Here is a 112,954-nt window from a genome sequence, read left to right on the forward strand (position 1 = left end):
CCCGGGGGGGGGGCAACCCGTCCGGCGTGCCTGGGGGGGGGGGGGGGGGGGGGGCGGGGGGGGGGGGGGGGGGGGTGGTTTTCCCCCCACCCCCCCCACCGCGCTCGCACCGCCGCTCTGCTGGAAGGCATGGAGGTGATCCCGCGCAAGACCATGACGCACAGGGGCGCGACGTTCACCGAGCTGGATACCGAGGCGGTGATCGCCCGCGCGCCCACAGTGGCGTTGATCGACGAGCTGGCGCACACCAACGTGCCCGGCTCCCTCAACGTCAAGCGCTGGCAGGACATCGACGACATCCTGGACGCCGGGATCGATGTGATCTCCACGGTGAACATCCAGCACCTGGAGTCGGTCAACGACGTGGTCCAGGAGATCACCGGCGTGCCGCAGCGCGAGACCGTACCCGACGAGGTCGTACGGCGGGCCGATCAGATCGAGCTGGTCGACATGTCGCCCGAGGCGCTGCGCCGCAGGATGGCGCACGGCAACGTCTACGCGCCGGAGAAGGTCGACGCGGCACTGTCGAACTACTTCCGCGTCGGCAACCTCACCGCCCTACGCGAGCTGGCCCTGCTGTGGGTCGCGGGAAAAGTCGATGACCAGCTCGATCGCTACCGCGCCGAACATGGCATCGCCAGCACCTGGGAGGCGCGCGAGCGCGTCGTGGTCGCCCTGACCGGCGGCCCCGAAGGCGACACGCTGGTACGGCGTGCTGCCCGCATCGCCGCCCGCACCAAGGGCGCCGACCTGCTGGCCGTGCACGTGACCAGCGCCGACGGGCTGGCCGGAGCCGATCCGGCCAGCCTGGCCCGCCAACGGTCGCTGGTCGAGGACATGGGCGGCACCTATCACCAGGTCGTCGGTGACGACATCCCGCGCGCCCTGCTGGACTTCGCCCGCGGTGTCAACGCCACCCAACTCGTGCTTGGCGCCTCCCGAAGGGGCCGGTTCGCCCAGCTCTTCTCCCGAGGCGTCGGGGTGGAGACCACCGCACGCTCGGGCTCCATCGACGTCCATATGATCACCCATGACGAGGCCAAGAAAGGCCGGCGGCGGCCGGCCGGCTCACGCGCCGCGCTCACTCGCACGCGCCGGCTGAGCGGCTGGGTGATGGCGGTGGCCGGCATGCCCGCGCTGACCGCCGCGCTGTCGCCGTTCAGGGACATGCTGTCGCTGCCCAGCGAGATCCTCTTCTTCCTCTGCCTGACCATCGGAGTGGCGCTGGCGGGTGGAATGTGGCCGGCCATCACCGCGGCCGTAGGCGGATCGCTGCTGCTGAACTGGTTCTTCACACCCCCGGTCGGTGAGTTCACCATCAGCGACCCGGAGAACTTCTTCGCCCTGATCGTCTTCGTTCTGGTGGCGGCGGCGGTCAGCACGATTGTGGACATCGCTGCCCGCCGCACCAGGCAAGCCGCTCGCGCCGGCGCGGACGCCGAGCTGCTGTCCACGCTGGCCGGGCATGTGCTGCGCGGTCAGGCCGCCGTGCCGTCCCTGCTGGAGCGGATGCGTGAGACGTTCGGCCTGACCTCGGTCACTCTGCTGGAACGACGGCCGGAGGCCGCCCGCACGCCGGACCACCAGTCGGATCCGGACGCGTGGCGGATCGCGGCCACCTTCGGCGGCGCCCCGTCCACCTACCCTGGCCAGGCCGACACCGACGTGGTCATCGACGACGACATGGTCCTGGCCGCGCAGGGTGGGCCGCTGGACGCCGCCGACCGTACTGTGCTGGAGGCGTTCGCCGCCGAGGTCGCCGTCGCGCTACGCCAGGAACGTCTCCAGCAGGAGGCCGAACAGGCCCGCCCGCTGGCCGAGGCCGACCGGATGCGTACCGCGCTGCTCGCCGCGGTCAGCCACGACCTGCGCACGCCGCTGGCCTCGGCCAAGGCCGCGGTGGAGAGCCTGCACAACACCGACGTCGCCTGGTCGGAACAGGACCGCGCCGAGCTGTTCGCCACCGCCGAGGAGTCGCTGGACAAGCTGGACCGGTTGGTGGAGAACCTGCTGGACATGAGCCGTCTGCAGGCAGGGGTGCTCGGTGTGACCCCGCAACCGCTCGCCCTGGAGGAGATCGTTCCGCGCGCCATCGACGATCTCGGCCCGTTGCGCGACCGGGTCGAGGGCGACATCTCCATCGACCTGCCCGAGATCCTCGCCGACCCGGCCCTGCTGGAGCGGGTGCTGGTCAACCTCATGTCCAACGCGGTCCGCTACAGCCCGCCGGACCAGAGCGTACTGATCACCGCGAGCTGGTACGGCGACCACGTGGAGATCCGCGTGATGGACCGCGGCCCGGGCATCCCGCTCGAGGCGCATGACCGCGTCTTCCAGCCGTTCCAGCGGCTCGGCGACCGCGACAACCACTCCGGCGTCGGTCTCGGCCTGGCCCTCTCGCGCGGCCTGACCGAGGCGATGGGCGGCACCCTCGTACCCGAGGAGACACCAGGGGGAGGTCTCACCATGACCCTCACACTGCCCATCTCCAGCAGGGAGATGACGGCATGACCCGCATCCTCGTGGTCGATGACGAACCGCAGATCCTGCGCGCGCTGCGCATCAACCTTGCCGCCCGCCACTACGAGGTGGACGTCGCCGACGACGGCGCCTCGGCTCTGCGCGCGGCCGTCGACAGCTCGCCGGACCTGGTCATCCTCGATCTGGGGCTGCCCGACCTGGACGGGATCGACGTCATCCACGGCCTGCGCGGCTGGACCACCATCCCGATCATCGTGCTGTCCGGCAGGGCCGGCAACCAGGACAAGATCGAGGCCTTGGACGCCGGCGCCGACGACTACGTGACCAAGCCGTTCGGCATCGACGAACTGCTGGCCCGCGTGCGCGCCGTCACCCGCCGCACCTCCTTTCAGGAGGCCGAGCTGGCCCGCATCCAGGTCGGCGACCACGTGATCGACCTGACCAACAAGACGATCTCCGGCAATGTGCGCCTCACCCCGACCGAGTGGCACATCCTGGAGATGCTGCTCCGCCATCCGGGCAAGCTGATCAGCCAGCGTCACATTCTCACCGAGGTGTGGGGCGCCCGCTTCGTCAAGGAAACCCACTACCTGCGCCAGTACATGGCCCAGATCCGCCGCAAACTCGAACGCGACCCGGCCCACCCCGATCATCTGATCACTGAACCCGGCATGGGCTACCGCTTCAAACCATGACCCCGCCACCATCGCGGTCCAGGACGGTCACAACTGACGCGAATGCGCTGCCGTACTTTTCGGTAGTTGTTTGCGCTTTCGGCGTCAGGGATGCATATAGAAAGGCATGCGCGTCATCGGCCGTTTGCGCGCCGACCGCATCACCTTGGTCTACGATCGCGAGACTCGCGCCCTGAGGGCGGACACGCGAGAGGAAGTGAAGGTCATCCTGGATTCCGCCCGGTGATTTGTAGCGGACAAGACACGGTGCTCCAGTGTCTCCGGCCTGTTGGAAGGAGGAAGGTCAGCAAGCCCTGATCCCGGCGTCAGCCGAAGGCTGGGCCAGGGTGACGTACCTTCATGCCCGGAAATGCCCAGCTATGTACAACTTACGTGTCCTAGGACACCGCCGATACGTACATGCCCTTCAGCGCCTCCACCACACTCGCTCTCCCAAGTCGGGAGGGTTGAGCAGCTATGGAGACGAACATGCGAGCCGTGCGCCGCGTCGCCAGCCTCGGAGCCAACATCGCCGTCGCTGAGCCGAGCCTAAGCGAGTAGGTCTCGAAGGGAAGCTCGTGGAGCATGATCACTCCACCGCCGCATGACGCAGTGAGCTACTGGGATGCGGTTGAGCCACTGAGGGAAATCCTCGGGCTGTTCCCGCAGAACGCCCCCGCATGCGCGGGGCCGACGTGGCGACGCCGTTTCGGCAGCAGGAATAAGGCGGAACACCCCCCGCCGACGTTGTTCCGGCCATCTGGTCTGTGGATGTTGGTACCAGGGTTGTTGTCAGCCTCGTTGGCCGGAACGCGCAGCGCGGTCGGCAGCCCAACGGCGGCATCGGCTCGACTCCGCGCCGAGGAGCCCGCTCGGGCCATGGACTGCTGGTCGATCTCGGCGCCGACGTCGATGTTGGTGGCTGCGCCGCCTGGATAGTAGCGGCATAGAACCTGGGACGCTTCAGATGCCACCCATCGTGTGGTGCCTGCTCAGATCTGGTTCGTGCCTCCGTCAACGTAGAAGTTCGCGCCGACGACGTAGCTGCTCTGTTCCGAGGCCAGGAAGGCCACGACTGCGGCGGCCTCCTCAGGCTGGCCCATACGGCCCTTGGCCACGGTCGCGGCGACATTCTCCTTGACGGCCCGGGCGGTCTCCTCGTCGCCGAAAGCGGCGGTGCCCCCGGGAGTCTCGATCCATGCCGGTGAGACCACGTTGACCCGGATGCCGCGGCCCTTGAGCTCGTTGGACCACGTCCGCGCGAAGGACCGGACGGCCGCCTTCGACGCCGCGTACGCGCCGAACGCCTCTACTCCACGGTCGCCGGCGGTCGAACCGACCAGGACGATCGAGGCTCCGTCGTTGAGCAGCGGCAACGCCTTCTGCACGGTGAACAGCGTGCCTCGGACGTTGACCGCGAAGGTCTGGTCGAAGTGCTCCTCGGTGGTCTGCTCCAGCGTCACGAACGCACCGACCGCCGCGTTCGCCACAAGCACGTCCAAACCCTCGCCTCGCGCCCGGACCGCCTCGTAGAGCCGGTCCAGGTCCTTCGGCTTCGAGATGTCGCCGACGACCGCGGTGGCCCGGTCTGCTCCGATGGTCTTGACGGCGGCCTCCAGTTCGGACTCGCGCCGGCCGGTGACGAACACGTACGCGCCCTCGTCCGCCAGCCGTACGGCGGTGGCCAGACCGATACCGGTGCTGCCCCCGGTGACTACCGACGTCTTGCCTTCCAGCTGTCCCATGTGGGTGTCTCCATCACTCTCTCGATGTCGATCCGTTCGATATCGATACTGCGGGAGATCGGGGATACTATCCATGATGCGAAGTCCGGCGTTCTTTACGTATCGTCCAGGAGGAGTGCTCGGTGCTCGGATTTCGGGATCCAGTGGCTGACGCGATCGGCCTGCTCAGGCCCCGCACGGTGATCGGACCCAGCCTCCGGGCCGCGGGAGAGTGGGCGTTGCGCTTCGACACGTTCCTGCACGTACGGATCGGGGGCCTCGTGCGCGGCACGTGCTGGTTGGTCCTCGAAGGGCACGAGCCGGTGCTCCTGCAGGAGGGTGACACCTTCATGCTGGGCAACCCGCCGCCTTACGTCCTGGCCAGCACGCTCGACGCACGCCCGCGCCCTGCGGAGCAGGTGTGGGCGGGTGCCGAAGACGGGTTCGTGCGGATCGGCCCGGAGTCCGAGGAGGACCTCTACCTCTGCGTCGGGCACATCGCGTTCGACGACAGGAACGCGGCCCTCCTGACCGATCTTCTGCCGCCGCTCGTGATCGTCCGCGTGGCCGATCCTCATGGCAGGCGGCTCGCGCAGCTGATCGATCTCCTGGCCACCGAGGTCGGGGTCGCCGCCGCCGGCGGCCCGCTGGTGCAGAACCACCTCGCACAGATCCTGCTCGTGCACATGCTGCGTGCTCACGCCGGCCAGACAGACCGGCCCACCGGCTGGCTGGGCGCCCTGAATGAGGACGGCATCGGTGCCGCCCTGCGTGCCGTGCACGCGGACGTGGCCCACTCCTGGAGCCTCAAGGAGCTCGCCGAGATCAGCCACATGTCGCGTTCCGCGTTCGCCCAGGCCTTCAAGAGCCACGTCGGGGTCCCGCCGTTGGAGTACCTGATCCAATGGCGCATGAGCCTCGCGCGCGACGCCCTCACCCGCGACACTCTGTCGATCTCCGAGCTCGCACGGGCCACGGGCTACCTGTCCGAGAGCGCGTTCAGCACCGCGTTCCGCCGCGTGGTCGGCTCATCGCCCGCACAGTTCCGGAACCAGGCACGGCAGCCACCGCGCTCGGCCGCGAACGGAAGCTGAAGGAGGCGTCCTGTGCTCAGCTGCGCCGCTCACGCTGGCGACGAAGACACCAGTACACCGCCCGCCGACACCACTACCAGCGACGCGGACACGCGTCATAAGCGCGACTGCAGTACTGGTGCGATCGCGTTGGCGTGGATGCCTGGCCCCGGTCGTGGCCATGCCGTCCCCGACCCCGGCGTCGTCGCCGACGCTGTCGCCGGGGTCAACGCCACCACCACGGTGGCGACGAGAACAGCCACGTCCGTCCGGTCAACGCGGATCGCTGGTGTCATATTCTCAACCTCAGCGACCTGAGTGGACGATCGCCAGCGCGACCACGTCATCAGTTCGCATGACATTGTTCGGGGGAAGATGTGACGCGGTGTCACTAGGCCCACCGCCGGAGCTGAACGATGCTGAGGAGCAGACCCCTGCCGTTCGATCCTGACCGCATGGTCGGGAGTCATCGGCCTGATCGGCTTCACCGTCGCCGCACTGGTCCGGATCCGATTCTCTGGGCGAGCCAAAGAACGTACAGTCCCACAGCCCGCGCCACTCGATCATCACCCTCGCCCTGGAAGTCGGCGTCCCCGAGCGCGACGTCGGCGTCGGCCTACCGGGCACCTCGCAAATGACCGTCGCGCCGGTGGCGAAGACCACCGAGACGTAGCCTTCGATACCGGCCGTTCGCGGCGATGGCGTCGCCGGGCGCACGCTGGGCGAGCTTGAGCATGCGGCGAGCTCTGCGTGGCTGAGCCCCGACTGGGTCGGCCCGCGAGCTGCTTCTTCAGGGCCTCGGCGTCGTGAACGGCCGACATCTGCACGAACTTCCCGTCGCGGACCGGTAGATGGCGAACTTGTCGATCTCGATCGGAGCGCCCGTGGGAGCCACCCCGAGCCATTCCTTGGTGGGGGTGCCGTGGTTGACGGAGTGGCAGGCCAGAGTTTCACCATTGATCGCCACCTCCTTGATCTCCCAGTGGAAGTCGGGAACCGCGTCGGTGATGCCCTTGAGCGCCGCGACGACGTCCGCGCGAGTGGCCGGCTCCGCCATCGATACTGCGAGAGCAGCAGAGCATGATTAATGATGCAAAGTCCGTAATTCTTTACGTATCGTCCAGAAGGAGTGCTCGGTGCTCGGCTTTTCGGGATCCAGTGGCTGACGCGATCGGCTTGCTCTGCCGCTGCCGTTCGCCAATACCGACCGGGACGCCGGCTACTGGTGGGAGACCTCGATGTGGCAGGTCAAGCTCTCCCGCACGATCGTCTTCGACGCACCCCGCCACGCCCGGGGTTCTTCGAAGCGTTGATCGCCGACAAGCTTGATCTTGGCCGTCCGCACAACGTGGAGATCATCTTCAACCGTAAGATCCGGAGTGGTCCGACCACCAAGATCATCGGTGGAGGTCCTACGTGTTGAGGAATGTGTTCAGAGCGGTGTTCACCTCGTCGGCGTGGGTCCAGAGCAGACCGTGTGGGGCGCCTTCGATCTCGACATACTCGGCCTCGGGGAACGCCGCGTGGAAGCGACGCCCGGTGGCGTCGATGGGGAGGATGTTGTCCTTGGTGCCGTGCAGGATCAGCGCCGGCTTGCCACTGGCGCGCACCGCCTCGACGTCACCGCGGAAGTCCTCGATCCAGGACGGGACGACCGCGTACGCGGCGACCGGGGCGCTGCCGATCGCGACGTTCCAGCTGCCGGTGACGGCCTCCTGGCTGATCCGGGAGCCGAGGTTCTCGTCCAGGTTGTAGAAGTCCGAGTAGAACCGCGTGAACCAGGCGTACCGATCGCCCTTCGCGGCCTCGGAGATGCCGTCGAACACCTCCCGCGGGACACCCTCGGGGTTGTCGTCGCGGGCAACGAGGAACGGTTCGAGCGAGGCGAGGAACGCGAGCTTCGCTACTCGCTCATGTCCGTAGCGTGCCACATACCGGGCCAGTTCCCCGGTGCCCATCGAGAAGCCGACCAGCACCACATCGCGCAGGTCCAGGGTCTCCAGGACCGCGTTCAGGTCCGCGGCGAACGTGTCGTAGTCATAACCGGAGCCGACCTTCGACGACTGCCCGAATCCGCGACGGTCGTAAGTGATGACCCGGTACCCGGACGCGAGGAGTTCGCGCGTCTGACGCTCCCAGCTGTGCCCGTTCAGCGGGTAGCCGTGGATGAGGACGACCGGTTGACCCGACCCCTGGTCCTCGTAATACAGCTCGACCGGCGTGCTGTTCTCATTCCCAACGGTGATGTATCCCATGATCTTCCCTTTCGGTGCGGACCAGCCCAACGCTGGCGCGCGTGACCAGTGTGATGTCGGCAGGTGTCGGCTGGCGGAAGACACCGCCATTCGTGGCGAATTCATCGCCATGCATTCTCAGATGGCGAGCAAACAGCGGGCACACAGGTACGACGGTGAGGTTCTTGCGAATGCTGTCTGCGAGCGCCTCACGCACCAGCAGCCCAGCCAGACCTCGTCCACTGAACTCCTGATCTACCTCGGTGTGGAAAAATATCCGGTCATCGTCTTCCTCGGGAAAGTCGACGAAGTCGACCCTGCCGACGGGTGATTCATTGGCGAGGTTCACCGTGTAGGAGCTGATCGGGCTGGCGACCTCGAGCCTGACCGTCACGGATGCACCGCTGTTGTCAACTGATCCCTGAGTCAGCTGGCCGTCCTTTTTGTGAATAGGTCAGAGACGGTTCAGTGGCCGGAGCAGGGGTACTGGTGAGCGCGCGAAGCTGCTCGGCGTCGACATTGGCTCCGAAGGCAGGGGCGCCGGGCTCGAGCCGGGCACCCGCCGCGAGGTCACCGATGGCGAGTGGGTCGAACCCAAGTGTGTCGATCAGCTCTGACACGGCGGTGAGATCCTCGGGTGAGTCACCGGCGATCGCGATCGCCTTGCGCCCGAGGTGGCCGGATGGGCGAGCCCCGTCTTCGAGGTCGTGATAGCCCACGTGGTTGAAGGCTTTCACGACTCGCGCGCCCGTCAGGAACTGCTGCACGACTTCGCTCGAGGACGTACCGGGCGGGACGATCGTGTCGCGGGGACCATCGATTTCCCACCAGTGGTTCATCGCATCCACGACCAGCTTCCCCCGCAACGCCGGGGCCGGGAGGTTACGGAGTTTGCCGAGCGGGAGAGCGAGGATCACTACGTCCGCGGCTTGCGCGGCCTCGGCTGGCCACGCGGCGGTCGCGCCAGGGGTGAGCACCTCGGTGGTCAGCGCGATCTTCGCGGGGTCACCGGAGCCGGAGATCAGAACCCGGTAGCCGGCGGCGACCGCCAGGCGCGCCAGGACGGTGCCGACCTTCCCGGCCCCCAGGATCCCGACGGTGGCCACGGGGGTGGTCATCGTGTCGCCGCCGTGACGGCGGCCTGTTCGGCCAGCAGCTCGCGGACCCGGGGGATGACCTGGGTGCCGTACAGTTCGACCGAACGTAGCCGGGCGGTGGCTGAAACGGTGCCGGCGGCGGAGTAGATCATGTCGAACCGGCCCGCATCCAGCACCCGGATCGCGTGGGCGATCTTGTTCGCGACCGTCTCGACCGAACCGACATACAGCGACCCGCGCCCCACCTCGGCGTCGAACTCCTCCCGGCGAAGCGGTGGCCAGCCGCGCAGCGCCCCGATACGGTCGCGGATCTCCCGGTACCCGGGGTAGAACAGCTCTTTGGCTTCTTCGTCGGTGGCGGCGACGAAGCCGGGCGAGTGCATCCCGACCGGCTGTGCGGTGGTGCCGAGCTCCTGGTTCGCCCGCCGGTAAAGATCCACGTAGGGAGCGAACCGGGCGGGGGCGCCGCCGATGATGGCGAGCATGAGCCGGAACCCGTAGTGGGCGGTACGGAGCACGGACTGCGGTGACCCACCGACTCCCACCCAGGTGCTGAGCCGTCCCGAATCGGTCTTCGGGTACACGTCCGCGTCATTCAGGGCGGCCCGGGTGGTGCCCTCCCAGGTGACCGGCGTCTCGTCCAGGAGCCGGTGGAACAGGTCGATCTTCTCCTCGAACAGCACCTCGTAGTCCTTCAGGTCGTACCCGAACAGCGGGAACGACTCGGTGAACGAACCACGTCCGAGGATCACCTCCGCCCGGCCGCTGGAGAGCGCGTCCACGGTCGCGAACCGTTGGAAGACCCGCACCGGGTCGTCCGAGGACAGCACTGTGACACCTGAGGCGAGCCGAATGCGCTTCGTGGCGGTCGCTATACCGGCCAGCACCGTCTCCGGGCTGGAGATCGCGAACTCCGGCCGGTGGTGCTCCCCCAACGCGACCACGTCGATGCCGACCTGATCGGCCAGCACGGCCTCGGTCACCGCGGCGCGGATCGCCTGCGCGTGCGAGACGACCTCACCTCGATTGTCACGGGGCCGGTCCCCGAAGCTGTCGATACCGAACTCGATCTTCGAATCGTCCATCATGGCAACTTCCTCAGAGCTTTCGTTGTGACCGTGCGCGACGGTGCGAGATTCGCGAGAGGTAGGGGTAGCGGAAATCGCCTGAAATGTATTCGGCCGGGGTGACGACGACCTGCGTGTACGAGTGCTTGAATTGTTCCGGACCGGCGTCGGTGACGCTCTGGAATCGCACCTGGATGACGCGGGGAGGCTCCCACTCGCCCCCGATTCCGAATGTGACCGCACCGAAGGCGGCCTGGGGCACGCCACGTGCCCCAGGCTCGCCTGCGGCTCAGCGTCCGTCGGCGCTACACACCAGCTCCATCGGTGGTGGGTGTGGCCAGCAGTTGCAGCTCCCAGGCGAACGCGATCCCGCTGGCGCCACCGTGCTCCTGGAGAATCTGCGTGAGCTCGGGGGGCGTCGGCTCGCGCGCCCAGTCGCGCTGCCATTCCCCGGACACTGCCATCCAGGTGATGGGCACCACGCCGGCCTGCTCCATGCGGCGCACCGCCATGTCGTGCGCCTCGGCGCTGACCCCGCCGCAGGCGTCGGTGACGACGAAGACGTCGTAGCCCTCACCCAGCGCCTGGATGGCGGGCATGGCGACGCAGATCTCCGTCCACAGCCCGGCGATGATCAGCTTCTTGCGCCCCGTCTTCTCCACGACGTCGACGACACGACGGTCTTCCCAGGTGTTGATGTACGTGCGGTTGATCGGTTTCTGGTCCGGGAACACGTCCTGGAGAGCCTTGATGAGGTAACCGCCACGTTCTTCGATCACCGTGGTCAGCACAGTGGGGACGTCGAACGCCTTGGCGAGCTTGGCGAGGCCGACGACGTTGTTGACGATCATGGTTGGTTCATGGCTGTTGAGATTGGTGAACTGGTAGGGCTGGTGGTCGATGAGCACCAGGACGCTCTCCTCGGGGGTGAGCAGCGCCTCGAGTCCGGTCTTTGCGGTGCGCGTCACTGTGTTCCTTCTGCGTGATGGGTTGAACGTTCGATGGTCAGAGTCAGAGCTGTTCGGGTGATGCCAGCCGGTAGACGAACTGGCCGAGTCCGGACTGCGCGATCGCGAACATCGGGTCGGCCAGGCCTTCCTGCGTGGCGGCCATGCTCAGGTCGCCAAGACGGACCGCCTCGTATCCGACGTCGAGACTGAGCTGCCTGACAACGCCCTGGACTTCGTCGTCACCGGACCACAGGTTGCTCGGCCGTACACGGGCATCGGCGACCTGCCCGAGGAGAGAGGCGAAGTTGGTGCTGAACGCCTTCGCCGTCGGCCCGCCCGTCACCGACTGGACGTACTCGGCGTTGGAGGAGAACCCGGCCGGAGGCCGGGCACCGCCGTAGAGGTTCGTGGCGTCGAGCACTGTCTTGCCCTCGAGCCCGACGACGGATGACAGCGCCACCTCCACGGCGGTTCCCGGGACGGCGAGCAGTACCGCGTCCGCGGTGCCGACATTGCCGCCTCCACGCCCCAGCCGCGTCACCTGGTGTCCGGCACGTTCCCACAGGCCGGCCAGCCCGCCGCCGACGTTGCCTCGTCCGATCACGGTGATGTTCATGCTTCATTCCTTGCGAGGCTGAGGTGGTTTGTCGGCCGGTCACGCGAACCGAAACCGGCTCCGACCAGGCTCGACGGGGCACGTTGGAACGCCTCCCACGTCGTGAGAACGACACTACGGCGGCCATCCGGCGGGCGTCCAAGACTTGTCCGGACCTCCAGCGGTAGGATTTGTCTATCGATGTCAGCCCCCGTGTCCTCCGCTACTTCATGGCCGTAGCCGAGGAACTCCACTTCGGTCGCGCGGCCACGCGTCTCTACATCGCTCAGCCATCCCTGAGCCATCAGATCCGCAAGCTCGAGGAGACCCTCGGCACCCCGTTGTTCGTGCGTTCGAGCCGTAGCGTGCAGCTCACCGCCGCAGGCCGGACACTGGCTCGCGAGGTGCCGAAAGCGCTGGCCGCGCTGGAGCAAGCCGTGCAGCTCACCCGGCTGGCCGGGGCAGGGATCGCGACGACGATTCGGTTGGGCTACACACCGGTGACAAGCTTCGACACGCTCACGGCGCTCCTGGACACTCTCCGGGAAGACCATCCAGACGTCCTGGTCGACGCTCGAGAGTTCTTCAGCGCCGAGATTCCCGAACGTCTCCGTGCCGGCGACCTGGACGCCGGTCTCGCTCTCTCACCGCAGCCCCTCGACGGGGTAAATGGCGAGCTCCTCCGCGAAGAGCCCGTCTCCGCGGTCCTCAGCGCTCGCCACCGCCTCGCTGACGTGCCGAAGATCCCACTGGCGGAGCTGCGCGACGAGACGCTGCTGCTGTTCGCCCGCCACCACGCCCCGGCGTACTACGACGCCATCGTCGCCGCGTGCCACGAGGCGGGCTTCTCACCGGATATCTGCGCGTTCGACGAACCACCGGTGAACGCCATGCTCGCCCGGCTCTCCAGCGGACGCGAGGTCAGCTTGGCCCCGACATCGTTCGCTGAGCACGCCGCGAAGACCAGCCCCGGCATCGTTCTTCGTGGCGTCGTCGATCCGCCGATCATGGCAGAACTCTCCGTGCTGTGGCCCGCGAACGATCCGTCACCCGCCATCGCGACCGTCGTCGACACCGCCCGACGTTGCGCTGAGCGCAACAAATGGCTACGCAACCCCATGACGTGACGCGTGAAGACGCACCGTTTCGACGATTCGGAACACGAGACGTACTCCGACAGCAGCGGCAAGTCCGGCGGTCAGAAGGAGAAGCTCGCCTACACCATCCTGGCGGCCTCACTGGCCTACCAGTTCAAACTCGAATGGAGCGTCACCCGGTCCAATACCTTCCGATTCGCGGTGATCGACGAGGCGTTCGGCCGAGGCTCGGACGAGTCACGTAGCAGGCCTGCGCCCATGACCTGGACGACGCCGGACCACGTCCGGGGCTTGCTCACGAAGCGCTGGGCGTCCGGCAAGTACCTGACCTGGCTCGCCACAGGAGAACCCTGGCAGCCGATCGAGGTGCCGATCCGCGGACCCCGCCCGCGGCGGACCCGCAGCGCAATACGCATCGGAGTGCCGAGCGGTGGACACTGACCACGGTCCGCGCGATCCTGGCCAATCCCCGCTACACCGGTCATGAGGTGTGGAACCGGCAGCCGTCGGCGTACGACCTGATCGACACGTCGAATACCGGCCTGGGTCATCGTCAGGTTCAGCGGTGGAGTCTGCCTGAGGACTGGGTCATCTCTGAGCGGCCCGCGCACGAGGCCCTTGTCAGCCAGAGCGACTTCGTCGCCGTCCAGGGCATCCGGGCGCCCTCCGGCCGTTCCAATCACACGTACCGCTTGGCCGGGCTGCTGCGCTGCGGCTCCTGCCACCGGCGGCTGGAGTCCTGCTGGTCCGGCAATCGGGCCGCCTACCGCTGCCGGCACGGCCACACCAGCGCCTCCCACGCCGATCCGCAGCGGCCCAAGAACCTGTACGTGCGTGAGGACCACCTCGTGGCCCGTCTGCCGGCTCTCTATCTGCTCCTGGCCGGGGAGCCGGATGGCCGGGCCCCCGGAGCCGAAGAGATCATCGAGGTCGAATCGCGGGCCCGGACACGTTAGCGAGCGGCGTCCTCAAGCAGTTGCAGCGCGAGTTGCTGCAGCTCGGGCCCGGCCTTTTCCGGGCTGCCGGTGTCGAAGGGCGGCTGCGGGTCGTACTCCACCGCCAGTTGGAGAGCCTGTGCCGTTCTCTCGTCGGCGAGCTTCGCCGCCAGGTGCAGCGCCATGTCGATACCGGCGGACACACCCGCAGCCGTGATGATCTTCCCTGACTCGACGAAGCGTCCCGGTGTGTACACGGCGCCGAAGGTGGTCTCCATATAGGAGCGCGACGCCCAGTACGTGGTCGCCGGCACTCCGCGCAGCAAGCCGGCGGCGCCCAAGAGCAGCGCACCGGTGCACACTGAAGTCGTCCAGGTCGTGCCCTCGTGCAAGCGGCGTACCCAGTCGACGGTCTCGGTGTCCTCCATGGCCGTGGTGATGCCACGATTGCCGGCCCCTGGGACGAGCAGCACATCGGCCTGCCGTACCTGGTGCAGTGCGCGATCGGCGACCAGGCCGAGCACGCCTGTGTCGGTGCGCACCGGCCCCACCCGCTTGGCCACCGTGACCACGGACGCGTCCGGCACCCGGCACAACACCTCGTACGGGCCCACCGCGTCCAGCGCGGTGAAGCCGTCGTACAGCAAGATCGCCACCCGCAGCCCGCGCCGCGGCGGTGTTGCTGCGGCCGGCGACGCCAAACCCATGGCCCCCAAGCCCGCCCCCACCCCACCTGCGGCCACCGCTTTCAGCACCATCCGTCGGCTGCTGTTGATGTCGGTCATATGTGTACTCCTCCAAGACGGCGGCTGTCCCTCAGTGGTCGCAAGAACCTCCGCGAAAGTTCCCGGGAACCGAGGCGAGTATCGCGACGACTAGTCGGAACGAGTCGCATTGTGCCTATGACCATGGCCAGAACCTGGCGCATGTTGGCGCGCTGGCCACTTCCTCGTGCGGTGACGTGTCGTGAACATGGGGAGCCGAAAATCCGACACCAAGCATTTGGAGGCTGCATGCGAGTCGACATGGTCGTCTTCGATGGCGCGGACGACCTCGACGTGGTGGGTCCTTACGAAGTGCTGGGCCTGGCCGGCCGCGCTGGGCTGGGCGTCACGGTTCGGCTGGTGTCCCTGGACGGCCCCCACACGGTGACCACGGCGGGTGGGCTGCCCCTGCCCACCGGTGGCTGGGCGCCGCAGGAGGCCGACGTGCTCATCGTCGCCGGGGGCGGCTACGCCAAGGGCCGGACCCAGCGACTCCCTATCGCTGAGAATCAACTACGTTGCTTCTTGATGGCCCTTGCGCTGGCCAGGGCGTAGGTGGAGCAGACCAGCGCGGGTGCGCACAGCACGGGTCCTGAGATTCCTTGAGCGAAACTGAGGTTGCCCGGAATCATCATGAAAACAACGAGACCGAGGTCACCGACGATGCTGGTCCACGCGTTGATCCAGTAACCGGCATGGCTGTTTCGCCAGTTCAAGAAGATACTCACGAGGATGGCCTGGACTCCTACGAGTATCACCAGCCAGAAGTACATGACGCTGCGTCCAGCGTCCGTGCCAACGGGCAGTCCGTGGGCAAGGAGTTTGCTTAGGACCAATATCCCAACGTAGATATGGAGGATTCCCCACATGACGTAGAACGCAGCACCGATTTTGGCGACCATGCCGGCGGCGCTCTTCTTTTCGGTCACGATCTGTTGAAGCGTGGCCATAAAAACCTCCATCGTTCACTATTCCGGCTCCACGGCACCGCGGTGTCCGTGCTTCGCCGAGCCAGTCGTGCGGTGTCCATGGTGGAGACCGGTTCCCGGCGGCCGCGATGCTCGTTAAGCCCGGCGCGCCCAGTGTCATCAACGTCTGCCACGTTGCTCGAGGTGGTGGGCGGCCGCTGGATTGGGTGGTGCGGCGTCATTGGATCGTCGTGAAGTTGGCCATCATGGCCATGTCCTCGTGTTCCAGATTGTGGCAGTGGAAGACGTACTTGCCGGGATAACCGTCGAATCTGATCGCGATTGCTGCTTCTTCCGAAGCCCGTAGGTCGATGGTGTCCTTCCATCCGGCGTCGAATGCTCCGGGGCCGCCGACACCTCGGGAGAGCACCTGGAAGGGGCTGAGATGGAGGTGCACGGGGTGATGGAAGTCCGCGATGAGCCGCCAGACCTCGACGGTGCCGAGCTTCGGCGCGGCGGCGATGTCGTCGGGGCTGAACGGCTGCCCGTCGATGAGCCAGCCCTTCATATGGTTGACGTCTCCCGATTGAAAGCGGAAGGTGCGGGTCGTGACGGCCTGGGCTGCGGTGAGCGATTCGACCGTGGAGAGCTTGTCGGGAACTGTGAACGGCTCGTCGGTTTGCTCACCAACAATGAAGCGCATGATCTGGGACATGTTCCCGTCACCGAAGTCGTTGAGCAGCGTCACTGCGGTTCCGAGTTTGTAGCTGGAGAAGTCGATGATGACGTCGAGACGTTGCGCGGGGGCGAGTTCGACATGCTCATGACGAATTGGTGCGGCGAGGAGCCCGCCGTCCGTGCCGATCTGTGTCAGGAGGCCATCAGGTTGCGGGTCGAGACGCAGGTCGAGGCGTCTGGCATTGCAGGCGTTGATGATGCGCAGGCGGTATGTGGCGCCGTCGACTTTCGCAACCGGCCAGGGGGTGCCGTTGACGAGCATGACGTCTCCAAGGACGCCGGCGACGAATGAGCCGGTGACGCCGGGTGTCCTCATCAGGCTCCTGTCGATGCTCGGGTAGGACAGAGAGCCGTCAGCGGCGAAGCTGCGATCGGTGATCATGACAGGGAGCTCGCGTGGGCCGGAGGGCAGGCCGAGAGCGTCTTCTTCGTCGTCTCGCACGAAGTGGAGGCCGGCGAGTCCGCGCCAGACGCTCGGGCCGGTGAAATCCATCCGGTGGTCGTGGTACCAGAGCATCGCCGCGCGCTGGTCGAGTGGATAGGTGTAGGAGCGGTGGCCTTCGGTGGTGTCTCCGACCATCGAGCCGCCGCCCATGTTCATGTGGTCCATGTTCATGTGCTGGTTCATGTAGGACCTGTCGACGGGGTAGACGAAGTCGATCGGGTATCCGTCGCTGTCGGGCGGGGTACGGCCGGCGTGCAGGTGCACGACCGTGGGAACGGGAAGGTTGTTGGTGTGCCTTACCACGGTCGTGCGGGCGCGTCGGCTGACGATGGTGGGGCCGGGGAAGATCCCGTTGTAGCCCCAGATCGCCGTCTTCACCCCCGGCAGGATCGAGGCCGTCGCCGCGGTCTGAGTGATCTCGTAGTAGTCGGTATCGGCGTCGCTGCGCACCGGCTTCAGGACGGGCGGGGTTTGGAAGGGCATCGTGAACGGCTGCGGGAGCGGCAATCGGCTGCGGAGCAGATTGCCGGTCGAGGTGGATCCGGCCGCGCCGAGGGAGAATGGGATCCCCACTCCCAGGCCGATGCCGGCGACAAGGCCGGCGCCGATGAACGCCCGGCGGCTCAACGTGATCCGGCGGTTCTCCTCGGTCATCGGCGTCTCCAGGCCCAGACAGCGAGAGCGGTGGCGAGGAGGATGATCGCCACACCGAGCGGGATATGCAGGCTGATCGCTCGCGAGAATCCGAGAACGATCTGCAGCCCGATCAGGCCGAAGAGGCCGAGGCAGGCCAGGATGGGCCACCAGGGTCCGCGTCCGGGCCACCGCTGAAGTACGGCCGCGACGGCGGAGATGAGGACCGAGATGCCGGCGAAGGTCGCGTTCTCGCGGTGAACGTGCAGTGAGTCGTAGCTGCCGGAGAGGAATTGACCGGCGAAGACCGCCTGATCGAACAGCATGATCACCGCGACTGTGCTCGTGATGCGGAACACCCAGCACGGCCAGCGCGGCGCGTGCCTGTGTACCACGGCGGCATCCCCCGTTGATTGTGTCGTCGTCACACGCCGTCCTCGTCTCGCCCAATAGATTCATTTGAATCCGATCCATGTGAATCTAACATAGGATGGGACCATGCCGAAGCCGCGCGGAGTCGACCTCCAACTCGGCCTGTTGCTGCGCCAGTCGCACCAACGAGCCGCCGGGGCGCTGAACAACGCCCTCTCCTCACTCGGACTGACCGGCCGCCACTTCGGCGTGATGATGCTCCTGCGCCGCGACGGCGTCTCGACCCAGCGCGACCTGATCCGACAGACCGGCAGCGACAAGGCGGGCATGGTCCGTACCGTCGAAGACCTCGAAACCCTCGGCTACCTCTCCCGGGCCCGGTCCAGCACCGACAAACGGGTGGCCAATCTCAGCCTGACCGACAAGGGCATCGACGCTCTCGACACCGCCCAGCGCCTCGCGGCCGGCGCCGCGGAAGACCTGTTCGGATCATTCACCGACGCCGAGCTCGAAACCCTCCAAGCCCTCCTGGCCAGGTTCGTCGCTCCGACAGGACGCGACGCATGACTCGCCTGACACGTTGTGCCGCACCGGCAGGCCAGGTGAGTGCGTCGGTCAGAAAGTGGCAACGCTTGTTCACGAGTTGGCGACCGCAACACCGGCGATCCAACTGGGGTTGATCCACTTTGACGGTGGTCACCGCATGACGGCAGCCGATGCAGGTCGCGCAGAGTCGCGACGAGCATCGGCGCCGAGGCGAGCAGTCCGGCAGCACGTAAGCGTAATAAGAGATCCTGAAGCTACGGCGAGCCGCAGCCGGCTGACCCGCGCCCCCGCACCGTCGTGGCGGTCGACATGACCAGGCCAGATGCACAGCAACCGGACCCCGGCACGTGGCTGTTGAACAAGATCGACGCCCGCGAGCGGGCCCTGACCGGCCAGATCGAGCAGACCCAGGCGGAGATTGACGCCATGGCCGCGCACCTCGGCGAACTGCACGAAGCGATCGAGCACCTGCGGATCACCCGTAAGAGCCTGCTGACGAAGGCTTAAGTGCTGGCGGGCATGGGTGCGTAGAGAGCTGGTCCGATCTTGTTGATGTAGCCCTGGTGGGACCATTGGGACAGTTGGACGCGGAAGCTGTTGCCGTTCTCAATCCCGAGGATGGCGGCCAGTTCGCTTTCATTCCAGGCTCGCCAGGGCTGAGCGGTCAGGAGTTGCAGGACCTTGCCGCGCCGGTCGGGGCTGGACAGGTGCGGAGCGGCGGCGGATCGCCCCAGCGGCTCGGGGGCGGCCGACCTGCCAGTTCGCGGGTCAGGCGGCGGGTCATCTGGTGCACGGTGGCCCACCAGATCATGGCTTCGTGATGTTCGGGCTTGCGTTCATAGATGCGCACCAGGCGGCGGTAGCGGACCAGCCAGGCGAACGTGTTGGGTCGAGCCCGGGCGCGGTGCCTGGATTGCTCCAGGTCCGTTTCCCGGACCCGCCCGCCGAACCCGGCGTGGCGAGGTGCTGCCCACCTGGGATCAAGCTCTCGGCCAGCTCGACACCGACGAGGCGGCCGAACCCCTGCATGTGCTTCGCTTCGGCGTCCAGGTAGACGTGCAAGGCATGCTCGCCGGTACTCCGAATGCCGACCAGTGCATCCGATACCTGTCCAAGTACCTCACCAAGTCGATCAGTGACAGCCTCGACCCGGACGACCAGGCCCAGCGCGACCACGCCGCACGGATGGCTGAGGCGCTGCGCTTCGAGCCCTGCTCGCCGACCTGCCCGAACTGGCTGCGTTACGGCGTCCAGCCCAAGGGCGCCAAGCAGGGGATGGCTCCCGGCCGGTGCCGGGGCAAGGCTCACACGCCCGACCACCTCGGCTACGCCGGACGCCGCGTCCTGGTCTCCCGCAAGTGGTCCAACAAGACCCTCGCCGAACACAAGCAGGACCGCCGCACCTGGGTCCTGGAAGCCCTCGGCCAGACCGACCAGCTGACCGACCCACACCGCTACGTCTGGAAGCCCGTCCCGGCCGGAGACGCCAACCTCGCGCCACTGGCGGTACGGCTCCTGCGCTCGGTCGCCGAGCGGCAACGCTGGCGCGTCCACATGGCCCGACTCCAAGCGGAAGCCGGAGACCAAGATCTTTCGGCAACTGAAGGGAGGGCGGCATGAAGGCAGTCAACGAGCTGGTGGTCGTCCTCCCGCCTGGACTTCCCACACTGAACGCGGGCGCTGCGGCAGAGCTGCTTGCGATCCTGTTGGAGGCTCACGGGTCTCAGAGCGTCCACGCCGATGCCGCATGAGGAGCGACATGGACACCATTCGTTTCGGCTTCTACGGCCGGGTTTCCACAGAGGACAACCAAGACCCCGCGTCCTCCCGTGCCTGGCAGCTCACCCGCTCTCGTGCGCTGATCGAGTCACGCGGGGGAGCGGTCGTGGCGGAGTTCTTCGATGTGGACAAGTCACGCTCGATTCCCTGGCAGCGTCGTCCCCAAGCAGCGAGGCTGCTGGCGGAACTCCGACGTCCTGATCGCGGCTTCGAGGCGGTGGTGAAAGGGCATTGGGCCAACGAGATGCCCTACTACCGGTGCAGATTCCCGGAGGAGTACGCGCTCGCCAACCGTGTGACGCACCCTCGCAACGTCTACCTGCGCGAGGTCGACATAGCCCCCAAGCTCGACCGTTGGTTGGGGCGCCTGTTCACTCCGTCGAACATCGACCGCACCTTGGATCTCCTGGTCACAGCGCACGAGGCGCCATCCCCGGAACTGCACGAGACCGAGGCCCTCAAGCGGCAGATGGCCGAATGCGATCGGAAGCTGGCTCGCCACCGTGCGGCCCTGGAAGCCGGCGCCGACCCGGTGCTGATCGCGAGCTGGATGAGTGAGGAGCAAGGTCGAAAGACTGAGCTGCAACACAGGCTCACGCGGCTCCCCGTCGCCCGGCGCCGTCTCTTCGACCGCGACAGCCTGGCTGTGTCGCTGCGCGATCTGGGGAGTCTGGTCGAGGTGCTGGGGAGAGCCGACCCGACCCGCAAGGCCAAGATCTACGCCAGCCTCGGCCTGCAGCTGGTTTACCACCCCTCACAGCACAAAGTCCTGGTCGCTGCTTCGAGCAACCAGGACTCTATGGGGTACGGGTCTGTGTCCGAGGGGGGACTTGAACCCCCATGCCCCGCAAAGGGCACTAGCACCTCAAGCTAGCGCGTCTGCCTATTCCGCCACCCGGACTTGGTGCCTGCACGTGGGACCGTCATCCCGCGTCGGCTCCGTAAGGTTAGCAAACTCTGAGGGGTGCGTCATACCAGGATTCCGGAGGCAGGATGAGACGGCAATCCGTACCCGATTGAAGGAGCCTCCATGGCCGAGGACGAGGTCGTCGAGCTGTGCCGTGATCTGATCCGTATCGATTCGACCAACGCCGGCGACAACGCGGGGCCCGGGGAGAGGGCGGCGGCCGAGTATGTCGCGGAGAAGCTCGCCGAAGTAGGGCTCGAGGTGGCGATCCTGGAGAGCGACGATCGGCGGGCGAACGTCGTCGCGCGGATCGAGGGCACCGATCCGGGCCGTGACGCGCTGCTGTTGCACGGGCATCTCGACGTCGTGCCGTTCGACGCGAGTGACTGGCGGCATCATCCGCTCTCGGCGGAAGTGGCCGACGGGTGTGTCTGGGGGCGTGGGGCCGTGGACATGAAGGACATGGACGCGATGATCCTGGCGGTCGTGCGGCAGCGGCTCCAGGAAGGGCGCCGGCCCGGGCGTGACGTGGTGCTCATGTTCACCGCCGATGAGGAGGCGGGCGGTGAGTACGGGGCGAAGTTCCTGGTCGAGGAGCACCCGGAGCTGTTCGAGGGGGTCACGGAGGCGATCGGGGAGGTCGGCGGGTTCAGCGTGTCGATCGGGGAGGATCGGCGGCTTTACCTGATCGAGGCCGCGGAGAAGGGCATGGCGTGGATGCGGGTGACCGCGAACGGCCGGGCCGGGCACGGGTCGATGCTCAATCTGGACAACGCCGTGACCGAGCTCGCCGACGCCGTGGCGCGTGTGGGACGGCATGAGTGGCCGGTACGGCTGACGCCGACCATGAGCAGGTTCCTGGAGGAGATAGGCGGGGGCGATCCCGAGGCCGCGATCGACAAGCTGGGGCCGGTGGCCAGGATGCTGGGCGCGGGGCTCCGCAACACGGTCAATCCGACCATGCTGGAGGCCGGCTACAAGGCGAACGTGGTGCCGCAGACGGCCTCGGCGACCATCGACGGGCGGTTCCTGCCGGGCTTCGAGGAGGAGTTCTTCGCCACGATCGACGAGCTGCTCGGGCCCAACGTCACGAGGGAGTTCGTGCAGCACCAGGTGGCGCTGGAGTTCGGCTTCGAGGGGCCGCTGGTGACGGCCATGGTGGAGGCGCTGCTGGCCGAGGACCCGGCCGGGCGCGCCGTGCCGTACACGATGTCAGGAGGGACGGATCTTAAGTCCTTCAGCAGGCTCGGCATCCGGGGATACGGGTTCGCGCCGCTCAAGTTGCCTGCCGACCTGGACTTCTCTGGGATGTTCCATGGGGTCGACGAGCGGGTGCCGGTGGATTCGCTCAGGTTTGGGGTGCGGGTGCTTGACCGCTTCCTGGATCACTGCTGAAAACCCCTTGCGGCAACCTTGAGTGATGCTACGGTTACGGATCGTTGAGGGGTGAGTCCACGGACCGGCCTCACAGTGTGAGGTCGGTCCTGGTGCTTCTGAAGGAGGGTTCACGTGGCACGCATGCCGGTGCGGTGGTGGCGGGCAATGCCCGCACTCGCTGCCCGGCGCGTGCCCGTGATCATCCTCGCGGAGGATGCGATCGCCGATCGGGCCGCCCGGATGGCGCGGTTCGCGGCCGGCGCCCGCCAGGTCATCGCACGAGTAGTCGCGGCCGGCGTCCTGCTGGCCGCGGGATGGCTGCTCGCCGTTCTCTTCGGACTGCTCTTCGCCGCTCCGGCGGCCGCGGATTCCACCGCGGCGACAGGGACGGCCACAGCAGCCGACACCTCTCACACCGTCACCGGGTCCATCACGGACGGTTTCCCCACGGCTGACGGAAAGATCTCGGCGTCGGACAACGCCGAGGCGATCGGAAAGGTCTCGGCACCGGACAACGCCGAGGCGATCGGAAAGGTCTCGGCGTCGGACAACGCCGAGGCGATGGCGGGGCGGACGGTCGACGGGCTCAACAGCCAGTCCGATCCCGGCCTGCCGCCTGCTTCTCCTGCGACCGACATCCTGGACACCAATGGTCTGGTGCCCAACGGCGGTGGCAGCGGCCCGTTCGGGCCAAGCATGGGAGATATCGCGAGGTCCTTCTTCGACCCGCGTGTCGAGGCTCGGCGCGTCCCCTTGGCGTCCGTGCTTCCTCCGGTCGTCCGCACAGCGGCGGATGACCCCTCTTTCTCACCTGACTGACCCCCGCCACAGATTCCGATGAGTACGGCGGCGGAGCGCGGCTAGATCCCCTCCGCCAGCGGGTCACATGTCAGTCATCTTGGTTCGCGATTCCCCGAGGTCTCCGCTGTGCGCGGCGTACTGCGACCTCGCATGCCCTCGGCTGCCCGCGAACTGTCAGGTATCCCCCTATGAACCAAGTAGGAGCATTCATCATGCGTACGTGGGCGAAGGCTTCGGCCCCCGCGGCTCTTCTAGCTGTAGCCGTCATGTCCTTCGGCAGCGGCACCGCGCTGGCCGACACCTCCGGCGACTCTTCCGTCGGCGGTGGCAACCAGGTCAACCTGCCTGTCTCGCTGCCGATCGACATCAGCGGCAACTCCGCCGCCGTGCTGGGCAGGTCCCAGGCGCGTTCCCAGGGCGGCGCCACGGTAGTCAACAGCGGCAAGGGCGGCACCTCCGACAAGACCTCCGGCGACGGGAGCGTCCTCGGCGGCAACCAGGTCAACGCGCCGATCAGCGCGCCGATCAACGCCTGTGGCAACGCGCTGTCCGTGCTCGGCAGCTCTGACGCGGGCTGCAAGGGCGGCGCCACGGTCAAGAACACCGGCAAGGGCGGCAGCTCCAACAAGACCTCCGGCAAGGGAAGCGTCCTCGGCGGCAACCAGGTCAACGCGCCGATCAACGTCCCGATCAACGCCTGCGGTAACGCCCTGTCCCTGATCGGCAAGTCTGACGCGGGCTGCAAGGGCGGCGCCACGGTCAAGAACGCCGGCAAGGGCGGGGCCGGTGGCAACCACACCTCGGGCAAGGGTTCCGTGCTCGGTGGCAACCAGGTCATCGCGCCGATCAGCGCACCGATCAACGTCTGCGGCAACGCGGTGGCCGTGATCGGCAGGGCGTTCGCGGGCTGCAAGGGCGGCTCGTCCGTGACCAACGGCGGGCACACCCCTTACCGGAGCCCGCACGGCTCGACGGGCAACGACACCGACGGGCGCTTCGGGGTCGGCAGCGGCAACCAGGTCATCGCACCGGTCAACCTGCCCATCGTGGCCTGCGGCAACGCCGTCGGCAACGCGCACGCCGGCTGCAAGGGCGGCGCCTCGGTCAAGAACACCGGCAAGGGCGGCTCCGGTGGCAACACCACGTCCGGCAAGGGCTCCGTGCTCGGCGGCAACCAGGTGGTCGCGCCGATCACCGCGCCGATCAACGTCTGCGGCAACGCGGTGGCCGTGATCGGCAAGGCGTTCGCGGGCTGCAAGGGCGGCGCCACGGTCAAGAACGGTGGCAGGGGCGGCGCGGGTGGCAACACCACGTCTGGCAAGGGTTCCGTGCTCGGTGGCAACCAGGTGGTCGCGCCGATCACCGCGCCGATCAACGCCTGCGGCAACGCCGTGGCCGTGCTCGGGCTGTCCGGAGCTCACTGCAAGGGCGGCGCCTCGGTCAAGAACGGCGGTTCGGGCGCGGGTGGCAACACCACCTCCGGCAAGGGCTCCGTGCTCGGCGGCAACCAGGTGATCGCCCCGATCACCGCGCCGATCAACGTCTGCGGCAACGCCGTGGCCGTGCTCGGCGACGCCGCCGCCGGGTGCCTCGGTGGCTCGAGCGTCGGCAAGCCCGGCGGCGAGGGCTACCACCCCTACGGCCACTACAGCTCCCACCAGGCCGCCGACTCCAAGCCCGGCGGCGTGCTGCCCGCGCTTCCCCCGGTCCCGGTTCTGGGCGGCCTGCAGGGCGTGGGCAACATCACCCCGATGCGCGGCGGCGGCTCACCTGAGCTGCCGGTCGTCGGCGACATGCCGCTGGTCGGTGACCTGCACGAGCTGTTCGGCCTGCCCGAGCTGCCCGGTCTGCCCGGCCAGCCCGCCACCCCCGTCAGGCACGTCACCCCGGCCAAGCACGTCAAGAACGGCAAGGCTCCGGTCACCCACGCCGCCCGCGCCGAGGACACGCAGCACTCGCCTCTGGCCCCGGCCACCTCGCTGCTCGCCGGTACTCCTGTCGGTGGTGCGGTGAAGCTCGCGACCAGCGGCCTGCCCACCGGCGACCTGGGACTGATGAGCGCGGCTCAGCCCGCGGGGGTCACCGGGATGACCACCGGCTCGCTGTTCGCGCTGGTCCTGGGCGCGATGTTCGCCGCCTCGGCCACCCTGTTCGCGGCCACCCGCCGCTTCCGGCTCGGCCGGAAGTAAGGACAAGAACGTCTACCGCTCACAGCCGGTGAGCGAGTAGCGAAAGACGCTTTGCCCGTTCCGGGGGCGCGGCCCGGGGCGGGCAAAGCCATGTTCGGTCACAGGGTGCTGCGGACGCGCATGACCTTGCGGCGCAACCGTACATGACGGCTTCCGTCAGGATGCAGGCGCACGCGTGAGAGCTCCCACTGACCGTACTCCGCGTGTTCGGTGAGCAGCTGACGTGCTGCTTCGCGGGACAGATCGCGCGGAATGAAGATATCCATGTAGGAGTAGTCGAGCACAACGATTAGTCTCCAGGGTGAGTCAGGGCGCGATGCCGCTCGATGGGGCTTATTCTGCGTGCTTGTGGGTGGGTCCGGAAGCTAGTGGGTAGTCCCGGGGGAAGGAAAATTCCGCGAGTCGGGTTACCTTTCAGATCAGTGCCGGCTCCCGGCAGGGGGAATTGCAAGCGAACAGTGAGGTAGGAAGCAGCGTGCCAGCCAACAACGGCAGCACCGGTGGAACCCGCCGTCTGGTGATCGTCGAGTCGCCCGCCAAGGCGAAGACGATCAAGGACTACCTCGGTGCCGGCTACATGGTCGAGTCCAGCATTGGCCACATCCGCGATCTGCCGGAGCGGGCCGATGACATCCCCGAGAAGTACAAGGGGGAGCCATGGGCGCGCCTCGGGGTCAATGTCGAGCATGAGTTCGAGCCGCTGTACGTCGTCAACCCCGACAAGAGATCGCAGGTCAGCAAGCTGAAGCAGCTGCTGAAGGATGCCGACGAACTCTATCTGGCCACTGACGAGGACCGCGAGGGCGAAGCCATCGCATGGCACCTGCGCGAGGTGCTCAAGCCCAAGGTGCCGGTGCACCGCATGGTCTTCCATGAGATCACCCCGCAGGCCATCAGGGACGCGGTGGCCAATCCGCGCGACCTGAACCTGCGCCTCGTCGACGCCCAGGAGACCAGGCGCATCCTCGACCGGCTCTATGGCTACGAGGTCAGCCCGGTCCTGTGGAAGAAGGTCAAGCCGCGGTTGTCGGCGGGCCGGGTGCAGTCGGTGGCGACCAGGCTGGTGGTGGAGCGCGAGCGGGAGCGCATGGCGTTCACGTCCGCCCATTACTGGGACCTGCAGGCGCTGTTCGACACGGGCAAGGCAGAGGAGCGTCCGCGTGACTTCACCGCGTCGCTGACCTCGGTCGATGGCAAGCGGGTCGCCCAGGGGCGCGACTTCGCCACCACCGGCCTGCTGAAGACGAACGACGTGCTCCACCTGTCGGAGGCCGCCGCCGGTGAGCTGGCGGGCCGGCTCCAGGGTTCGTCGTTCGCCGTCAAGTCCGTCGAGCGCAAGCCGTACACCCGTAAGCCGTACGCTCCCTTCCGGACGACCACTTTGCAGCAGGAGGCGAGCCGGAAACTGGGCTTCTCCGCCAAGTACACGATGCAGGTGGCGCAGCGGCTCTACGAGAACGGCTTCATCACCTACATGCGTACCGACAGCATCACGCTGTCGGAGACGGCGGTGGCGGCCGCGCGCTCCCAGGCGATCAAGCTGTACGGCTCTGCGTACGTTCCCGACAAGCCGCGTGTTTACACCAGCAAGGTCAAGAGCGCGCAGGAGGCGCACGAGGCGATCCGGCCTTCCGGGGAGGAGTTCCGCACTCCCGGTGAGACCGGGCTGAACGGTGACCAGTTCCGCCTATACGAGCTGATCTGGCAGCGGACCGTCTCGTCCCAGATGAAGGACGCGGTCGGCGAGTCCGTCACGGTAAAGGTGCGCGGCGCGTCCGCCACCGGCGAGAACGTCGAGTTCAGCGCCTCGGGCCGGACGATCACGTTCTACGGCTTCCTCAAGGCGTACGTCGAGGGCGCCGACGATCCGTCGACCGACCGTGACGACTCCGAGAAGCGGCTGCCGAACCTGACCGAGGGCGACGCGCTGAGCGTCTCGCGGCTCGACGTGGCCGGCCACTCGACCAAGCCGCCCGCTCGCTACACCGAGGCTTCGCTGGTCAAGGAGATGGAGGATCGGGAGATCGGGCGTCCTTCGACGTACGCCTCGATCATCGGCACGATCCTCGACCGTGGCTACGTGTTCAAGAAGGGCACCGCGCTGGTGCCGTCCTTCCTGGCGTTCGCCGTGGTCAACCTGCTGGAGCAGCATTTCGGCAACCTGGTCGACTACGACTTCACCGCCGAGATGGAGAAGGTGCTCGACGACATCGCCAACGACCGGGCGGAGCGGGTGCCGGAGCTGCAGCGCTTCTACTACGGCGAGGACGGCGACGAGGGCCTGAAGGAGATGGTCACCGACCTTGGCGACATCGACGCCAAGGAGATCAGCTCCTTCCCGATCAGGGGCACCGACATCGTCATCAGGGTCGGGCGATACGGCCCATACCTTGACAGGGGCGGCGCTCGGGTGAACGTGCCCGAGGACACGACGCCCGACGAACTGACCGCCGAGAAGGCGGAGGAGCTCTTCTCGCGGCCCACCGGCGACCGTGAGATGGGGACCGACCCGGTTACCGGGCACAAGATCGTGGCCAAGGACGGGCGATTCGGGCCGTACGTCACCGAGATCCTGCCCACGCAGGAGGAGGAGACCCCGAAGCGGCGCACCAAGAAGGCCGACGCGGCCAAGCCGCGGACGAGCTCGCTGTTCAAGTCGATGTCGCTCGACACCGTGACGCTCGAGGACGCGCTCAAGCTGCTGTCGATCCCCCGGGTCGTCGGCGAGCTGGAGGGCGAGGAGGTCGTCGCGTACAACGGGAAGTTCGGTCCGTACCTGAAGAAGGCCTCCGAAACGCGGTCGCTGACCGCGGAGGAGGAGCTGTTCACGGTCACGATCGAGCAGGCCAAGGAGCTGTTCTCCCAGCCCAAGCCGCGGGGCAGGGGCCGGGCGGCGGCCGCGCCGCCGCTGCGCGAGCTGGGTGAGGACCCCAACTCCAAGAAGCCCGTCGTGGTCAAGGAGGGGCGATTCGGTCCCTACGTGACCGACGGCGAGACGAACGCGTCGCTGCGCAAGGGCGACACGGTCGAGGAGATCACGATCGAGCGGGCGGCGGAGCTGCTGGCCGAACGGCGTGAGCGGGCTCCGGCGCCGAAGAAGACGACGACCAGGAAGGCGCCGGCCAAGAAGGCACCCGCGAAGAAGCCGGCGGCCAAGTCGTAAGTAGCATTGCCGCGTGGTGGTCTTGGTCTTCGTGGGCTTGGTGTTCGCGGCGCATCTCTATCTGTGGGATCGGATGGTGCGCTCGACCACTCGGCGGGGGCAGGTGCGCACGGGCCTGACCTGGGGGTTGGTGGGGCTCCTTCTGCTGGTCGTCTTGACGTTCGCGGGGATGCGGCTGGAGATGTTCCAGTGGCTGGCGTGGCCGGGGTATCTCTGGATCGCGATCATGTTCTACCTGGTGATCGCTCTGGTTCTGCTGGAGATTCCCCGGTTGGTGGCGTGGTTAGCGCTGGTCCGGGGGCGGGCGGCCGTGTCGCCGTCGCCTGTAGCCGTGGCGCGGCCGGTTACTGTGCCCGCCTCGGATGTTTCGGATATTTCGGGTTTTGGGCAGGTTTCGGGGGTGGAGCCGTCGCCGGGCGGCGACGCGATGAGCAGGCGGCTCTTCCTCGGACGGACCACCGCCGCCGTCGCGGGCGTGGGCGCGCTCGGCACTGTCGGGTACGGCATCGGTGCCGCGCTGGGTGATCCGGTGATCGAACCGGTCAAGGTCACGCTGGCCGGGCTCGACTCCAGGCTGAGTGGGCTGCGGTTCGCCGTGGTCAGCGACATCCACCTGGGGCCGCTCACGGGCAAGGCGCACACCGAGCGCATCGTGCGCATGATCAACGGTCTGCGGGCCGACGTGGTGGCGATCGTCGGCGACCTGGTCGACGGCTCGGTCGCCGAGCTGGGCCCGCTGGCCAGGCCGCTGCAGAGCCTCGAATCCCGCTATGGCGCCTATTTCGTGACAGGTAATCACGAGTACTACACGAGAAACGGCCCCGGTGAGTGGATCGAGGAGCTGGACCGGCTCGGCGTTCGCTCGCTGCGGAACGAACGGGTGGAGATCCGGCACCAGGGCGGCGTGCTCGACCTGGCCGGGGTGAACGACCTCAACGGCGCCACCGCGAACGACGCGCCCGACTTCGACAAGGCGCTCGGCGGTCGCGATATGAGCCGCTCCACGGTCCTGCTGGCCCACCAGCCGGTTCAGGTCTCGCAGGCCGCGCGTTATGGCGTGGACCTGCAGCTGTCGGGGCACACGCATGGCGGGCAGCTGGCGCCGTTCAACCTCGTGGTGCCGCTGCAGCAGCCGGTCGTGTCGGGGCTGGCGACGGTTGATGGGGTGCAGGTGTACGTGACGCGCGGCGCCGGGTTCTGGGGGCCGCCGGTCCGGGTGGGAGCGCCGCCCGAGATCACGCTGCTTGAGCTGCGCTCCTGATCTCCGTATGCCACGTGAGCTGCTCTCCTGGCCTCCGTGCTACGTGAGCTGCGCTCCCGACCTCCGTGCGCGTGAGCTGCGCTCCCGACCTCCGTGCGCGTGAGCTGCGCTCCTGACTCCCGCGGTGCTTGACTCCCGCGGTGCTTGACTCCCGCGGTGCTTGAACGGCGCTGCTGACTTTCCGCGATCCGCTGGTCACTCAAGCCGCGAGGGGGTAGTATCCAAGCGGATACGTTGGAGGCGGGATGATCTCTTCCCCGGTGGAGGGGGCGTTCGGCGACCTGCTGCCCGAGCGGGGCGAGGCGCCTGAGGGGCCGACGCCCGACGTCACGTTCTGGGCGGAGCGCGGCGGACTGCTGCTCAAACAGGCCAGACACGCGGCCAGCATGAACCAGAAAACGCTGGCCGGCATGAGCGGCACGTCGCGGACGACGCTGTCGGCCTACGAGCACGGCCGGAAGTCGCCCACGCTCGAAACGGCCGGGCGCATCCTCGATGCCGCCGGGTTCCGGCTGGTGCTGGAGGCCAAGGTCGAGTTCACCACCTATCAGGGGGCCGACGGGCGCCCGTTCCATGTGCCCAACCGGTTGCCGCGCCTGCCCGCGTTGCGGGCCCTGGCCGCGGTCCGCCTCGGCGACAGGACCTATGACCTGGCCGATCGCGAGGATCGCCGGGACGCCTACGTCCTGTTGTTGCGGGAAGGGAGTCAGCGGGAGCTGCTCGAGCACCTCGACGGGCTGCTGCTGGTGGAGCTCTGGGATGAGCTGGTGCTGCCTGAGCCGGTGCGGGCCGGTTGGCAGCCGTTGGTGGAGCTCGCCCGGCCGTACAAAAGGGACTAGCGGGACAAGAGGGGATCTGTCTGGTGTTTTCGGGGGCCTATTCGAGCTGTGTATCATGCGCGACGGCCCGTATACGTAATACTCTCAGCGACGAGCAGCCGGGTATATCCGGCTCGTCTCCTGTCTTCCCATTTCCGGCGAGCACCTGGATACGCTGACATTATGACCGCCCGTGGCCGACGCCAACCGACACATGTGCTGGCTAACGCATCTTTCCGCCGGCTCTGGACGGCGATGTCGGTGTGCAGCCTCGGCGACTGGCTGAACATCCTGGCCCTGACCGCCCTCGCAGGAAACCTGACCCAGGGCGACTACCGCACGCAGTCGCTGGCCGTCGGCGGTGTCTTCATCGCCAAGATGCTGCCCGCCGTCCTGCTCGGACCTCTCGCGGGGGCGTTCGCCGACCGCTTCGACCGGCGGGTGACGATGTTCACCTCCGACCTGGCCCGGTTCGCCGTGGTGCTGTCGATCCCGCTGATCGGCAGCTACCAATGGATCATCGTCGCGACGATCCTGGTCGAGTGCGTCAACCTGTTCTGGGTTCCGGCCAAGGACGCGACGGTCCCTAACCTGGTGCCGAAGGATCAGCTCGAATCGGCCAACCAGCTCAACCTGCTGGTCATCTACGGCAGCGCGCCGATCGCCGCGATCCTGTTCGCGGCGCTGTCCGTGGTGGGCGACGTGCTGAAGAACGCCGTGCCGTTCCTGTCCGGCATGGACCCGACCGGGCCGGCGCTGGTCGTCAACGCGTGCGCCTACCTGGTGTCCGCCTTCCTGATCTTCACGCTGCGCGGCATCCCCACGCGGGACGGCGCCATTTCCACACCGTCGGTGCTCAAGCAGATCGTCGAAGGCTGGCGGTTCGTGGGCGGCGACCGGCTGGTGCGCGGTCTGATCATCGGCATGCTGGGAGCGTTCGCGGCCGGCGGCGCGGTCGTGGGCGTCGCGAAGATCTACGTGAGCGCGCTCGGCGGCGGCGACGCGGCCTACGGAGTGGTGTTCGCCGCGGTCTTCGTCGGCATGGCGCTGGGCATGTTCTTCGGCCTCCGGTTGCTGCGCGAGCTGTCGCGGCGCCGGTTGTTCGGTCTGGCGATCATCGTGGCGGGCGTGGTGCTGGTCGCGATCGCGATCATCCACAACCTGGTGATCGTGGTCATGCTGACCGTACTGCTCGGGGCATGCGCGGGCATCGCGTGGATCATCGGCTACACGCTCATCGGCCTCGAGGTCGAGGACTCGATGCGGGGGCGGACGTTCTCGTTCCTGCAGTCGACCGCGCGGGTCACGCTGCTGTTCGTGGTGGCGGTGGCCAACCCGCTGGCCGCGCTCGTCGGCGCGCACCCGCTGAGGGTGGGCGACGTGATCTACCAGTTCGACGGCTCCAACCTGGTGCTGGTGGTCGGTGGCGTGCTCGCGACGGTCGTCGGCCTGCTGGCGCTGCGCCACATGGACGACAGGAAGGGCGTCTCGCTCTCCGAGGACCTGATCGCGGCGGTGCGCGGCGAGCGGCCGAAGTCGGAGACGGCGGAGCAGGTGCCGGGGCTGTTCGTGGCGTTCGAGGGTGGTGAGGGCTCGGGTAAGACCACCCAGTCGCGACTGCTCGCCATCTGGCTGCGTGACCAGGGCTTCGACGTCGTACAGACCCGTGAGCCCGGCTCGACCAAGGTCGGCATGAGACTGCGCGCGATCCTGCTCGACGCGGCCGAACGTGGGCTGTCGGCGCGCGCCGAGGCGCTGCTGTACGCCGCCGACCGGGCCGAACACGTCGAGAAGGTCATCAGACCGGCGCTCTACCGCGGCTCGCTGGTGATCTCCGACCGCTACGTGGACTCGTCGCTGGCCTACCAGGGAGCGGGGCGGGCGCTCGACCCCGAGGACGTCTCCAAGGTCAACGCCTGGGCCACGGGTGGGCTGGTGCCGCACCTCACGGTGCTGATCGACACGCCGCCCCAGGTGGGGCTGACCAGGCTGGGCGGCGCGGCGGACCGGATCGAGGCGGAGCCGCTGGAGTTCCATGAGCGGGTGCGCAAGGAGTTCCGGACGCTGGCCGCCGCCGATCCCGACCGCTACCTGGTGGTCGACGGGCTGCTGCCGCCCGAGCAGATCACCCGGCTGATCCAGGACCGGGTGCACGAGATCCTGCCCGATCCGGTGCCCCAGGAGTCCGAGGACATCACGGGCACGATGCCCGCCATCCGCGACTAGCCTTGTCGGGTGAGCGTCTTCGATGACCTCGTCGGTCAGGACCAGGCGGTGGCCGTGCTGTCCCGCGCCGCCGCGGCGGCAGGCGACGCCGTACGGGGTGGCCGCGGCGCGGGCATGACGCATGCCTGGCTGTTCACCGGCCCGCCCGGGTCGGGCCGGGAGGAGACCGCGCGGGCGTTCGCGGCGGCGCTGCTCTGCCTGGACGGCGGTTGCGGTCACTGCGACCAGTGCCACCAGGTGCTGATCGGCTCACACCCCGATCTCGAGACGGTACGCCCCCAGGGCCTGTCCTACAGCGTCAAGCAGACGCGCGAGCTCATCCTGAGGGCGGCGGGCGCGCCCACGCAAGGACGCTGGCGGGTCATCCTGTTCGAGGACGCCGACCGGGCTACGGAGTCGGCGGCGAACGCCCTGCTCAAGGCCATCGAGGAGCCGCCTCCACGTACGGTCTGGCTGCTGTGCGCACCCGCCGCCGACGACATGATGATCACCATCCGGTCGCGCTGCCGGGTGATCACCCTGGCCACCCCCGCCACGGAGGCGGTCGCCCACGTGCTGGCCACCCGCGACAGCGTGCCCTGGGAGACCGCCCGCTTCGCCGCCCGCGCCTCTCAGGGGCACATCAGCCGGGCCCGGGCGCTGGCCCTGGACGAGAACGTACGTCGGCGCCGGGAGGCCGTCCTGGCCATCCCTCGCTCGCTGTCCGGGGTCGGCGAGTGCGTCTCGGCCGCCGAACGCCTGGTCAAAACGGCCGAAGAAGAGGCCGCGGCGGCGACGGCCGCGCTCAACGAGACCGAGACCACCGAGCTACGCAAGATCTACGGCGAGGGGTCCACGGGCAAAGGCCTCAACCGTGGGCTGGTGCGCGGCGGCGCCGGGGCGTTGAAGGAGTTGGAGGACCGGCAGAAGTCGCGCGCCACGCGCATCAAACGCGACTCGCTCGACGCGGCGCTGCTGGAGCTGGTGTCGTTCTATCGGGACGTCCTGGCCATGCAGTTCGCGTCCGGCGTGGAGCTGGCCAACGACGACATCCGCTTCGACCTGGACCAGCTGGCCAAGGTGTCGACGCCGGAGGAGACGTTGCGACGGATCGATGCGATCATGCGATGCCGCGAACGCCTCGACGCCAACGTCAACCCGCAGATCGCGGTCGAGGCGATGATGCTCTCCCTCCGGTCCGCCGTGTAGCGGGTTCCTTCCCGCCGGGTGGCCCTCGCGGAAGTTGGTCATGTGGCAGGAGCAGCAGATGAGGCTCTGGAGCGTCTCTGTAATGTGAAAGTCGAGCAGCTTTCCCCCCCAGAGCCCCTGATACGAGAACGCGTCGATGTCGCGGCGATCTTCGCTGAGCATCACGTGGGTCTCGTGCGGCTGGCGCTCGTCATGGTCGGTGACCAGGCGACCGCCGAAGACGTCGTCCAGGAGGCGTTCACGCGCACCCACGCCAGCCGCTGGAGGCTGCGAGATCCGGACAAGGCGCTGGCCTATGTGCGTTCCGCGGTGTTCAACGGCTGCCGGTCCGTGATGCGGAGGCGGGCGATCGCGTTCCGTCGCGCCGTGCCGTACGAACCGCCTGTCTGGTCCGCGGAGAGCGCCGTCCTGGTGAGCGAGGAGCGCCGCGAGGTGCTGCTGGCCTTGCGCGAGCTGCCGAGCAGGCAGCGCGAAGCGTTGACGTTGCGTTACTACCTCGATCTGTCCGACCAGGAGATCGCCGAGACGATGGGCATCAGCGGGGGCACCGCCAGATCCACGATCGCACGAGGGCTCGCGGCTCTCGGCCGAGCACTTGAGGAGGGTTCATGAACAGCCCTGTGGAAGAACGTCTACGTGCGGCTCTCACTGAGGCCGGTGCCACGGTCGATCCCAGCACGCTGCGGCCGCTCCAATCACTCGACCGGCGCCGTCGCGTCGATTTCCGCTTGCTTGCTGTGGCTGGGGTCACGGTGGTGCTCGCGGGGGCGGCGACCGTGGCCGCACTCACGTCTGCCGGCGACGAGCAACGCGCGGTGGCGGCCAATCCGCCGGTCAGCGAGAAGGGGCCGCGCGAGGTCCGTCTTTTCCTGTGCTCCAGCACGTCGAAGAGCCCCGATTGCGCCGGCGCCGCTACGGCCGAGCAGGTGGGGGAGCTACGGGCGACTCTGAGAGAGCAGTCGGACGTAGAGTGGGTGTCTTTCGAAGATCAGGCGACGGCCTACGAGAGTTTTCGTCAGCACTACGCCGACAACAAGGCGGTGATTGACGGGGTCGAGATGAGCGACATGTTCGCGTCGTTCCGGCTCAAGCTCAAGCCCGGAGCCGACGTGGATGCCCTGATCGGAAAGGCGAAGGCGATAGGCGGGGTGGCCGACGCCTCACGTACATCGCTGAACGCCCTGACGGGAGCCGCCGAGCCGCCGAAGATGGAGGTCACGGTCTTCCTATGCGTGGATCATTCGCCCATGCCGGCGTGCGGCGCCGGACCGTCAAAGAAAGATCGGCATAAAGGAAAAGGAATCACGCTGGCCCAGCAGCGAGCCATAGCGACGGCGATCGAGAGGATGCCAGGCGTCGCATCAGTGCACTTCGAAGATCAGCAAGAGGCGTACGAAAACTTCCGCCGTTCCTATGCTGACAACAAGGCTCTCGTACAGGCAACGAAGCCATCCGACATGCCTGTCTCGTTCCGTCTGGCGATGAAGCCGGCTTCCGGTGGGGACGCGATGATCGACAAGCTGCTCCGCATGCCCGGCGTCGCGCAAGTCGTCGATCAGAGGTGCCTGGCCGAACAGTTGAAGATCTTTACGCGCTATGGCATCTCGCGGCCTGGAGGCAGCAAGATGTGCTCTATAAAGACGCAGTAGTGCCGTGCCGGGGCGCTTGAGGGTGCCGCAGGGCTCTGGCGGTGGGGTTCTCACACCACACGGGTCGACACACGTAATGTGGCAACCGAAGGCCGTAAGAACCCCCGAGGCCGTCAGGAGGCGAGCACGAGCCCATGGGAATGATCATGGCCGTGAGCTTCACCCGCTACGGGCGGCTCTACTACCTCGATCCCGGTGGCCACACTCCCAAGGTGGGCGACAAGGTGCTGGTCCCGACCGACTCGGGTCCTGAGGTGGCGGAGTGCGTGTGGGCGCCGCAATATTCGAGTGAAGACATCGACGGAATGCCGGTGTGCGCGGGCATAGCGGGAGAGGAACACCTTTCCCGCGACGAGACCAACAAGCGCCGCAGGGCCGAGGCCCGCAGCGTGTCCAAGCGGTTGATCAAGCGGCACGAGCTGCCGATGAAGGTGGTGGGAATCGACTACCTCGACCAGGACAACGTCTACACGGTCTACTTCTCCGCCCCGCATCGGGTCGACTTCCGCGCGCTCGTCCGAGACCTGGCCCGCAACCTGCGGGCCCGGGTGGAGCTGCGGCAGATCGGCCCGCGTGACGAGGCGCGGTTGCAGGGCGGCATCGGCCCATGTGGTCGTGATCTGTGCTGCGCCACCTTCCTCAAGGACTTCGAGCCGGTCTCCGTACGCATGGCCAAGGACCAGGACCTCCCGGTCAACCCCTTGCGCATCGCCGGGGCGTGCGGGCGGCTGATGTGCTGTCTCAAGTACGAGCATCCGCTCTATGTCGAGACCCGGAACCGGATGCCGCGTACAGGCAGCCGGGTGAGCACGCCGCAGGGGGAGGGAAGCGTCCTGGGACATAACGTTCCTGCGGACACGGTGACGGTGCGTCTGGACGATGGTGGACGGCGTTGTGCGTGCCCTTCCGCCTCGGTGTGCTCGCCACGGCAGCAGCACGACAAGATGTACGGCGAGGAGGGCGGCACGGTGTCTCCTGGTGGATAGCGGCGGATGGCGGCGGTTAGTCGGCGGGCATGACGTGGGGAGGTTCACGGGCGGGTGCTCGTGAACTTCTCCGCGAGCTGAGGCCATCCGCAGGTGGGAGGGAGACGGGACACGCGTAAGATTCGGAGCGTGTGGTTCCGGGCACTGACCGTCGTCGCCGCGACTGTGTTGTTCGCCTCCGCCTGTGCTGGGACAAAGGCACCGGCGGGTGGGCTGAGCTGGTCCGACTGTGGTGACGGGTTCGACTGCGCGAAGCTGTCGGTGCCCCTCGACTACGGTCAGCCGAACGGCGAGCACATCAAGATCAGCGTCGTTCGGCTACCGGCCACCGGCGACCGAATCGGGTCCCTGGTGGTCAATCCAGGCGGTCCAGGAAGTTCCGGGGTCATGTATGCGCGAGCCGCCCGATCGATCGTGAGCGAGGAGGTGCGCGAACGGTTCGACGTCGTAGGGTTCGATCCACGCGGTGTGGGTGAGTCGGCGCCTGTCGAGTGTCTGAGTGACCCGCGGCTCGACGCGTTCATCGCCCTGGACACCACCCCCGACACGCCGCAGGAACGGGCCGCGCTCGAGCAGGGTTCGCGCGAGTTCGCGAAAGGCTGCCAGGCCGGGTCGGGCCGTCTGCTGCCACATGTGGGCACCGTTGACGCCGCGCGGGACATGGACGGGCTGCGCCAGGCACTTGGCGACCAGAAACTGACCTATCTCGGCAAGTCCTACGGCACCTTCTTGGGCGCTGTTTATGCGGATATGTTCCCCAGCAAGGTCCGAGCCCTCGTACTCGACGGCGCTCTCGACCCGGCCATCTCCCGGCTGAAGCTCAACGCCGACCAGGCCATGGGCTTCGAACGCGCCCTCCGCGCCTACCTGGAGTCCTGCCTGGCCGAGGGTGACTGCCCGTTCCGCAGCCGTACCGTCGACGGCGCCCTGGCCGAGGTGACCGAGCTGCTGCACCGTACAGACGCCCGTCCCTTGCCGGCCGACGGGCGGCAGGCCGGCGAGTCGCTCGCCACTCTCGGCGCCCTGACCCCGCTCTACGATCGCGGCTCCTGGCCCGAACTAACCGAAACGTTCCGCCAAGCCCTGGACGGCGACGGCAGATTGCTCCTCCGCAACGCCGACCAACTCATCGACAGACGCGCCAACGGCGCCTACTCCAACCAGACCGAGGCCAACATGGCCATCAACTGCGTAGACGGCTCCTATCCCAAGGACGTCTCCGCCTACGCGGCCGCGGCGACGGAGGCGGAACGCCAGGCACCCAGGTTCGGCGCCTACCTCATGTGGAGCTCGCTTCCCTGCGCCTTCTGGCCCGCCAAGCCGACACTCACAAACCGCCCACTCGCCGCCAAAGGCGCCGCCCCGATCCTGGTCATCGGCACCGAACGCGACCCGGCCACCCCGTACTCATGGGCGCAGGCATTGGCGAGCGAGCTGACCTCGGGTGTGTTCCTCGGGTATGACGGTGATGGCCACACGGCGTACTACAACGGCTCGTCATGCGTGGACGACGCGGTGAACCACTACCTGCTGACGGGCACGCCACCACAGGACGGAACAGTCTGTCCGGGCATCGGCTGATCGGGGGAGCAAGAACCCCTTGGGCTCCTGTAGACTCGTTCACGCTGTACGGCACGCCGCCTTAGCTCAGTCGGCCAGAGCACTTCACTCGTAATGAAGGGGTCTCGGGTTCGAATCCCGAAGGCGGCTCCCAGCTAGAAGGCCCCTCGCGGTGATCGCGGGGGGCCTTCTGCGTGGGCGTACAGCGGCGACACACGCTACCGGGCCCGACGATCTAGGTTGTCGTCGAGCTGCTCTCCTCGCCTTCCCGTGAGCGGACCTCCGTGATCCACTCCTGGAAGGTGCAGAGCGTTCGTGCTGGGCTGCCACCCGTCGGTTACGGAGAGTTCCAGCTACAACACGGGCGCTACCTGATGCTGAAAGTCGCCTGCCGGGACGGAGATCTTACCGCCTCTCGCATTGCCTAATCGTGATCAGATGACTACTCTCTGCGACGATGCCATGAAGGTGAGGAGGTCGGACGATGCGATGGCCGTCGGGCGTATGCGTTCTCGCCACGTTGTCGGCCGCCGCCTTAACCGCCTGCGCCGGCGAGATCGGCGGCGAGAAGGGCCGGGCATCTGATCCGCAGTGCTTTATGGAGATTCTGCACGAAGGCATGAGCATCTCGTCAGCTGGCATCGGCGCGACCCTGAAGTACTGGTGCGAAGTGCCGCCCGTTCGACACCGGATATCCGTCCGGATACAGCTGCGGGACACCAACGGACGATGGGTGACCATGGATGAGAGGGGGGACCGCGCGGTTCCGCCGACGACGCCGAAGACGCTGACCGTGACCGCGCCCTGCTTTCCAGGTCTATGGCGTGCAAGAGGTACAGCCGTCGGCGCGACAAGGGGCACCGATGGCAAAGTGAAGGAGTTCGAACCCGCGCAGAAAGACAGCCCCGAACGATTGGTGAGCGCCAATGACTGCGAACGCCACTGAACCGCGCGGATCCCGAACGGCAGCACTACGGCATGCGGTTGACGTGCTGCGACTGTGCCTGCTCCGCCGATCCCGCAAGGGCGTCCTCGGCTACGCGTCCAGCGGAACAGGGCGAGGTGGCCCGGCTCTGTACGCGTCCAGGTGGAAGTCGCTGCTGCGGGCCGTCGCCGAAATATGGCGTCCTCGTATCCACCCGGCGCCGGCGGCAGACGAATGGGTGTTGGCCAGGGAAGCCGACGGCTGGGCGCTCCGGTCGGAAGGGGACATCGGCCCTGCCGTGTACTTCACCACGGACATCCCCGCTGATGATCAGAACGCGGCATTCGACTGGGCCCGTCGAGTAACACCTGACGTCGCGCAGAAGGCGATCCACTACGTGGGGCCGCCGCCGCTTTGAAGGCCTGACTCTCGCTCGTCCCCTCCAGACGGCAGCGAGACGGCCACGCGCGTTCAGGTGAAGACCGAGGCGATCATTGCGGACGTCGCGAAGGCGTTGACGCGGCTGTTCGACGTGACGGCGACCAAGGACTGGACCAACGCCACCGCCAAGGCGGACGTCGTGGTCGACGGGGAGACTCTCATCTCCGGCGCCCCGGTCACGTACCTGCTGTTCCTGGAGAAGCAGCTCGTCGACCTGCACACGTTCGTGTCGAAGCTGCCGACGCTCGACCCGGCCGAGACGTGGTCGTTCGACGACAACGCCGAGACCTGGCGCACCGAACCGGTCAAGACCACGCGCACCAAGAAGGTTCCGCGTAACCACGTGCTCGCCGAGGCGACGGACAAGCACCCCGCCCAGGTGTAGGTGTTCACCGAGGACATCGTGGTCGGCTACTGGACGAAGACCGCCTTCTCCGGGGCCCTGCCGGCCAAGCGCGTGAACGAGCTGCTGGCCCGCGTGCAGAAGTTGCAGGACGCCGTCAAGTACGCCCGTGAAGAGGCCAACGCGACCGCCGTCGATGACCAGGAGGTCGGCGACGCCGTGTTCGGGTACCTGTTCGCCTGACCCAATGACTCCCCGTTGAGCGCGGGGTGCGCGTAAGCGCAAAGCTGAAGCTCAAGCTGAAGCTGACGAACGGTTCAAGTGGAGGTTCGAGTCCTCCCCGAGGTACGCGCCTCGGTAGCCCAACTGGTAGAGGCAGCCGATCAAACTCAGATTCTCGCTCTAGCCTCAGTATCGCCGTCGAGCGCCAGATCAATCGAGGATGGACTGTGATTGTTGAGATGCCGGTTCGAATCCGGCTCGGGGCTCTTCGTGCCCCGGTGGCTCAATGGCAGAGCGCACGTCGTCAGGACTGATCCGTTCTCTTAAACGCCGCTGGCGCCGAATATGGCGGCACACATCAGGCCCCCCGGCTTGGGTAGTCCGGGGGGCCGCTGCCGTCCCCGGGCCTGATTGACCTGTTTCAGCCGGTCGTCACGGCCCGCCTGACGCTCTCGCGGAGCAGGGTGCGGCGCTGCTCGTGCAGCTCCGACGGCTCCTCGGCCGTCGCGGCGTAGACGTTGCTGACGGGCGACCATGCCATGGACATCGCGATGACCAGGGCCATCACGTCGAACGGGTCGCCCGGTCGCACGATGCCCGCGGCCTGCGCCTCGGCGATGGCGCGCAGCTTGTGGTCGTCGAGACGGTCGGCGTCGTCGACCAGGTGGCCGGCGGGACGTCGTTCCAGACGTGCCCAGGTGGCCAGCCGGATGAGGTCGGGGCGGCGGAGGTATTCGTCGTAGAGGCGTACGGCCCAGTCCGCGAGGTCGGTGGCGTCGATCGGGACGACGTTCACGATCCGCTCCAGCGAATCGGCGAAGATGGCGTCGAACAGCCCTTCCTTACTGCCGAAGTAGGCATACAGCTGCGCCTTGTTGGTGCGGGCGGCGGCCACGATCCGCTCGATGCGCGCCCCGGCGATCCCATACTCGGCGAACTCCTGAGTCGCTACGTCGAGCATGCGACTGCGGGTCGCCGCGCCACGGGAGGTCAGGGGCTGATCGGCCATGCCGTCCACTCTATCAAACAGAACAGTCGGTTTGTTTTACGGCCGGGAGAGAGCTAGTCTGCGATAGACCGAACAGTCTGTTTAAAGGAGTGGCATACATGAGGAGCACGTTGGGATGGCAGGCGGACGGTTCCGCAACGCTGCGGCAGGTGCCACTTGAGCGGCGCGACCTGCGGCCTGACGACATCGCGGTACGTGTGGACTACTGCGGCGTCTGCCACACCGATCTGCACGCCGTTCGCGCTCATCCCGGTGACACGAGCACGCCCCTTGTGCCGGGTCACGAGTTCACCGGGGTGGTGACCGAGATCGGGCCCGAAATCACCCGATTCGCCGTCGGTGACCCGGTCGCGGTCGGAAACATCGTCGACTCGTGTGGCGGGTGCGCCATGTGCCAGGCCGGCCAGGAGAACTTCTGCCACGAGTTCCCGACCCTGACCTACGGCGGCACCGACCGCCGCGACGGGTCGACCACGTTGGGCGGCTACTCCCGCGAATACGTCGTCCGCCACCATTTCGCCTACCCCCTCCCCGCCGGCCTCGACCCCGCCGCCGCGGCCCCTCTGCTCTGCGCCGGAGTCACCGTCTGGGAGCCGCTGCACACACTCGGCGTGGGACCGGGTGCCCGCGTCGCCGTGGCGGGACTTGGCGGTCTGGGCCATCTCGCGGTCAAACTCGCCGTGGCGCTCGGTGCCGGCACCACGGTCATCAGCCGGTCGGCGGACAAGATCGACGACGCCCGTCGCCTGGGCGCCCATGACCTCATCGTCTCCACGGATCCTGGGCAGATGGCCGTGGCCCGGGACCGGTTCGACGTCGTCATCGACACCATCTCCGCCCCCCACGACCTCGGCCCGTACCTGCGGCTGGTCGCCATGGACGGGACGCTCAGCCACCTCGGGCACCTCGGACCGGTCACCGTACAGACCACCGATCTGCTCGTCGGACGTAAGAGGCTCAGTTCCGCGGGCAGCGGCGGGCGGCCCGCGACCGCCGCCATGCTGGCGTTCTGTGCCGAGCGCGGTATCACCGCCGACATCGAACTTCTCCCCTCGGCACGCGTCAACGAAGCCCTCGATCGCCTCCAGCGCAACGACGTCCGCTATCGGTTCGTACTCGACATGTCTGATCTGTCCTGAACGAGCAGGACGCGGATCTCGTGGTCTCTCACCGCAACCTCGAGACGTCAAAAGGAATCGAAGGGAAGGCGTCATCGTGATCCACCAGGCCCGGTTCCCCCGCAGGGGTACGCCAGCCGCCCTTACGAACGCCGCCACGTCGTCAGCGCTGACCGTCTGCTGAAGTCCCGCATCGAACCGGTGAACACCCTGCTCTCTGGGCCGTCCACAGCAACGAAGCTGGTCACACGGTCTGGGGGCTCATGGCGGCGCTTCGGGGGCGGTCCGTCGTTATACGACCCTTCAGGTCGGCTTAAATTCGGGCCTTCTCGTACGAACAACTCAGCGCCTCGGTATCACCAAAGTTCTCCGGAAATGGACGACGTGATCACGACTCGTCCTGCCTCTGGATGGGCGCCGGTGAACGTGATACAAGTCGAAGTGACCCCTCCTTCATCTCGCATGCTTATAGTGCCTGGCCGGAAATCGATAAGAAGGGCCATCCGGACAATGGGTGTATTGAAGGCTCCGGGTATTTCACCTCGATGGCGCGGTGGGAAGAAACCCGTCACGTTGCGAATCCTTATAAAGCTATCTGTACCCATAACATTGGGATTCTTTGCCAATTTGGTGGCGAATGCCGTCTCTGATGGGCAAAGACTAGGATCGGTGCCAAGTCGTCTCGGCTGGTGGAATCTCCTACTGCCCATAGGGGTTGCCTTGCTGATCTTTGACCTCATGAACGACATCTTGACGCAGCGCGCGGCCGCAGTTGCCGAAAGAAATGCCCACCGGCAATCCCTGGGGCGTCTCAAGGAGAACAACCGGCAGGTGATTTCTTCGCTCTTGCAGACGATGGGCAGAAGCCCGCGGCGGGGGAATGCCAATGTGCATCTTTTCTACGCGGACACGGTGGGCGACCGAACGGTACTGCGCAAAGATCGTCTGGTGCACTATGAGTGCGAAGACCTGCCGCTCAACCATTCTCTGGACGTAGCATACGTCGACACCGACGAGCTCATCATATGTGATTCCTACAAGAATGACGAAATAGTCTACGAAGAGCTTCCTGTAACGCATCCGGAGCGATACAACGCGAGAATCAAGAACAAGGTGGACCCGCAGATCTCTTGGGTTCTGGCGCTTCCAATGCACCGTGAGAATGATACGCCCGCCGGAGTTCTGTGCGCCTTCGGCAATAAAAGGGTGTTGTCGGACGACGCGATTCGCAGAAGTTTTCAGAGCTTGGCGGTGGGGGTGACGGATGTCATTGTCCGGCTGAAAGCACTGGAGTTGGAAGAAGAGAGGGCGACCGAGCGTGCGTGACCTGCACCCAAACGAGCGAGCGATGGGCGTGGCGATAGAAACCGCCGGACGGGCGGCTCCGTCGGGAAACTATCGGATCGGCGCGGTTGTCGTGGACAGCCGAATGGAGATCACCGGGTCGGCTTTCACCGAGTTGCACTCTCAGCACGACCCCACCGCACACGCGGAAATACTCGCCCTTCGGCGCGCGTGTGCCAGCGCGAACAGCAGATACTTGCCCGGCTGCTTCCTCTATACCACCTTGGAGCCGTGCCCGATGTGCACGTCCGCCGCCATATGGGCCAAGGTCGAGGGCATCGTGTACGGGGCCAGCCTGGAGGACGCCGACGACTTCGCGCGCAAGTCCGGTCCGGGCTTCTCGTGGCGGCAGATCAATATAAAAGCCGCCTATGTGGTCGCCCGCGGCACCCCCCTCCTTCGACTGCACGAAGGTTTCATGCGCGACGAATGTATTAAACTAGCCTCCCCCTAGCCTTCCATGTATGAGCCATATGACTACGTCGTGACTTCAAACGGCATCCTGGGCTCGTTCCGAGCCTATACGGAGAGCGGGAACATCGCCTTTCGGCCCGTCTACCACTGCTCCGCCGGTAAGTGGACGAAGTTGACAGCGCGCACAGCGGCGGCCCTGCCCGGGCGAAGGCATCTCCTGCTCGACCGAGACTGCGCGCTGGCCCGAGAGGAAGAGGTCACTCTTTTGACCTCATGGAGGTCACGTGCAGTCGGCTCAGCTCCGTCGTCTATGAGCGACCACCCTGCAGCCCTGCGCGGACTGCTGTCCGAATTGGGGTCCCGAGGGATTGGTGTCTATCTCTACGGATCGCGTCTGCTCGGGCGACGGTCGGGAGGCTCCGACTGGGACTTCATCGTCGACCACCGGGGCGATCTCGCCGAACTCCTGAGAAGCTGCCAAGACCGTCCGGGTGCTTTTCTCGGCATGCGGGAGTTTTCGAGCATCGCTGCCTCCTATGAAGGAAACACGATCGGCTTGGCCAGCAGAGAGGATGTTCTTCAGATACTCGGCAAGAGCTGGTGCGCGCTGAGCGTCGCGGGTTCGGTGATCGACTTCTTCCTTACCGGCAGCGGAAGCAAGAGAATTCCGGACATGCGATCAGGCCATCTCTCGATGACCGATTGTGAGGGTGTCATCGAGCCTAGTTCTGGATCGAGCTTCCGCATGCCCCGCAGGGTATGTATACGTACCTCTACGACGCAGACAGTAAATCTCCATCACCTCTCTTGGGTATTATGCGGACTTGAACAGATGGCCGGATCAAGGGTTACGCTACGCGATGTCTTCCTTCACGGTCCTTCTGACGTCTGGCTGAGCCCTTGGATCTCGAAGCTCTCCTTTGATGCGTAGGGATCATGGTACGCCACTTCAGCACTCACCGTCTGGTCTGCTGGCGTCTCTCTCGCCATTGCAACCGCGCGTGTTCATTCTGCCTGTCCACCAGTGGCCCGCGTGTCGCACATCCGGGGCATGATCCGTTCGTCATAGCGGAGCGGCTGCTTGAGCTCAAGGTGGAAAAAATCTCCTACTCCGGCGGTGAACCATTCGAGTACCCACTTTTCGCTCGTCTGGTGGACCATGTCCGTGAGCTTGGCATTCTCCAGCTCGTCACGACGAACGGAGATCGGCTGTCCATCGACATTCCTGCCTGGATCAAATCGTTCGAGTATGTGAAACTGTCGTTCTATGGGTCACGTTCGATACATGATCGCTTGATGGGGAGAGGAAACTACGATCAGCAACTGTCGCTGGCCGACCGACTGATCAGTGCCCACGACGTCACAGTGGGCGCCAACTACATGCTCTCCGCGGAGTCCGTGGACGATGTTCGGGTTTTTGTGGAGGATGTGGCCAGATGCGGCTTCAACGATGTGCTATTTCAAACTTATATTCATAACCGACGTACGCGGGTGGACCGGAGGTTTGCCCTCTCTGGCCCGCAGCAGGCCATAGCCAGACTGAGAGATTCATTGGCCGGCTACGCCGATCGCCTGCCGGGAGGAATGAAAGTCCATGACTACTCTCAGCGGGATTGGTTCGTCGTGCTCGACGAAGCGGGCCGGCTCACCCTTCCATCGAGCACGGCGGAACCGGACTTCATCATGGGTCGAGTGACCGACGACGTGCTCCAAGTCGAACCTGAGGTTCCTGTTTCGGCGCGGTCGGCGCTCGAAACGATCTGGAAACGGCGTTTTGACACCGATGCGATCATCGATCTTGCATAGTCGGTGAAACACGGCGTATCGGTGCTGCGTTCTTCCCCAGAGACGGTGCGGCGCCGTCTTCGGAGCGGCTTGCGGTGGATCGAGGCAGGATGTGCTCATGCTTGCTGCGCGGTCTCGACGGTGAGCGTGTAATCGACGCCCGTATGGAAGTCGCCGGAGGACCCGCGCATGCTCAGTAGTGGTGTGACGGCCGGGCCGCAGCGGTTGGAAGTGCGCCCAGACGCCACAAGCGTAGAACGTTGTCCTACCCCCATGCCGGTCACAGGATTGCCCGCCACGCTGGTCACATGAACGACGGCGTCTTGTCGTACGGCCCCGCGACTACCGCGTTGGTTGCTCACACTGGCTCGCACTGAAATGGGGTTTCGAATCCCCAAGGAGGTATGCGGCGGTTTCTGGCTCTGGGACGTCCGCTAAGGCCAGATGACGTCGTCGAGGAAGGCTTCGACTGCGTCGTCACCTGGCCGAGGACCTCGGCGGGCCTTCAGTGGACTTCTGGGCTGGGTTTGCAGCGCACCGCCGCGGCGTCGCCGCGCAGGGTGCACCACCCGGCCGCGTACGGGAGGAGCAGCGTGTCCCCGGACTTGACCGGGACCGGCGGGGCATGCTCGCTCGTGACGATCCCGGCGCCATCGGTGACCGCGACGATCGAGTACGCCGGCTCCAGCACGCTGACGGGGTCGGGACGCAGCCTCTCGGCGGCGAAGAACTCGTCGGCGAACTCGGCGAAGAGGCGGCGAACCCCGGGCCGGGCGTCACTCGCCGGTTGGCGGGCGCGGCGTAGCTCGTTCAGCCGTTCCGCGCCCCAGCCGCTCCTGTCGACGCAGCCGAGCGCCTGGTCGTAGCCGAGCCCCAGGTGCCCGACGGCCGGGCCGTCGACGGCGAAGCCCTCCCATTCGAGCAGCACGGAGAAGTCGGTCGGCTCCTGCACCTCCACCATGAGGATCCCGGCCCCGATGGCGTGCGGCAGACCCGCGGGGCACACGATGGCGTCGCCGGCCCGCACCGGTACGCGGTTCGTGGCGTCGAGCATCTGATCGATTCGCTGGTCAGCGACCCAGCGGGCCAATTCGTCGGGCTCGACGTCCCTGGCGAAGCCGAGATGCACCACCGCCTCCGGCTCGGCCGAGACGATCACCCATGCCTCGGTCTTCCCGTACGGCGAGGCCAGGTGGTCGGCGGCGAATCGCCGATCGGGGTGCACGTGCAGCGGTAGCCGTTCCCCGGCGTCCAGCAGCTTCACCAGGATCGCGGGGTCGGCACCGTGTTCCGCGACGTGTTGTTCGCCCAGCCACCACACCGGATCGCCGGCGATCGCCTCGGCGAGTGACCGGCCGTCGGGCAGTGTGGTCACTCCCGCGGGCGCCGCCCCGTGCCGGCTGGTGGTCGAGGCGACCCAATCCTCCGGATAGTAGGGATCATCGGCGGACGGAATCCCGCGGAAGCGGCCGATGCGCCCGGCACCCCGGTAGAACGAGCGTGGAGTGTTCGCGGGCAGAAGGTAGCTGGTCACGCAGATGCTCCCGGGTCAGGCGTTTCATGAGCGGTACCATTCGGCGGGTAGTTCCTTGACCACCACGTCGAGTGGCCAGGCCGGTGTGAAGGGGCGCCCGTACCTCCGCGTCACCGCGTTGAGCTCCTCGAGTCGCTCCCTGGCCGCCGCGATGGCCTCCTCGCGGGCGGCGGGGTCGTGGGTGGACACGGCGTCGCGCCAGATCGACCGGCCGGCGAGGTAACCGGCGGCGCCGGCCTGGCAGGCGATCTCGACCTGCGTCTTGAAGTCGGCATATCCCACCCCGGCGGACAGGATCACCCACGGTACGCTCACCACCGAGTCCAGCTCCGCGCAGGCGGCGGCCGCCTGCGCACGTCCTTCTGCCGTGTCGACGTAGCCGGGGAACTCCACTTTGAGCATGTCGACGCCGAGCTTGTTGGCGGCCGCGGCGGAGGCGATGATGCCGCGCACCCGGTCGGCCTTCCACTCGGCGGTGGTCGGGTCCTCGCCCGGCAGCGGGTACCAGATCGGCTCGACTACCAGGGGCAGGCTGAGCTGGGCGCATTCGGCGGCGAGGCCGGCCACGAGCTGCCGCTGCTCCTCGGCGACGACTCGATCGGCGTCGGGGCGGTAGAACCACAGCAACTTGCACATGTCGGCGCCGGTCAGCTTGATGCGGGTGGCGCTCCAGTTCTCGCGCAGCCGGGTATGGCGCGGACCGTCCGGGTGCCGGTAGTCCTCGTCCTCGATGCTCGACATCAGCCCGACGGTTCCGGGGACCGCGCCGGAGGCCACGAGGTGGCCGAGGGCGTACAGCGGGTCGAGCAGCACGGCCGAGATCGACGGGGCCACGGCGCGGACCACCGCGTCTTTCGCGGCGACGACATCGGCGAAGGTGACGCTCGCCGGATCGGGCGCGAGCAGTTCGGCGAAGTCGGACAGGTGGTCGAGGGCGCAGATGAGGAAGTAGCCATCGGCGCTGGTGACGCGCTGCAGACCACGGATCTTGCCAGGATCGATGATCGAGTTCACTGGGTGTCTCCAGGTGCTACTTGAACGTAGGGCTCAAGCGGTGGCCTGCTCCGGCCCGCCCCTGTTCGGGCAGTCGGAGAGCAGCACGCCGGCGACGAACGTGTCGTCGAGCCCGATCGTGGTGGGCCCGGATGGGCCAGGTACGGCGTTGGGATGCACTCGGCGCGCCGGCCGTCGCTGAGCGGACCTTCGGCAGGCCAGCAGGTCGGCAGCGGCGCTGTGGCCGCTGCGCCGCCAAGGCAGTGCGGCGCGCCGCCCGAAGGCCGCGGCCTGCCGGCTGTCATCGCTTCTCCTAAGACGCAGGAGTCTGAACACAGTGGTCCGGGGATGGCAACGTTGCGGGTTCCTGCAGTATTCGCTAGGCAGGCTTGCCTATATTCGCCACAGTATGCTTGATGTTGCGAATGGGTCAATGGTTGGGTCGCAAAGAATCGCAGTAACCTGAAACTAGCCGCAACTAGCCGCATCGCAGGAGCGAATCATGCAGGACACGGCACTGCCCGCGAAGCGTCGCGCCGAACTCGTGAGGCACGTCCGCGAACGCGGTCACGCCACGGTCGCCGAGCTGGCAGAACTCTTCGCCGTGTCCATGGACACCATCCGTCGTGACCTCGACCACCTCGCGGAGCGGCAGCTGATCGCCCGAACCCACGGTGGCGCGATGCACAAGGACGAATTGGCCACGGCCGACACCCCGTTCGACAGTCGCGCGGCCGCGCACCACCAGGCCAAGCAGGCCATCGGCATCGCCGCGGCGCGGCTCATCTCCAACGGCGAGACCCTGATCGTCAACGGCGGCACGACCACGCTCGCGGTGGTCCGGGCGCTCACCGGCAAGCGTGACCTCACGGTGGTGACGAACAATCTGCGCCTGCCCCCCGAGATCCCGCAGGAGGCCGTACGCGACCTCTATGTGATCGGTGGCAGCTGCCGCATCTCGTCGAATGTCACCATTGGGCCGGTGACCTTCGCCGACACCCAGGGCATCAGCGCCGACACCGCGGTGATCGGCGTCGGCGGCATCTCGGCCAGTGGTGGGCTGTCCACCAGCAACCTGCAAGAGGCCCAGATGATGCGCCAGATGATCGACGCGGGCACGCGGGTCGTCGTCGTGGCCGACGCGTCGAAGTTCGGCAGGAGCGCCTTCGTGCACATCTGCGGCCTTGACCGAGTATCGGTCCTGGTCACCGACGCGCCGCCGCCGGAGGACCTCGCCGTGGCATTGAAGGACGCCGAGGTGGAGCTGGTCACCGTGGGAGGCGCCCCGACGCTCTAACTCCCCACGCTCTGGTAGTGCCGGAGTTGGTGGCACCAGAAGCGGTAGGCGAGGGTGAACAGGGCGAGCCCCAGGAGCGGGCTGCCGTATGCCACGAAGGCGGGGACGTTCAGCGACGCGGCCTTGCCCAGCAGTACGCTCGCCGGTACGTAAGCCACGAACGCGACCGGCAGCACGAACGTCAGCAACCACTGCGTGACCCCGCCGAACACGCTCATCGGGTACGAGCCGAACTTGCTGAACACGTCATCCAGGAACCCGCGCAGAGCGGCGGTGTCCAGCATGCGCATCGACAGGGACGCCAGCGACAGGTGGACCGAGCTCTCCACCAGCGCGCCGCCTATGACGGCCAGCAGGCAGAGGGCGGCCATGGGCGCGCTCCAGGCGGGGGCCGCCACCAGCAGCAGGACCAGGCCGGTCAGCAGGTCGCCTACCTGGCCGACGCCCATGCGTTTGGTCATGATCTGGAGAAGTGGGTTGAGCGGGCGGAGCAGGACACGGTCCAGTTCGCCCTCCCGGACCAGCCATTCCATGAAGATGAGGCTGCTCAGCGGCAGCATGCAGAGCGCGTGGGCGGTCAGCCGCAGGCCGTACAGGAAGGCGATCTCCCGGAGGGTCCAGCCGGCCATGGAGGGGAAGGTGTGCATGACGACCCACACGAAGGCGAAGCCGCTGCCCTGGTAGACCGCTCCGGTCGCGATGCCGATCAGCGCGTTGAGCCGATACTGCAGGGCGCCACGCATGGTGGCACGCTGGAGCCGCCAGTACAGGCGCAGGGTGCGGGCGAGCTCAGCCACCGTTGATCACCACCCTGCGGTGGGCCCGCTGCCAGAGCGCCCACAGCAGGACCGTGAGCCCGGCGACCCACGCGACCTCGGCGGCCAGCGCATGCAGGACGGACGCGCCCGACAGGTGGCCGACGTAGACGGCCGCGGGCACGTAGCCCAGGTACTTGAACGGCAGCACCTCGGCCAGGGTGCCCAGCGCACCGGGGAAGAACGACAGCGGGACCAGGGTTCCGGCGAAGAACTGGCTGGTCAGCCGGTACAGCAGCGCGATCGCGCTCGTCTCCAGCGTCCAGAAGCCGATCAGGCAGATGAGCAGCGACAGCTGCACCGAGATGGCGTAGCCGAGCAGCAGTGTTCCGGCGTAGGCGAGCGGCCGGCCGGTGGGGGTGATCGAGCCGACCAGCAGGACCACCGGGATGGCGGGTGCCAGCAGGAGGAGGCCGCCGGAGGTGTGTCCGGCCTGGAAGGCGGCCAGTTGCGGCAGGTAGCCGGTCGGCCGGGACAGGTCGAAGAACACCATGCCGGTACGGATCCTGAGCAGGGCGATGTACGGAATGACCGGCGTGGTGGCGAACGCCTGGAGGTTGGCCAGGCTCAGGTAGGCCAGGAGTTGCGGGAGCGTCATGCCCTGGGCCTGCTGCTGCGCGCCGTACACCGAGGTCCAGACCATGCGCAGCAGGAAGACCTGCGCGATCAGCGTCAGCACGGTCATGATCACGTCGCTGCGGTAGGCGAGCTGGAAGCGCAGGCCGATGCGGGCCGTCCCGATCAGGGGGCGGATCATCGCGTGCTCTCGATATACAGCTGCTTGATCACGCCCTCCAGGTCGGGCTCCTGGATGGACAGGTCGCGGATGGTCTGTTCGGCGGCGACCTGGCCGATCAACTCGGGGACGGAGGCGCCGTCGGCGATGTCGAAGGTGCGGGTCTGGCCGTCGGCCAGGTGGATCGCCAGCCGCCGGGGCGGGGCGTAGGCGGTGACGAGGGCGTCGATGCCGCCGTCATAGAGCACCCGGCCCTTGTCGATCACGATGATGCGCTTGCACAGCGCCTCGACGTCGGCCAGGTCGTGGGTGGTCAGTACGACCGTGGTGCGCCCGGCTTGGTTCGTGTCGGAGATGAACTCGCGTACCGCCTGCTTGGCCAGGACGTCGAGGCCGACGGTCGGTTCGTCCAGGTACAGGATGGGCGGGTCGTACAGCATGGCGGCTGCCAGGTCGCCGCGCATCCGTTGGCCGAGGCTGAGCTGCCGGACCGGCGTGTCCAGGAAGTCGTCGAGGCCGAGCAGGTCGCGCATGCGGCGCAGCGAGGTGGTGAAACGGTCGGCGGGTACGTCGTACAGGTCGCCGACCAGGCGTAACGACTCGATCAGCGGCAGGTCCCACCAGAGCTGGCTGCGCTGGCCGAAGACCACGCCGACGGATCTGGCGTTGGCCTTCCGGTCCCGCCACGGCACCCGACCGGCCACCTCGATCAGGCCGCTGGTGGGGGTGAGGATGCCGGTCAGCATTTTCACTGTGGTGGACTTGCCGGCGCCGTTGGGGCCGAGGTAGCCGACGACCTCGCCTTCGGGGATCTCGAAGCTGACGTCGTCGACGGCGATCCGCTCGTCGTACTGGCGGGTGACGAGGGTGCGTAGGGCGCCCATGGGGCCCGAGAAGGTTCGAGGACGGCGGAAGATCTTCGTCAGGGACTCGACCTTGATCATGGCGACATCCTTCAGCGAAGGATGCGGCGCGGCAACTAGTTTCCGGCGGAGAAACAGCCGAGGCCCCGCCAATGTTCTGGCGGGGCCTCGGCCTTACGAGTGCGTACCGGTGTGCGTGTCGCCTCTCGGCGAAAGGCGCAACGCGGCTCCAGCCGAACGGTATTCCGCGAAGGCAATAGGTGAGGCCCGGGGACACTGGGCACACCGGCCACGAGTTGTGTAACCGCGGTCAGCCGCCGATTGTTCCCGGTGACAGCAATTCGAGGGAGCGCAGCCAGGCTTTCCGGTCGGGGGCCATGGAGACGACGATCAGCTCGTCGGCCTGGGCCTGCTTGGCGAAGCGATCGAGGTAGTCCCGCACCTCGGCGGCGGTTCCGACGCCGGAGTACTTGGCCATCTGCAGGAGCCGCTGCCCGGCCGGTGAGGCGAGGATGACGTCGGCCTCCTCCGGGGTGAACGTCTGGCCACGGCCGAGGAACCGGGTCACCCTGCTGCGCTTGGCGTCCAGGAACTGCGCCTCCGCCTCCTCCGTGGTGTCCGCCGCGACGACGTTGACACCGGCGATGACGTACGGCTCCGCCAGCTGCCTGGACGGCTGGAACTCGCGCCGGTAGAGCGTGACGGCGTCCTCCAGCGCGGTGGGGGCGAAGTGGGAGGCGAAGGCGTACGGGAGGCCGAGCATGGCGGCGAGCTTGGCGCCGAACAGGGACGAGCCGAGGATGTAGAGCGGCACGTCAGTGCCCTTGCCCGGGGTCGCGTCGATGCCCGGGATGCGGGATTCGCCCGTCAGGTAGCCCTGGAGTTCCAGTACGTCCTGTGGGAAGTCGTCGGCGGTGGCCGGGTTGCGGCGCAGGGCGCGCATGGTCTGCTGGTCGCTGCCCGGCGCCCGGCCGAGGCCGAGGTCGATGCGTCCGGGATGCAGGGTTTCGAGTGTGCCGAACTGTTCGGCGATGGTCAGCGGCGCGTGGTTGGGCAGCATGATGCCGCCGGCCCCGAGGCGAATCGTTTGGGTCTGTGAGGCTACGTGGGCTATGAGGACGCTGGTCGCGGAAGAGGCGATGGAGGGCATGTTGTGGTGCTCCGCGTACCAGATCCGCTGGTAGCCCCACTCCTCCGCGCGCTGGGCCATGGTCACGCTGGCGCGGAAGCTGTCACCCGCCGTCTCTCCGTCTCCGATGTGTGCGAGGTCAAGGATGGAGAGCGGGAAAGCCATGAAAGGTGCAACCGCCGACGAGCCGGAGTTATTTCGGCGACCGAACAGTTACCTCGACGGCCAGTATTCCTCCCCCCCGTAGCTAGGCGAACATGAGTCGGCACACACGGGGATCCAACAGGGGGATCGTTCCAGCGTGAGCGCATAGATCCTGTGAAGCCGCACCGGCACGTCAAGACGCCCTGAGGCCGCTGGTCGCCGCCTGCGCGAGAACCCCGCCAGGCGGCGACCTGGCCTGAGCGCTGAGGTTCTTTACTCAACGCTAATCTCCTCATAGACGGCCATGAGGAAAAGTGATTAGATGACTTGATATGTCCGAGGTAACGCGGCCCAGCCTTTCCGACGCTCTGACCGAGCGCATGCTGGAGCTCATCCGTACAGGTGGGCACCGGCCGGGCGACAGGCTGCCCTCGACGCGGGAGCTCTCCCAGCGCTTCGCCGTCACCACCCCGACGCTGCGTGAGGCGCTGCGCAGACTCGAGGCCACCGGGGCCATCGAGATGCGGCACGGATCCGGCATCTATGTCGGAGCCGACATCGAGCGGCTCGTGCTCCCCAACCCCAACATGCGCGAGATGCACGCCGCCCAGCTGCTGGAGTTGCTCGGCGCGCGCATCGTCATCGAGCCGCCGCTGGCCGCGATGGCCGCGGCACGCGCGACCGGCGAGGAACTGGTCGCGCTCCAGCGCGTGCTCGAGGCCGCCGCCAGGCACCTGCGCGGCCAGGACGCCGAGCTGCACGACACCAACATGACCTTCCACCGGGCGACCGCCCGGCTGGCGGGCAACAGCGTGCTGCACGAGGTGGTCGACTCGCTGCTGACCGTCCACGGTCCCGAGCAGCGGGAGATCCTGCAGATCTTCGACGACCGGCGCCGTGACTACGACGAGCACCTGGCGATCCTGGAGGCCATCGAGGCGCATGACGCCGCGGCGGCCGAGGAGCGGATGCGAGCTCACCTGGTGGACGTCAAGACCGTAATAGAGCAGAGGTTGCAACACCCCCCCAAATGAAACAAGGAGGCCGGGGCATGATCCGGTCACGCGTTGTCACGCTCGGCGTGGCAGCTCTCTTTCTCGCCGCTTGTGGCGGCAATACCGAGGCGCCGCAGAAGAAGTCCGAACTGTCGCTGTACAACGACAAGGGCGCCTGGAGCAAATACTTCGACGAGATGGGCGCTCTGTCGAAGCAGCAGATCGGCTTAGGCATGAAGCCGGTCGGCTACACCGATTCGGCCCAGTACCAGGCCTTCATCAAGGCGTCGTTCCGTACGAACGTCAAACCCGACCTCTTCACCTGGCAGACCGGCGGGATGCTGGAAGAGATCGTCAAGCAGAAGCAGGTGGCCGACACCTCGGCCATCTGGCAGGAGGCGATCAAGGCCGGCGACCTGTCGCCGGACCTGGCCCCCTATTACACGGTGGGCGGCAAGCAGTACTGCGTGCCGATGAACGTCGCCTACTGGGGCATGTTCTACAACAAGAAGGTCTTCGACAAGTACGGCCTGCAGCCCCCCACCACGTGGGACGAGCTGGTCAAGGTGGCCGAAACCCTGAAGAAGAACAACGTCAAGGCCTTCTACCACACCAGCGTGCTGTTCTCCTTCGTCTGGTTCGAGCAGCTGATGGCGGGCATGGACCCCGACCTGTACGACCGGCTCTCCACGGGCAAGGCCAAGTACACGGACCCGGGCGTGGTCCAGGTGATGGAGAAGTGGAAGCAGCTCATCGACGCCGGATATTTCATCAATCCAGGCGATAAAACCGACCCGGGCGACGTGCTGAAGAACGGCAAGGCGGCCATGGTCTCCTTCGGCACCTGGTTCAACACCAGCATGACCCAGCGCGACCTGAAGGCCGGCACCGACTACGGCTTCTTCGCGATCCCGAACGTGAACGCCGCGCTCCCCAAGACCTCGATGATCTTCGAGAGCGGCCCGCTCTGCTCGCTGACCAAGGCGGCCGACCCCGAGGCCGGCCAGAAGTACCTCAAGTGGTGGACCACGCAGCCCGCCCAGGACAAGTGGGCCACGACCCGCGGCGACGTCAGCGCCAACCCCAAGGTGACGATCAAGGACGAGGCGCTCGGCCAGGTCACCAAGGACGCGGGCGGCGGCAAGTACCGCCTGGTCAACCGCTACTTCGAGGCCACACCGCCGCCGATCCTGACGGCCGCGCTCGACGGCTTCAGCAAGTTCGTGACCGAGCCCGGCACGTACAAGGAAGTGCTGGAGACCATCCAGAAGGCCGCTGACGAGTACTGGAGCACGCATCAGTGATGCGCGCGCCTATGCTTGGCCGTTTCCGGTACGGCTATGTCGCTCCTGCCGCACTGCTCGTCGCTGGGCTGCTCTACGTGCCCTTCCTGTGGACGGCGTACCTGAGCTTCACCAAATACGACGGGCTCGCGCCGCCCGAGTGGGTCGGCCTGCGTAACTTCGGCAAGCTGCTCGACGACCCGGCACTGCTCACCGCCCTGGGCAACACGCTCATCTGGGTGGTCGGCACGATGGCCCTGCCGGTCGGGCTCGGCCTGCTGGTGGCGGTGCTGTCGTACGACCTCAAGGGCGGCGTCTGGTACCGGGTGCCGTTCATGCTGCCCTACGCCCTCAGCGGCGCCGGGCTGGCCATGGTCTGGAGTCCGATCCTGTCGCACGACGGCATCGCGAACATCCTGCTCGGCGTCGACACCGCCTTCCTGCAGAAGGCGCCGCACAACACGATCGCCATGCTGCTGGTCTGGACCTGGCAGCAGCTCGGCGTCAACACGCTGCTGTTCGTGGTGGGGTTGCAGTCCATCCCCAAGGCGCCGATCGAGGCCGCGCGGCTCGACGGGGCCTCCGGGTGGCAGCTGTTCCGGCATGTCATCTGGCCGCTGATGGCGCCCCTCACCGCGGTCGTGGTGGGGCTGGCGCTGGTGGCGAGCCTGAAGACGTTCGACATCGTCTGGGTGCTGACGCAGGGTGGTCCTGGGCGCAACTCCGAGACACTCGCGGTGACCATGTACAAGGACACGTTCGTGGCCAGCGACTACGGCTACGGCGCCTCGGTCGCGGTGATGCTCACCGTGGTCACGGGGCTGGCGTCCTACCTCTACCTCAGGAGGCAGGTGCGATGATCCGGCGTGCCGTACTCATCGTGCTCGGCCTGATCTGGCTGGGCCCGACCTACCTGCTGCTCGTCAACGCCGCGCGGCCGGCGGCGTCGTACGACCCGTCGAAGGCGTGGCAGCCGTCCGGCAGCTTCGCGCTGTTCGACAACATCGCCCGGGCCTTCGACAGCGCGAACCTGTCGGACAGCCTGGCCAGCACCGCGCTCTACAGCGTCGTGTCGCCCACGCTCGGCGTGCTCATCGGGGCGCTGGCCGGCTACACGATCGTGGTGCTCCGGCTGCGGCACGGCTTCTGGTGGTTCCTGCTCATCTTCGGCGGCACGATCTTCCCGTCGCAGATGCTGCTGGTGCCGCTGTTCGTGGGTTACAGCGATCTCGGCCTGTACGACACCAGGGGCGGCCTGCTCCTGGTCTACACGGCGATCAACGTGCCGTTGGCCGCTTTCGTGCTGCGTAACTTCTACAGTGGAGTGGCGTTCTCGATCTTCGAGGCGGCCCGCATGGACGGCGCCACCACCTGGCGGATCTTCTGGCGCATCTACCTGCCGCTGTCGGTCAGCGCGCTGGCGGCCGTGTTCATCCTCGAGTTCACCTTCATCTGGAACGACCTGATCTTCGGCCTGACGCTCACGCAGACCGAGGACGTACGGCCGGTGATGACCGCGCTGGCCGGGCTGATGACCGACGTCTACGCGGGCACTCCGGTGCCCGTGGGCCTCGCGGCGGGGCTCACGGTCTCGCTGCCGACGGTCCTGCTGTTCCTCGCCACCCAGCGGCTGTTCGCCCGTGGCCTGTCTCTAGGGAGTGTTTGATGACCAGCCGGTTGCTGCAGCGGAGCCTCGGCTCGCCGGACTATGACGGGATCAGGCAGGCGCTGCGCAACGACACCTCGACAGCGGTGATCGGCGTGCGCGGCGTGGAGGTGCGGGTCGCGGTGCTGCCGCTGTTCACCCACGACGGCCGGCAGGCGGTCCGGGTGACGAGCACGGTGCCGTTGACGCATGTGCTGGTGGGCGAGGACAGCGCCTCCGGCACCGACGTCACGCTGCTGGTGCCCGAGGTGAGCGCCCCGCGCGTGCTGACCCTGGAGTCGCGCGACGACGCAGGGCTCATCGGCTCCGCGGAGATCACGATCACCCCGCAGCGCAAGTGGAGCGTGTTCGTCGTCCACCACTCGCACCTCGACATCGGCTACACCGACCCGCAGGGCACGGTGCTCCGCCACCACCTCGACTACCTCGACGCGGCCCTCCGGCTGGCCGAGGAGACCGCCTCCTGGCCGGACGACGCCAGGTTCAGGTGGTCGGTCGAGTCGTCGATGCCCGCGCTGAAGTGGCTCGACGCCCGGCCCGCCGACCAGGTCGCCAAGTTCGCCGCGCTGGCCCGCGCCGGCGTCATCGAGGTGACCGCGCTGCCGTTCCAGTTGCACACCGAAGCCTGCTCGACCGAGGAGCTCTACCGGCAGCTCCGCTTCACCACGCGGCTCCAGGAGAAGTACGGCTTCGCCACCAAGTCGGCCATGCACACCGACGTGCCGGGCGCGGTCGTCGGCGTGATCGACGCGCTGAACGCCGCCGGGGTGCGCTACCTCGCCGCGGCGCACAACTGGGCCGGGCGGTCCGTGCCGTACCTGCACGGGGGCGACAAGCTGACCCGGCCGTTCCGGTGGCGGGCGCCGAGCGGCAAGGAGGTGATCGTCTGGTTCACCGACACCCCCCACGGCATGGCCTACATGGAGGGCAACACGGTCGGGCTCACCGACTCCTACGAGCTGGCCGACGACCTGCTGCCGCGTTACCTGTCGGCGCTGGCCTCGCGCGGCTACCCCTACGGGCCCGGCACGTTCGGCTGGCAGGGGCCGGACGCGCCGCGTGAGCCGTACGAGCTGGACGTCCTGCACCTGCGGGTCCAGGGCGCGCACGCCGACAACGCGGGACCCTCGATCGTGCCCGCCTCCATCGCGCGCAGGTGGAACGAGCAGTGGGCCTTCCCCCGGCTGCGGTCCGCGGTCAACAGCGACTTCTTCGAGCACGTGGAAGAGCGTTACCACGATCGCCTGGCCGTACACGAGGGCGACTGGACCGACTGGTGGGCCGACGGGCTCGGCTCCGGCGCGCGGCCCCTCGGGTACGTACGGCGGGCGCAGTCCGCGCTGCGCATCGCCGAGACGCTGCACACGATCGCCGGCGCCGACGCGACCGAGCAGATCGACGAGGCCTACGACAAGGTGGCGCTGTTCAACGAGCACACCTGGGGCGCGGCCAACCCCTGGGAGGACGCCGAGGAGGCGGGCGACTCGGGCGGCCTGCAGTGGACCCGCAAGTCCTCGGGCGCCTACGACGCCCAGGACGACGCGGCCGACCTGCTGCACGCCGCGGCCCGCCGGTTCGGCGCGGCGCTCTCCGACAGCGGTGTGGCCGATTCGTCGGCGCTCGCGTCCTTCGCCGTCTTCAACCCCGGCACGGCGAGCAGGACCGACGTCGTCCGCGCCTTCCTCCCTCGGGACGTGGTCCCGGCGGACGTGCCGATCGCCCTCGTGGACGCGCGCACCGGCGAGACGATCCCGCACCACGAGGAGTTCGTGGACCCGGCCGACTGGCCGACCCGGCCGATCGGGCGGCACCTGCATGCCGTGGTGCCGGAGGTCCCCGGCTACGGCTACGCGCGGATCGACGTCGTCAGGGGTGAGGTCCGGGCGGCCGAGCCGGTCGGGCTCGACCTGGGCGGGGTGATCGAGAACGAGTTCTATCGAGTCACCTACGACGTCCGCGAAGGCGTCATCCGCTCGATCTTCGACAAGGCGGCCGGGCGGGAGCTGGTCAACGACAGCGCCGCCGCCGGGTTCGGCCAGTACGTCTACGACCGCTACGCCACCGCCCCGCACTTCAACCACCTGTCCGGGCACGTCGGGGCGCACGACCGCACCCTGCTCGGCGACCGGGCGATCGGCAGGAACGCCACCGTCGTCAAGGCGCAGCGGACCGCCGTGGGCGAGAAGCTGGTCGTCGAGCTGCAGGGCAAGGGCGTCGACTGGCTGCGCACCACGATCGAGCTGCACAACGGCGTCGCCCGGCTCGACCTGACCTACCAGCTGGCCAAGCAGGGCACGCCCGCCAAGGAGGCGGTCTTCCTGGCCTTCCCGTTCGCCTCCGGACCCGCGACGGCCTGGGAGCTGACCGGCGGGGTCGGCGGGCCGGACGTGCCGCGGGTGCCGGGCTCCGCCGAGTACATGCTGCCGATCAGGCACTGGATCGCCTTCGAGGATCCTGAGCTGACCGTCGCCTGGGCCACGCTGGAGGCGCCGCTGGTGCAGCTGGGCACCATCCACATGCCGTACGCGCCGTTCCCGCCGACGCTGGACGAGGAGCCGGGCACGGTCTACTCCTGGGCGCTGAACAACATCTGGGACACCAACTTCCCCGCCCAGCAGCAGGGAGAGACCACGTTCCGCTACTCGATCATGTCGGCCCCGGGGATCGAGGGCAGACGGCTGGGCGCGCGGGCGGCCGCCGGGCTGACGGACCAGTTCGTCGGCGCGCTGCTCACCAGCTCGCCCGACGCCGTCAAGTCGTTCGTCTCGGTCGACCACCCCGACGTGCTGATCACCTCGCTCGGGCAGAACGGCGACAACGAGATCGTGGTCCGGCTGCAGTCGCTGGCCGCCGAGCCGGTCGAGGCGACGGTCCAGCTGCCGGGGCTGCGCCGAGCTCTGGTGAGCGCCGGGCTGGAGCGGGAGCTGCGACCCCTGGAGGTCTCGGGTGAATCGGTCAAGGTACGGCTGCCCGCTTGCGGTGTGGCCGCTATTTGGGGGACGTGCGAGTGAAGATCGTTGACATCCGGGCCACCACGGTCGCCGTTCCGCTGGAGGCGCCCCTCCGGCACAGCAACGGCGCCCACTGGGGCCGGTTCGTCCGCACGATCGTCGAGGTCGAGGCCGACAACGGACTGATCGGCCTGGGGGAGATGGGCGGCGGCGGGGAGAGCGCCGAGGCGGCGTTCCGGGCGCTCATACCGTACCTGAAGGGGCACGATCCGTTCCAGCTGGAGGCGCTGCGGTTCAAGATCGCGAACCCGACCGCGTCGCTCTACAACAACCGCACCCAGCTCCTGGCGGCCATCGAGTTCGCCTGTATCGACCTGATCGGGCAGCATCTCGGCGTGCCCGCGAGCGACCTGCTCGGCGGGCGGCTGCGCGACTCCGTACCGTTCGCCTCCTACCTGTTCTTCCGCTACGCGGCGGAAGGGTACGCCGAGGTACGCACGCCGGACCAGCTCGTCGAGCACACCAGGCAGCTCAAGGCGGCCCACGGGTTCACCGTCCACAAGCTCAAGGGCGGGGTCTTCCCGCCCGACTTCGAGCTGGAGTGCTACCAGGCGCTGGCGGCGGCCTTCCCCGGCGACCGGCTCCGTTACGACCCGAACGCGGTGCTGTCGGTGGCCGAGGGGCTGCGGTTCGGGCGGGCCATCGAGGGACTGAACAACGAATACCTGGAAGACCCGGTCTGGGGGCTCGAAGGGCTCAGGGCCATCCGCGAGCAGGTCAGGGTGCCGCTGGCGACGAACACCGTCGTCGTCAACTTCGAGCAGCTGGCCTCCAACGTGCTGCGCCGGGCCGCCGACGTGGTGCTGCTGGACACCACGTTCTGGGGCGGGATCCGGCCGTGTGTCAAGGCGGCCGGGGTGTGCGAGACCTTCCAGCTCGGGGTGGCCGTGCACTCCTCCGGCGAGCTGGGCATCCAGCTGGCGACCATGCTGCATCTCGGCGCGGTCCTGCCCAACCTCACGTACGCGGCCGACGCCCACTACCACCAGCTCCGCGACGACGTGATCGAGGGCGGCAAGCTGTCCTACGCCGACGGGGCCATAGCGGTACCGACCGGCCCGGGGCTGGGCGTCCGGCTCGACAAGGACCGGGTCGCCCGCTATGCCGAGCTCTACCAGGAGTTGGGCGGATACCCCTACGACCGGGACCCGGGACGGCCCGGCTGGTACGCCCAGGTGCCGAACGAACGCTTCGCCGACCCGACCGTATCCCTGGAAGTCAGTACATAGGAAAAGAATCGTCCTTGTTCGCGTGAGTCTGCTTCTGCTGCGCCGAGGCCCTGAACCAGGGTGGGGGTTGCCGAGGAGACTCACCGAACAGGGAGGCAACGTGCGGCTCAGCGCCTTCCAGGAGACCCGCTGACCGTCGCTAACCGAGGTCGGCGATGAGCTCGTCGAGCTGGCGCAGGGCGGCTTCCCGGCGGCCGGGGACGTCGAAGTAGGGGTCGTCGAGGGAGGGCAGCGACGACGCCAGCCCCCAGCCACGGCCCCGCGCCCAGGTGGCGTCGTCGACGTCGAGTGCCGCGCGGAACGCTCCTCGCGCCTCGGCGGACAGAAACGTCCACGCGGGCATCAGATCGCACGCCGGATCACCCACGGCCAGCGTCCCGAAGTCGATGACGGCGCTCAACCTGCCCTCGACGGCCAGCAGGTTGCCCTGCGCCAGGTCACCGTGGATCCACACCGGCGGACCGTCCCACGCGGGCGCCGCCAGCGCCGCCTCCCACACGGCCGTCACCGCGCCGACGTCGATCAGGCCGCGCAACGACGCGATCTTGGGACGTACGCGGGCCTCGACGGCTACGGAGTCCCGCTCGTCGCCCATGGGCACCCCACGGAACGCGTTGCTCCACTCGGGCCCCGGCCCGCCGGTGGCGTCGATCTTCTGCAGCGCCGCGACGAACCCGGCGAGCTCGCTCGCGGTCCGTACGGGATCGGCGAGCCGCTCGACGGCCACGGTCTCACCGGGCAGCCACCGGTAGACCGACCAGGGAAAGGGGTAGCCCTCGGCCGGAGCGCCCATGGCGAGCGGCTCGGAGATCGGCAGCGGCAGGTGCGGGGCGAGCCGGGGGAGCCACCGATGCTCGCGTTCGACCTGCCCGACCCAGCGGGGATAGCGCGGCAGCCGTACGGACATGTCCTCGCCCAGCCGGAACGTCGCGTTGTCCATCCCGGAGACCTCGACCGGCGAGACGGGCAGCTCCGCCCATTGCGGGAACTGCGCCGCGAGCAACCGGCCGACCAGAGCCGCGTCGATGGATACGCCTGTGGACACGCACTCTCCCTGCCATGGACAACGAGGCCTCATCCCACAGGCCGGGAACGCCGCCTGTCCACCGAATTTCCGGGGTCAGCTCCGCGGCCGGGCCAGCCGTTGTACCGCGCGCACCACGCTGGCGCGGCGCCGGGCGTGCTCTGTCGCATCGTCATCGTCGGCACCGGTGAGCATGCGGGCGAGCTGGGGCGCCGAGACCCACCATGCGGACAGCCCGATGACCATGAACGCCAGGTGATCGGGGTCGAGGTCGTCGTCGAGGATCCCGGCGCGCTGCGCGGCGGCGTAGGCCCGCGTCTTGTCCCGGTAGAAGGCGGCGCGCTGCGCCTCGTCGGCCACGGGACCACCGGCCAGGCCCTCCCACAGCAGCAGGCGGACGAGATGGGGATGCGCCACGTGGTAGTCGAAGTTGCGCCCGACGAACTCGCCGATGTTCTCGAAGTCACCCGGCGGTGGTCCCACCGACTCGGCGAGTTTCTTGAGCTCGTCGGTGAGCACCGTCTCGAACAGGGCCTGCTTGTCGCCGAAGTACTTGTACAGGCGTTCCTTGTTGATTCCGGCCCGCTCGGCGATGCGGGCCATGGTCGTGCCGTCCGGCCCGCGCTCGGCGAACTCGACCGTCGCCGCTTCCTTGAGCCGCCGCCGCGTCCCCTCGGTGTCCCACGCCATGGCGACATCCTAGCGCTATCCCATCTGCAACGTTGCGGTTGGAGTTTGCCGCCGCTAGCATCGAAAAGCAACCGCACCGTTGGAGATGCGTTTCAGATGAAAGGTACGGACATGGCAGGTAGCGTTCCCGGTGGGACTCTCACGCTCGCGGACGACCTCACCATCACCCGCATGGGCTACGGCGCCATGCAGCTGGCCGGGCCCGGGGTCTTCGGCCCGCCCAAGGACCGCGACGAGGCCATCGCGGTGCTGCGCGAGGCCGTCGAGCAGGGCATCACCCACATCGACACCAGCGACTTCTACGGGCCCTTCGTCGTCAACGAGATCATCAAGGAGGCCCTGCACCCCTACCCGGCGGACCTGCGCATCGTCACCAAGGTCGGCGCCCGCCGCGGCGCCGACGGCAGCTGGAATCACGCACTGGAGCCCGAGGACCTCAAGGCCGCGGTCCGCGAGAACCTCCAGCGCCTCGCTCTGGACACCCTCGACGTCGTCAACCTGCGCCTGGCCGAAGGAGGCGCCGACGACGAGTCGCTCGCGGAGCCGTTCGGCGCCCTGGCCGAGCTGCGGCAGGAGGGTCTGATCCGCCACCTCGGTCTCAGTGCCGCCTCCGCGGCCCAGCTCACCGAGGCGCAGGCCATCGCACCCATCGTCACCGTGCAGAACCTCTACAACCTCGCCAACCGGCAGGACGACGCTCTCGTCGACCGATGCGCGGCCGAGAACATCGCCTATGCCGCGTTCTTCCCTCTGGGCGGCTTCACCCCGCTCCAGTCCGAGGCGCTCACGAACGTGGCCGCCCGCCTGGAAGCCTCGCCGCAGCAGGTCGCCCTGGCCTGGCTGCTGCAGCGCTCGCCCACGACCGTCCTCATCCCCGGGACCTCATCCGTGGCCCACCTCCGCGAGAACATCGCCGCGGCCAGCCTGGTCCTCCCGGCCGACGCGATCGAGGAGCTCGACGCCATCGGAGGCTGACGCTATGGAGGGGGACGCTATTAGGGGGAGGACTTGCCAGAATTACTCGCATGAGTTAAAAATTACTCATGCAAGTAAAGAAGGCGGACTCCGTCACGACCTCCGCCCGTCGGGCGCAGATCGTGGCGGCCACGATCGAGACGATCGCCGACCTGGGCTACCACCAGGCGTCCTTCGCCCGCATCGCGGAGCGGGCCGGGCTCAGCAGCACGCGGCTGATCTCGTACCACTTCGATGGCAAGGACGACCTGATGGGCCAGGTGATCGTCACGATCTACGAGGGGATCGCCGCGTTCATGACCGAGCGGGTCAGCGCCCAGACCAGCCCCGGCGCGGCGCTCGACACCTACATCCGCTCGCTGGTCGGGTTCATCCGGGATCACCGCCGTGAGATGCGCGCGGCCACCGAGATCTTCCTGAACTTCCGGCCGGAGAAGGGGACCACCGCGCAGGAGGCGGCCACGGACCCGGCCTCGCTGGGGCACATCGAGCGGTTGCTGTTGTGGGGGCAGGAGTCGGGCGAGTTCCGCCGGTTCAACACCCGCGTGATGGCGATGGCCATCCAGCGGGCCATGGACGGCCTGCCGTTCCTGCTGGAGGGCGACCCCGGCGCGGACCTCGACGTGTACGCGGACGAGCTGGTCGAGCTCTTCCGCCTGGCGACCCGGGCCACGCCGTGAGGTCCCGCACCAAGGCGCTGTTACTCGTCCTCGTCGACATGGCCCTGCCCATCGGCCTCTATTACGTACTGCGCGCGATGGACGTGAGCTATCACTCCGCGCTGCTGATCAGCTCCCTGCTTCCCGGCCTGAGCGTGGTCACCAGCCTGGTGCGCCGCCGTCGGCCCGACGGGCTCGGCCTGTTCATGACGGCCATGATGGTCGGCAGCGCGGCCGTCTCCCTGCTCGTCCACGACCCCCGCTTCCTGCTGGCCAAGGACGGCTGGATCACCGCCATCTCGGGCCTGTGGTTCCTGGCCAGCGTCCGAGGCCGGCAGCCGCTGGCCTTCGCCTTCACCCGCTTCGTCCTGGAAGGCCGCATCGGTCCCCTCAAGAGCGGAGGCGGCTCGGGCCGCGAGTCCTGGGACGTCCTGTGGGAGCGGCTGCCCGCCTTCCGCAGGATCTGGCGGGTGGCGACGGTCATCTGGGGCCTCGGCCTGCTGGCCGACGCCGCCGTCCGCGTGACCATGGCCTACACCCTGCCGCCCGACGTCGTCCCCGGCCTGGGCGGTCTGCAGTACGGCGTCTTCATGGTGCTGATGCAGGTCGTAATGGTCGCCTACCTCGTCCCCACCGGCCTGTACAACCGCTGGTCCCCGCTCTACTCCCCGCTCAAGGAGATACCCGCGTGAACGTCCCCCGCCTCCTGACCGTGATCGGCGCGGTCGCCGCCGCCCTGGCCGTCTGGGCAGTCGTCCATCTCCTCGGCGGCGTCGCCCTCGTCTCGACCTCCGGAGAGGTGACCGCGGGCGCCGTGATCGTCGCCGCCCTGGTCGTGGGCCTGGCCGGCTGGGGCCTCCTGGCCGTGCTCGAACGCGTCACGGCGCGGTCGCGCACGGTCTGGACCTGGATCGCCGCGGTGTTCCTCGTCGTGTCCCTCGCCGGCCCGCTCACGATGGGCACGACCGGCGCCGCCAAGGCGACGCTGGCGGCGCTGCACGTGGTCACCGCGGTCGTGCTCATCGGGCTCCTGCCTCGTTGGCGTAATCTGCAATAGTCGTGTCATTGACGCCATGGACGGCCGCTGACCAGCATGGAAGGCATGGACCGTCGCGTCGTCATCGTGATCTTCGAGGGCTTCCAGCTGCTCGACATGGCAGGTCCGGCCGACGTGTTCTCGGTGGCGGACCTGCTGGTCAAGGAGGGCGGATACCGGGTCGAGGTGACCGCGGTCAGTGCCGGGCCCGTGGCGGCCGGGCACGGGATCGCCACCCTGGTGCCGACGCCGTTGCACGAGATCGAGGGGCCGATCGACACGCTGCTGGTCGCGGGCGGGTTCGGCACGATGACGTGGCTACGCGACCGCCGGATGATCGAAGGCGTCACCCGCCTGGCCGCGACCGCTCGCCGTACCACGTCGGTCTGCAGCGGAGCACTCATCCTGGCCGAGGCCGGGCTGCTCGACGGCCGGCGGGCCACCACGCACTGGCTGGTCGCCGACCAGATGCGCGAGTGGTACCCGCGCGTGGAGGTGGATCCCGACCCGATCTACATCAAGGACGGTGACGTGTGGACCTCGGCGGGGGTCAGCGCGGGCGTGGATCTCGCGCTGGCCCTGGTGGCCGCGGACCACGGGCACGAACTGGCCCGGCAGGTGGCCAGCGGGCTGGTCGTCTACCTGCACCGACCCGGCGGACAGAGCCAGTTCAGCACCCCGATGAGCGCCGTCGCGCCGCGGAGCGAGCCGCTCAGAGAGTTGCAGGCGTACATCGACGCCAACCCGGACGCCGACCTGAGCGTGCCCGCGCTCGCGCGCCGCGCCGGGATGAGCGAGCGCCACTTCTCCCGCGTCTTCACCGAGCAGGTCGGCCTGTCGCCCGGCCGGTACGTGGAGCGCAGCAGGTCCGACGCCGCCCGCCGCCTGCTGGAGATCACCGACCGGCCGCTCGACCGGGTGGCCAGGGAGTCGGGGCTGGGGCGGCCGGAGACCCTCTACCGCGTGTTCCGCCGTAACTGGCGGGTCTCGCCCGGCGACTATCGCCGCCGGTTCCAGGCAAAGGAGAGTTGATCATGCATGTCGCGATCCCCCTGTACGACGGCTTCACCGCGCTCGACGCCGTCGGACCGTACACGACCTTGGCCTACGCGCCCGGTGTCAAGGTCACGTTCGTCGCCCCGGAACGTGGGCCCGTCGACGACGACCGCGGCACCCTGACGATCACGGCCACCGCGACGTACGCGGAGCTGCCGGATCCGGATGTGGTGCTGGTCCCGGGCGGGTTCGGCACGATCGCCGCGCTGTCGGACCAGGCGCTCGTCCGCTGGATCGCCGCGGCCGGCGGGCAGGCGCGGTGGACGACCTCGGTCTGCAGCGGTTCGCTGCTGCTCGGCGCCGCGGGTCTGCTGCAGGGGCGCAAGGCGACCAGCCACTGGGCGGTGCTCGACCAGCTGGCCGAGTACGGAGCGGAGGCGGTGAGCGAGCGCGTGGTCGTCGACGGCACAGTGGTGACGGCCGCCGGGGTGTCCGCCGGGATCGACATGGGCCTGACGCTGCTCGCTCGGGCGAGCGACGTGGAGACGGCTGAGGCCGTTCAGCTGCTGATGGAGTACGACCCGGAGCCGCCGTTCAACGCCGGCTCGCTGAAGACGGCTCCCGAGGGCACCCTGGAGCGGGCGATGGCTCTATTCGGGTAGCGCGGCCGGGTTCCGGGCGAGCAGCCCGCCGTCCACCCGGTGCTCGGCCCCGGTGATGAACGACGAGCGCGGCCCGGCCAGGAACGCCACCAGCTCCGCCACCTCCTCCGGCCTGCCCACGCGGCCGAGGGGGTGCGCCCGGCCCCACTCCGCCACCTGCTCCTCCTGCGACAGTTCGCCGCGCCACAGGTCGGCGGCCCAGCGCAGCATCGGTGTGTCGACCGAGCCGGGACACACCACGTTCACCCGGATGCCGTCGGCCGCGTGGTCGAGCGCCATCGCCCTGGTCAGGCCGTTCAGCGCGGCCTTGCTGGCGGTGTAGGCGGCCACCTGCGCCTGCGAGGCGAACGCCTGCACCGACGACATCACCACGATCGAGCCGCCGCCGCGCGCCCGCATCCTGGGGATGGCGGCCTTGCACGCCAGATAGACGCCCTTGAGGTTGATGTCGAGCACCTCGTCCCAGACGTCCTCCGGCGTGTCCTCGACCGTGCCGTAACGCTGCACGCCCGCGCACGTCACCACGATGTCGAGCCCGCCGTACCTGGCCACGGCCAGGTCGACCAGGTCACGCATGTCGCCCGCCCGCCGTACGTCCGCGACCCGCCCGGTCACGTGCTCGCTGTCGAGCTCCGCCCCCTTGTCGGCCCCGCAGAACACCACGGACGCTCCGCCGTCGGCCAGCCGGTCGACCACCGCCCGCCCGATCCCCATCGAACCGCCCGTCACCAGGGCGACCTTGCCCTCGAACTCGTTCACGTCAGCACCTCCGCGCGCAACCTCAACACCTTTGTCTCGTGCGGGCCCAGGGTGAGCGCCGTGCCGTTGGCCACCGCCTCGGCCAGCCCGTTGGTGGGCATGCTGGAGAACGGTTCGAGCCCGACCGTGTAAGCCCGCCCCCACCAGGGATAGTCGGTGGTCGAACCGACCTCCTGCCACATCCACAGGTACGGCAGGAGCGTCGCATCCCACTCCACCCGCATACCTACATCCCCGGAAATTTCGTACCAGCCCTCGGTAAATCCGGTTATGTAGACGATCTCGCTCGGGGATCCGGGCTCCGGCACCACGCTCAGATCCGTCTCCCCGCCGCCGTCGGCGGGCACTACGGGCCACTTCCACGGGCCGCCCGCCTTGACCCGGCGGCCGTGGGCGTTGATGGCGCTCTCGTGCGGGATGACCGTCACGCCCGCCGGCAGCCGTACGCGGGCGCCCGGCTTGAGGAACGGCCGGCCGTACACGATGTGCTGCCCCCACATGGCGTGCAGCTCGACGCCGGACTCGTTGGTCGCGCGCCCCTCGATCTCCAGCGCGGCCGTCCCCGCCGCCAGCCGGAACGTCTTCTCGATCCGGTAGGGCAGGCGCCGGGTGCGTACGCTGAGCCGTACCGCGACCTCCTGCTCGGAGTCGGCCACGACCTCGGCCTGCCACGGGAGCCCGGCGACCTCCCCGTGCTGCGCCAGCCGGGCGCCGCGGTATTCGCTGGGCGCGCCGCCACTGGGGAAGATCTCCTGCCAGCCGCCCTCGTAGTGGTCGATGAACTGGGCGACGTCGTCGGCGGCGCCCTGGATGTGGTCGTGCGGGTCGCGCAGCCCCTGCGGTGAGAGCCAGACGAAGTCAGTGTCGGTTGGCTTGTGCAGAAATTCGATGACATCGCCGCCCTTATCGGGCACGACGGTCACGCGGAGCCGTTCGTTCTCCAGCACGACCGCCCGCAGCCCGTCGATCACGACGTGCCGCAGGCGGGCCGCCCAGTTCCGTGTGCTCACCCGAAACTCACGTCGATGAAGCGCGGCCGGTAGATCGAGGAGTCCCGGTAGTGGTCGGTGTTGACGAAGCTGTTGACGTTGTAGGAGACGACCAGTCCGTTGCCCGCCACGTCGGGGTGCGCGTGGGCGTTGTAGGTGAAGATGTTCCCGTTGGTCTCGGGGGTGGTGTACACGGCCTGCTTGCCGGTGAACGGGCCGAACGGCGAGCACGAGGTGTAGGCCACGATGTGCGAGCTCAGGACCTCGCTCGTGTCATGGGTGATCAGTACGTAGCCGTTGCCCACCTTGGTGACGCTGTACTCGTTGGCCACGTCGCTCATGATCCGGGCCGAGTCGGCCTCGTTCCCCGACCAGGTGCCGTCGGCCTTGAGGTACTGCCACTGTCCGAGCAGGCTCTGGCCGGGCACCCGGGCGATGTGCATGTACTTGGGCGAGCCGAGATCCTCCACCCCGTAAACGTAGGTGTAGCCGCCGTCCTTGAGAATCCCGGAGGCCCAGGACACGCCGGCCGACGACGGCAGGTCGGTCACGCTGATCGGCTGGTCGAGCCGGCTCTGCGCGAACCTGGCCACCACGTTCCGGTGCCAGCGCCAGTCCCACGCGCCGGTGCCGTAACGCTCGTACTCCTGGTAGGTCACCTCCACGATGCCGCCCGCCAGGGTGGCGTCGCCGGCCCAGTACCAGTGGTTCTGGTCGCGCGGCGGCATCACCGCGGTCGGCTTCTCGGTGGTGCCGGCGTGGATCGTGGAGAGCCGGCCGTCGCGCTCGACGGCGAAGGAGTTGTTCAGGAAGACGGTCGTGCCGCCCTCTTCGACCACCGGCGGGCGGCTGCCGTCAGGGTTGATCTTGCCCAGGAAGGTGTCGGAGAAGACCCATACCTCTTTCCCACTGGGCAGCTTCAGTGAGTACGTGCCGTCGGCGCCGGTCCAGTCGTCCAGGCGGCTGTTGTCGTTGCCGTACGCGGTGAACAGGCTGGTCAGCCTCGCGTCCACGGACGCGCCCCGCACCGTCGGCCCGCACGTCGCACGGGTGGTCGCGTGCTGCGTGGTGGTGGCGGAGACGGACGGCACCGGCTTGGGCGGTGCGGCCAGCGCCTGCTGGGGCACGGCCGCGAGGCTCAGCAATCCGATGGCGAGGGGGATGAGGGCGGACCGGAATCGCGTCATCACACGTCCTAAGGGAGGGGGGTTCCGCCTACAGTTCTAGTCATTTGATCACTTTATGTCCATAGCCTCACGGGGCGCTGATCCAAATGTTGCGGAAGGCCGTGATTTCCGGGGTTTCTGTGGTTTCGTAGCCTTCTTGTGGCTTTCTCATTGCATGACGCGAAGATGATCGGGTAACCCGCTCCCATGTCCTATGCACGCTACGAGGGATGGCTGCTGGCCGGGCGCTACCGGTTGCTGTCCGAGCTGGGCCGGGGCGGCATGGGCAGGGTCTGGCGGGCTCATGACGAGCTCCTGGATCGCCAGGTCGCGGTCAAAGAGGTCACCATCGTCGGCCCGCAACACGAGGAGCTGATCGGCCGGACGATGCGGGAGGCCCGCATCGCCGCCCGGCTGAGCCATCCGCACATAGCGGCCATCTACGACGTGGTGCTGGTCGACGAGCGTCCGTGGATCGTCATGCAGCTCGTCCCCGCCCGCAGCCTCGCCCAGGTGATCGCCGAGCAGGGCCCCCTGCCCGTGGCCACCGTCACTCGCATCGGCCTGGAACTCCTGGACGCCCTGCGCGCCGCGCACGCCGCCGGCGTCCTGCATCGCGACATCAAGCCCGCCAACATCCTGCTCACCGACGACGAGCACGCGGTCCTGACCGACTTCGGCCTGGCCACCACGGTGGACGATGAGTCCCAGGTCAGCCGGACGGGCATCGTCGTCGGCACCCCCGCCTACATCGCTCCCGAACGGGCCGGCGGCGACCCGTCCACACCGCAGGCCGACCTGTGGTCGCTGGGCGCCACCTTGTACACGGCCGTCGAGGGCCACTCGCCCTTCGGCCGCAGCACCGAGACGGCCACGCTGACCGCGATACTGACCACGACCGCCTATCCGTTCACCCTGGCCGGCCCGCTCGCTCCGGCCATCAGCGGCCTGCTGGACAAGGACCCCGACCAGCGCAGCGACGTGGCCCGCGCTCACGACCAACTCCGGCGAGTGGCCGCCCAGAGCGAGCAGGCATCGGCGGCACCCTCTCACCTTGCGGGCCGCGATGCGTACGCGCCAGATGAGCCTCACCACCCGCACCTGAGGTCGCACCCGCACCAGCAGCCGCACCCGCACTCGCACCTGCACTCGCACTCGCACCCGCAACCGCGCTCGTCGAAGAGGGCGCGAGGGCTGGTGCGATGGTCGGGGACGACGATGCCACGGTCAGGGACGGTGTCACTGTCAGGCTCGACGCCAGGGTGGATTGCGATGCCACAGTCGGGCGTGATGTGGCGGTCCGGCATGGTACGGCGGTCAGGCGTGGTACGACAGTCGGAAGCAGCGCGGCGGTCGGCGGCGATGCGGCGGTCAGAGGCGGTACGGCGGCTGATCACCGAGCGCCGGCGCGAGACGGCCTTGATCGCCGCCTTGATCGTCGCGGTGATCGCCACCGGCTCCTGGTGGAACGCCGCCCCCGGCAGCCCCGCTCAAAGCACTCCGGCCGACATCGCCACCGACGTCGCACCCGCCCTGGCCCTCGACCTGACCAGCATCCCGCAGGCCCACGCCGTGTCCCGCGAACGACTCACGGAGGCATCCGACGGCCGCGAACGAGCCGACACCCGCCCTCACCCGGTCCCAGCCACCTCCGCCAAGACCGCCACCGCGCTGAAGAAGGCCGAGAAAGCAGCCCAGAAAGCAGCTCAGAAGGCGGCGAAGAAGGCAGCCAAGCAGGCGGCCAAGCTCGGTAAGACCCACGGCAACAAGCATTAGCCGGCCTGACTCCCGAACCACGCCGATGTCGGCATGTCATGGGGATGGGGCGGGGGTCGTGTTCAGTATGGCCGTATCTGGTCCAGCACTTTGGTGGCAAGTGTCAGAAACTCCTCCGCCTTCGGCAAGTCTCGGATGACATCCTCGGCAGTGATTTCCGGGCTGTCGGGCAGCGGGTATTCGGCGCCGTTGCGTCGGCGGCGCATCCGGTCGAAAGGGCGTAGCGACTGCCCGAGAGGCGGGTCTAGTTGGGCTGTGACCGCATCAAGCACCGCGATGTGGCCTCCCCTGCTGGTGGCTCGCAGCCCTTGATTCTCCAAGATGGACGCGAGGGCTTTCCTGGAGGCGTCATAGAGAAGTTGGTATGCGCCCGTAGGATCTGTCCCGCAGCCGCTGCGGGCGAGTTCGACATGTCGCCTGGCTTGAGTGAGTAGGGTTTCGGCATGTTCCCGGCTCGCCGGTACGCGTTCCAGCTGCCCTGACGACAGCATCATGTCGATCTGGTCGCGGCCTTGCATCCATCTCATGAGCTGTCCTCTTTCTGGATCAGGGGATGAAGGGGCTTGCCCCGCAGGGATGCTGTGAACGGGTCGGGCGTGTCGCTGGTCCATGACGTCGATGAGATCCGGGTGATGTTCACTTCGCGGCCGAGGGTCCGCTCGGCTGTTCGCGCCGCGTCATAGAGTTCGTCCTCGTCGGCTGACCCCACGATGAGGACGTCGACGTCTTGGGGCGGTGGTCCCGGCTGGTTCGCGTGTCGAGCGGCCCAGGAGCCGTAGATGTACGCCTCGTCGATACCGGAGATGGGCCGGAGGAGAGGGGGCAGTACGGCGGCTGGACCGAAGGTCACGGTCAGCAGATCGGTGAGCGGTTTCGCGATGATCGTGTCGGTGTCGGCGCGGATCAGGCGAAGGTTGCCATGCCGCGTTTCCCGGATCAGGCCCGCCGCGGCGAACCGGTCCGCTTCTCGGCTCACCGTCGACTGCGACGTTCCGGTCCATGTGGCGAGATCGGTGGTTGAGAACTCGTTCTCCGGGTGGAGGTACAACCAGGCGAGCAGCTCACCGACAGCGTTGGAGCGAAGGAGAGGCAACAGCAACGGCGGGATCGGCCTCATAGATGCATACTACTATGCATCTATAGCAAGTCCAACACTTTATGTGATTGACAGATTTCATGCTGTCACCTTCGAAAGTTGGCGGGCCTTCCCGATGTCGCGCGTAGCGCGCCAGGCCGGGAGAGGAAAAGAAGGTGCCGTTCGGAGTTCTCGGTAGGTACCCTGCGCGGGGGAATGCGAAGGGAATTGCCGTGGCGCACGTCGAAGTAGGACATCTGACATACGTACTGCCCGACGGGCGGCCGTTGCTCAATGACGTGTCCTTCAGGATCGGCGAAGGCGTCAAGGCCGCGCTGGTCGGGCCCAACGGGGCGGGCAAGACCACGTTGATGCGGCTCGTCGCCGGGGACCTGCAGCCGGTGGCGGGGAGTGTGGCCAGCTCCGGTGGGCTCGGCGTGATGCGGCAGTTCATCGGCAGCGTGCGTGACGGGAGCACGGTGCACGACCTGCTGCTCAGCGTCGCTCCGCCGGCCGTGCGGCAGGCGGCCGAGCGGCTGGAGCGGGCCGAGCTCGTGATGATGGAGCGCGACGACGAGAAGGCGCAGATGCGCTACGCGCAGGCCATCACCGACTACACCGACGCCGGTGGCTACGACATCGAGGTGCTCTGGGACACGTGTACGGTGGCCGCGCTCGGCGTGCCGTACGACAACGTGAAATATCGGGATGTGGCCACGTTGTCCGGCGGCGAGCAGAAGCGGCTCGTGCTCGAAGCGCTGCTCCGCGGGCCGGACCAGACGCTGCTGCTCGACGAGCCCGACAACTACCTCGACGTGCCGGGCAAGGAATGGCTGGAGCAGGCGCTCAGGGAGACCCCCAAGACGGTCCTGCTGGTCAGCCACGACCGGCAGTTGCTGGCCAACGCGGCCGACCGGATCGTCACCGTCGAGTCCGGAAATATCTGGATCCATGGTGGCGGGTTCGCCACGTACGCGGAGGCCCGCAAGGCTCGCAACGAGCGTCTCGACGAGCTGCGCAGGCGCTGGGACGAGGAGCACGCCAAGCTCAAGGCCCTGGTCAACATGTTGAAGAACAAGGCCAGATACAACGATGGCATGGCCGCTCCCTACCACGCGGCTCAGACGCGGCTCCGCAGGTTCGAGGAGGCGGGGCCGCCCGAAGAGACGCCCAGCGACCAGAACATCAGCATGCGCCTCAAAGGCGGCCGCACCGGCAAGCGCGCGGTGATCTGCGAGGGGCTGGAGCTGACCGGCCTGATGCGGCCGTTCGACCTGGAGGTCTGGTACGCCGAGCGCATCGCGGTGCTCGGCTCCAACGGCTCGGGCAAGTCCCACTTCCTGCGGCTGCTCGCGGGCGAGCAGATCGGCCACTCCGGCGTCGCCAGACTCGGCGCCCGCGTCGTCCCCGGCCACTTCGCCCAGACGCACGCCCGGCCCGACCTGCTGGGCCGCTCGCCGGTGGAGATCGTCATGAACGAGCACGCCAGGCTGAAGAACGAGGCCATGAAGGCCCTGGCCCGCTACGAGCTGGCCGGGCAGATCGCGGAGCAGCGGTTCGACACGCTCTCGGGGGGTCAGCAGGCGCGGCTGCAGATCCTGCTGCTGGAGCTGTCCGGCGCGACGCTGCTGCTGCTCGACGAGCCGACCGACAACCTCGATCTGGCCAGCGCCGAAGCGCTGCAAGCGGGTCTGGACGCGTTCGCGGGCACGGTGGTGGCGGTCACGCACGATCGCTGGTTCGCGGCGGATTTCGATCGCTTCGTGGTGTTCGGCGCGGATGGGACCGTTTACGAGTCTTCCGAACCGGTCTGGGATGAGGCCAGGGTCGTCCGCCCCCGCTGAACGCGGTAAAGAGCTCCATAAAGAGTTGGTACGGCAGGCGCGTGTCCCGCCCCTACCGCGCCCATAGACCGGCTATCACGGCAAAGTGATCCCGCGTAGCCGAACCGTCAGCCTCCTCGCACTCGGGGCGATCTGCCTAGCCGGGTGCTCCAGCGAGGCACCGTCCCAACAGCAGCTCAAGCCCCTCGTCCTCAAGGAGCAGGTGTCGAACGTCGTCAAGTCGTCCGACGGCTACGCCGTGAACTGGGCAGGAATCCTCACCAACGCCAACCCGTGGCACTTCGGCGAGCACGTGGTGGCGACGGTCGTCGGGCGTGACGCCGCCGGCACCGAGGTGGTCCGGATGGACCAGTCGCTCGACGCCGTGCCGCCGGGCGGCTCGCTGGCCTTCACCGGTCAGGTCAACGCGCCCCAGAAACCGGCCAAGGTGACCATCGACTATCGCCCCGCTCAGTGGCGGCCCGCCGCCCGCATCGCGTCGGCGTTCAAGGAGTTTCCCGTTTCGCGGGTGCAGACGCTCCGACAAAAGGATCGTTCTTATCTCATCACCGGCTATGTCGATAATCCCTATCGGCTTCCCGCCAGCAGCCTGGTGGTGAACGTGTTGCTGCGCGACAAAGCGGGAAAACTGCTCGGCGGCGGCAGTACGTTCGTCGACGACGTGAAGGCGGGCAGCCCACCGCGTTTCATCCTGACCGTGAGCGGCCTGCCTGCGGGCAGCGTGGTGGCCAAGACCGATGTGACGGCTCGGACCTGGGGTTCGACCGGCCGACCCTTCGAGGACCTGGCGCTGGGCGGCGCGGTGCCGCTGCACACGATCAAGCCGACCACCGAGCCGTTCGCGGTGGACCGCGGCAGTCAGGCCATGACCGAGCACTAGCACTGAATTACTCATCAAATATCAATCAAATAAGCCGATAAATCGGGCGTAGCGGCCATTCGCTGCGAACCCGGCCAAGCGCGACAACCTTCTCCAGCGGAGTGTCGTCGGCAAGCTCTTCATTCCCACAGAAGCAGTGGAACTACTAGTTACTAATCCATTACCTTCTGTCATATGAATGACCGCGCCCTGGTCGAGTCACTCCGCGCCCGTGACCCGGGTGCCCTCGCCGCGCTCTACGACGCCTACGCCGAGGGCATCCACAGATACTGCTGGTCCCTTCTCCTCAGCTCCGACGGCGCCCAGGTGGCGCTCCGCGACACGATGATCGCGGCGGAGGCCCACGCCGGCTCCCTGGCCGATCCCGGGCGCCTGCGCCCCTGGCTGTACGCCCTGGCCCGCGCCGAATGCCTGCGGCGGCGGATGGCCGAGCCGCCGAACGCCGACGAGGCCCTGGCCCAGGCTCCGCCCCCGGACGATCCGGCCGACGCCGACCTGCGCGTCGTGGCCTGGAACGCGATCCAGAGCCTGTCCCACGACGACCGTGAGGTGCTGGAGCTGTCGGCCAGGCACGAGCTGCCCACCCCGGAGCTGGCCGCGGTGCTGGGGGTCGCGGCGCGCCATGTCGAGGCGGCCCAGGAGGAGGCGCGCGAACGACTGCGCGACGCGATCACGGCGGAGCTCCTGGCCAGGAAGAGCCCCTACGACTGCCCGGCACGGGCCGGCATCCTGACCGGCTTCTCCGGCAGGCTGACGCCCGAGACGCGCGCGCGGCTGGTCGGGCACCTTTCGGGCTGTCTGACCTGCTCCCCCCACCGCACGCGCCAGGTGTCGGCGGCCAAGGTCTTCGAGCTGCTGCCCCGGATCCCGCTGCCGGAGTCGCTCGCGGTCAGGGTGCTGAGCTGCTTCGCCGACCCCGAACTCCAGCCCTACCGCCGCTACGTGGCCCGGCGCTCGGGGGCGCTGGACGCTGCCGGGTTTCCCGTTGCCCCGCGGAAGAACACTCGAAGGTGGCCTCAGGCGCTGGCTGGCGCGCTGGCGGCGGTCGCGACCGTGGTGGCGATAGTGATGATCTTCCAGCAGTTCGGCCGGGTCGAGGGCGGAGTGCCGGGCCTCGCGTCCGCCGCCTTCCTCGCGCCGGGCGAGCCTCCCGGCATCAGGCTGCCCTGGCAGCCCGATCCCCAGGACCCGCGGATCAGCCTCGAGCCCATCCTGGACAGCACGGCCACCGTGCCGCTGGGCGCCCTGCCCCCGACGACGCCGTCAACGGCCACCGTGCTCACCGTCGGCTCCGCGACGAGCCCCGCCCCGTCCAACGCCCCCGAGACGCCCAAGCCTCAGCCCGACCAGGTCACCCCCACCCCCGACCACCAGTCCGCCGAGCCCGCGCAGGAGCCGGACGCGCACCCGGGCAGGGAGCCGGACAAGCAGCCCGGCAGGCACCCGCACAAGCACTCCGGCACACCCCACCCCACCGACATTCCGACGCCCGCCGCGACACCGACCCAGACACCGGTCCCCCCGCCGATCGTCACACCGACCCAGACACCGGCCCAGACACCGGCCCAGACACCGGCCCAGACACCCGGCCAGCCGCCGGCGCAGACGCCGACCGCGCCGCCGCCCACCACCGTCCCGGCCGGCTGAGGCCACTGCATGGAGGCGTACCAGCTGCGCGACGACCCTCAACTGGGCTGTCGGGTCTGTCCCTTGCCGGTCAGCGAGGAGCGGTCCGAGCTGATGGCCAGGAGTCATCACATCGCCTGGCCCACCTGGCTCGACCAGGGCCCCCGCATGCTCCGGGACGTCCTCGAACTCTGCCGCCTGCGCACCGCCCGCGGCCTGGCCGTCCTGTCCTGGCTCTCCGGGAGCGAGCCGCCCGGCGGCCCGGCCGCCGAGCTCGGCTGGCTCTGGTCCTCGCGCCGCCTGACCGGTCAGCGCCAGGAGCGCCTGTACGCGGCCGCCGCCGCGGTGCCGGAACCCGTGCTCGGCCTCGTGCTCGCCAACTGGACCTGGGCGCTCGGCACCTGCCACGGCGGCCGGGTCGCCGCCCCCTACCTGGCGGGCACCGCCTACCCCGGCGACGGGTCGGTGGCCGCCGCCGCCACGATGACCCTCTACCAGACCTTCGACCGCCATCCGGAGTCCCGCCCGGCCATCGCGGCGGCGTGGGCCGCGGCTCGGGCGGGCGCCGACTGGTGCCGGGCGGCCGAGCTGCACGCCGCCTACGGGACGCAGACGCCGGTCTTCACCTATCCCCGGGGCACCAGCCCGGTCCCGGTGGGCGTCCGGCCGTGGATAGAGCGCCTGTTCCGCCTGCGGTGACGATGTTACGAAAGTGGCCAGGATTACACAGAGTGATGGACGGGAACGGTGTGCACTATGCACGCCCTCAGAGCCGGACTCATGGCCGTCTGCCTGGTCGTCACCCTGTGCCCGCCGGCCGACGCGGCTCCCGGGCCGTCCCGCCGGAAGGTGATGCAGGCCCGTCACGCCGTACGGGATCGTACGCGGCAACTGGGCACCGCGAGCGCACGGCTCGCCGAGGCCCAGTCACGCCTTGACGACCTGGCGGCGGGGGCGGAGCGGCAGGTGGAGGCGTACAACGGGGAGCTCGTCCACCTCGAACGCGCCAGGCGGGCCCGCGACCAGGCGCAGGCCCGGCTGGCGCTGGCCGACGCCGAGGTGGAGAAGGCCCGCGCGCCCGTCGCGCTGCTCGCGGCGCAGGGTTACAGCGGGCTCGAGATGATCACGCCGATGCTCGGCATGATGACCGACACCGGCGACACCGACGGCTACCTGCACCGGGCGAGCGTCCTGGAGCAGCTCAGCGGCGAGCAGGGCGCGATGCTCGACCGGATGCGCGACGCCCAGGACGTCGCCGCCATCCTGCGGGGCGCGGCGGCCGACGCGTACGCCGAGCACGAAGCCGTGTCCGAGCGCGCCAGGCAGGCGAAGATCGTCGCGGAGGCGGCCGTCGCCGCGCAGAAGCGTGAGACCAGAGGGCTGGAGGCCGAACGCGTCGCGTGGCAGCGGCGGGTCGACGCCGCGCGCACCCAGGCGCACCTGCTGGCCAGGCGGCGGGAGGCGGCGCTGGCGCAGGCGCGCCTGAGCCACGGGCTGCTCGCGTCCGGGTCGCTCATGGGCGACGTCGCGGCCAACTGGGCGCTGACCCAGCTCGGCAAGCCGTACGTGTGGGCGGCCGACGGCCCGGACAGCTTCGACTGCTCGGGCCTGACCATGCGGGCCTGGGAACAGGCGGGCGTCGGCATCGACCACTGGACCGGCACGCAGTGGACCTCGGGCCCGCACGTGCCGCTCGACCAGTTGCGCCGCGGCGACCTGCTGTTCTTCGGCTACGTCACCAGCGACCCGAGCACGATCCACCACGTCGGCATGTACGTGGGCAACGGGCTCATGGTGCACGCGCCACAGACCGGCGACGTGGTGCGGGTCGCCTCCATGTGGCGAGGGGACCTCGTGGGTGCAACCCGTCCTCAGTGACCTTCGTCCTTGGCGCGCTGGAAGGAGCGCTTGATCTCGACCTCGGCCTCCATCCGGCCCACCCAGTTGGCGCCCTCGACGGACTTGCCGGGCTCCAGGTCCTTGTAGACCTCGAAGAAGTGCTGGATCTCCAGCCGGTCGAACTCCGGCACGTGATGAATGTCGCGAATGTGCTCCATCCGCGGGTCGGTGGCGGGCACGCACAGGACCTTGTCGTCGCCGCCCTTCTCGTCCGTCATCCGGAACATCCCCACCGCGCGGCAGCTGATGTAGCAGCCGGGGAAAGTGGGCTCCTGGAGCAGCACCAGCGCGTCGAGCGGGTCGCCGTCCTCACCGAGGGTGTGCTCGATGAAGCCGTAGTCGGCGGGGTACTGCGTAGAGGTGAACAGCAGCCGGTCAAGCCTGATGCGACCGGTTTCATGGTCCACTTCATACTTGTTCCGTTGTCCCTTGGGAATCTCAACGACAACGTCGAACTCCACCGCGGTTCCTCCGCTCACGCCGAGTGGGCGTTAATGTCTCGTAGGCGAACACCAGGAGAGAGGTCAGGCGACGTGGCGCGGCACGAGCGGTGGGTGATGCTGACCACTCTCGCCATGCTCCAGGTGCTGACCATCGTCATCGGCATCTATGCGATGACCAACGACTTCAGCCTGGGCGCGCTGACGAGGGGGTCGTCACCGACCGAGCCGACACCGTCTCCTCAAGGGTCTCCCCCCGTCTCCGTGGTCACCGCGGGGCCGGTGCTGGCCCAACTCCAGGTGAGGGCCGGAGACGGACCTCTCACTACCAAGGGTACTTTGACCCGGCAGCTCACCCGCGCCCTGGGTGACGAAGCGCTGGGCGATCGGGTGGGCGCGGTGGTCATCGACGCCGCCACCGGCGAGCAGGTCTTCGCCGCCAACCCCGACGTCGGCATCACTCCCGCCTCCACCACAAAGTTGGTCACCTGCACGGCCGCGCTGGCCGCGCTCGGCCCCGACACCCGCCTGTCCACCCGGGTGACGCAGGGCCAGTCGGCCAACTCGATCGTGCTGGTGGGCGGAGGGGATCCGACGCTCGCCGGGCCGTCGGCCAAATCCCTGTCCTACCCCAAGCAGGCGTCGCTCGCCACGCTCGCCTCGCGCACCGCCGCCGCGCTCAAGGCCAAGGGCATCACCAAGGTCACGCTCTCCTACGACACCTCCCTGTTCACCGGTTCCCCGCTGGCGCCCGGATGGAAGCCGGGCTACGTGCCCGACGGCGAGGTGGCGCCGGTCTACGCGCTGGCGATCGACGAGGGGCGGCGCGACCCCGCCGCGAGGCAGCCGCGCGTGTCCAACGCGCCGCAGTACGCCGCCGCCGCGTTCGCCCGCCTCCTGACCAAGTACGGCGTGGGCGTCGCCAAGTCCGTACGACCGGGCAAGGCGCCCGCGGGCGCCGCCGAGCTCGGCCGGGTCGACTCGGCGCCGCTCTATGCGCTGGTCGAGCACACGCTGACGTTCAGCGACAACGACCTGGCCGAGGCGCTGGCCAGGCACGTCGCCATCAAGGAAGGGCAGCCGGCGTCCTTCGAGGGCGCGAGCAAGGCCGTGGTCGGGGTGCTGCAGCGGATCGGCGCGGGCAAGGGCGTACAGGTCTTCGACGGCAGCGGCCTGTCCGCGCGCAACCGCATCAGCGCCGACGCGATGGCCCGGGTCATCGCGATCGCCTCCGCCGCGGCCCACCCCGACCTGCACCCGATCGCCTCCGGCATGCCGATCGCCGGGTTCTCCGGCACCCTGGGCAACGGCAGGCGCTTCACCAGCGGCGACAGCAAGGGCCAGGTCGGCCTCGTACGCGCCAAGACCGGCACCCTCAACAACGTCAACACCCTGGCCGGCATGGCCACCACCAAGGAAGGCCGCCTGGTCACCTTCGCCTTCCTGGCCGACCGCGTGCCGAGCACCGCCGAGCCTGTGCTGGACAGACTCGCCGCCATCGTCGCGCGTTCCTAATGCGATCCTGCGGATCGCGGCTCAGTCGCTGGGATCCGGTGTCTTCCGATCGTCGTTCGGTCGCTTCGCTCCCTCTCTCCTCACTCCAGACACCGGCGCTTCTTCGCGGGCCAGACAAGAACCACGTACGGTGGACGGTATGCAGGTGATCGACTGGGATCTGGCCGTCACGACCGGCACGCGCCTGGTGCGCCCCGGTCCTCAGGTGAGCCGGGAGGAGGCCAGGCAGGCCGTCACCGAGCTCCGCACGCTGTCACGTGAGGCCGAGGGGCACGTACGCGAGTTCACCAAGATTCACACTGAGACCGCGCCGCAGGCGGCGACCATCGTCGACCGTCCCGGCTGGATCAAGGCCAACGTCGAGGGCTTCCGCGTGGTGCTCGAACCGCTCACCGAGCGGGTCGCCGCCGGGGCCAACCCGCCGCCGGCGATCGTCACGGCCGTGGGCTCCCGCATCACCGGCGTCGAGGTGGGCGCGGTGCTCGCCTTCCTCGCCTCGCGGGTGCTCGGCCAATATGAGCTGTTCCTGCCGCCGGACCCGACGGGCCGCGAGCCGGCGGGGCGTCTGACACTCGTCGCGCCCAACATCGTGCACGCCGAGCGCGAGATGAACGTCGACCCGCACGACTTCCGCCTCTGGGTGTGCCTGCATGAGGAGACGCACCGCGTGCAGTTCACCGGGGTGCCGTGGCTGCGCGAATACATCCGCTCGCAGATGACCGAGTTCCTGCTGGCCTCCGACCTCGACCTGGGCACGCTGCTGGAGCGGCTGCGCACCGCCGCCGACACGGTGGCCGACGTGGTGCGCGGCGGCGAGGGCAACCTCATCGACGCCATCCAGTCGCCCGGCCAGAAGGAGATCCTCGACCGGCTCACGGCCGTGATGACGCTGGTCGAAGGGCACGGCGACTACGTCATGGACGCCGTCGGCCCCTCGGTGGTGCCGACGGTGGCCGACATCCGCGCCAAGTTCGCCCATCGCCGCGAGGGCGGCTCGCGCCTCGACCGCACGGTCCGGCGGCTGCTGGGCATCGAGGTCAAGATGAAGCAGTACGCCGAGGGCTCGGCCTTCGTCCGCGCGGTGGTGGACCAGGCCGGCATGGACGGCTTCAACCGCGTCTGGACCTCGCCCGAGACCCTGCCGACTACGCCCGAGATCACCGACCCCAGCGCCTGGGTACGCCGCGTCATCGGCAGCAACGCCCTGCCCGCCTGACTCGTCATGGGCCCGCACCCGGCCGTCGCGGACGTCCGAAGGGCCGTCCGGGAGGCGCTGGCCGACGTCGGTGACGGCGCGCTCGTGCTGGCGGCGTGCAGCGGGGGAGCCGACTCCCTCGCCCTCGCCGCCGCGCTCGGCTTCGTGGCGCCGCGCGCGGGTTTGAAGGCCGGGCTGCTGACGGTGGACCACCAGCTCCAGGAGGGCTCCGCCGCACGCGCCGAGACGGTGGCCGCGCTGGCCCCGGCCCTGGGCCTCGACCACGCCGAGATCCTCACCGTGGATGTCGGTAGGTCCGGCGGCCCGGAGGCGGCGGCCAGAGACGCCCGCTACGCCGCGCTCGCCGAGGCGGCCGACCGGCTCCAGGCCGCGACCGTGCTGCTCGGCCACACCAGGGACGACCAGGCCGAGACCGTGCTGCTCGGCCTGGCCAGGGGGAGCGGACTCAGATCGCTGTCCGGCATGGCCCCGGTGACCGGCCGCTACCGCAGGCCGCTGCTGTCCCTCTCCCGCGCCACCACCGTCGCCGCGTGCGCGGCGCTCGGCCTCAGCCCTTGGGACGATCCGCACAACGAGGATCCCCGCTACACCCGCGTCCGGGTACGGACCAGGGTGCTCCCGGTGCTGGAGTCGGAGTTGGGGCCCGGCGTGGCCGAGGCGCTCGCCAGGACCGCCGATCTCGCCCGGGACGACGCCGACGCCCTTGACGAATGGGCCGGCACGGCCTATCAGAATTGCGCTCTAAGCGATATCACCGGTTCGGTGACGCTGTCCGTACCCGAGCTGGAACGCCTCCCAGGCGCCGTCCGGCGGCGGGTCCTGCGGCGGGCGGCCATCGCGGCGGGAACGCCGTCCGGAGCCCTCTCCGCGACCCACGTGCGTGCCGTCGACCGGCTCATCACGGCGTGGCGCGGGCAGAAGGCCGTGGATCTACCCGGGGGTCTGGCCGCTGTGCGGCGGTATGACACCCTGATACTCGCCATCAGTCCCATCCCGTAAGGAACCACAGGTGGATGCTGCCGATATGGGCAAGGACCTCGAGAAAGTCCTGATTCCTCAGGACGAGCTCCAGGCCAAGGTCAAAGAGCTTGCCGGGCGGATCGACGCCGACTACGCGGGCACAGAGCTCCTGCTCGTGGGCGTGCTGAAGGGCGCGGTCATGGTGATGGCCGACCTGGCCAGGGCGTTGCACGTGCCCGTCCAGATGGACTGGATGGCCGTGTCGTCCTACGGCGCGGGCACCAAGTCGTCCGGCGTCGTGCGGGTGCTGAAGGACCTGGACACCGACATCATGGGCCGCCACGTGCTGATCGTCGAGGACATCATCGACTCGGGGCTGACCCTCCACTGGCTGCTGGAAAACCTCAAGTCGCGCAACCCGGCCTCGCTGGAGATCTGCGCCGCACTGCGCAAACCCGACGCGGTCAAGGTGCCGATCGACGTCAAATACGTCGGCTTCGACATCCCCAGCGAGTTCGTCATCGGCTACGGGCTCGACTACGCGGAGCGTTACCGCAATCTCCCCTTCATCGGCACCCTGGCTCCCCATGTTTACAAGTAGCCGCCGGGAACACCGCGCCACCTGACGTACGTTGGTAGGGCAAGACCGGTGTAGCGGGCGGTCCCTCCGCTCGCTTACCCGGTGTACCTTCTGACTCCGGGAGGGTGACCAAGCGTCCCCTTCGGGTAGTCAGAAGTCGCGGCGTCGGATGCCGCGGCCCCGGGACATCCCGGGGTTCCAGGCCATGGTCAGGAAGGGACGGGCCCGCAAGGGGTTCCGCATCGGATGGATCTCAAGCGATTTACACGTGGGCCACTGCTGTGGATCCTGGGCATCGTCGTGCTGCTCCTGCTCGTCACCCAGCTCTGGAGCGGCGGCGGCAACTTCAAGCAGGCCGACACGTCCACAGTCCTCCAGCAGATTCGCACCGGCAATGTAAGCAACGCCAAGATTGTCGACAAGGATCAGCGCATCGAGCTGACGCTGATCAAACCGATCACGGTCAAGCCGGGTGACACGGCGACCAACATGATCCAGTCTGACTGGGTCGCCGGCTACGGGCCGAAGCTGACCGAAGAGCTGCAGGCGCAGGTTCAGGCGGGCACGACCAAGAGCTTCACCACCGAGGTGCCCCAGGAGAACTTCCTGGTCAGCATCCTGGTGAGCTTCCTGCCGATCGTCTTCATCGTCCTCATCTTCCTGTTCATCATGAACCAGATGCAGGGCGGCGGCTCGCGGGTGATGAGCTTCGGCAAGTCCAAGGCGAAGCTGATCACCAAGGACACTCCCAAGACCACCTTCTCCGACGTCGCGGGCGCTGACGAGGCCATCGAGGAGCTCCAGGAGATCAAGGAGTTCCTGCAGGCCCCGGCCAAGTTCCAGGCGATCGGGGCGAAGATCCCCAAGGGCGTGCTGCTGTACGGTCCGCCCGGCACCGGCAAGACGCTGCTCGCCCGCGCGGTCGCGGGTGAGGCCGGCGTGCCGTTCTACTCGATCTCCGGCTCCGACTTCGTCGAGATGTTCGTCGGCGTCGGCGCCTCGCGAGTCCGCGACCTGTTCGAGCAGGCCAAGGCCAACGCACCGGCGATCATCTTCATCGACGAGATCGACGCCGTCGGCCGGCACCGCGGCGCGGGCCTGGGCGGCGGCCACGACGAGCGCGAGCAGACGCTCAACCAGCTGCTCGTCGAGATGGACGGCTTCGACGTCAAGGGCGGCGTGATCCTCATCGCCGCGACCAACCGGCCCGACATCCTCGACCCGGCGCTGCTGCGTCCGGGCCGATTCGACCGGCAGGTCACCGTCGACCGGCCCGACCTGGAGGGCCGTAAGGGCATCCTCAGGGTCCACGGTCGCGGCAAGCCGTTCGAGCCGGCGGTCGACCTCGACGTCATCGCCCGTCGCACACCCGGCTTCACCGGCGCCGACCTGGCCAACGTGATCAACGAGGCGGCGCTGCTCACCGCGCGCGCCGACAAGAAGCTGATCTCGATGGACATCCTCGAGGAGTCGATCGACCGTGTCATGGCAGGACCCGAGCGCAAGTCGCGGGTCATGTCCGACAAGGAAAAGAAGATGATCGCCTACCACGAGGGCGGTCACGCGCTGGTGGCGCACGCGCTGCCCAACTCCGATCCGGTCCACAAGATCACGATCCTGTCCCGAGGCCGCGCCCTGGGTTACACCATGACGCTGCCGATGGAGGACAAGTTCCTGGCCACCAGGTCCGAGATGATGGACCAGCTCGCGATGCTGATCGGCGGTCGCGCGGCGGAGGAGCTCGTCTTCCACGAGCCCACCACCGGCGCCTCCAACGACATCGAGAAGGCCACGGCGGTCGCCCGCCGGATGGTGACCGAATACGGCATGAGCGAGCAGCTCGGCGCCCGTAAGTTCGGCTCCGGCCAGGCCGAGGTCTTCCTGGGCCGCGAGATGGGCCACGAGCGCGACTACTCCGAGAAGATCGCTTCGACGATCGACGAGGAGGTCCGCCGGATGATCGAGACGGCGCACGACCAGGCGTGGGACATCCTGGTCGAATACCGCGACGTGCTCGACAACCTGGTGCTGCAGCTCATGGAGAAGGAGACGCTCTCCCGCCACCAGGTGCTGGAGATCTTCGCCTCGGTGGTCGTCAAGGAGCACCGCCCGTCCTACGCGGGCTACGGCAAGCGGCTCCCCTCGGACCGCCCGCCGATCCTGACCCCGAAGGAGCAGTCGGCCAACGGCTCGCTCACCGCCAGTCACCAGGATGCTCTGCCCTCTGGAGACAGTGCGTGAGTTCGCATGACGTAGACCTGGGCCGGATCGAGAAGGCCGTCCGCGAGATCCTCTACGCCATCGGCGAGGATCCCGACCGTGACGGCCTGCTCGACACGCCCTCGCGGGTGGCCCGGGCCTACGCCGAGCAGTTCTCCGGCCTCGGACAGACGCCGGAGGACGTGCTCAACAAGGTCTTCGACGTCGACCACGACGAGATGGTGCTCGTCAGGGACATCGAGGTCTACTCCACCTGCGAGCACCACCTGGTGCCCTTCCACGGGGTGGCCCACGTGGGCTACATCCCCAACGAGCGCGGCCAGGTGACCGGGCTGTCCAAGCTGGCCCGCCTGGTGGACGTCTTCGCCCGCCGCCCGCAGGTGCAGGAGCGGATGACCTCGCAGATCGCCGACGCGCTGATGCGCGTGCTGGAGCCGCGCGGGGTGATCGTGGTGGTGGAGTGCGAGCACCTCTGCATGACCATGCGCGGCGTCCGCAAGCCGGGCGCGAAGACGGTGACCTCTGCGGTGCGCGGAGATTTCCGTACGAGCGACAAGACCCGCGCCGAGGCGATGGCGCTGATCCTGCACCGATAAGGATCAGTAAGTGTGCCTATGGCGCTGACCCTGCACCGATAAGGATCAGTAAGTGTGCCTATGGCGCTGACCCTGCACCGATAAACGCCAGTCAGCGAGCCTATGGCACTGATCGGATTGTTATTTGCGTGTGGGCACCCTCCACAGACCCCAACAACCATGACCGCCTAGGCTTGGGGGCATGGTTGTCGGAGCAGAGGCGCGGTGCCTCGTCATGGGCGTGGTCAACGTCACGCCGGACTCGTTCTCCGACGGGGGCCTGTGGTTCGACGAGGCGGCCGCGATCCGGCACGGACTGGAACTGGTCGGTGAGGGGGCCGACATCGTCGACGTGGGCGGTGAGTCCACCCGCCCCGGCGCCGCCAGAGTGCCGCTCGACGAGGAGCTGGCCCGCGTCGTGCCGGTGATCAGGGCGCTCAGCGCCGAGGGAGTGGCGGTCAGCGTCGACACCATGCGGGCCGAGGTCGCCAAGGCGGCGGTGGAGGCGGGGGCGAGGCTGGTCAACGACGTGAGCGGCGGCCTGGCCGATCCCGAGATGCCGCGGGTGGTGGCCGCCACGGGCGTCGACTACGTGGTGATGCACTGGCGCGGCCACAGCCACGACATGGACCGCCGGGCCGTCTACGACGACGTCGTGACCGAGGTACGCGAGGAGCTCGCCAAGCGGGTCGGCCTGGTGCTGGCCGAGGGCGTGTCCGAGGAGCAGATCGTGCTCGACCCCGGGCTGGGCTTCGCCAAGAACCCCACGCACAACTGGGAGCTGCTCGCCGGAATGGGGGAGCTGGCCGAGCTCGGCTATCCGCTGCTGATCGGGGCCTCGCGCAAGCGGTTCCTGGGGCGGCTGCTCGCCGACGCCGACGGCACGCCGCGCCCGTTCAGCGGCAGTGACGACGCCACGGTGGCCGTGACGGCGCTGGCCGCGCACGCCGGCGCCTGGTGCGTACGAGTGCACGAAGTAGGTCCCAATGCCGATGCCGTGCGCGTGGCCGCCGCATGGAAGAGACCCGGAGCCAACACATGAGTGTCGACACCGCCGCGATCGAGACCGTCAACCAGGACTTCTATCTCGCGATCGAGGACGCCAACCTCGACAAGATGACCGAGGTCTGGGCCGAGGACTCCGCCGACGAGCAGGTCAGCTGCGTACATCCGGGCTGGACCCTGCTCTCGGGGCGCTCCGAGGTGCTGCGCTCCTGGGCGCTCATCATGGCCAACACCACTTACATCCAGTTCGTGCTGACCGACGTCAACACCACCGTGCTGGGTGATGTGGCCGTGCTCACCTGCGTCGAGAACATCCTCACCGCCGGCGAGGAGGGCGAGTCCAGCTTCGCCGCCGGCAAGGTGGTGGCCAGTAACGTCTACGTGCGCACGGCGCAGGGCTGGCGGCTGTGGATGCACCACGGTTCGCCGGTGCTCCAGAGTGACGACGACGAGGAGGAAGGCGAGCTTGAGGTCTGATCGCATCGCGCTGAAGGGCCTGCGTGCCCGTGGCCGGCACGGCGTGCTGGCGGCCGAGCGTGAGCTGGGGCAGGAGTTCGTGGTCGACGCGACGCTGTTCCTCGACACCGCCCCCGCCGCCGCCTCCGACGACCTCGGCAAGACGGTCCACTACGGCGAGCTCGCCCAGGCCCTGGTCGCCGTCGTGGAAGGCGAGCCGGTCGAGCTGATCGAGACCCTCGCGCAGCGCCTCGCCGACGTGTGCCTGGCCGCCGGTCTGGTGGAGTCGGTCGAGGTGAGTGTGCACAAGCCCGCGGCACCGATCCCGCTGCCGTTCGACGACGTGGTCGTCACCATCCAACGGAGTCGCGAATGAACTTGGTGAGCAGAGCATTGGCGAGCAGAACACTGGTGAGCAGAACACTGGTGAGCAGAACGTGGTGAGCTGTAGGTGAGCGAGAGGAGTAGCACGTGAACGTCGTACTGTCTCTCGGTAGCAATCTCGGGCGGCGCTTCCAGACGTTGCAGGACGCCATCGACACGCTGTTCGACGCGCCAGGGCTGGAGTTCGTCGCGAGCTCGCCCGTCTATGAGACCGACCCGGTCGGCGGTCCCGCCGGGCAGCGCCCCTACCTCAACGCGATCGTCATCGCCGAGACCACGCTCCAACCGCAGGCGCTGCTGGAGCGGGCGCAGGGCGTCGAGAACGCCTTCGGGCGGGAGCGCAAGGAACGCTGGGGTCCGCGCACGCTCGACATCGACCTGATCGTCGTGGGTGACACGGTCTCCGACGACCCCGACCTGACGCTGCCGCACCCGCTCGCGCACGAGCGGGCCTTCGTCCTGGTCCCGTGGGCGGACGTGGACCCCGCCGGCGTGCTGCCCGGCCAGGGTCAGGTCGCCGACCTGCTCAGCGACCTCGACCGGAGTGGCGTACGGCTGCGTGCGGACCTCAAGCTCCAGAGTCCGGATTGAGGCCGACTCGCCCCGGCCTGCTGGTCGGCATCGTTGTCATCGTGGCGTTGATCGCCTGGATGGTGGTCAGGGAGTTCTACGCCGACCTGCCCATCGTGCCGTGGACCGCCATCCCCACCGTCCTGCTGCTGGCCCTCGGGGAGGCCTACAGCGGGTGGGTGACGAAGGCCCGGATCGACCGCAAACCTGACACCAAGCCGGTGGAGCCGCTGGCGGTGGCCCGGCTGGCGGCCTTGGGCAAGGCGTCGGCTTACGTGGGTGCGGTGTTCGCGGGCATCTTCGGTGGGTTCGTCCTGCACACGGTCCAGCTGTTCACCAGGGAGACGCCGCGGTTCGAGTTCTTCATCGCGGTGGGCTCGCTGCTGGCGTTCGTGGTGCTGATGTGCGCCGCCCTCTTCCTGGAGCACGCCTGCCGCATCCCGAAGGACCCGGAGGATCAGCGGCCGAGGTAGTAAACGGGCTCTTCGTGGATGAAGCTGGTGTCCACCCGGTAGATGGCGCCGCGAATCACCAGGCATCCGCTTCCTCGGACAGGTCCTCGTCGGCCAGGCGTTCGGCGTCGGCGCGGGCCCGCGTGAGCCAGACCTCCCGTTCGAGCAGGCGGAGTGCGCGTCGGATGACATCACTCGTCCGCTCGCCCTCCCGCATGGCGGCCTTAATGATGCGCTCGTCCTCGGGGGTGGCCCGAAATTCGATCGTGGCCATCATGGGCCCAAGCTAGCGGCCATGGTCAACTTTTGTCAGGCACTTGTTCGGCAGGGGATCGCTTGCGGCCGAAGAGGTAGATGACCGGGAGGGTGCAGACCAGCGGGCCCAGGATGGCGAGCGGGCGTTCCAGCCACCATCTGAGGTCCGGTGGCACCTCGCCGCCGAGCGTGCCGAAGAACCACCACAGCAGCCCCAGCGCGATCGCCATGCCCGTGGTGTGGAAGAGGAACAGCGGCAGGGCGTAGCGGTTGATGGTGCCGTTGACCCGGCGCCACCCGGGCTTCTCCAGGACGCGCTCCATCGACGGCCGCAACACCTCGACCAGGCCGATCTGGAAGAGCAGCAGCGCCACGATGACGAAGGTGGGCGGCGCCATGTTCGACCACTTGTCGCCGGGCACCCCGACCATCGAGCCCGGGTAGATGCCTGAGTAGACCAGGCCGAACAGGGCGAACAGCCCGGTCCACAGGACTCCCACGTCATAGCGCCTGGGCAGGATGACGATCCGGTCGTAGAAGAAGCCGGCCTGGTGGGCCAGCCCCCAGACGATGATCATGTTCAGCCAGCCGACCCACTCGACGCCGTACCGGAAGCGGATCACGTCGATCACCAGGGCGGCGCCGCCCAGCCAGATGAGCGCCAGCACGTCGTAGTGGCGGTGCAGCCACAACGCCACGGGCAGCAGCGCGATCAGCACCAGGTAGACGCCGAGGAACCAGAGCGGGCTGAGCACGAGCAGCACCACCCGCCACATCCACTCGACGTGGAACACCCAGGTCACCACCGCGCCGATGGTGACCCACACGCCCACCAGCACGAGCGCGGGGGCGGCCAGCGCGCGGATGCGCCGCCAGACGAACCGGCCGATGCCGATGCCGCGCGCCTGGGCGCGGCTCCACGACAGCAGGTGGACGTGGCCGCCGACGTAGAAGAAGAGCGGCAGCACCTGAAGCAGCCAGGTGAGTATCCACAGCCCCGAGGTGAAGCCGAGCGGGCTGGTCGGTTCGGGACCCTCGGGCTTCCACTGCAGGATGGTGAACGCCCAGTGCCACACCACCACCACGATCAGACTGAGAGCGCGCAGCCAGTCGACATATTTGTCCCGCTGCGGAGTCGCGACGCCGGTCACTTGTCGATGTCACCCACGACGAAGAACATCGAGCCGAGGATCGCCACCATGTCGGCCACCAGGTGCCCCGGCAGCATCTCCCGGAGCACCTGGATGTTGCTGTACGACGCGGAGCGCAGCTTGAGCCGCCATGGAGTCTTGTCCCCCTTGGACACGAGGTAGTAGCCGTTGATGCCGAGCGGGTTCTCGGTCCAGGCGTACGTGTGGCCCTCCGGCACCTTGAGCACCTTGGGCAGCCGCTGGTTGATGGGACCCGGCGGCAGCGAGCGCAGCCGGTCGACGCACGCGTCGGCCAGGTCAAGCGAGACCTTGAGCTGGTCGAGCAGAATCTCGAAGCGGGCGTGGCAGTCGCCCGCGCCGCGCGTGACCACCTTCACCGGCAGCTCGGGATAGGCCAGGTACGGCTGGTCGCGCCGCAGGTCGAGGTCGACACCGGAGGCGCGGGCGATGGGGCCGCTCACGCCGTACTGCAGGATCTGCTCGCGGGACAGGACGCCGACGCCCTTGGTGCGGGCCAGGAAGATCTCGTTGTTCAGGATGAGGTTCTCGATGTCGGGCACGCGGCGCCGGGTCTCGGCGACGGTCTCCGACACCCGGTCCAGCCAGCCGTACGGCAGGTCCTCCTTCAGCCCGCCGACCCGGTTGAACATGTAGTGCATCCGGCCGCCGGAGATCTCCTCCATCACGGCCTGGATGCGCTCGCGCTCGTTGAAGGCGTAGAAGATGGGGGTGATCGCGCCCAGCTCCAGCGGGTACGAGCCGAGGAACATCAGGTGGCTCAGCACCCGGTTGAGCTCGGCCAGCAGCGTGCGCGCCCACACGGCCCGGACCGGCACCTCCATGCCCAGCATGCGCTCGGCGGCCAGCACCACGCCCAGCTCGTTGGCGAACCCCGCCAGCCAGTCGTGCCTGTTGGCCAGCATGATGATCTGCCGGTAGTCGCGGACCTCAAACAGCTTCTCCGCGCCCCGGTGCATGTAGCCGATGATCGGCTCGGCCGTGGCGATGCGCTCGCCGTCGAGGGTGAGCCGCAGCCTGAGCACCCCGTGCGTCGACGGGTGCTGTGGGCCGATGTTGAGGATCATGTCCTCGGTGGCCAGCTCTTTCGCCCCGACGCCGATCCCGACCACGCGTTCCGTCATATGGCAATGCTGCCACCGGCAGTCGTGGTGATCCAGCACAGGAAGAGGTCAAGGAACCCTATATCGGTGCATTCCGCCCACTGGACAGGGGAGGAACATCGGGAACGGGGGGAGAAAACCGTGCAAAGAAATCTTTTCGATCTTGCTGCCCTGATCTCGCGGGTGGCGATCGGCGTGATCTTCGTGACCCACGGGTGGCAGAAGATGCAGATCGGGGTGCCGATCACGGCTGCCGCCTTCAACCAGATGGGGATACCGCTGCCGCAGCTCTCGGCCGGGTTCGCCATCCTCGTGGAGACCATCGGAGGGGTCCTGCTCATCATCGGCCTGCTGGTCCGGCTGGCGGCTCTCGGGCTGCTGATCGACATGCTGGGCGCGATCATCTTCGTCCACGGTGCCCGTGGCATCCTGGTGCAGAGCGGCGGCTGGGAGCTCGCCGGTGCGCTGGCCGTGGCCTGTCTGCTGCTCCTGGCGGTGGGCGGCGGCCGGATCGGCATCGACGGCATCCTGCATGGCAGCTACCGGCGGCGCGCCGAGCGTCGCGCGGCCGAGAAGGATCTCGCCGGCCACGCTCCACCCACCTCCATCAGGCCGGAGGCCGCCCCGGAGGCGGACACCGCCCCCAGGCCGGTGCAACCGGCAGCCCGGGACGGTGAGATGCGGAACATCGACGACATCGTCGCCGACGAGCCGTCACGCGGACGTTCGCCGAGCGCTTGACCTCAGTTCGTGGCGCGGACGTTCGCTTGACCTCAGCCGGTCGTGCGGGCGTTCGCCGAGCACGTGACCTCAGCCGTTCGTGCGGGCGTTCGCCGAGCACGTGACCTCAGCCGGTCGTGCGGGCGTTCGCCGAGCGCTTGACCTCAGCGGGCGGCGAGGTCGCGGAGCGCGTCGATGAGGCGGTCCACGTGCTCCTCCGTGGTGCCGATGCCGATCGAGGCGCGGACGGCGGACGCCGTGTCGTCATCGCAGCCGCCATCTGAGGTGCCGAGCAGGTGCCGGACGAACGGGTGCGCACAGAACTTGCCGTCACGTACACCGATCCCGTACTCGCCCGACAGCACCTCGGCCACCTCGCGCGCCGAGTGCCCGTCCACGACGAATGAGACGATGCCCACGCGCGGCTGGTCCGGTCCCCAGAGCGACAGCTCACGCACGCCCTCGATCGCGGCCAGACCGGACCGGAGCCGGGCGATGAGCCGCTCCTCCTCGCGCACCAGCGCGGTCCAGCCGGTCGCGCTGAGGGCGTCGCAGGCGGCGGCCACGGCGATGGCGCCCAGGACGTTCGGGGTGCCCGCCTCGTGACGCGGTTCGGCGTCCTCGTGCCACTCGATGTCCTCGTCGACGGAGCGCACGGCGCCGCCGCCCTTGAGGTACGGCTCGCCGGAGGAGAGCCAGTCACGGCGGCCGATCAGCACTCCGGCCCCGAAGGGCGCGTAGAGCTTGTGCCCGGAGAAGGCGACGTAGTCGAGGTCGAGCGCGGTCAGGTTGAGCCGCCGGTGCGGCACCAGCTGGGCGGCGTCCACCAGGATCCGGGCTCCGTGGCGGTGCGCGATGTGCGCCAGGGCGGCGATCGGCCAGAGCTCGCCGGTGACGTTCGAGGCGGCGGTGACCACGAGCAGCTTGGGGCCGTCGATCCCGGCCAGCGCCTCGTCGGCGGCGCGGACGGCCTCGCCCGGGAAGGCGGGCGGCGCCAGCCGTACGGACTGCTTCCAGGGCAGCAGCGAGGCGTGGTGCTCGGTGTCGAAGACGACCGCGGTCGTGCCCTCGGGCAGGCAGCGGGCCAGGAGGTTGGTCGCGTCGGTGGTGTTGCGGGTGAAGATCACGGCGTCGTCGGGGCGGGCGCCGACGAAGGCCCTGACCGTGTGGCGGGCCTGCTCGTAGCGGGCGGTGGTGAGCTGGGAGGCGTAGCCCGCGCCGCGGTGCACGCTGGAGTAGGCCGGGAGCGCGGCGGTGACGGCGGCGCTGACCGGCTCCAGACAGGGGGCGCTCGCCGCGTAGTCGAGGTTGGCGTACGTCACCAGCCTGCCGCCCTTGACCGGCACTTCCAGGTCGGCGCCCAGCACGGCGGGGATCGGACGGGTGCGCTCGGCAGCCGGCGCCTCGGTGGCCTGGGCGGGCAGGGAGCTGAAGATCGTCAACGTGGACACGGCGAACCTCCTGGGGCCATCGGACCCCCGGAACACCCAGCGAGCCCGCGCTTGCCCGTCACACCTCGTGACGGACCAGGTCTTCACCCGGGGCACCCCGCCGCGGACGCGAGGGTTGCCGGCCAGCAAGCCGGGGCTGTGCGCTGGCACTCATGACCTACATCCGCACTATAACCGACACCCGGCCATCAATCGCAACCGCGAACTTATGCGGCCTCTGCCTCGTTGGTAACGGAAACCCCTGCTGCGAGGAGTACTAATGCTGGACTGGGTGGCTGACCCACAGATCTGGATCGGGTTTTTCACCCTGGTCGCACTAGAGATCGTGCTCGGCATCGACAACATCATCTTCATCTCCATCCTGGCCGGGAAGCTGCCGCCGGAGCAGCGTGACAGGGCCCGGGTCTTGGGCCTGGGCGCGGCGCTGATCAGCCGGCTGCTCCTGCTGCTGGCGCTGTCGTGGGTGGTCCGGCTGACCGAGCCGCTGTTCGAGGTCTTCGGTTACGGGATATCAGGGCGTGACCTGATCCTGCTGCTGGGTGGCCTGTTCCTGCTGGCCAAGAGCGTCACCGAGATCGGGCACAGCATGGAGCTGAAGGGGGAGGACGGCAAGGGCCGGGCCGTCACGTCGTTCGCCTCGGTGATCGTGCAGATCATGGTGCTGGACGTGGTGTTCTCGCTCGACTCGGTGATCACCGCCGTGGGCATGGTGGACGAGCTCGGCGTGATGATCGCCGCGGTGATCGTGGCGGTACTGGTCATGCTGTTCGCGTCGGGGCCGATCAGCAGGTTCGTGGACAAGCATCCGAGCATCAAGATGCTGGCTCTGGCGTTCCTGGTGCTGATCGGGGTGGTGCTCATCGCCGAGGGGCTCGGCCAGCACATCGCCAAGGGCTACATCTACTTCGCGATGGCCTTCTCGGTGATCGTGGAGCTGCTCAACATCCGGATGCGGAGCAGGCACGCCAAGCAAGCCTCCTCATAAGATGAAAAAGTGCGCTTCGATCCCTGGAATCCGGATTTTGTTGCCTACCCCTATGGCGCGTACGCGGAGCTGAGGCGTGATGCCCCCGTCAGCTACTTCGAGCCGACGGGGCAGTGGCTGATCTCCCGGCACGCGGACGTGAACGCGCTGCTCAGAGACCGCCGGCTGGGCCGCTCCTACCTCCACGTGGCCACGCACGAGGAGTTCGGCAGGCCGGAGGAGCCGGCGTTCCAGGAGCCGTTCTGGCGGGTGACCAGGGCCGGCATGCTCGACGTCGAGCCGCCGGTGCACACCAGGCTGCGCCGGCTGGTCTCCAAGGCGTTCACCCCGCGCATGGTCGAGTCGCTGCGCCCCCGGGTCAGGGCCATCGCCGAGGGGCTGGTCGGGGCGTTCGTCGAGAAGGGCGGCGGCGACCTGATCGCCGAGGTGGCCGAGCCACTGCCGGTGACCGTCATCGCGGAGATGCTCGGCGTGCCCGAGGCGGACCGGCACCTGCTGCGCCCCTGGTCGGCCGACATCTGCCGGATGTACGAACTGAACCCGAGCGTGGAGTCGCAGCATGTGGCCGCCAAGGCGGCGACGGAGTTCGCCGCCTACCTCGCGGACCTGGCCCGCGAGCGGGCCGTCCGGCCGGGCGACGACCTGATCAGCGCGCTCGCGGCGATCGAGGAGCTCACCGAGGACGAGCTGATCGGCACCTGCGTGCTGTTGCTCAACGCCGGTCACGAGGCGACCGTGAACGTGACGGGCAACGGCTGGTGGTCCCTGTTCAGGAACCCCGCCGAGCTGGTCCGCCTGCGCGAGGACCGCGGCCTGCTGCCCACGGCCGTCGAGGAGCTGATGCGCTGGGACACGCCGCTGCAGCTGTTCGAGCGGTGGGTGCTGGAGGACATCGAGGTGCACGGGGTCGAGATCCCGCGCGGGGCCGAGGTCGCGCTGCTGTTCGGCTCGGCCAACCGCGACGAGGCGGTGTTCGACGACCCTGACCGGCTCGACGTGGGGCGGCCGGACAACCCGCACATCTCCTTCGGGGCGGGGATCCACTTCTGCCTGGGAGCGCCGCTGGCCCGCATCGAGCTGATCGAGTCGTTCGGCGCCCTGCTGGAGCGGGCGCCGAAGCTGGAGCTCGCCCGCGAGCCGGAGTGGAAGCCGGGCTACGTCATCCGCGGCCTGACGTCCCTCGACCTGACGACAGGCTAGAGACTCCTCCTGGAGGGGTGTCAGCGGCGGTCCTGGACGAGCCATCCGAAGCCGCCGAGACCCCTCGGGTCGATCAGTTCGCCCTCCTCCGAGGCGCGGGCCAGGGCCTGGAGATAAGCCGTCGGATCGGCGTGGGCGAGGTCGATGGGCGGACGCGTGCCGGTGACCCCCAGAGCCCTTAGCGCATCGCGCTGTGTGGACAAGCCTGTGGATATCGCACCGGCCCGCCGACCGGCCTCGGCGCACGAGTCGAGCGCCACGTGCGCGGTGATGTCGCAGGTACCGTCGGGGATGGGCGCCACGACCGCGCCGTCGCGGTATCCGGTGAGTGTGCCATGGCACGGACGGTTATCCACAGGGTGTGCATAATCGATGGCCACCGCGCGACCCCTCCTGAGACGGGTCACCACGGCCGCCCACGCGGCGTCGCGCGGGCACCCGATCTCCCCCCGGAAGCCGATGCGGCTCAGCGACGGCCACCACCGGTCGAGCCAGGCACGGTCGGTGTCTGGCACGGGCTCGCCCAGCCGTTCCTCGCCCGTCTCGGTGTCGACCAGGACCAGCCGCGGCCCGTCGGCCGTCTGCTCGGCCACGTCGAGCGGGACGTTGTCCAGCCACTCGTTGGCGATCGCCAGCCCGGTGATGACGGAGGGGATCCGAGGGCGCCAGTCGATGCTCTTGGGCAGGTCGTCGGGTCTGGGTGAGAGGTCGACGGCGGTGATGTTGAGCCTGGCGCGCAGCCCGGGATCGGCGGCGTCGAGCACGCGAGCCACCAGGACGCCCTCTCCCGCGCCGATGTCGACCAGGTCGATGCCCTCCGGGAAGCCGAGGTCGGCGTCGACTTGGGTGAGCAGGGCCAGAACCGCGTCGGCGAAGGCGGCCGAGGCGCTGACCGACGTACGGAAGTGGCCTGAAGGGCGCTCGCGGAGGTAGAAACCGTCCTCGCCGTACAGCGCGTGCTGCATCGCGGCGCGCCAGGTGAGCCACATGCCTGGACTATCTCACGAACCCAAGGGATCTACGCGGGCGTCGGGTCACAACTCGGCGCCCGCCACCACGAGATGAACCCCTCTCCTCATCTCTTCCGACAGGGGGTGCGCGTTTTATATCCCCTTGTCCCTTTTTTGGGTAACTCAACATGCGGCAAAAGCCTGGTCACGTACGTAGTCGCGAGCGGCCGTTACGCTGGGCGGCAGTGCCATCAGGGTCGACAGGGGTGGGACGTCATGGACGCAGGGGATCGGCCGGCGCGGCTGGCCGTGGGCGTGCTGGGCGCGGGCAAGGTGGGTTCGGTGCTGGGTGCCGCACTGGCGCAGGCCGGACATCATGTGGTCGCCGCCAGCGGGGTCTCCGACGCCTCGCACCGGTGGGCGGCGGAGCGGCTCGGCGTGCGGCCGACCCGGCCCGAGGAGGTCGTCGAGACGGCTGAGCTGATCCTGCTCACCGTGCCCGACGACGCGCTGCCCGATCTGATCAACGGTCTGGCCTCGACCGGCGCGGACCTGCAGGGCAAGCTGCTCGTGCACACCAGCGGCGCGTACGGGCTGTCGGTGCTCGAGCCGGCCGCCAGGGCGGGCGCGCTGCCGCTCGCGCTCCATCCGGTGATGACATTCACCGGGAGGGACGACGACCTCAACCGCATCACCGGCATCTCGTTCGGCGTGACCGCGCCCGACACGCTCAGGCCCATCGCCGAGGCCCTGGTCATCGAGATGGGCGGCGAGCCGGTCTGGATCGCCGACGCCGACCGTGCCCTCTACCACGCGGCCCTGGCCGGGGCGGCCAACCACATGGTCACGCTCATCGCGGAGTCGCAGGAGCTCCTGCGGAGCATCGGCGTGGAGCATCCGGGCATCATGCTCGGCCCGCTGCTCGGCGCGGCGCTCGACAACGTGCTGCGGCTCGGCATCGCCGGGCTGACCGGTCCCGTGGTGCGGGGCGACGCGGGCACCGTGCGCAAGCACGTCGACGCGCTGATCCTGGCGGCCCCCGAGGCGGCCGACGCCTACATCGCCCTCGCTAGGCTCACGGCGGACCGCGCGCTCGCCGCGGGGCTGTTGAAGCCCGAAGAGGCCGAGCGCCTGCTTGACGCGCTCGGAGGCAACATATGGACCTGATCGTCGCCAAGAACCGCACCGACCTGGTCAAAGCGCGCGGCGAGGGGAGCGTCGCGCTGGTGCCCACCATGGGTGCGCTGCACGAGGGGCACCGCTCCCTGATCCGCGAGGCCCGCGTACGCGCCGACCACGTCGTGGTCAGCATCTTCGTCAATCCTCTGCAATTTTCGCCAAACGAGGATTTTTCCCGCTATCCGAGGACGTTCGACGCGGATTTGGAGGCGTGCCGGGCCGAGGGCGTGGATGTCGTCTTCGCCCCGTCGGCCGACGACATGTATCCCCCTGGCCGTCAGGTCAGCGTCCAGTCGGGCGAGATGGGCACGATCGTCGAGGGCGCCGTCCGGCCCGGCCACTTCGACGGTGTGCTCACGGTCGTGCTCAAGCTGTTCAACCTCGTCCAACCCGACGTGGCGGTCTTCGGGCAGAAGGACGCCCAGCAGCTCGCCATGATCCGCAGGATGGTCGCCGACCTCGACCTGCCGATCGACATCGTCGGCGCGCCGACCGTCCGCGAACCCGACGGCCTGGCGCTGTCGAGCCGCAACCGCTACCTGTCCGCCGACGAGCGGCAGGTCGCCCTCACCCTCTCCAGGGCCCTACGGGCGGGCGCGGCGGAGTCCGCCCCGGCCACGGCTCTTCCGGAGGGGGCGGGAGCCGTGCCGGCCACGGCCCTTCTGGAGGGGGCGGGGTCCGTCCCGGCCAGGATCCGGGCGGCGGCGCTGGCCGTACTCGAGGGCGCTGCTCCCCGGCTCGCGCTCGACTACCTGGTGCTCGTCGATCCGGCCACGTTCGCCGAAGTGAGCGAGTCATACCGGGGCGAGGCGGTGCTCGCGGTGGCCGCCAAGGTCGGCACCACCCGGCTGATCGACAATGCCGTCCTGTCGCTCGATCCGACCTGACAGAAGCATCGCCGCAGCTCTACGCGTACCTGGCGGACTGAGCCACCCCCGGGAGTCAGCATCTTCGCCGGTGAGTTATCGTCATATTGACGAAATCGCCTCAATGAGGAGACTCCATGAGCGCACCGGCGATTCCCCTCCGACTGACGGCCCCCGATCCCGGCTGGATCGCCGAGGCGGACGTGGTCATCGTGGGCTCCGGCATCGCCGGGCTGACCGTGGCCCTGCGCTATGCCGAGCTGGACCCCGCGGCCAAGGTCCTCGTCGTCACCAAGGACGTGCTCTCGTCCGGGTCGACGCGGTGGGCCCAGGGCGGGATCGCGGCCGTGCTGGACCCGCACGACAGTCCCGACGAGCATCTGAACGACACGCTGATCGCCGGAGTGGGCCTGTCCGACGTGCGGGCCGTACGGACGCTGGTGACCGAGGGGCCGGGCGCGCTGCGGCGGCTGATGGAGCGCGGCGCCCAGTTTGACCGGACCCCCGACGGCGAGCTCCAGCTCACCCGGGAAGGCGGTCACCGGCGCGACAGGATCGTGCACGCGGGCGGCGACGCCACCGGGGCCGAGGTGCAGCGGGCGCTGGTCGAGGCGGTCAGGGCGGGCGCGGTGGAGGTCATCGAGCACGCGCTGGTCCTCGACCTGCTGACGGACGCGCGCGGCCGGGCCAGGGGCGTGACGCTGCACGTCATGGGCGAGGGCGCCCGCGACGGCGTGGGCGCGGTGCACGCGCGGGCGGTCGTGCTGGCCACCGGCGGCATGGGGCAGGTGTACGCGTCCACCACCAATCCCGTCGTCTCCACCGGCGACGGCGTCGCCCTCGCGCTCAGGGCGGGGGCCGTGGTGCGCGACATCGAGTTCGTCCAGTTCCATCCCACGGTGCTGTGGCTCGGTGAGGAGTCGACCGGGCAGCAGCCGCTGATCTCCGAGGCGGTCAGGGGCGAGGGGGCCTTCCTGATCGACCATGAGGGCCGCGCGTTCATGAGCGGCGTGCACGAGCTGGCCGACCTGGCGCCGCGCGACGTCGTCGCCAAGGCCATCACGCGCACGATGCTCGAGAGCGGGCAGAGCCACGTCTTCCTCGACGGCCGCCACTTCGGCGCGGACCGGTGGAAGACCCGCTTCCCCACGATCTACGCGGTCTGCCGCGAGCACGGCATCGACCCGGCCACCGAGCCCATCCCCGTCGCCCCGGCCGCCCACTACGCCAGCGGCGGGGTCAGAGCCGATCTGCACGGCCGTACCTCCATCGAGGGCCTCTACGCGTGCGGTGAGGTCGCCTGCACGGGCGTGCACGGCGCGAACAGGCTCGCGTCCAACTCCCTGCTGGAGGGCCTGGTCTTCGCCGAGCGCATCGCCGCGGACATCCACGCGTCGGTACGGCCGGAAGAGGCGTCGGTGCCCGGCGAGGTGGTCGCGAGCCGGGCGGTCACGGGCCTGGCCGACCCGCGGATCCGCGCCAAGGTCCAGGCCCGCATGAGCGGGGGAGCGAGCGTGCTGCGCAGTCGCGAGTCGCTCGCGGAGACGGCGCGGGCGCTCCGCGACGCCCGCTGGACCCCGGTCCAGGTGTCGCCGTGTACCGAGTCCTGGGAGGCCACGAACCTGCTGACCGTGGCCACCGTGCTGGTGGGCGCGGCCCGGGCCCGGTTGGAGACCCGCGGCTCGCACTGGCGCGAGGACTTCCCCGAGCGGGACGACAATGACTGGCTGGGCCACCTGGACGTGACCTTGACCGAGGAGGGGCCCCAGATGACGTACACGCCGCACGGCGACACCACGCCGCCGCGACTGGCGCAGGAGCTCGCCGCCGCCGGGCTGGATCCGGCGGAGATCGACGCGCTGATCGACCGGGCGCTCGCCGAGGATCTGCAGGAGGCGGGCGACGTGACGAGCCTGGCCACCATTCCGGCGGAGCAGCGCGCGATCGCGGACGTGGTGGCCCGCAAGGACGGCATCGTCGCCGGGCTGGCCGTGGCCGAGGCGGTGTTCGTCCGGCTGGGCGCGGCCCGTACGGAACGGCGGGCCAAGGACGGCGAGCGCGTCCGCGCGGGCGACGTACTGATGACGGTGGAGGGCCCGGTCAGGGGCTTGCTGACGGCGGAGCGCACCGCGCTCAACCTGCTCACGCACCTGTCCGGCATCGCGACACTGACCGGCAGGTGGGTCGAGGCGGTCAGCGGCACCCGGGCGAGGGTGCGTGACAGCCGCAAGACGCTGCCCGGCCTGCGGGCGCTGGAGAAGTACGCGGTGCGCCGCGGCGGCGGCGTCAACCACCGAATGTCCCTGTCGGACGCGGCGCTGATCAAGGACAACCACGTGGTCGCCGCCGGCGGCGTGGCCGAGGCGTTCCGCGCGGTGAGAGAGCGCTATCCGGAGCTGCCGATCGAGGTGGAGGTGGACCGGATCGACCAGCTCGGCCCGGTGCTCGAAGAAGGCGCCGAGGAGATCCTTCTCGACAACTTCACGGTCGAGGAGACCGCCCAAGCCGTCCACATCGTGAGAAATCGGGCGAAGCTTGAGGCTAGTGGAGGGTTGACCTTGGAATCGGCCCGCGCTGTGGCCGAAACTGGCGTTGACTACCTTGCGGTGGGAGCCCTCACGCATTCGGCGCCGGCCCTCGACATCGCACTGGATCTACGGGGGTAATCGATGCTGCTCACGATCGACGTCGGCAACACGCACACGGTGCTCGGCCTGTTCGAGGGCGAGGAAGTCATCGAGCATTGGCGGCTGGCCACGGACGCCCGCCGCACAGCCGACGAGATCGCGGTCGTGCTTCAAGGGCTGCTCACCCAGTCTCCATTGCTCAAGGGGGCCGATGTCAGCGGCATCGCGATCTGCTCGACCGTGCCGAGTGTGCTCAACGAGATGCGCGAGATGTGCCGCCGCTACTACGGCGACGTGACCGCGGTGATCGTGGAGCCGGGCATACGTACCGGCGTGCCCGTTCGCATGGACAACCCCAAGGAGGTCGGCAGCGACCGGATCGTCAACGCGCTGGCGGCCATCGACCAGTACGGCGGCCCTTGCGTCATCGTCGACTTCGGCACCGCGACCTCGTTCGACGCGGTGTCGGCCAAGGGCGAGTACATCGGTGCGGTCACCGCGCCCGGCATCGAGATCTCCGTCGACGCCCTGGCGGCGGCGGGCGCCCAGTTGCACAAGGTGGAGCTGGTCAGGCCGCGCTCGGTCATCGCCAAGAACGCCGTCGAGGCGCTCCAGGCCGGCATCATCTACGGCTTCGCGGGCCAGGTCGACGGCATCGTCGAGCGGATGACGGCCGAGCTGGCCGACGACCCCGACGAGGTGACCGTGGTGGCCACCGGCGGGCACGCGGCGCTGGTGGTGGGCGAGTCGCGCTCGATCGACGTGCACGAGCCGTGGCTGACGCTGATCGGCCTGCGGCTGATCTACAACAGGAACACGGCATGAACAAGCGGCCCCCCGCTCGGGTGAGGGGGCCGCTTGCGTTCGTGGACTGTCTCTACCTGGCCGGTTACTCGGAGTCGCCGGTGTACAGGTCGCTCCAGCTGCCGCAGTTGCGCGGGTGGGAGCCGTGCAGGTCGATCTGGCAGACCTTCACGCGGAGGCTGGAGACGTCGTCGCTGTCGAAGGAGAAGCGCTTGAAGGCCGGGTAGCCGCAGTACTTCTTGGTGTAGACCGTCGACCAGTTGTCGTCGAAGTCGCTGGCCTGGAACTTCACGTACGCGCACTTGCCGCCCTCGTCGTAGCTACGGTGGTCCAGGTCCCAGAGCTTGCCCCTGACGGTGATCGTGTTCGACTCGTGGTCGTCGTCGTTCCAGTCCACACTGACCCAGCCGGAGGCCTTGGCCTGGTAGTGCTGCGAGTAAACCGGACCCCAGGAGTCGGAGTCGGCGGTGCTGGCGCTGGCGGCCGAAGGCAGCGCAAGGGCCAGCGCGCTCGTGGCGGCGACGGCGGCGAGGCCGGTCGCGAGCTTCTTCATCATGATCTCTCCTTGAGCTCCCCCTGGGCCGGCGCCTTGCCGGTTCCCCCCTGAGCTCGATGTGTCATTGGTAAGGGAGAGCTCTTGCAGCCACCCTGCAGAGAAGTGACGAGCCCTTGCAGTTCGCCATATCCCCTACTCTTTGATGCTGTGAGCGACGAACTTCCCGAGCAGATGCGCATCCGGAGGGAGAAGCTCGACCGCCTTCGCAGTGAAGGCGTCGATCCTTACCCGGTGACCTTTCCCCGCACGGCGACCAACGCCGAGGTGAGGGAGAAATACCAGGCCCTCGACCCGGACACCGCGACCGGCGACAAGGTCGGCGTCGCGGGCCGCGTCATGCTCAACCGCGTGGGCGGCAAGCTCTGCTTCGCCACACTCCGCGACGGCAGCGGCGACCTACAGGTGATGATCTCGCTCGACAAGGTCGGCGAGGAGTCGCTGGCGGCCTGGAAGCGCGACGTCGACCTGGGCGACCACGTGGGCGTGGAGGGCGAGGTCATCACCTCCCGCCGCGGCGAGCTGTCGATCCTGGCCGACCGCTGGCAGATCACCGCCAAGTGCCTGCGCCCGCTGCCGGAGAAGCACGTCGGCCTCACCGACCCAGAGGCCCGCGTACGCCAGCGCTACGTCGACCTCATCGTCAATGACGAGGCCCGGGAGATGGCCCGCATACGTAGCGCCACGGTGCGCGCGGTGCGCGACTTCTGGCATGAGGAGGGCTACCTCGAGGTCGAGACGCCCATGCTGCAGCCGATCCACGGCGGCGCGACGGCCCGGCCGTTCAAGACCCACATCAACGCGTACAACATGGAGCTCTACCTTCGCATCGCGATCGAGCTCTACCTGAAGCGGCTCGTGGTCGGCGGCATCGAGAAGGTCTTCGAGATCAACCGCAACTTCCGCAACGAGGGCGCGGACTCCACGCACAACCCCGAGTTCACGATGATCGAGGCGTACGGCACCTACCTCGACTACAACGACATGGCCGACCTGACCCAGCGGATGTACCAGAAGGCCGTCCTGGCCGCGCTGGGCACCTCGGTGGTCGTCCACGACGGCGTCGAGGTGGACCTGGGCATCCCGGAGTGGCCGCGCATCACGCTGTACGGGGCGGTGTCCGAGGCGCTCGGCGAGGAGGTCACCACCGACACCCCGCTCGAGCAGGTCCGGAAATTCGCCGACGGGCGCGACATCCACTGGGACCCGAAGTGGGGCCAGGGCAAGCTCGTCCAGGAGATCTTCGAGGCCCTCGTCGAGCACACGCTCATCCAGCCGACGTTCGTCATGGACTACCCGTTGGAAACCTCCCCGCTGACCCGCCAGCACCGCGACAACCCGCTGCTGACCGAGAAGTGGGACCTCATCGGGTTCGGCACCGAGCTGGGCACCGCCTACTCCGAGCTCGTCGACCCGGTCGAGCAGCGCCGGCGCCTGGTGGAGCAGTCACTGCTGGCCGCCGGGGGCGACGTGGAGGCCATGCAGCTCGACGAGGACTTCCTGCAGGCGCTGGAGTACGCCATGCCGCCCACGGGTGGCATGGGGGCCGGGATCGACCGGATGATCATGGCTTTCACCGGCAAGAGCATCCGGGAAACGATCTTGTTCCCGCTGGTCAAGCCGACCAACTGACCCGCCTGTCACCGAAGGCGGTCGGCCCGGCTCCCACGCCGGGCCGAACCGGTTCGCGTCGCCCGCGCACGGGCACCGCCGGCGATGGGGTTGACAGCGGTCCGGTCTCCTGCGGCGAGTAGGAGAACGCGGGCGGCGACCTTCGCCGGTTCCTTGACGCGGCCCGGCGCGCCGGGCAAGCGATCTCTCGGCCGCCCGCGACGGGCCGCGATGGACGACGCCTTCCTCCGGTGCCTGAACCGTTCATACTCCTTGGCGCGCCCTGCCGACCCGGCCGCAAGCAGCCACATTTCCGATATCGCGCCTATGAAGTGCGAATAATATTCGCGTTCCATGGATCGAAGTCCAGCGAGTCCGCGGGGCTCGCGCCGGAGCCGTTGTAAGGACGGCTGTGATCCCTCATCTGGCCCCGAAGTGTGCCGACATATGGGGAGTACTTCACATACAGCGGATCATGTCAATGGCGATGGTCAGAGGGCGGTATTCGCTGGCTTGACGACCTTTCCAGAATGCGTTTACCGTCTGCGAGACGAACAGCAGTCCTGCTCGGACATAGACGTCTCGAGTTCTGCTGTTGGGGGGAGGGCTCCCGATGTATGTGCTCACTGAGAGCGTCGAGCTCAGCCACGCGGATCTTGCGTTGCTGGCGGAGCTTGCCAAGGGGGTCACGGTTGATCGCGTTGGCAGACGACTGGATATCAGCGGGCGCACGGTACGCCGGAGACTACGGGGTATCTGCGACCGCATCGGAGTCGCCACCGCGATCGAGGCCGTGGCCTGGGCCGCCCGCCGCCAGCTCATCTGACCGCTCGACCGGCCCAGCCGCCAGGGCCCCAGCTGTCAGAGAGCCGACCGCCAGAGCACCTGCTGTGAGTGGGGGTTTAGGCTCTGAGAGCACCTGCTGTCACTGTGCCGGCGGCCGAAGCGTCGGCCGTCGGAGTGCCTGTGGCGCGCGGAGGTCAGTCGGCGATGCGTACGGCGCCCGCGAACGGACGGCGGGCGATGGACGCGATCCGCACGACGTCACCGGTCTGCGGTGCGTGGACCATCATGCCGCCGCCGATGTAGATGCCGACGTGGTGCAGGTCGCCATAGAAGAAGACCAGGTCGCCGGCGCGCAGCTCCTCCTTGGAGATGTGCCGTCCGGCCGTCCACTGGTCGCCCGTGTAGTGCGGCAGTGAGATGCCCACCCGCTGGTAGGCAGCCATCACGAGGCCGGAGCAGTCGTACGAGGTCGGCCCCTCGGCGCCCCAGACGTACGGCTTGAGCTGCTGCGTGAGCGCCCACCTGGCGGCCGTGGCGGCCTTGCCGGCGCCGATCACCGGCAGATTGACCCGCGAGGCCCGGGTGCCGGGACGGCCCGCCTCGCCGATCGCCCGCTTGAAGAGGCTGCTCTCGACCTTGGCGACGAGCGCGGTGATCTTGTCGCGCTTGGTGCCGAGGTTCTCGACGATCTTCTCGACCTCGTCGATGCGCGTCTTGGCGCTGGCCCTCGCCTGCTCGGCGGCCGCCCTGGCCGTGGTCACCTGGTTGACCTCGAAGCCCTGCTGCTGCTCCAGCGCGTAGGTGGTGGCCGCCCGGTCGAGGAAGCTCTCGGGGTCCTCGGAGGTGGCGAAGTTCAGTGCCTGGCCGAAGCCGCCGTTGATGTAGGCGTTCTGGGCCAGCATCGCGGCCTTGGCGCGCTTGGCGGCCAGATCGGCCTCACTGGTGGACAGCGTCTTCCGGGCCGCCTCAGCCGACTTCTTGGCGGTCTTGAGCTTCTCCCGCTGACCGTTGAACTCCTCGCTGAGCGTCTCGATCTGGGTGTGGAGCTCCTCGGCCTGCTTGGACAGGTCCTTCAGGGAGGGCTTGGGATCGGCGACGGCGGAGCCGACGGGGACGGCGAAGAGGAGGGTGGCGATGGTCGCCGCGATGACACCCAACCGGGTGGGGACCTTCCGGAGCTCCGGAAGGCGGGCGTGAGCGCCCGCCGGCTTCCCCTCGCGATCGCGGGTCTGCTTCACCAACCAGCTCCTCTCATCGGCGCCTACCGGGTTAGCTGACGGGTTCGGGCCGGAGCAGCCCTACCGAACGACTCGCTCGGATTCACCCCATGGGTGGTGGCGTCGGGATGAGGTCGCCACCGGCGGGTCCCCGGCTCCCTTGCGGGATTGGGCGTGTCTCCACGCTGGCTCGCGTGGGTGACATCGTCGCTGGACACTAGTGCACTCCGGGTTCGTGCTCAACCAGAACTGCCAAGTCTGTAGAGGTTTCGCAACCGAAGGGTCACGAGGTGATCTCGTGCTTGCCGGTGCTGAACAAACTTTATGTCCTTTTTGCACCAAGTTCGTCAAGGCATGGAAGCCTGTGTGCCAAGGGATCCCGCATCGTGCTCGATCAACCACGAGATGTCATGAGATGGGAGAGACGTCAGAGTTAGGGGGAGGCCGTAATCGGATCTGTACGCTGGAGACCCATGGAGCAGGTCGCCGAAGTGACAGTCCCGGACACGGAAGTCGTCGTCCGGCGTGCCCGCACGCCGGATGTCAGGACGATCCGTCTCCTGGTCGACACATACGCGGGCGCTGGACCCCGGCTTCTGGAGAAGGCCACCGTCACGCTGTACGAGGACGTGCAGGAGTTCTGGATCGCCGAGCGCGGCGGCCAAGTGGTCGGCTGTGGCGCGCTGCATGTTCTTTGGGAGGATCTCGCGGAGATTCGCACGGTGGCCGTCGATCCGGAGTTCCGTGGCTTCGGAATCGGGCATCGGATCGTCTCCTCCTTGATCAAAACGGCCCGGGAACTCGGCCTGCGCCGGGTTTTCTGTCTGACTTTCGAGGTGGATTTTTTCGCGAGGCATGGATTCCGCCCCGTACAGGGCACCCCGGTCTCACCCGAGGTCTATGCGGAGCTGCTGGCCTCGTACGACGAGGGTGTCGCCGAGTTCCTCGACCTCGAACACGTCAAGCCCAACACCCTGGGGAACACCCGCATGCTTCTCCACCTGACATCGGGTGACGCGGACCTTGACTAATGGGAAAGGTGATTGTTGATACCTATGTCGATACGTTGGGCAGCACAGGCATGTGTCCTGACACGTGCCACATGCGCACTCGAAGCGAGGTGACACGGTGAGCACCGGACAGCCGCCGTATCCACAGGACGAATCCGGCGAGAACTCTGCGCCTGGCGGGACTGAATACGGACATCACAACGCGGGCCGTCCCTATGGCGAGCCCGACCCGGATGCGACGGTCGTTGGCTACCGGGCGGACGACGCCTACGGTCAGCAGCCCAACTACGGTCAGCAGCAGCAGGGCTACGGCCAGCAGCCGCAGTACGGGCAGCAGCAGCAGCAGGGCTACGGCCAGCAGCCACAGCAACCGCAGTATGGACAACAGCCGCAGTACGGGCAGCAGCCCGGCTACGGCCAGCAACCTGAATACGGTCAGCAGCCCGGATACGGCCAGCAGCCCGGATACGGTCAGCAGCAGGCTTCGGGTCAGCAACCCGAGTACGGCCAGCCCGGATACGGCCAGCAGCCGCAATCGCAACCCGGTTACGGCCAGCAACCGCAATCCCAGCCCGGATACGGCCAGCAGCCCGGTTACGGGCAGCAGCAGCCGTCCCAGCCGGGCTACGGCCAGCAGCAGCCGTCGCAACCCGGCTACGGCCAGCAGCAGTACGGCCAGCAGCCCCCGTCGGGCCAGCAGCCCGGCTATGGCCAGCAACCCCCGTCGGGCCAGCAGCCCGGCTATGGCCAGCAACCCGGTTACGGCCAGCAGCCCGGTTACGGGCAACAGCAGCCGTCCCAGCCGGGCTACGGCCAGCAGCAGTACGGCCAGCCGGACTACGGGCAGCAGCAACAGCAGTACGGCCAGCAGCCCGCCTACGGGCAGCAGCCGTACGGTCAGCAGCCCGGCTACGGGCAGCAGCAGCCACACGGGGTTCAGCCCCCCGGTGCCCCGGCCCCGCTCGCCGAGTGGTGGCAGCGGCTCGTGGCGAGGATCATCGACGGTGTCATCTTCGGCATCGCGAACTGGGTGATCGGTCTCGTTTTCGGGGCCATCCTGCTCTCCGGCTACAACTCCGTGACCGGCGTCTCGAGCGGCCTGCTGGGCTACACCGCCTACAACATCGTCATCGCCGTCGTGATGACGGCGGTGTACGTCGCCTACGAGTTCTTCATGACCAAGATGAGCGGCCAGACGGTCGGCAAGATGGTCATGGGGATCAAGATCGTGCCGACGGGCACCATGCTGCCTCCGGGCGGCCTGCCGAACGACGTGGCGCTCAAGCGGGCCGGTGGCACCTGGGGTGGATACATCCTCGGCATCATCCCGTGGGTCGGTGCGCTGCTCGGCGGGATCGTCGTCGCGCTGAACGGCGCCTCCCAACTCTGGGACAAGCCGCTGCAGCAGACGTTCGCCGACAAGTTCAGCAACACGGTGGTAGTGAAGATCAAGTAGTCTTCGCGGACGCGAAACAGAGGCTGGCCCCCGGCCGGCCTCTGTTTTGTATGTGCGGACGGCAGCAAAATGGGTAGCGGTCGGTTCGCCGAAGGGGCGAGGTGGGTTATGACCGGGTTGCCGCCGTGGAGTGACGCCGCCCCCGCGGAATGGTGGGAACGCCTGGCCGCCCGGCTCATTGAAGCCCTCGTCTTCGGTGTCTTCTATTACATTCTGTTCATGGTGCTGTGGGGCACCTTCCGAACTGTCGGGTTGCTGGAGGTGTTCGACGGCCGGTTGCCCGGCGTGTTCGCCTGGCTGCTCGGCGGGCTGGGATATACGGTCTATGACTGGGCCGCGCATTCCATGAGCGGCCGTACGTTCGGCAAGGCGATCATGAGGATTCGCCTGGAGCCGGGCGGCCTTCGGCGCGGTGCTCTGCTGAAACGAGCCCTGGTCTATCCGGGAGCGGCGATGGTCATGGGCATTCCGGTGCTCAATGTGCTGGCCGGAATCTTCGTCTTCGGCGTCGGGATCCTCATCTTGATCGACAAGCCGCTGCAGCGTGGGCCGCACGACAGGCTCGCCGGAACACGGGTGACCAAAGATCTTCGCTGAGCCTTGTGAGCCTGGACGGAAGTCTTTCCGCAAAATTTTCGCTTGATCCGGTAAGGAGCCTGGAGAGACTGGCATTAGGCTATGGGGCGTCCGGGTTGCCGGATGTTGGCGCACATGGCACATGGACGGCATCCATGTACCACTATGGTCAGGTGCGGGCGGTTGTCCACCTCGTGAGGCATGAGGGGCGCTCATGCCCAGGCCGCTTGTGGATAAAGCGCCCATCGAAACCCCCGTCCGCTGTGGAGGCGAGGACGAATGCAGGCCCTTACCGACGTATTGTCAGCGCTGATCCCGCCGGTGGTGGTGGGCGCCGCCTTCATCTTTGGCGTAGTGAAGTTGGTCCGATCCGAGGCCGCTGGACGCCGTCCAAACCGCCAGGATCAGGCCGAGAACCACAACTGAGCCGCTGCTCAGCAGAATCTCTGTAGCGCTGAATTGTCTCCGCGCCTTTCCGGGTATATGTTTGCCCTGGCGAATGAAACAATGCTCCGCGAAAGGATTGCGTAGATGGCCAAGCAGATCCAGGAGATTCTCATCGATGACCTCGATGGGGGCGAGGCCAATGAGACGGTCAGCTTCGCTATTGACGGCTCCTCCTATGAGATTGACCTGAGCGACCTTAACGCCAAGAAGCTGAGGGACGCGCTCACGCCTTTCGTACAGCACGCTCGTCGGTCCGGTGCCGTGACCACGCGTCGGCGCGGTCGTGGCGGGCAGCGTGCGATGAGCCGCGAGAAGAGCTCGGAGATCCGGCAGTGGGCCAAGGCTCACGGTCTGCCGGTGAGCGAGCGTGGCCGAATCGCCTCTACCGTGGTGGAGAAGTACGAACAGGCTCACTAGAGAGCCGGCTCCTGACCATGCGCTTATGCCGCTCGCCTAAGAACCCCGGCGAACGCCATAAGCGCATGATCATTTGTAGCTGCTTCTCGAATGGTGGACGGTTCGTGACGGCGATCTTCTAATCGCCCATATGTGATCATTTTGGGCTGCCCGCTCGGTCGATTCCGGGCGGTTTTCCGGCGTGGTGCGTTCCAGGCTTGGTGTCGGCTCTCCGATGCCCCGACGGCCCTGATCGGTAAGCGTGACGGCCCGGGTCGGTAACCTCGCTGACCGGATGGGCGATTTCGCGGCCCGCGGGCGCCGTGCCGGGATCGAGATTTCGCGGCCTGCCGGGCGCCGTGGCACGAGCGAGATTCCGCGGCTTGCGGGTGCTGTACCACGATCGATTGGCGGTAGGCGCGCTTCCTTACATAGGATGTTTCCGTATGGCTCACGCATGAGGCATCGGCGATGCGCGGGCGGGCTCTCTCCCCGGCACCGGCCGCAAGCCGATCCATGTTGATCTGCCGGCGCGGTGGCGGCCAATTCCAGGCGCTTCACGCAAGCGTCCTAAACATCGTTCGCTTGCGGCGTATCGGGAACACGTAACCCCCGATCGGTAGTTGGATAGAGGGTGAACGCCCTGCTCCCGGGGAACGTCTCTGCTATAGAGCGTGTCAGTGGCAGTGGGCACGGTTCGCCGAGCCAGGGCTAGCATGCGGGATGACGGGACCGGATTTACCGGCCTGACTGACCGCTCTGTGAGGAGCGACGAGATGTTCGAGAGGTTCACCGACCGAGCAAGGCGGGTTGTCGTCTTGGCCCAAGAAGAGGCCAGGATGCTCAACCACAACTACATCGGCACTGAGCACATTCTTCTTGGTTTGATCCATGAAGGTGAGGGCGTAGCCGCCAAGGCTCTGGAGAGCCTGGGCATCAGCCTTGAAGGAGTGCGTCAGCAGGTCGAGGAGATCATCGGCCAGGGCCAGTCGGCTCCGTCGGGGCACATTCCGTTCACCCCGCGGGCCAAGAAGGTTCTTGAGCTGTCGCTCCGTGAGGCTTTGCAGCTGGGTCACAACTACATCGGCACCGAGCACATCCTGCTCGGGCTCATCCGTGAGGGTGAGGGTGTGGCCGCCCAGGTGCTGGTCAAGCTTGGAGCCGATCTCAACCGTGTCAGGCAGCAGGTCATCCAGTTGCTCCACGGTTACCAGGGCAAGGAGCCGGCCGCCGCGGGCGGCCCGCAGGAGTCGGCCCCGTCGACCTCCCTGGTGCTCGACCAGTTCGGCCGTAACCTGACCCAGGCCGCCCGCGAGGGCAAGCTGGATCCGGTCATCGGCCGTGAGAAGGAGATCGAGCGGGTCATGCAGGTCCTCTCCCGGAGGACCAAGAACAACCCGGTTCTGATCGGCGAGCCCGGCGTCGGCAAGACCGCCGTCGTCGAGGGCCTGTCACAGAAGATCGTCAGGGGCGAGGTGCCCGAGACGCTGAAGGACAAGCAGCTCTACACCCTTGACCTCGGCGCTCTGGTGGCGGGCTCGCGCTACCGCGGCGACTTCGAAGAGCGCCTGAAGAAGGTGCTCAAGGAGATCCGCACGCGCGGCGACATCATCCTGTTCATCGACGAGCTG

Annotated in this window: 111 protein-coding genes, 3 tRNA genes, 1 pseudogene and 2 riboswitches (1 of these 117 cut by a window edge); of the genes and pseudogenes, 77 read left to right on the plus strand and 38 right to left on the minus strand. The window is 68.0% G+C overall.

All coding sequences use genetic code 11. The annotated features are described in order from the left end of the window. Positions 1-30 precede the first annotated feature (30 nt). Positions 31-2,511 (plus strand): DUF4118 domain-containing protein, encoded by a 2,481-nt coding sequence (locus AB0H88_RS40280; RefSeq protein ID WP_357653995.1) that lies wholly within the window; start codon positions 31-33, stop codon positions 2,509-2,511. Further along, a complete protein-coding gene (locus tag AB0H88_RS40285) occupies positions 2,508-3,176 on the plus strand; it encodes a response regulator (RefSeq protein WP_357653843.1) in 669 nt (222 codons plus the stop codon). Before AB0H88_RS40280 ends, AB0H88_RS40285 begins: the two co-directional genes overlap by 4 nt. Before the next feature lie 971 nt (positions 3,177-4,147). Here the strand turns inward: AB0H88_RS40285 and AB0H88_RS40290 are convergent. Then, the gene (locus AB0H88_RS40290) at positions 4,148-4,900 is read right to left on the minus strand and encodes an SDR family oxidoreductase (RefSeq protein ID WP_357653844.1); all 753 of its coding nucleotides are present in this window, start codon (positions 4,898-4,900) and stop codon (positions 4,148-4,150) included. 122 nt (positions 4,901-5,022) lie between these two features. On the opposite strand from AB0H88_RS40290, the gene AB0H88_RS40295 reads away from it, so the two are divergent. Next, positions 5,023-5,973, plus strand: coding sequence for an AraC family transcriptional regulator (locus AB0H88_RS40295; protein WP_357653845.1), 951 nt, complete (start codon positions 5,023-5,025; stop codon positions 5,971-5,973). Between the two features lie 769 nt (positions 5,974-6,742). Here AB0H88_RS40295 and AB0H88_RS40300 read toward each other — a convergent pair. The 7 genes from AB0H88_RS40300 to AB0H88_RS40330 form a co-directional block, all read right to left on the minus strand. Then, on the minus strand, positions 6,743-7,009 hold the full coding sequence (locus AB0H88_RS40300; protein ID WP_357653846.1) for an ester cyclase: 267 nt from the start codon (positions 7,007-7,009) through the stop codon (positions 6,743-6,745). Between the two features lie 355 nt (positions 7,010-7,364). Beyond that, positions 7,365-8,207: an alpha/beta hydrolase gene (locus AB0H88_RS40305; protein ID WP_357653847.1), complete on the minus strand. Its 843-nt coding sequence runs from the start codon at positions 8,205-8,207 to the stop codon at positions 7,365-7,367. Further along, the gene (locus AB0H88_RS40310) at positions 8,182-8,580 is read right to left on the minus strand and encodes a GNAT family N-acetyltransferase (RefSeq protein ID WP_357653848.1); all 399 of its coding nucleotides are present in this window, start codon (positions 8,578-8,580) and stop codon (positions 8,182-8,184) included. The genes AB0H88_RS40305 and AB0H88_RS40310 overlap by 26 nt, the downstream gene beginning before the upstream one ends. Before the next feature lie 16 nt (positions 8,581-8,596). After that, entirely contained in the window at positions 8,597-9,304 is a 708-nt protein-coding gene (locus AB0H88_RS40315) for an NAD(P)-binding domain-containing protein (RefSeq protein ID WP_357653849.1), read from the minus strand. Beyond that, positions 9,301-10,371 carry an LLM class flavin-dependent oxidoreductase gene (locus AB0H88_RS40320; RefSeq protein ID WP_357653850.1) on the minus strand — a complete coding sequence of 357 codons (1,071 nt, stop codon included), beginning with the start codon at positions 10,369-10,371 and terminating at the stop codon, positions 9,301-9,303. Before AB0H88_RS40320 ends, AB0H88_RS40315 begins: the two co-directional genes overlap by 4 nt. 284 nt (positions 10,372-10,655) lie before the next feature. Further along, a complete protein-coding gene (locus tag AB0H88_RS40325) occupies positions 10,656-11,318 on the minus strand; it encodes a hydrolase (protein ID WP_357653851.1) in 663 nt (220 codons plus the stop codon). A 43-nt stretch (positions 11,319-11,361) separates the two neighbouring features. Beyond that, positions 11,362-11,916, minus strand: a complete 555-nt coding sequence (locus tag AB0H88_RS40330; RefSeq protein WP_357653852.1) for a hypothetical protein — start codon at positions 11,914-11,916, stop codon at positions 11,362-11,364. Between the two features lie 170 nt (positions 11,917-12,086). On the opposite strand from AB0H88_RS40330, the gene AB0H88_RS40335 reads away from it, so the two are divergent. Genes AB0H88_RS40335 through AB0H88_RS40345 form a run of 3 tightly spaced genes read left to right on the plus strand, consistent with a single transcriptional unit; the run spans position 12,087 to position 13,948 of the window. Then, complete coding sequence (locus tag AB0H88_RS40335) at positions 12,087-13,022, plus strand: LysR substrate-binding domain-containing protein (protein ID WP_357653853.1); 936 nt, start codon at positions 12,087-12,089, stop codon at positions 13,020-13,022. A gap of 3 nt (positions 13,023-13,025) precedes the next feature. Then, a complete protein-coding gene (locus AB0H88_RS40340) occupies positions 13,026-13,433 on the plus strand; it encodes an SbcC/MukB-like Walker B domain-containing protein (RefSeq protein WP_357653854.1) in 408 nt (135 codons plus the stop codon). A 17-nt stretch (positions 13,434-13,450) separates the two neighbouring features. Beyond that, entirely contained in the window at positions 13,451-13,948 is a 498-nt protein-coding gene (locus tag AB0H88_RS40345) for a recombinase zinc beta ribbon domain-containing protein (RefSeq protein ID WP_357653996.1), read from the plus strand. Here AB0H88_RS40345 and AB0H88_RS40350 read toward each other — a convergent pair. Beyond that, positions 13,945-14,712, minus strand: a complete 768-nt coding sequence (locus AB0H88_RS40350) for a DJ-1/PfpI family protein (protein ID WP_357653855.1) — start codon at positions 14,710-14,712, stop codon at positions 13,945-13,947. The genes AB0H88_RS40345 and AB0H88_RS40350 overlap by 4 nt on opposite strands. Positions 14,713-14,940: 228 nt before the next feature. Here AB0H88_RS40350 and AB0H88_RS40355 point away from each other — a divergent pair, with 228 nt between their 5' ends. Beyond that, positions 14,941-15,246 (plus strand): hypothetical protein, encoded by a 306-nt coding sequence (locus tag AB0H88_RS40355; RefSeq protein ID WP_357653856.1) that lies wholly within the window; start codon positions 14,941-14,943, stop codon positions 15,244-15,246. Here AB0H88_RS40355 and AB0H88_RS40360 read toward each other — a convergent pair. The 3 genes from AB0H88_RS40360 to AB0H88_RS40370 all read right to left on the minus strand — a co-directional run bounded on the left by AB0H88_RS40360 (position 15,201) and on the right by AB0H88_RS40370 (position 17,810). Then, entirely contained in the window at positions 15,201-15,641 is a 441-nt protein-coding gene (locus AB0H88_RS40360) for a hypothetical protein (RefSeq protein ID WP_357653857.1), read from the minus strand. The genes AB0H88_RS40355 and AB0H88_RS40360 overlap by 46 nt on opposite strands. 196 nt (positions 15,642-15,837) lie before the next feature. Next, a complete protein-coding gene (locus tag AB0H88_RS40365) occupies positions 15,838-17,436 on the minus strand; it encodes a multicopper oxidase family protein (RefSeq protein ID WP_357653858.1) in 1,599 nt (532 codons plus the stop codon). Next, positions 17,433-17,810: a hypothetical protein gene (locus AB0H88_RS40370; RefSeq protein WP_357653859.1), complete on the minus strand. Its 378-nt coding sequence runs from the start codon at positions 17,808-17,810 to the stop codon at positions 17,433-17,435. The genes AB0H88_RS40365 and AB0H88_RS40370 overlap by 4 nt, the downstream gene beginning before the upstream one ends. 103 nt (positions 17,811-17,913) lie before the next feature. Here AB0H88_RS40370 and AB0H88_RS40375 point away from each other — a divergent pair, with 103 nt between their 5' ends. From AB0H88_RS40375 to AB0H88_RS40385, 3 genes are all read left to right on the plus strand, one after another. Continuing rightward, entirely contained in the window at positions 17,914-18,354 is a 441-nt protein-coding gene (locus AB0H88_RS40375; protein WP_357653860.1) for a MarR family transcriptional regulator, read from the plus strand. 288 nt (positions 18,355-18,642) lie between these two features. Beyond that, positions 18,643-18,840: a hypothetical protein gene (locus tag AB0H88_RS40380; protein WP_357653861.1), complete on the plus strand. Its 198-nt coding sequence runs from the start codon at positions 18,643-18,645 to the stop codon at positions 18,838-18,840. A gap of 174 nt (positions 18,841-19,014) precedes the next feature. After that, positions 19,015-19,953: a replication initiator gene (locus tag AB0H88_RS40385; RefSeq protein ID WP_357653862.1), complete on the plus strand. Its 939-nt coding sequence runs from the start codon at positions 19,015-19,017 to the stop codon at positions 19,951-19,953. Positions 19,954-20,927: 974 nt separating this feature from the next. Here the strand turns inward: AB0H88_RS40385 and AB0H88_RS40390 are convergent. Then, a tRNA-Leu gene (locus AB0H88_RS40390) sits at positions 20,928-21,013 on the minus strand. Positions 21,014-21,142: 129 nt separating this feature from the next. On the opposite strand from AB0H88_RS40390, the gene AB0H88_RS40395 reads away from it, so the two are divergent. The 3 genes from AB0H88_RS40395 (at position 21,143) to AB0H88_RS40405 (ending at position 25,386) form a co-directional block, all read left to right on the plus strand. Continuing rightward, positions 21,143-22,414, plus strand: a complete 1,272-nt coding sequence (locus AB0H88_RS40395) for a M20/M25/M40 family metallo-hydrolase (protein ID WP_357653863.1) — start codon at positions 21,143-21,145, stop codon at positions 22,412-22,414. Positions 22,415-22,537: 123 nt separating this feature from the next. Then, a complete protein-coding gene (locus tag AB0H88_RS40400; protein WP_357653998.1) occupies positions 22,538-23,215 on the plus strand; it encodes a hypothetical protein in 678 nt (225 codons plus the stop codon). Positions 23,216-23,409: 194 nt separating this feature from the next. Further along, the gene (locus tag AB0H88_RS40405; RefSeq protein WP_357653864.1) at positions 23,410-25,386 is read left to right on the plus strand and encodes a chaplin family protein; all 1,977 of its coding nucleotides are present in this window, start codon (positions 23,410-23,412) and stop codon (positions 25,384-25,386) included. Between the two features lie 98 nt (positions 25,387-25,484). On the opposite strand, the gene AB0H88_RS40410 is transcribed toward AB0H88_RS40405, so the two are convergent. Then, on the minus strand, positions 25,485-25,670 hold the full coding sequence (locus tag AB0H88_RS40410) for a DUF5703 family protein (RefSeq protein WP_175590066.1): 186 nt from the start codon (positions 25,668-25,670) through the stop codon (positions 25,485-25,487). 191 nt (positions 25,671-25,861) lie between these two features. On the opposite strand from AB0H88_RS40410, the gene topA reads away from it, so the two are divergent. From topA to AB0H88_RS40485, 15 genes are all read left to right on the plus strand, one after another. Next, positions 25,862-28,549: a type I DNA topoisomerase gene (gene topA, locus AB0H88_RS40415; protein ID WP_357653865.1), complete on the plus strand. Its 2,688-nt coding sequence runs from the start codon at positions 25,862-25,864 to the stop codon at positions 28,547-28,549. Between the two features lie 13 nt (positions 28,550-28,562). Then, the gene (locus AB0H88_RS40420) at positions 28,563-29,810 is read left to right on the plus strand and encodes a metallophosphoesterase (RefSeq protein ID WP_357653866.1); all 1,248 of its coding nucleotides are present in this window, start codon (positions 28,563-28,565) and stop codon (positions 29,808-29,810) included. 245 nt (positions 29,811-30,055) lie between these two features. Next, on the plus strand, positions 30,056-30,649 hold the full coding sequence (locus tag AB0H88_RS40425; protein WP_357653867.1) for a helix-turn-helix domain-containing protein: 594 nt from the start codon (positions 30,056-30,058) through the stop codon (positions 30,647-30,649). 162 nt (positions 30,650-30,811) lie between these two features. Next, the gene (gene tmk / locus AB0H88_RS40430; RefSeq protein WP_357653868.1) at positions 30,812-32,854 is read left to right on the plus strand and encodes a dTMP kinase; all 2,043 of its coding nucleotides are present in this window, start codon (positions 30,812-30,814) and stop codon (positions 32,852-32,854) included. A gap of 9 nt (positions 32,855-32,863) precedes the next feature. Further along, entirely contained in the window at positions 32,864-34,042 is a 1,179-nt protein-coding gene (locus tag AB0H88_RS40435) for a DNA polymerase III subunit delta' (RefSeq protein WP_357653869.1), read from the plus strand. Positions 34,043-34,126: 84 nt separating this feature from the next. Further along, positions 34,127-34,654, plus strand: coding sequence for a SigE family RNA polymerase sigma factor (locus tag AB0H88_RS40440; RefSeq protein ID WP_357653870.1), 528 nt, complete (start codon positions 34,127-34,129; stop codon positions 34,652-34,654). Further along, positions 34,651-35,691: a permease-like cell division protein FtsX gene (locus AB0H88_RS40445; protein WP_357653871.1), complete on the plus strand. Its 1,041-nt coding sequence runs from the start codon at positions 34,651-34,653 to the stop codon at positions 35,689-35,691. The genes AB0H88_RS40440 and AB0H88_RS40445 overlap by 4 nt, the downstream gene beginning before the upstream one ends. A 140-nt stretch (positions 35,692-35,831) precedes the next feature. Beyond that, the gene (ricT, locus tag AB0H88_RS40450; protein WP_357653999.1) at positions 35,832-36,677 is read left to right on the plus strand and encodes a regulatory iron-sulfur-containing complex subunit RicT; all 846 of its coding nucleotides are present in this window, start codon (positions 35,832-35,834) and stop codon (positions 36,675-36,677) included. A 129-nt stretch (positions 36,678-36,806) separates the two neighbouring features. Next, positions 36,807-38,258: an alpha/beta hydrolase gene (locus AB0H88_RS40455; RefSeq protein ID WP_357653872.1), complete on the plus strand. Its 1,452-nt coding sequence runs from the start codon at positions 36,807-36,809 to the stop codon at positions 38,256-38,258. A 55-nt stretch (positions 38,259-38,313) separates the two neighbouring features. Beyond that, positions 38,314-38,387 (plus strand) — tRNA-Thr (locus AB0H88_RS40460). Positions 38,388-38,721: 334 nt separating this feature from the next. Further along, positions 38,722-39,183 (plus strand): hypothetical protein, encoded by a 462-nt coding sequence (locus tag AB0H88_RS40465; protein ID WP_357653873.1) that lies wholly within the window; start codon positions 38,722-38,724, stop codon positions 39,181-39,183. 43 nt (positions 39,184-39,226) lie between these two features. Beyond that, on the plus strand, positions 39,227-39,580 hold the full coding sequence (locus AB0H88_RS40470) for a hypothetical protein (protein ID WP_357653874.1): 354 nt from the start codon (positions 39,227-39,229) through the stop codon (positions 39,578-39,580). Positions 39,581-39,637: 57 nt separating this feature from the next. Then, entirely contained in the window at positions 39,638-39,988 is a 351-nt protein-coding gene (locus tag AB0H88_RS40475; RefSeq protein WP_357653875.1) for a hypothetical protein, read from the plus strand. Then, on the plus strand, positions 39,989-40,189 hold the full coding sequence (locus tag AB0H88_RS40480) for a hypothetical protein (protein ID WP_357653876.1): 201 nt from the start codon (positions 39,989-39,991) through the stop codon (positions 40,187-40,189). Between the two features lie 108 nt (positions 40,190-40,297). Further along, positions 40,298-40,434: transfer RNA gene (locus tag AB0H88_RS40485), tRNA-OTHER, on the plus strand. Positions 40,435-40,589: 155 nt separating this feature from the next. On the opposite strand, the gene AB0H88_RS40490 is transcribed toward AB0H88_RS40485, so the two are convergent. Next, the gene (locus tag AB0H88_RS40490) at positions 40,590-41,177 is read right to left on the minus strand and encodes a TetR family transcriptional regulator (protein ID WP_357653877.1); all 588 of its coding nucleotides are present in this window, start codon (positions 41,175-41,177) and stop codon (positions 40,590-40,592) included. A gap of 98 nt (positions 41,178-41,275) precedes the next feature. Here AB0H88_RS40490 and AB0H88_RS40495 point away from each other — a divergent pair, with 98 nt between their 5' ends. The 5 genes from AB0H88_RS40495 (at position 41,276) to AB0H88_RS40515 (ending at position 45,859) form a co-directional block, all read left to right on the plus strand. Beyond that, positions 41,276-42,316: an NAD(P)-dependent alcohol dehydrogenase gene (locus AB0H88_RS40495; RefSeq protein WP_357653878.1), complete on the plus strand. Its 1,041-nt coding sequence runs from the start codon at positions 41,276-41,278 to the stop codon at positions 42,314-42,316. Positions 42,317-43,033: 717 nt separating this feature from the next. Continuing rightward, entirely contained in the window at positions 43,034-43,621 is a 588-nt protein-coding gene (locus AB0H88_RS40500; protein WP_357653879.1) for a hypothetical protein, read from the plus strand. Next, entirely contained in the window at positions 43,614-44,093 is a 480-nt protein-coding gene (locus AB0H88_RS40505) for a nucleoside deaminase (RefSeq protein ID WP_357653880.1), read from the plus strand. The genes AB0H88_RS40500 and AB0H88_RS40505 overlap by 8 nt, the downstream gene beginning before the upstream one ends. Before the next feature lie 270 nt (positions 44,094-44,363). Beyond that, on the plus strand, positions 44,364-44,984 hold the full coding sequence (locus AB0H88_RS40510; protein ID WP_357653881.1) for a nucleotidyltransferase domain-containing protein: 621 nt from the start codon (positions 44,364-44,366) through the stop codon (positions 44,982-44,984). Positions 44,985-44,989: 5 nt separating this feature from the next. Then, entirely contained in the window at positions 44,990-45,859 is an 870-nt protein-coding gene (locus AB0H88_RS40515; RefSeq protein ID WP_357653882.1) for a radical SAM protein, read from the plus strand. Between the two features lie 484 nt (positions 45,860-46,343). Here AB0H88_RS40515 and AB0H88_RS40520 read toward each other — a convergent pair whose 3' ends face one another. The 3 genes from AB0H88_RS40520 to AB0H88_RS40530 are packed head-to-tail and all read right to left on the minus strand — an operon-like array spanning position 46,344 to position 48,545. Beyond that, a complete protein-coding gene (locus AB0H88_RS40520) occupies positions 46,344-47,372 on the minus strand; it encodes a class I mannose-6-phosphate isomerase (RefSeq protein ID WP_357653883.1) in 1,029 nt (342 codons plus the stop codon). A 24-nt stretch (positions 47,373-47,396) separates the two neighbouring features. Then, the gene (locus AB0H88_RS40525; protein WP_357653884.1) at positions 47,397-48,386 is read right to left on the minus strand and encodes a tagatose 1,6-diphosphate aldolase; all 990 of its coding nucleotides are present in this window, start codon (positions 48,384-48,386) and stop codon (positions 47,397-47,399) included. Between the two features lie 33 nt (positions 48,387-48,419). Beyond that, complete coding sequence (locus AB0H88_RS40530; protein WP_357653885.1) at positions 48,420-48,545, minus strand: hypothetical protein; 126 nt, start codon at positions 48,543-48,545, stop codon at positions 48,420-48,422. Between the two features lie 322 nt (positions 48,546-48,867). On the opposite strand from AB0H88_RS40530, the gene AB0H88_RS40535 reads away from it, so the two are divergent. Continuing rightward, positions 48,868-49,662: a DeoR/GlpR family DNA-binding transcription regulator gene (locus AB0H88_RS40535; protein WP_357653886.1), complete on the plus strand. Its 795-nt coding sequence runs from the start codon at positions 48,868-48,870 to the stop codon at positions 49,660-49,662. Here the strand turns inward: AB0H88_RS40535 and AB0H88_RS40540 are convergent. The 4 genes from AB0H88_RS40540 to AB0H88_RS40555 all read right to left on the minus strand — a co-directional run bounded on the left by AB0H88_RS40540 (position 49,659) and on the right by AB0H88_RS40555 (position 53,370). Then, the gene (locus tag AB0H88_RS40540; protein ID WP_357653887.1) at positions 49,659-50,459 is read right to left on the minus strand and encodes an ABC-2 family transporter protein; all 801 of its coding nucleotides are present in this window, start codon (positions 50,457-50,459) and stop codon (positions 49,659-49,661) included. The two genes, AB0H88_RS40535 and AB0H88_RS40540, sit on opposite strands and share 4 nt — an antisense overlap. Then, positions 50,452-51,234: an ABC-2 family transporter protein gene (locus AB0H88_RS40545; RefSeq protein ID WP_357653888.1), complete on the minus strand. Its 783-nt coding sequence runs from the start codon at positions 51,232-51,234 to the stop codon at positions 50,452-50,454. The genes AB0H88_RS40540 and AB0H88_RS40545 overlap by 8 nt, the downstream gene beginning before the upstream one ends. Further along, the gene (locus tag AB0H88_RS40550) at positions 51,231-52,157 is read right to left on the minus strand and encodes an ATP-binding cassette domain-containing protein (RefSeq protein ID WP_357653889.1); all 927 of its coding nucleotides are present in this window, start codon (positions 52,155-52,157) and stop codon (positions 51,231-51,233) included. The genes AB0H88_RS40545 and AB0H88_RS40550 overlap by 4 nt, the downstream gene beginning before the upstream one ends. A gap of 229 nt (positions 52,158-52,386) precedes the next feature. Further along, positions 52,387-53,370 carry an LLM class flavin-dependent oxidoreductase gene (locus AB0H88_RS40555; protein WP_357653890.1) on the minus strand — a complete coding sequence of 328 codons (984 nt, stop codon included), beginning with the start codon at positions 53,368-53,370 and terminating at the stop codon, positions 52,387-52,389. Positions 53,371-53,681: 311 nt separating this feature from the next. Here AB0H88_RS40555 and AB0H88_RS40560 point away from each other — a divergent pair, with 311 nt between their 5' ends. From AB0H88_RS40560 to AB0H88_RS40585, 6 genes are read left to right on the plus strand one after another with little or no spacing between them, the layout of a single operon-like run. Beyond that, positions 53,682-54,383 carry an FCD domain-containing protein gene (locus AB0H88_RS40560; protein ID WP_357653891.1) on the plus strand — a complete coding sequence of 234 codons (702 nt, stop codon included), beginning with the start codon at positions 53,682-53,684 and terminating at the stop codon, positions 54,381-54,383. 17 nt (positions 54,384-54,400) lie between these two features. Further along, positions 54,401-55,648 (plus strand): extracellular solute-binding protein, encoded by a 1,248-nt coding sequence (locus tag AB0H88_RS40565; protein WP_357653892.1) that lies wholly within the window; start codon positions 54,401-54,403, stop codon positions 55,646-55,648. Positions 55,649-55,659: 11 nt separating this feature from the next. Further along, entirely contained in the window at positions 55,660-56,487 is an 828-nt protein-coding gene (locus AB0H88_RS40570) for a sugar ABC transporter permease (RefSeq protein ID WP_357653893.1), read from the plus strand. Further along, positions 56,484-57,293 carry a carbohydrate ABC transporter permease gene (locus AB0H88_RS40575; RefSeq protein WP_357653894.1) on the plus strand — a complete coding sequence of 270 codons (810 nt, stop codon included), beginning with the start codon at positions 56,484-56,486 and terminating at the stop codon, positions 57,291-57,293. Before AB0H88_RS40570 ends, AB0H88_RS40575 begins: the two co-directional genes overlap by 4 nt. Continuing rightward, entirely contained in the window at positions 57,293-60,304 is a 3,012-nt protein-coding gene (locus AB0H88_RS40580) for a hypothetical protein (protein WP_357653895.1), read from the plus strand. The genes AB0H88_RS40575 and AB0H88_RS40580 overlap by 1 nt, the downstream gene beginning before the upstream one ends. Continuing rightward, complete coding sequence (locus AB0H88_RS40585; protein ID WP_357653896.1) at positions 60,301-61,533, plus strand: enolase C-terminal domain-like protein; 1,233 nt, start codon at positions 60,301-60,303, stop codon at positions 61,531-61,533. The genes AB0H88_RS40580 and AB0H88_RS40585 overlap by 4 nt, the downstream gene beginning before the upstream one ends. A 139-nt stretch (positions 61,534-61,672) precedes the next feature. On the opposite strand, the gene AB0H88_RS40590 is transcribed toward AB0H88_RS40585, so the two are convergent. Together AB0H88_RS40590 and AB0H88_RS40595 are read right to left on the minus strand one after the other, a co-directional pair. Next, complete coding sequence (locus AB0H88_RS40590; protein ID WP_357653897.1) at positions 61,673-62,578, minus strand: aminoglycoside phosphotransferase family protein; 906 nt, start codon at positions 62,576-62,578, stop codon at positions 61,673-61,675. 75 nt (positions 62,579-62,653) lie between these two features. After that, the gene (locus AB0H88_RS40595) at positions 62,654-63,247 is read right to left on the minus strand and encodes a TetR family transcriptional regulator (protein WP_357653898.1); all 594 of its coding nucleotides are present in this window, start codon (positions 63,245-63,247) and stop codon (positions 62,654-62,656) included. A gap of 111 nt (positions 63,248-63,358) precedes the next feature. Between AB0H88_RS40595 and AB0H88_RS40600 the strand changes: the two genes are divergently transcribed. The 6 genes from AB0H88_RS40600 (at position 63,359) to AB0H88_RS40625 (ending at position 67,575) form a co-directional block, all read left to right on the plus strand. Beyond that, positions 63,359-64,222: an oxidoreductase gene (locus tag AB0H88_RS40600; RefSeq protein ID WP_357653899.1), complete on the plus strand. Its 864-nt coding sequence runs from the start codon at positions 63,359-63,361 to the stop codon at positions 64,220-64,222. A 68-nt stretch (positions 64,223-64,290) separates the two neighbouring features. After that, positions 64,291-64,902 (plus strand): TetR/AcrR family transcriptional regulator, encoded by a 612-nt coding sequence (locus AB0H88_RS40605; RefSeq protein ID WP_357653900.1) that lies wholly within the window; start codon positions 64,291-64,293, stop codon positions 64,900-64,902. Beyond that, positions 64,899-65,573: a VC0807 family protein gene (locus AB0H88_RS40610; protein ID WP_357653901.1), complete on the plus strand. Its 675-nt coding sequence runs from the start codon at positions 64,899-64,901 to the stop codon at positions 65,571-65,573. Before AB0H88_RS40605 ends, AB0H88_RS40610 begins: the two co-directional genes overlap by 4 nt. Continuing rightward, positions 65,570-65,938 carry a DUF6069 family protein gene (locus tag AB0H88_RS40615; RefSeq protein ID WP_357653902.1) on the plus strand — a complete coding sequence of 123 codons (369 nt, stop codon included), beginning with the start codon at positions 65,570-65,572 and terminating at the stop codon, positions 65,936-65,938. The genes AB0H88_RS40610 and AB0H88_RS40615 overlap by 4 nt, the downstream gene beginning before the upstream one ends. 45 nt (positions 65,939-65,983) lie before the next feature. Beyond that, complete coding sequence (locus AB0H88_RS40620) at positions 65,984-66,949, plus strand: GlxA family transcriptional regulator (RefSeq protein WP_357653903.1); 966 nt, start codon at positions 65,984-65,986, stop codon at positions 66,947-66,949. A gap of 2 nt (positions 66,950-66,951) precedes the next feature. Continuing rightward, complete coding sequence (locus tag AB0H88_RS40625; RefSeq protein WP_357653904.1) at positions 66,952-67,575, plus strand: DJ-1/PfpI family protein; 624 nt, start codon at positions 66,952-66,954, stop codon at positions 67,573-67,575. Here AB0H88_RS40625 and AB0H88_RS40630 read toward each other — a convergent pair. From AB0H88_RS40630 to AB0H88_RS40640, 3 genes are read right to left on the minus strand one after another with little or no spacing between them, the layout of a single operon-like run. Further along, positions 67,564-68,334, minus strand: coding sequence for an SDR family oxidoreductase (locus AB0H88_RS40630; RefSeq protein WP_357653905.1), 771 nt, complete (start codon positions 68,332-68,334; stop codon positions 67,564-67,566). The genes AB0H88_RS40625 and AB0H88_RS40630 overlap by 12 nt on opposite strands. Next, positions 68,331-69,344: a DUF4432 family protein gene (locus AB0H88_RS40635; RefSeq protein WP_357653906.1), complete on the minus strand. Its 1,014-nt coding sequence runs from the start codon at positions 69,342-69,344 to the stop codon at positions 68,331-68,333. The genes AB0H88_RS40630 and AB0H88_RS40635 overlap by 4 nt, the downstream gene beginning before the upstream one ends. Continuing rightward, positions 69,341-70,510 (minus strand): DUF4185 domain-containing protein, encoded by a 1,170-nt coding sequence (locus AB0H88_RS40640; protein WP_357653907.1) that lies wholly within the window; start codon positions 70,508-70,510, stop codon positions 69,341-69,343. The genes AB0H88_RS40635 and AB0H88_RS40640 overlap by 4 nt, the downstream gene beginning before the upstream one ends. 186 nt (positions 70,511-70,696) lie before the next feature. Between AB0H88_RS40640 and AB0H88_RS40645 the strand changes: the two genes are divergently transcribed. Beyond that, positions 70,697-72,265 carry a serine/threonine-protein kinase gene (locus AB0H88_RS40645; protein WP_357653908.1) on the plus strand — a complete coding sequence of 523 codons (1,569 nt, stop codon included), beginning with the start codon at positions 70,697-70,699 and terminating at the stop codon, positions 72,263-72,265. 62 nt (positions 72,266-72,327) lie between these two features. On the opposite strand, the gene AB0H88_RS40650 is transcribed toward AB0H88_RS40645, so the two are convergent. Both AB0H88_RS40650 and AB0H88_RS40655 read right to left on the minus strand, forming a co-directional pair. Continuing rightward, positions 72,328-72,792: a hypothetical protein gene (locus AB0H88_RS40650; RefSeq protein ID WP_357653909.1), complete on the minus strand. Its 465-nt coding sequence runs from the start codon at positions 72,790-72,792 to the stop codon at positions 72,328-72,330. Then, positions 72,789-73,382, minus strand: a complete 594-nt coding sequence (locus AB0H88_RS40655) for a helix-turn-helix domain-containing protein (RefSeq protein ID WP_357653910.1) — start codon at positions 73,380-73,382, stop codon at positions 72,789-72,791. Before AB0H88_RS40655 ends, AB0H88_RS40650 begins: the two co-directional genes overlap by 4 nt. Before the next feature lie 191 nt (positions 73,383-73,573). Here AB0H88_RS40655 and AB0H88_RS40660 point away from each other — a divergent pair, with 191 nt between their 5' ends. The 5 genes from AB0H88_RS40660 (at position 73,574) to AB0H88_RS40680 (ending at position 79,568) form a co-directional block, all read left to right on the plus strand. Beyond that, on the plus strand, positions 73,574-75,184 hold the full coding sequence (locus AB0H88_RS40660; RefSeq protein ID WP_357653911.1) for an ATP-binding cassette domain-containing protein: 1,611 nt from the start codon (positions 73,574-73,576) through the stop codon (positions 75,182-75,184). An 85-nt stretch (positions 75,185-75,269) separates the two neighbouring features. Further along, on the plus strand, positions 75,270-76,064 hold the full coding sequence (locus AB0H88_RS40665) for a hypothetical protein (RefSeq protein ID WP_357653912.1): 795 nt from the start codon (positions 75,270-75,272) through the stop codon (positions 76,062-76,064). 174 nt (positions 76,065-76,238) lie between these two features. After that, positions 76,239-77,711, plus strand: coding sequence for a sigma-70 family RNA polymerase sigma factor (locus AB0H88_RS40670; RefSeq protein ID WP_357653913.1), 1,473 nt, complete (start codon positions 76,239-76,241; stop codon positions 77,709-77,711). A 9-nt stretch (positions 77,712-77,720) separates the two neighbouring features. Beyond that, positions 77,721-78,389, plus strand: a complete 669-nt coding sequence (locus AB0H88_RS40675; protein WP_357653914.1) for a hypothetical protein — start codon at positions 77,721-77,723, stop codon at positions 78,387-78,389. 57 nt (positions 78,390-78,446) lie between these two features. Further along, a complete protein-coding gene (locus AB0H88_RS40680) occupies positions 78,447-79,568 on the plus strand; it encodes an NlpC/P60 family protein (protein ID WP_357653915.1) in 1,122 nt (373 codons plus the stop codon). Here AB0H88_RS40680 and AB0H88_RS40685 read toward each other — a convergent pair. Continuing rightward, entirely contained in the window at positions 79,562-80,050 is a 489-nt protein-coding gene (locus AB0H88_RS40685) for an inorganic diphosphatase (RefSeq protein ID WP_357653916.1), read from the minus strand. The two genes, AB0H88_RS40680 and AB0H88_RS40685, sit on opposite strands and share 7 nt — an antisense overlap. Positions 80,051-80,122: 72 nt before the next feature. On the opposite strand from AB0H88_RS40685, the gene dacB reads away from it, so the two are divergent. The 11 genes from dacB to AB0H88_RS40740 all read left to right on the plus strand — a co-directional run bounded on the left by dacB (position 80,123) and on the right by AB0H88_RS40740 (position 89,983). Beyond that, positions 80,123-81,544 (plus strand): D-alanyl-D-alanine carboxypeptidase/D-alanyl-D-alanine-endopeptidase, encoded by a 1,422-nt coding sequence (gene dacB, locus AB0H88_RS40690; RefSeq protein WP_357653917.1) that lies wholly within the window; start codon positions 80,123-80,125, stop codon positions 81,542-81,544. A 139-nt stretch (positions 81,545-81,683) separates the two neighbouring features. After that, entirely contained in the window at positions 81,684-82,760 is a 1,077-nt protein-coding gene (locus AB0H88_RS40695; RefSeq protein ID WP_357653918.1) for a zinc-dependent metalloprotease, read from the plus strand. A 6-nt stretch (positions 82,761-82,766) separates the two neighbouring features. Continuing rightward, a complete protein-coding gene (gene tilS / locus AB0H88_RS40700) occupies positions 82,767-83,759 on the plus strand; it encodes a tRNA lysidine(34) synthetase TilS (RefSeq protein WP_357653919.1) in 993 nt (330 codons plus the stop codon). A 10-nt stretch (positions 83,760-83,769) separates the two neighbouring features. Beyond that, entirely contained in the window at positions 83,770-84,321 is a 552-nt protein-coding gene (hpt, locus tag AB0H88_RS40705; protein ID WP_357653920.1) for a hypoxanthine phosphoribosyltransferase, read from the plus strand. A 225-nt stretch (positions 84,322-84,546) separates the two neighbouring features. Next, entirely contained in the window at positions 84,547-86,541 is a 1,995-nt protein-coding gene (ftsH, locus tag AB0H88_RS40710; protein ID WP_357653921.1) for an ATP-dependent zinc metalloprotease FtsH, read from the plus strand. Beyond that, positions 86,538-87,116, plus strand: coding sequence for a GTP cyclohydrolase I FolE (gene folE, locus AB0H88_RS40715; protein WP_357653922.1), 579 nt, complete (start codon positions 86,538-86,540; stop codon positions 87,114-87,116). The genes ftsH and folE overlap by 4 nt, the downstream gene beginning before the upstream one ends. Before the next feature lie 214 nt (positions 87,117-87,330). Beyond that, positions 87,331-88,137, plus strand: a complete 807-nt coding sequence (gene folP / locus AB0H88_RS40720; protein WP_357654000.1) for a dihydropteroate synthase — start codon at positions 87,331-87,333, stop codon at positions 88,135-88,137. Then, entirely contained in the window at positions 88,134-88,577 is a 444-nt protein-coding gene (locus AB0H88_RS40725) for a nuclear transport factor 2 family protein (protein WP_357653923.1), read from the plus strand. Before folP ends, AB0H88_RS40725 begins: the two co-directional genes overlap by 4 nt. After that, the gene (folB, locus tag AB0H88_RS40730; RefSeq protein ID WP_357653924.1) at positions 88,567-88,932 is read left to right on the plus strand and encodes a dihydroneopterin aldolase; all 366 of its coding nucleotides are present in this window, start codon (positions 88,567-88,569) and stop codon (positions 88,930-88,932) included. The genes AB0H88_RS40725 and folB overlap by 11 nt, the downstream gene beginning before the upstream one ends. Positions 88,933-89,027: 95 nt before the next feature. Further along, positions 89,028-89,531 carry a 2-amino-4-hydroxy-6-hydroxymethyldihydropteridine diphosphokinase gene (gene folK / locus AB0H88_RS40735; protein WP_357653925.1) on the plus strand — a complete coding sequence of 168 codons (504 nt, stop codon included), beginning with the start codon at positions 89,028-89,030 and terminating at the stop codon, positions 89,529-89,531. Next, positions 89,528-89,983, plus strand: a complete 456-nt coding sequence (locus AB0H88_RS40740; protein ID WP_357653926.1) for a DUF3180 domain-containing protein — start codon at positions 89,528-89,530, stop codon at positions 89,981-89,983. Before folK ends, AB0H88_RS40740 begins: the two co-directional genes overlap by 4 nt. A gap of 55 nt (positions 89,984-90,038) precedes the next feature. Here the strand turns inward: AB0H88_RS40740 and AB0H88_RS40745 are convergent, their stop codons facing one another. The 3 genes from AB0H88_RS40745 to AB0H88_RS40755 are packed head-to-tail and all read right to left on the minus strand — an operon-like array spanning position 90,039 to position 92,510. Continuing rightward, the gene (locus AB0H88_RS40745) at positions 90,039-90,239 is read right to left on the minus strand and encodes a hypothetical protein (RefSeq protein ID WP_357653927.1); all 201 of its coding nucleotides are present in this window, start codon (positions 90,237-90,239) and stop codon (positions 90,039-90,041) included. A 22-nt stretch (positions 90,240-90,261) separates the two neighbouring features. Beyond that, positions 90,262-91,368, minus strand: a complete 1,107-nt coding sequence (locus AB0H88_RS40750) for an acyltransferase (RefSeq protein WP_357653928.1) — start codon at positions 91,366-91,368, stop codon at positions 90,262-90,264. Beyond that, positions 91,365-92,510: an NADH-quinone oxidoreductase subunit D gene (locus tag AB0H88_RS40755; protein ID WP_357653929.1), complete on the minus strand. Its 1,146-nt coding sequence runs from the start codon at positions 92,508-92,510 to the stop codon at positions 91,365-91,367. Before AB0H88_RS40755 ends, AB0H88_RS40750 begins: the two co-directional genes overlap by 4 nt. Positions 92,511-92,630: 120 nt before the next feature. Here AB0H88_RS40755 and AB0H88_RS40760 point away from each other — a divergent pair, with 120 nt between their 5' ends. After that, positions 92,631-93,230, plus strand: coding sequence for a DoxX family protein (locus tag AB0H88_RS40760; protein ID WP_357653930.1), 600 nt, complete (start codon positions 92,631-92,633; stop codon positions 93,228-93,230). Between the two features lie 143 nt (positions 93,231-93,373). On the opposite strand, the gene AB0H88_RS40765 is transcribed toward AB0H88_RS40760, so the two are convergent. Then, positions 93,374-94,633 carry an aminotransferase class V-fold PLP-dependent enzyme gene (locus AB0H88_RS40765; protein ID WP_357654001.1) on the minus strand — a complete coding sequence of 420 codons (1,260 nt, stop codon included), beginning with the start codon at positions 94,631-94,633 and terminating at the stop codon, positions 93,374-93,376. A gap of 69 nt (positions 94,634-94,702) precedes the next feature. Beyond that, a riboswitch (SAM riboswitch) is annotated at positions 94,703-94,818 on the minus strand. 101 nt (positions 94,819-94,919) lie between these two features. Here AB0H88_RS40765 and AB0H88_RS40770 point away from each other — a divergent pair. Both AB0H88_RS40770 and AB0H88_RS40775 read left to right on the plus strand, forming a co-directional pair. After that, complete coding sequence (locus tag AB0H88_RS40770; protein WP_357653931.1) at positions 94,920-95,645, plus strand: TerC family protein; 726 nt, start codon at positions 94,920-94,922, stop codon at positions 95,643-95,645. 9 nt (positions 95,646-95,654) lie between these two features. Continuing rightward, on the plus strand, positions 95,655-96,845 hold the full coding sequence (locus tag AB0H88_RS40775; protein WP_357653932.1) for a cytochrome P450: 1,191 nt from the start codon (positions 95,655-95,657) through the stop codon (positions 96,843-96,845). Between the two features lie 20 nt (positions 96,846-96,865). Here AB0H88_RS40775 and AB0H88_RS40780 read toward each other — a convergent pair whose 3' ends face one another. Continuing rightward, positions 96,866-97,834 (minus strand): SAM-dependent methyltransferase, encoded by a 969-nt coding sequence (locus AB0H88_RS40780; protein ID WP_357653933.1) that lies wholly within the window; start codon positions 97,832-97,834, stop codon positions 96,866-96,868. Between the two features lie 237 nt (positions 97,835-98,071). Here AB0H88_RS40780 and AB0H88_RS40785 point away from each other — a divergent pair, with 237 nt between their 5' ends. From AB0H88_RS40785 to AB0H88_RS40800, 4 genes are all read left to right on the plus strand, one after another. Next, positions 98,072-98,962: a DUF2520 domain-containing protein gene (locus AB0H88_RS40785; RefSeq protein WP_357653934.1), complete on the plus strand. Its 891-nt coding sequence runs from the start codon at positions 98,072-98,074 to the stop codon at positions 98,960-98,962. Continuing rightward, on the plus strand, positions 98,953-99,861 hold the full coding sequence (panC, locus tag AB0H88_RS40790; protein ID WP_357653935.1) for a pantoate--beta-alanine ligase: 909 nt from the start codon (positions 98,953-98,955) through the stop codon (positions 99,859-99,861). The genes AB0H88_RS40785 and panC overlap by 10 nt, the downstream gene beginning before the upstream one ends. A gap of 116 nt (positions 99,862-99,977) precedes the next feature. Beyond that, positions 99,978-102,506, plus strand: a complete 2,529-nt coding sequence (locus tag AB0H88_RS40795; RefSeq protein ID WP_357653936.1) for an L-aspartate oxidase — start codon at positions 99,978-99,980, stop codon at positions 102,504-102,506. A gap of 3 nt (positions 102,507-102,509) precedes the next feature. Next, positions 102,510-103,292 carry a type III pantothenate kinase gene (locus AB0H88_RS40800; RefSeq protein WP_357653937.1) on the plus strand — a complete coding sequence of 261 codons (783 nt, stop codon included), beginning with the start codon at positions 102,510-102,512 and terminating at the stop codon, positions 103,290-103,292. Positions 103,293-103,356: 64 nt separating this feature from the next. Here AB0H88_RS40800 and AB0H88_RS40805 read toward each other — a convergent pair whose 3' ends face one another. After that, positions 103,357-103,827 (minus strand): hypothetical protein, encoded by a 471-nt coding sequence (locus AB0H88_RS40805; protein ID WP_357653938.1) that lies wholly within the window; start codon positions 103,825-103,827, stop codon positions 103,357-103,359. A gap of 147 nt (positions 103,828-103,974) precedes the next feature. On the opposite strand from AB0H88_RS40805, the gene lysX reads away from it, so the two are divergent. Further along, positions 103,975-105,456 (plus strand): bifunctional lysylphosphatidylglycerol synthetase/lysine--tRNA ligase LysX, encoded by a 1,482-nt coding sequence (gene lysX / locus AB0H88_RS40810; protein WP_357653939.1) that lies wholly within the window; start codon positions 103,975-103,977, stop codon positions 105,454-105,456. Positions 105,457-106,048: 592 nt separating this feature from the next. Further along, the gene (locus tag AB0H88_RS40815; RefSeq protein WP_357653940.1) at positions 106,049-106,261 is read left to right on the plus strand and encodes a LuxR C-terminal-related transcriptional regulator; all 213 of its coding nucleotides are present in this window, start codon (positions 106,049-106,051) and stop codon (positions 106,259-106,261) included. Between the two features lie 154 nt (positions 106,262-106,415). Here the strand turns inward: AB0H88_RS40815 and AB0H88_RS40820 are convergent, their stop codons facing one another. Continuing rightward, positions 106,416-107,459, minus strand: coding sequence for an NlpC/P60 family protein (locus tag AB0H88_RS40820; protein ID WP_357653941.1), 1,044 nt, complete (start codon positions 107,457-107,459; stop codon positions 106,416-106,418). 5 nt (positions 107,460-107,464) lie between these two features. Continuing rightward, positions 107,465-107,623: riboswitch (cyclic di-AMP (ydaO/yuaA leader) on the minus strand. Positions 107,624-107,911: 288 nt separating this feature from the next. Between AB0H88_RS40820 and AB0H88_RS40825 the strand changes: the two genes are divergently transcribed. Beyond that, positions 107,912-108,469, plus strand: a complete 558-nt coding sequence (locus tag AB0H88_RS40825; RefSeq protein WP_357653942.1) for an amino-acid N-acetyltransferase — start codon at positions 107,912-107,914, stop codon at positions 108,467-108,469. A 22-nt stretch (positions 108,470-108,491) separates the two neighbouring features. Here the strand turns inward: AB0H88_RS40825 and AB0H88_RS40830 are convergent, their stop codons facing one another. Further along, positions 108,492-109,379, minus strand: coding sequence for a hypothetical protein (locus AB0H88_RS40830; RefSeq protein ID WP_357654004.1), 888 nt, complete (start codon positions 109,377-109,379; stop codon positions 108,492-108,494). Between the two features lie 45 nt (positions 109,380-109,424). Here AB0H88_RS40830 and AB0H88_RS40835 point away from each other — a divergent pair. The 4 genes and pseudogenes from AB0H88_RS40835 to AB0H88_RS40850 all read left to right on the plus strand — a co-directional run. Beyond that, a pseudogene (locus AB0H88_RS40835) lies at positions 109,425-109,904 on the plus strand (RDD family protein); the annotation flags it as partial. A 108-nt stretch (positions 109,905-110,012) separates the two neighbouring features. Continuing rightward, a complete protein-coding gene (locus AB0H88_RS40840; RefSeq protein ID WP_357653943.1) occupies positions 110,013-110,501 on the plus strand; it encodes an RDD family protein in 489 nt (162 codons plus the stop codon). Positions 110,502-111,011: 510 nt separating this feature from the next. After that, positions 111,012-111,344 (plus strand): Lsr2 family protein, encoded by a 333-nt coding sequence (locus tag AB0H88_RS40845; protein WP_357653944.1) that lies wholly within the window; start codon positions 111,012-111,014, stop codon positions 111,342-111,344. 755 nt (positions 111,345-112,099) lie between these two features. After that, positions 112,100-112,954: the 5' portion of an ATP-dependent Clp protease ATP-binding subunit gene (locus AB0H88_RS40850; protein ID WP_357653945.1), read on the plus strand. Its footprint extends 1,653 nt past the window's final position; only the first 855 of its 2,508 coding nucleotides appear in the window; it begins with the start codon at positions 112,100-112,102; its stop codon lies beyond the right edge, outside the window.

It is taken from the genome of Nonomuraea sp. NPDC050680 (assembly GCF_040654555.1).
Classification (GTDB): domain Bacteria; phylum Actinomycetota; class Actinomycetes; order Streptosporangiales; family Streptosporangiaceae; genus Nonomuraea.

Excerpts from the sequence above, each read along its gene's own strand:
- AB0H88_RS40285 (WP_357653843.1), top strand. The coding sequence starts at position 2,508 with ATGACCCGCATCCTCGTGGTCGATGACGAACCGCAGATCCTGCGCGCG.
- AB0H88_RS40290 (WP_357653844.1), bottom strand. The coding sequence starts at position 4,900 with ATGGGACAGCTGGAAGGCAAGACGTCGGTAGTCACCGGGGGCAGCACC.
- AB0H88_RS40300 (WP_357653846.1), bottom strand. The coding sequence starts at position 7,009 with ATGGCGGAGCCGGCCACTCGCGCGGACGTCGTCGCGGCGCTCAAGGGC.
- AB0H88_RS40305 (WP_357653847.1), bottom strand. The coding sequence starts at position 8,207 with ATGGGATACATCACCGTTGGGAATGAGAACAGCACGCCGGTCGAGCTG.
- AB0H88_RS40315 (WP_357653849.1), bottom strand. The coding sequence starts at position 9,304 with ATGACCACCCCCGTGGCCACCGTCGGGATCCTGGGGGCCGGGAAGGTC.
- AB0H88_RS40320 (WP_357653850.1), bottom strand. The coding sequence starts at position 10,371 with ATGATGGACGATTCGAAGATCGAGTTCGGTATCGACAGCTTCGGGGAC.
- AB0H88_RS40330 (WP_357653852.1), bottom strand. The coding sequence starts at position 11,916 with ATGAACATCACCGTGATCGGACGAGGCAACGTCGGCGGCGGGCTGGCC.
- AB0H88_RS40350 (WP_357653855.1), bottom strand. The coding sequence starts at position 14,712 with ATGACCGACATCAACAGCAGCCGACGGATGGTGCTGAAAGCGGTGGCC.
- AB0H88_RS40355 (WP_357653856.1), top strand. The coding sequence starts at position 14,941 with ATGCGAGTCGACATGGTCGTCTTCGATGGCGCGGACGACCTCGACGTG.
- AB0H88_RS40360 (WP_357653857.1), bottom strand. The coding sequence starts at position 15,641 with ATGGCCACGCTTCAACAGATCGTGACCGAAAAGAAGAGCGCCGCCGGC.
- AB0H88_RS40365 (WP_357653858.1), bottom strand. The coding sequence starts at position 17,436 with ATGACCGAGGAGAACCGCCGGATCACGTTGAGCCGCCGGGCGTTCATC.
- AB0H88_RS40375 (WP_357653860.1), top strand. The coding sequence starts at position 17,914 with ATGCCGAAGCCGCGCGGAGTCGACCTCCAACTCGGCCTGTTGCTGCGC.
- AB0H88_RS40380 (WP_357653861.1), top strand. The coding sequence starts at position 18,643 with ATGACCAGGCCAGATGCACAGCAACCGGACCCCGGCACGTGGCTGTTG.
- AB0H88_RS40395 (WP_357653863.1), top strand. The coding sequence starts at position 21,143 with ATGGCCGAGGACGAGGTCGTCGAGCTGTGCCGTGATCTGATCCGTATC.
- AB0H88_RS40400 (WP_357653998.1), top strand. The coding sequence starts at position 22,538 with ATGCCGGTGCGGTGGTGGCGGGCAATGCCCGCACTCGCTGCCCGGCGC.
- AB0H88_RS40405 (WP_357653864.1), top strand. The coding sequence starts at position 23,410 with ATGCGTACGTGGGCGAAGGCTTCGGCCCCCGCGGCTCTTCTAGCTGTA.
- AB0H88_RS40425 (WP_357653867.1), top strand. The coding sequence starts at position 30,056 with ATGATCTCTTCCCCGGTGGAGGGGGCGTTCGGCGACCTGCTGCCCGAG.
- tmk (WP_357653868.1), top strand. The coding sequence starts at position 30,812 with ATGACCGCCCGTGGCCGACGCCAACCGACACATGTGCTGGCTAACGCA.
- AB0H88_RS40445 (WP_357653871.1), top strand. The coding sequence starts at position 34,651 with ATGAACAGCCCTGTGGAAGAACGTCTACGTGCGGCTCTCACTGAGGCC.
- ricT (WP_357653999.1), top strand. The coding sequence starts at position 35,832 with ATGATCATGGCCGTGAGCTTCACCCGCTACGGGCGGCTCTACTACCTC.
- AB0H88_RS40465 (WP_357653873.1), top strand. The coding sequence starts at position 38,722 with ATGCGATGGCCGTCGGGCGTATGCGTTCTCGCCACGTTGTCGGCCGCC.
- AB0H88_RS40490 (WP_357653877.1), bottom strand. The coding sequence starts at position 41,177 with ATGGCCGATCAGCCCCTGACCTCCCGTGGCGCGGCGACCCGCAGTCGC.
- AB0H88_RS40495 (WP_357653878.1), top strand. The coding sequence starts at position 41,276 with ATGAGGAGCACGTTGGGATGGCAGGCGGACGGTTCCGCAACGCTGCGG.
- AB0H88_RS40500 (WP_357653879.1), top strand. The coding sequence starts at position 43,034 with ATGAACGACATCTTGACGCAGCGCGCGGCCGCAGTTGCCGAAAGAAAT.
- AB0H88_RS40510 (WP_357653881.1), top strand. The coding sequence starts at position 44,364 with ATGAGCGACCACCCTGCAGCCCTGCGCGGACTGCTGTCCGAATTGGGG.
- AB0H88_RS40515 (WP_357653882.1), top strand. The coding sequence starts at position 44,990 with ATGGTACGCCACTTCAGCACTCACCGTCTGGTCTGCTGGCGTCTCTCT.
- AB0H88_RS40535 (WP_357653886.1), top strand. The coding sequence starts at position 48,868 with ATGCAGGACACGGCACTGCCCGCGAAGCGTCGCGCCGAACTCGTGAGG.
- AB0H88_RS40545 (WP_357653888.1), bottom strand. The coding sequence starts at position 51,234 with ATGATCCGCCCCCTGATCGGGACGGCCCGCATCGGCCTGCGCTTCCAG.
- AB0H88_RS40550 (WP_357653889.1), bottom strand. The coding sequence starts at position 52,157 with ATGATCAAGGTCGAGTCCCTGACGAAGATCTTCCGCCGTCCTCGAACC.
- AB0H88_RS40555 (WP_357653890.1), bottom strand. The coding sequence starts at position 53,370 with ATGGCTTTCCCGCTCTCCATCCTTGACCTCGCACACATCGGAGACGGA.
- AB0H88_RS40560 (WP_357653891.1), top strand. The coding sequence starts at position 53,682 with ATGTCCGAGGTAACGCGGCCCAGCCTTTCCGACGCTCTGACCGAGCGC.
- AB0H88_RS40565 (WP_357653892.1), top strand. The coding sequence starts at position 54,401 with ATGATCCGGTCACGCGTTGTCACGCTCGGCGTGGCAGCTCTCTTTCTC.
- AB0H88_RS40570 (WP_357653893.1), top strand. The coding sequence starts at position 55,660 with ATGCTTGGCCGTTTCCGGTACGGCTATGTCGCTCCTGCCGCACTGCTC.
- AB0H88_RS40575 (WP_357653894.1), top strand. The coding sequence starts at position 56,484 with ATGATCCGGCGTGCCGTACTCATCGTGCTCGGCCTGATCTGGCTGGGC.
- AB0H88_RS40580 (WP_357653895.1), top strand. The coding sequence starts at position 57,293 with ATGACCAGCCGGTTGCTGCAGCGGAGCCTCGGCTCGCCGGACTATGAC.
- AB0H88_RS40595 (WP_357653898.1), bottom strand. The coding sequence starts at position 63,247 with ATGGCGTGGGACACCGAGGGGACGCGGCGGCGGCTCAAGGAAGCGGCG.
- AB0H88_RS40600 (WP_357653899.1), top strand. The coding sequence starts at position 63,359 with ATGGCAGGTAGCGTTCCCGGTGGGACTCTCACGCTCGCGGACGACCTC.
- AB0H88_RS40605 (WP_357653900.1), top strand. The coding sequence starts at position 64,291 with ATGCAAGTAAAGAAGGCGGACTCCGTCACGACCTCCGCCCGTCGGGCG.
- AB0H88_RS40620 (WP_357653903.1), top strand. The coding sequence starts at position 65,984 with ATGGACCGTCGCGTCGTCATCGTGATCTTCGAGGGCTTCCAGCTGCTC.
- AB0H88_RS40625 (WP_357653904.1), top strand. The coding sequence starts at position 66,952 with ATGCATGTCGCGATCCCCCTGTACGACGGCTTCACCGCGCTCGACGCC.
- AB0H88_RS40640 (WP_357653907.1), bottom strand. The coding sequence starts at position 70,510 with ATGACGCGATTCCGGTCCGCCCTCATCCCCCTCGCCATCGGATTGCTG.
- AB0H88_RS40645 (WP_357653908.1), top strand. The coding sequence starts at position 70,697 with ATGTCCTATGCACGCTACGAGGGATGGCTGCTGGCCGGGCGCTACCGG.
- AB0H88_RS40650 (WP_357653909.1), bottom strand. The coding sequence starts at position 72,792 with ATGAGATGGATGCAAGGCCGCGACCAGATCGACATGATGCTGTCGTCA.
- AB0H88_RS40655 (WP_357653910.1), bottom strand. The coding sequence starts at position 73,382 with ATGAGGCCGATCCCGCCGTTGCTGTTGCCTCTCCTTCGCTCCAACGCT.
- AB0H88_RS40670 (WP_357653913.1), top strand. The coding sequence starts at position 76,239 with ATGAATGACCGCGCCCTGGTCGAGTCACTCCGCGCCCGTGACCCGGGT.
- AB0H88_RS40675 (WP_357653914.1), top strand. The coding sequence starts at position 77,721 with ATGGAGGCGTACCAGCTGCGCGACGACCCTCAACTGGGCTGTCGGGTC.
- AB0H88_RS40680 (WP_357653915.1), top strand. The coding sequence starts at position 78,447 with ATGCACGCCCTCAGAGCCGGACTCATGGCCGTCTGCCTGGTCGTCACC.
- AB0H88_RS40695 (WP_357653918.1), top strand. The coding sequence starts at position 81,684 with ATGCAGGTGATCGACTGGGATCTGGCCGTCACGACCGGCACGCGCCTG.
- tilS (WP_357653919.1), top strand. The coding sequence starts at position 82,767 with ATGGGCCCGCACCCGGCCGTCGCGGACGTCCGAAGGGCCGTCCGGGAG.
- ftsH (WP_357653921.1), top strand. The coding sequence starts at position 84,547 with ATGGATCTCAAGCGATTTACACGTGGGCCACTGCTGTGGATCCTGGGC.
- folP (WP_357654000.1), top strand. The coding sequence starts at position 87,331 with ATGGGCGTGGTCAACGTCACGCCGGACTCGTTCTCCGACGGGGGCCTG.
- AB0H88_RS40725 (WP_357653923.1), top strand. The coding sequence starts at position 88,134 with ATGAGTGTCGACACCGCCGCGATCGAGACCGTCAACCAGGACTTCTAT.
- AB0H88_RS40745 (WP_357653927.1), bottom strand. The coding sequence starts at position 90,239 with ATGATGGCCACGATCGAATTTCGGGCCACCCCCGAGGACGAGCGCATC.
- AB0H88_RS40755 (WP_357653929.1), bottom strand. The coding sequence starts at position 92,510 with ATGACGGAACGCGTGGTCGGGATCGGCGTCGGGGCGAAAGAGCTGGCC.
- AB0H88_RS40770 (WP_357653931.1), top strand. The coding sequence starts at position 94,920 with ATGCTGGACTGGGTGGCTGACCCACAGATCTGGATCGGGTTTTTCACC.
- AB0H88_RS40780 (WP_357653933.1), bottom strand. The coding sequence starts at position 97,834 with ATGTGGCTCACCTGGCGCGCCGCGATGCAGCACGCGCTGTACGGCGAG.
- AB0H88_RS40785 (WP_357653934.1), top strand. The coding sequence starts at position 98,072 with ATGGACGCAGGGGATCGGCCGGCGCGGCTGGCCGTGGGCGTGCTGGGC.
- panC (WP_357653935.1), top strand. The coding sequence starts at position 98,953 with ATGGACCTGATCGTCGCCAAGAACCGCACCGACCTGGTCAAAGCGCGC.
- AB0H88_RS40795 (WP_357653936.1), top strand. The coding sequence starts at position 99,978 with ATGAGCGCACCGGCGATTCCCCTCCGACTGACGGCCCCCGATCCCGGC.
- AB0H88_RS40800 (WP_357653937.1), top strand. The coding sequence starts at position 102,510 with ATGCTGCTCACGATCGACGTCGGCAACACGCACACGGTGCTCGGCCTG.
- AB0H88_RS40805 (WP_357653938.1), bottom strand. The coding sequence starts at position 103,827 with ATGATGAAGAAGCTCGCGACCGGCCTCGCCGCCGTCGCCGCCACGAGC.
- AB0H88_RS40815 (WP_357653940.1), top strand. The coding sequence starts at position 106,049 with ATGTATGTGCTCACTGAGAGCGTCGAGCTCAGCCACGCGGATCTTGCG.
- AB0H88_RS40825 (WP_357653942.1), top strand. The coding sequence starts at position 107,912 with ATGGAGCAGGTCGCCGAAGTGACAGTCCCGGACACGGAAGTCGTCGTC.
- AB0H88_RS40840 (WP_357653943.1), top strand. The coding sequence starts at position 110,013 with ATGACCGGGTTGCCGCCGTGGAGTGACGCCGCCCCCGCGGAATGGTGG.
- AB0H88_RS40845 (WP_357653944.1), top strand. The coding sequence starts at position 111,012 with ATGGCCAAGCAGATCCAGGAGATTCTCATCGATGACCTCGATGGGGGC.